This window comes from Halorubrum vacuolatum, assembly GCF_900188065.1.
Taxonomy (GTDB): domain Archaea; phylum Halobacteriota; class Halobacteria; order Halobacteriales; family Haloferacaceae; genus Halorubrum; species Halorubrum vacuolatum.
This window is the reverse complement of record NZ_FZNQ01000010.1, coordinates 1-104,352: the sequence shown is the minus strand read 5'-3', so window position 1 is coordinate 104,352 and position 104,352 is coordinate 1. Positions and strand designations below refer to the sequence as shown.

The following is a 104,352-nucleotide window of genomic DNA, read 5'->3' as shown; positions in this document are numbered from 1 at the left end:
CTCCGGGTTGTTCCACCCGAGAGAACAGGTGGGTTGCGAATCTTAATATCCCAACGCTCGGGAATCCTCGCCCTTTAGGGCGGGGAGGATGTCAACCTCACTCCTGTGGACCGGCCGCGCTCTGGACGAGCCAGCCCCCCTCGACGTCGCCGTCGTGGGTCGTGTAGACGACCTCGGTGTCGGCGTCGACGACGGCACGGTCGAGCGAGCGGCCCTCGGCGTCCTCGATCCGTTCGATGCGGAACGGGATGTCGAGGCTGTCGCCACAACAGCCGATGTCGACGAACTCCTCGCGCTCGTCGCCGACGGCCACCTCGCCGAGGACACGGCGGAAGTAGCCACGATAGCGGTCCGTCCCGATCTGATCACGGCCCCACGTGCTCAGCCCGTTCGGGTACGAGAGGACGACACGGGAGGCGATCGGTAGTGTCATATGGTAACGGCGTACGCGCAGCGACAAACCCGTTTCGCCGCGATCGTGCGTCCCGCTCGTTTTTCCACGCATCCGCAACCGCAACCGCGGCGGAGCGGGCCATCCGCCCACTCAAGAGATAAGAAGGCTTATTCACCCTGACGGACGAAGCCGTTTCAATGAGATCGATCGAGGTGCCGGAAGTCGATTACACCGACTACACGAACCGGCAGCTCGTGCTGGTTCCGCTGGCGGTGCTCGCGTTGGCGCTCGCGATCATCGGCGGGTGGTACCTCATGACGGGTGCCCCGGCGAATCTGGGGCTCGAGTTCACCGGCGGCGTGGAGATCAGGCTCGCCGACGACGGCGAAGGGGACATGCAGGAACGCATCGACGCGGCGTTCGAACAGGAGCCGGATTCCGTCCGAGCGATCCCCGCGGACGACGTCGTCGTCGTCACCTTCCGGGCCGATCCGGGCGGTGAGGAGACGGGGGATATGGCGAGCGACCTCGAGGACCAAGCCGAAGCCGGTGGGCTGACCATCGACGCCGTCGATCAGGTCTCCGCATCCTTCGCCGCGGATACGGCACAGACCGCGCTGTTCGGCGTCGCCATCGCCTTCCTCGGAATGAGCGTTCTCGTCTTCGCGCTGTTCCGGACGTTCGTCCCCTCCATCGCGGTCGTCGCGTCCGCCTTTTCGGACATCATCATCCCGATCGCGGCGATGAACCTGCTCGGGATCGAGATGACGCTCGGGACGGTCGCGGCGCTGCTCATGATCATCGGATACAGCGTCGACTCGGACATCCTGTTGAACAACTCGGTGTTACGCCGAACCGGCGACTTCTATGAGTCCGTGAGCCGGGCGATGCGGACCGGGGTAACGATGACCGTCACGTCGATGGCGGCGATGATCGTGATGGCGATCATCGCGACGCTCTTCGGGATCGACCTGCTCCGAGACATCGGGATCATCCTCGCGATCGGGCTCTGTGCGGACCTGATGAACACGTATCTGATGAACGTGACCCTGCTCCGCTGGTACAAATTCGAGGGGGTGAGCCGCTGATGTTGGACCCGATCAAGCAAAACTGGCGCGTCCTGTTGCTCGTCGTCGTGATCATCGCCGCGTCCGTCGCGCTCTTCGCGCCGCAGTTCGCACCCGACACCGCACCGGGTGAGGACCCTGATGAGGCCCGGCAGGGACTGACGAACCTCCAGTACGGGCTCGATCTGGCCGGCGGGACACGCATCCGCGCCCCGTTGATCGGCTACACCGCCACAGGCGTTGAGTTCGATGGGGACAACCCAAGCGAGGTGGCCGCGAACGTCGCCGAGCAGCTCGAGGGCGTCTCCGCGAGGGAGGTGAACGCCGAAGAGTTGGACGAACAGGGCGGCGAGGTCGAGGTGACCGACCCCGACGTCACCGAGGACGAGTTCCGGTCCGCGATGGACGCCTCCGGCTACGCCTACAACGACATCAGACGTGGCGTCACCGCTGAAACCCGAGAGGCCGCCGAGTCCGTCATTCGCGGAACGATCAACGAGGCCGGTCTCTCCGGGGGGAGCGTCCAGCAGGTCCAGTCGATCACCGGCGAGTGGTTCATGCTCGTCGAGGTGCCCGGCGAGGGACGCCAGGACGTGATCGACCTGCTCGAAGACCGTGGGACCGTCCAGATCGACATCGGCTATCCCGATGAGGATGCCGAAGACGGTCTCGGCGTCGAAGAGGAAGTGCTCGTTCAGGACGACTTCGAGAACATCGGGACCGCCAGCCGCGACGAGAACGACCAGCCGTACGTTCCCGTCTCGGTGATCAACGAGGCGCCCGAGGGCGAGCAGTCGCCGGCACACCGCTTCCAGGACGCCGTGGTCGATCGCGGGGTAGCCTCCGACACGGGTGGGGCCCGCTGTACCTACATGGAGGACCCGGTCGGGGAGACGAACGAGCCGTGTCTCCTGCTCGTCGTCGACGGCGAGGTCGTCAACGCGTTCGGGATGGACGACGGGCTCGCGGAGAGCATGGTCGGCGGAACGTGGGCGGACTCCGGCAACTTCCGGCTGACCACGACCTCCTTCGAGGACGCCCAGCAGGTGTCGATCAACCTGCGCGCCGGTGCGCTCCCGGCCGAACTCGATATCGCCGGCGAGGGGACCTCCGCGTTCATCTCGCCCACGCAGGGTGAGAACTTCCGGTTCTACGCGATGATCACCGGCGTCTTCGCCATCTTCGCGGTGGCCGGGATGGTCTTCCTCCGCTACCGGGAGCCGAAGGTCGCGCTGCCGATGATCGTCACGGCGCTCGCGGAGGTGTACGCGCTGCTCGGGTTCGCCGCGCTCGTCGGCTATCCGATCGAGTTAGCGGTCATCGCGGGCTTCATCGCCGTGGTCGGCACGGGGGTGGACGACCTCGTGATCATCGCCGACGAGGTGATGAGCGAGGGCGAGGTCAAATCCCGGAAGGTGTTCGACTCACGGTTCAGACGTGCCTTCTGGGTGATCGGCGCAGCCGCCGCCACGACGATCATCGCGATGTCGCCGCTCATGGTGTTGAGCCTCGGTGACCTCTCCGGGTTCGCCATCTTCACCATCCTCGGCGTGCTCATCGGCGTGCTCATCACCCGGCCGGCATACGGCGACATCCTCCGGCGGCTGCTCACCGTTCGGTAGGCGAGCGCCGTCGGCGACGGTATCGGGTGGCGTCGTGGGCTGACGACTATTTATAAACTCCCATTTAAATAGTGTAGTTCAGACGAATCCTCGTCTAAAACACCCGGCCGCTGAAGCGTGCAAATTGAGCGGTTGGTTGCTCGGGTTGTGTATAATCAGTCTTGAGGGGTCGTGTTGGTGTTTATAAGTGGTGACGGTGACCCGGAGTAGCCGGTGGAGCGACGAGCGAGGAGTGAGCACCCCAGCCTCACACCTCCCCAGCCTCGCCACGGCTGGTTTATCAACCAGCCGTGGGCTCCCTCGCGCTCGGTGTCGCGCCCTCCGGGCGCTCACCGGAGCGCGCCGACCGCCAGTGGTCAGTTTATAAAAACGAGAACGGGGGTGTCGCCATCGACTCAGTCCCGTACGGAGGGAACGATTCGGCTGACGGCGACGGGAGCGTCATCGCGCGAGGACGCTGCGTCGGGGCGCTGGTTCGATCGGTCGATCGATGTGGCAGGGGGTATCCGCGTGCTGGTGTGGATCGGCTCGGATTCGTACATTAGTGGTTTGTCACCGAATAGCACACAGCGTTCGATCGGTATAAGTGTCGATGTAACAACAATAGAGATAGATAGCGATCAAGCCTGATAGAACGCGCCCGCGAGGTGGCTCGGTGAGGCAAATAACCATCGAGGGCGGTTGTCCCAGCTATGCTGGGAGCGAAAAAGGCTGTCTACGACAGCTTTTCGATATTTTCGACGATGGCGTCGGCGAACTCGCTCGTCGCGAGCTTCTCGCCGCCGTCGATCTGGCGGTGGAGGTCGTAGGTGACCTTCCCCGAGGAGATGGTCTCCTCGACGGCGTCACGGACGAGGTCCGCGGCGTCCTTCCAGCCGAGGTAATCGAGCATCTCGCGACCTGAGAGGATCATCGCGGTCGGGTTCACCTTGTCCTCGCCGGCGTACTTGGGCGCGGAGCCGTGAACCGGCTCGGCGAGCGCACGACCGTGTCCGCGGTTGATCCCGGGCGCGATACCGAGTCCGCCGATCTGTGCGCCAGCGGCATCGGAGAAGTAGTCGCCGTTCAGGTTCATCGTCGCGATCACGTCGTACTCATCGGTCCGGGTCAGCACCTGCTGGAGCATGTTGTCCGCGATCCGGTCTTTCACCACGACCGTCCCCTCGGGCTGGTCGCCGTCGTGCTCGTCCCACAGTTCGTCCTCGGTGATGAGTTCGTCGCCGTACTCCTCCTCGGCGAGCTCGTAGCCCCAGTCGCGGAACGCCGCCTCGGTGAACTTCATGATGTTCCCCTTGTGGACGAGCGTGACGGAGTCACGGTCGTTCTCAAGCGCGTAATCGAACGCCTCACGGATGAGCCGCTTGGATCCGAACTCGGTGATCGGCTTGATCCCGATGCCGACCGGGCCGTCGTGGATGACGTCATCGACGCCCATCTCGTCCTCGACGAACGCACGCACCGTCTCGACCTCGTCGGTGCCGGCCTCCCACTCGATCCCGGCGTACACGTCCTCGGTGTTCTCACGGAAGATGACCATGTCCATCTTCTCGGGCGCTTTGACCGGCGAGGGGACGCCATCGAGGTAGTAGGTCGGTCGGACGTTCGCGTACGCGTCGAGCGTCTTTCGCAGCGCGACGTTGAGCGAGCGGAACCCGGATCCGACGGGGGTCGTGAGCGGGCCCTTGATCGCGACGCGGTGTTCGCGGATCGCGGAGACGGTGTCCTCGGGGAGGTTCTCGCCGTACTTGTCTCGGGCGGAGGCGCCGGCGTAAACGCGCATCCACGCGATGGAGCGCCCGGTGGCCTCGGCGGCCGCATCGAGCACCTGCTGGGCGGCGGGGCCGACGTCCGTGCCGATCCCGTCGCCGTGGATGATCGGGATGATGGGGTTCTCCGGGACGTCCAACTCGCCGGTCTCCTCGTCGGCGAGCGTGATGGCCTCACCGTCCTCGGGGACTTCGACTTTGTCGTAGCTCATGAACGTTCGTGGCTTCTCGTACCGACCTAAAGTGCCTGCCGTTTTCCCCTAGGTCGCACGACGACGACGATCCGACCGCCATCCCCCGGTTTCGGTGGATCGGTGCAACGATTGCCGGAGGTTCGATCACCCCACCCGTCGACGGCGTGTTTCCGGGCCGCCACTTTCGACCCTTTTAACTCACCGTCGGCGGACCCACAGCCATGCGCGTGATCGTCCACGGCGGTGCCGGGAGTGCCCCCGAGCAACCGGAACCGCGGCAAGCGGTGCTCGACGAGGCGGCCAAGGCGGGCGCAGCGGCCGGGACCCCGCTCGATGCGGTGGAAGCGGCGGTTCGGGTGCTCGAATCGAGCCCGCGGTTCAACGCGGGCGTCGGCGGCGCGGTGCAATCGGACGGCGTCGTCCGCACGGACGCCGGCGTGATGACCGCGGACCGGCGGATCGGCGCGGTCTGTTCGATGCCCGGCGTCGAGCACGCCGTCTCGGTCGCCCGCGTCGTCGCGGAGGAGACGCCCCATATCTTCGTCGCCGGCGAGCACGCCGTCGCCCTCGCGGACGCGTTCGGGATCGAGACAGGCGTGGACCTGCTCACGGACGAAAAGCGCGAGCGCTACGAGTCGGAGGACCCGCCGAACGAGGGGATCGAGGCGCACCTCGACTGGCTCGCGAGCCGGTTCGGGTCGGGGGATGACGACGCGGGGGAGCGCTCCGAACGCGAGGCCCCCGATCACGACACCGTCGGCGCGGTCGCCGGCGACGGTGAGACGTTCGCGGCCGCGACCTCCACCGGCGGCCGATCGTTCGCGCTCGCGGGCCGCGTCGGCGACGTGCCGCAGGTCGGCTCGGGATTCTTTTGTACCGACGCGGGTGGCGCGAGCGCGACCGGCGCGGGCGAGGATATCGCCCGCGTGACGTTGACCGAGCGGGCGGTCTCGTACCTGGAATCTGGGCTCGACGCGCAGACGGCCGCCGAGTTGGCGATCGAGGAGTTCGATGCGGTGACGGGGTCGGGCGCGGGCGTCATCGTCCTCGACGCGGACGGCGCGGGAAGCGCGTTTAATACGGACGCGATGCAGACGAGTGTCGCCGTGGACGAGTAAGGAGATCAGGGAGCGGCGGATCGAGGCGGAGGATGTCAAACACTGCTGCTGGTCGCTGTGTCCCGGAGATTGGGATCACCGATCGCCGAGGCCGGTATATAAATACCGTCGCCGGAGAGGCCCCCCATCGCGAAACGACCACGGGTCAGCGCGAGCCTCACGCCTCCCCAGCCTCGGGCGTCTGCGGCCGCGGTGCAATCCCGCGGCCGCAGCCACCCTCCCTCGCGCTCCGCTCGGACCTTTGAAAAGGCCCGAGCGGGCGCGCCGGCGGTCGTGGTCGGGGCGATCGGGGCGAACCTGCGTATATAAACGCTCGCCGACACGGAGCCGAGGATACAAACCCCGGGGTCGCTTTTCATTCTCCATGATCACGTTCCTTGCGGGGGGAACGGGAACGCCGAAGCTGCTCGACGGCGCGGCGCGCCTGTATCCGGCCGACGAGCTGACCGTCGTCGCCAACACCGGCGACGACGTCGAGCTGGCCGGCCACCTCGTCTGCCCGGACGTCGACACCGTCCTCTTCGCCGGCGGCGACGTCCTCGACCGCGACCGGTGGTGGGGGATCGACGGCGACACCACGGAGACGCACACGGAGCTCTCGCGACTTGCGGAGGCTGCAGGCTTGGAGAGTGGTCCCCGCTATCTCGACGAGGCAGCCCAAACGTCGGGCCGGGAGATCGCCCGCTGGCGACGATTCTCGGGCGTCGCCGAGTTCATGGAGATCGGCGACCGCGACCGCGCGGTCCACCTCACCCGAACCGGCCTCCTCGATGAGGGCCACACGCTCACGGCCGTCACCCGGACGCTCGCGCGGGCGTTCGGACTCGACTATACGCTCCTCCCGATGTCCGACGATCCCGTCGCCACGCTCATCCACACCGAGGCGGGCGGGACGATCCACTTTCAGGAGTACTGGGTCGCCCGGCGGGCCGAGCCCGCCGTCGACGACGTGGAGTTCCGCGGCGCGGAGCGTGCGGAGCCGACCGAGGCGGTCCGGGAGGCCTTGGTGAACCCGGTCGTGATCGGCCCGTCAAACCCCGTGACGAGCATCGGCCCGATGCTCGCGCTTCCGGGATTCGAGGCTGCGCTGGAGGCCACCCCGGTCGTCGCGGTTTCGCCGTTCGTCGGCGATCGGGTCTTTTCGGGACCCGCCGCAGAGTTGATGGAGGGCGTCGGCTACGAGCCGTCGACGGCGGGCGTCGCCGAGGCGTACCCGTTCGCGGACGCGTTCGTCCTCGACGAGTCGGATCCGACCGACCTCGCCCGCCACGTCGAGCGAACCGACACGCGGATCGACGGTCCCGACGACGCCGAGCGCGTCGCCCGTGCCTGCGATCGGGCGCTGGAGGCGGTCGCATGAGCGCGGACGCTGGCGGCGGTCGCATGCACGATTCCACCCCGCCAACCCCGTTCCTCGTGGCCGCCAGCCTCAGCGGCGAGTCGGACGCGGCGTGGGCCCGCGGGCTCGCACCCCACGTCGACGTCGCGATCCTCGGCGGGATCGCGCTCGACGCCAAAAGCAGAGGTGCGGCCGAGGAACTCGTCGCACGCGACAGAAACGAGTTCCTCCCCGACTCGCCGATCCGGTTCATCGACGAGCAGCTCTCGGCGGTGGCCGGGGGACGGGACGAACGAGGGGAAGACACGACCCCCCGCCCCGGATTCAACCTCCGAAGCGCCACGCCGGCGCCGATCCGTGAGGCCGCCGCCGTCTGTGCCGCCCATGGAGCGATCTGTGAGGTGAACGCCCACTGCCGACAGCCGGAGCTTCGGGCTGCCGGGTGCGGGGAGTCGCTCCTCCGCGACGACGAACGGCTTCACGAACACGTCAAGGCAGCCACCGACACGGGCGCGACGACGAGCGTCAAGGTGCGCGCGGAGGTGTCCGGCGTCGACCTCGTCGCCGTCGCGCGGACGATCGCGCGGGCCGGTGCCGACTGGATCCACGTCGACGCGATGGACTCCGAAGCCACCATCGCCGAGTTGCGGGAGGCGATCGACGGCGAGGACCTCGGGCTCACCCTCGTCGCCAACAACGGGGTCCGTGACCGCCGGACGGTCACCGAGTACGCGGCATACGGAGCCGACGCGGTGAGCATCGCCCGCCCGACCCGTTCGGCGGGGGTCGGGCGGCCGTTCCGCCCAGCCGACCCGGAGGCGATCCGTGCGGTCGCCGACGCGATCGCCGACTGGCGGACTGGCCGGCTCCCGGGCGAGGCCGACGCGCCGAGGGGGACGCGATGACGGGGCGGCCGAACGGCGATCCCGACGGCCGTGATCCCGTGGACGACGCGACGCTCGCGCTCCTGCTGGAGGTCGCAGGGACCCCGAAGCCCGGAAACGTCGACCGCGAGCGCGACCTCACCGATCTCCGATTCGAATCGTTTCTCGGCGGGTCGATCGGCGCACGGGCCGGGCTCGAATCGGCCGCTCGCGGCGAGCCACTCGGTCCTTCCTTCGAGCGGGCAGTCCGGGGGATGGCCGACCGGGCGGGGACGAACACCCAGTTCGGCTGTCTATTGCTGCTCACCCCGCTACTCGCGGCGACGGTCGACGACACCGTCGCGCCCAGCGGGACCGTCACTCCAGAGGCGGTCGATCGGGTGGTGCGACGGACGACCGTCGCGGACGCGGTCGCTTTTTATACCGCCTTCGAACACGTCGACGTCGCCGTCGACGACCCACCGGTGGCGGCCGACGCGCTCGACGTTCGACGCGGAGGGAGCGCCGCCTCCACGCTCCGAGAGCGCGGCGTAACGCTCCGTGAGGTGATGGAACTCGGTGCGGAACCGGGCGGAATCCCCGATCGCAACGCTCAGGAGTGGGTCGAGGGCTTCCCCCGAACCGTCCGGATCGCGGAGCGGATCCTCGCAGACGAGGGGGCGGTGACGGATCGGGCGGCACGGGCGTTTATCTATCAGCTCGCCCGCGAGCCGGACACGCTCGTGGCGACGAACCATGACGCCGACGTGGCTCGCGAGACGAGCCGCCGGGCGGCCTCGGTGATCGAGGGGATCGATGCGTCCTCGGACGACGAGGCGGCTGACCCCCCCGACCCGCTCGCGGACCACGTCGATCTCGCGGCCGCAACGACGCTGGCCGAGGCGTTCGTCGACGGGGGGATAAACCCCGGTACGACCGCGGACCTCGTCTGTGCGGGCCTCTACGTCGCGCTTCGTCGTGGGCTGGAGGTTCGGGCATGAGCGGGGACGACGGGAGGAACCGAACGTCCGGATCACCCTCCGGCTGGCCGGTCGAGTTGCATGGAGTGACGGAGTCCGTCGTGACGACGCTCGGACCGAACGGCCGGTGGAACGCCGCCGCGCTTGGGCTCCACGCGCCGGACGCATCCGACGCGTCGGGCGGAGCCGACACGGCGAGTGAGACGACCGAGACGAGCGATGCCGCCGAGGGAACGGAACCGCCCGTCACCGCTCGAACCTACGGACGAACCAGAACGTGGCGGAATTTCACGGAACGCGGTGGTGGGTTCGTCCAGTTCGTCACCGACCCGCGGACCTTCGTCGAGGCGGCGTTAACCGTCCATGAGGTCGACGAGCCCGTGCTCCCGTCGGCCGACGCGTGGGTCGAGGTGCGCGTCGAAGAGCGTGAGGCGCGAACGGAGGGTGACACGACGATCCGGACGTGGATGCTGGAGCCGGTCGACTGTGCCGTCGAGCGGACCCATGTGCAGACGATCAACCGTGGATTCGGTGCGGTGATCGACGCGACCGTCGCGGCCTCGCGACTCGACGTCCCGACGTATTCGACCGATGTCCTCCTGGATCGCCTCGCGTACTTCGCGGACGTCGTCGACCGCTGCGGGGGCCCCCGCGAACGTGAGGCCTTCGCCCGGATCGACGAGGTGACCGACTGGCGGGCGCGACGGTGAATCTCCCAAAACGGCCCGAGTGACGGCCACGACGGCACCGTCGCGGGAACGATTCCTTTTAGTTCGGCCCGGCGGTATCGCTCGGTATGGCCATCAAGCCCAAGTACATCAAACAGCTCGCGAACGTGCTCTTGGAGCGCTATCCGGACTCGTTCAACACAGACTTCGAAACGAACAAGGAGAGCGTCACGGCGCTCACCACCGTCGAATCGAAGGGCGTTCGCAACCGAATCGCCGGCTACATTACCCGAAAGAAGGCGTCACAGGCGGCTCAGGCGGCGTAAGTTCGTTTCTCACATCGCGTCCCACGCGGCGTCCACGTTGTGAGTGCCAACGCTGCCGTACACGCTATAAGCACCTACGCTGGCGTACACCTTATGAGTGAAGCCGCGGCCACCTCGTCGCGATGGACGCACTGGTCCACCCCGTCGTCGATCCGGGCTTTACCCTGCAGGCGCTGGCGTTCCTCATCGGCGGGGCTGCCCTCGGGACGATAAGCGGGCTGGTTCCGGGGCTCCACGCCAATAACTTCGCGCTGTTGCTCGCGGGGATCGCCCCGTCGATCCCGGCCGACCCGCTGCTCGTCGGGATCGCGATCCTCGCGGCCGGCGTGGTTCACTCCTTCCTCGACATCGTCCCGGCGCTCGCGCTCGGCGTACCCGACGCGGCGACCGCGGTCGCAGCGCTTCCCGGCCATCGGCTGGTCGTCGCGGGTCGCGGCCGCGAGGCGCTTCGGCTCTCGGCGGTCGGGTCTGGGATCGCGGTCGCGCTCGCGGTCCCGCTCGCCATCCCGATCACGTGGGCGATGATCCGCTGGTATCCAACGGTGAGAGCGAACCTGCCGTGGCTGCTCGCGGGCGTCGTCGTCTTCCTCGTCATCACTGAGTCCTCACGGCGGGGCGCGGTCGTGGGTTTTGCGGCGTTCCTCGCGAGTGCCGCCCTCGGGATGGCGACGCTCGATATCGATCCGGACGCGCCGCTCGATGCCGGCGGGATCCTCGCCCCGCTTTTCACCGGACTGTTCGGCGCACCCGTGCTGATCGACGCGATCGGCGGCGACGGCGTGCCGCCACAGTCCGACGCCCGGCTCACGATGGGAAAACGCGACCTCGGGGTGACGGCGGGCGCCGGATCGATCGCGGGCGCGATCGTCGGGTACATCCCCGGCGTCTCCGCGGCGATCGCCGCCATCGCGGCGCTTCCGGCCGTGCCACGTCGGGAGGCCGACCGCGGGTTCGTCGTCGCCACGAGCGGGGCCAACACGGCGAATACCGTCTTCGCGCTGTTCGCGCTCGCGGCGCTCGGGACGCCCAGAACGGGGGTGACCGTCGCGGTGGAGCGTGCGGCGGTGCCGCTCGCGATGCCCGTCCTGTTGGTCGCGGTCGCCATCGCGGCCCTGTGTGGATTCACGCTCGTGTTGCTCCTCGGCGACGCGTATCTGCGGGTCGTCGGCAACGCGGACTACACACGGCTGTCGGTGACGGTACTGCTCCTCCTCGTCGGACTCTCGTACGCCTTCGCGGGGGCCTTCGGCGTCGGCGTGTTCGTCGTCTCCGCGCTGCTCGGGCTCGTGCCGCCGCGGTTTGGGGCGCGACGGGTGCACCTGATGGGCGTGCTCATCGGGCCGTTGATGCTCTGGTGAGTCGGACACACGTGTTCGCCGTGCGAGCCGCAGCGCGGGCAAAGAACAACGGTTAAAAGTCACGCGCCGGTGAGAACGGGTATGAGCAAGAGTGAATCCGGAGCCGCCAAGAAGTGCGTCTCCTGTGGGATCCAGGTGGCCGGCATGACGGCCGCGACGTTCGCCTGCCCGGACTGCGGAACGACCATCCACCGGTGCTCGAAGTGCCGCAAACAGAGCAACCTGTATGAGTGTCCCGACTGCAGCTTCCGGGGGCCCTAACATGGGGGACGTCGCCGCCAAGATCAAGGTCATGCCGAACAGCCCGGAGCTCGATCTCGACGAGCTCGAGGACCGCCTCGCAGCGTCGCTGCCAGAGGGCGCGACGATCCGTGGGTTCGGAAAAGAGGACGTCGCGTTCGGCCTCGTCGCGCTGTTGCCGACCGTCATCGTCCCCGACGGCGCGGGCGGCACCGAAGCCGTCGAGGAGGCGTTCGCGGAGGTCGACGGCGTCGAGTCCGTCGCCGTCGAGAACGTCGGCCGGCTGTAGAACGAGACCGTTTTTCCTCAACCGCCACGCTCCGAGCGTCGGCTAAAGCGATCCGTACACGTGAACGTATCGAGTGTGTCAGTATGTCGGCCGTTCGATACGAACCGCACACTGTTTGTAGTTCGGCTCGTCCGAGAACGGATCGGTCGCATCGACCGTCAGGTCGTTCGCCGCGGGGTGGTGGATGGGGAGCCACACCGCGCCCTCGGGGACGGCGGGGTCGGGCTCGAGGATCGCTCGAACACGTCCGCGCCGTGAGACGATGTCGATCGGGGAGCCGTCGGAGCGGTTCGATGCCACTTCCTCCACTGCAAGACTCTCGGCGGCCGTTCGAGGATTGATCCGCGCGAGCGGTGGGTCCGGATCGTCGTCCCGGGAGCGGATCCCGGTGTTGTAGCCGTCCGGCTCCCGGGCGGTCGTCAACAGGAGATCGTACGCGTCATCGACCGGCTCCGGAAGTGGGGCCGCCGCATGGGTCGAAAATCGGGCTTGACCGGACGGGGTCGGAAACACGAAGCGACCTGTCGCGCGGGTGTCGTCATCGCTCTCGGGCTCGGCGTCGACCAGGTAGCGGTATCCCGCCTCCGCCGCCGGGTCGGCCGCCGGCCAGCGGACCGCACCCTCCTCCAGCCGCGGATACGTGATGCCCGAGCAGTCCGCCGGTGTCCCCGCGGTCAGGGCGGTGAGTTCCTCGAAGACGGCTTCCGGGTCGGCACCCGTCCCGTCGAACAGCCCGGGCGCGAGCCGCTCGCCGATCGCGACGATGATCTCGAGGTCCGTTCGCGCGTCCCCCGGCGGGTCCGTCGCCGCACGGATCCGCGAGATGCGGCGCTCCATGTTCGTCGTCGTTCCCACCGTCTCCCCCCACGTCGCCGCCGGCAGGACGACGTCCGCGAATTCGACCGTCTCCGTTCGGAAAGCGTCCTGCACGACGAGAAACGTCTCCGAGAGCACCTCGCGGGCGTCGCCGGCCGCCGGAAGGCCCGCCGCCGGGTTCGTCGCCACCGTCCAGAGCGCCGTCGGTCGGCGCGAGAGGATCCCGACCGGTCCCGGGCCCGAGGAATCCGGCAGCCGTGAGACGGGCACGTCCCACGCCGATGCGACCGCACGACGGTGGGTGGGATCGGTGAACTCGCGATGGCCCGGCCAGGTTCCCGTGGACGCACAGAGGCGTGCGCCCATCGAGTTCGCCTGTCCGGTGATCGAAAACGGCCCGCAGCCCGGACCGAGGTTCCCGGTCGCGAGACAACAGTCGATCAACGCGCCGGCGGTCGCCGTCCCACGCACGCTCTGGTTGACGCCCATGCCCCAGTAGACGAGCGTCCGTCGCTCGAAGGCGGCCGCCAGCCGGTCAACCGTTTCGAGGTCGACCCCGGCGGCCTCGGCGGCCGACTCCGGATCCGAAAGCGACTCACGAACCGCCTCGAAACCGGTCGTGTACGCGTCGATGAACTCCCGATCGACGCGGTCGTCCTCGACGAGTCGCGCGAGGATCGCGCGTGCAAGCGCATGATCGCCGCCGAAGGCCGGCCGAACGTGGCGGTCCGCCCGCCTCGCCGTCGCCGTCTCGACCGGGTCGACGACGATCAGCTCACGGCCCGCCTCGGCCGCGGCGTCGGCGATCCATCGAAAGAGAACGGGATGGGCGACCGCCGGGTTCGCGCCCCAGATCAGGTGGACCGCCGCCTCGGGGATGTCGTCGTAGGTCGGCGGCGGGGCGTCGCTGCCGAACGCGTCGAGGTAGGCGCGCACCGCGCTCGCCATACAGAGGGTGGTGTTGGCGTCGTACCGTTCGGTCCCGACGCCGCCGCGGGCGACCTTCCCGAGCGCGTAGGCCGCCTCGTTCGTCTGTTGTCCGCTCCCGATAACCGCGAGTGCGTCCGGATCGGCCCCGGTTGAGGCGTCTTCATCGAGACCGACCGCCGACTCGAATCCCGAGATTGCCCGGTCGAGCGCGACGTCCCAGGTCGTTTCGACGAGGTCGCCACCCCGACGCACGAGCGGGCGGGTGAGCCGGTCACCGCGTGGATCCGCTGTTTCGTCCACCCCTCGCGCACAGGCCTGCCCACGGCTGACGACGTGTGATGGGTCGCCACGGACCGTCGCCAAGCCGTTTCCGTCGGCGGTGGGGCGCTGGCGGAGTCCACACCCGACGGCACACCGCATGCACGTCGTTCGGACGCCGTCGCGTGCGTCCAGTCGGGAGGCAGTACGTCTCGTCATTCGATGATCGACCCGTGGCGGTCACCGGGCAAAAGTTCCGCGGCGAGCGCGTCGGCGATCGACCCGCCGACCGCGTCTTCGACGGGCTTAAACGCGCGCCACTGCTACCTCGCGGGGATGAGTGACCCGGCGCTCGACGTGGTCGAGTTCGTCTTAACCGCCCACCTCTACACCGAGAACCGCGACCTCGACGAGAACGACCTCCCGCCACGGTTTAGACAGGTGTTCTGGACCGAAACGCCGGGCGAGGACGCGCCCGGCGGGATCGAGCGTCCCCTCAAGGCGACCGACGGCGTGACCACCACCGCGACGGGAGTCGAGCGGCCCTGGGAGGCCGTCTCCGACCTGCTTTTCACCCAGCGGACGGACTTCTCCGGGGAGATCACGCTCACACAACCGGAGATGGCGCTCGAATGGGTCGAAAAACACGCCGAGGACGAGCGACTCGCCTCCAATCCGACGCTCGTGGCCGCCTTCGAGGCGGCGGATGACCTCACGGCTCCCGTCACCCACGAGCAAGCGCGTGCGGACGTCCGCCCCATACAGGCCGATCGGGTCTGGATCGACGCGCTGCTCGAGCAGTATTTCGACGAGGAGGAGGACGCCGAGATGCTCGACCTCGTCAACGTCAAAGCGCCCGAGGAGATCGAGACGACGCTCGCGGACCTCGTGCTCACGGGAGATCAGGAGCGTGAGATACAGAAGATCGTCAAAGCGATCGAATACCGTGAGCACCTCGCCAGCATCGGGCTCCGTGAGATCGGCAAGCTGCTCTTCGTCGGCCCGCCCGGCACCGGGAAGACGACCATCTCGCGGGCGCTCGCCCACGAACTCGGCCTCCCGTTCGTCGAGGTGAAACTCTCGATGATCACGAGCCAGTACCTCGGCGAGACGGCGAAGAACGTGGATAAGAGCTTCGAGGTCGCAAAGCGGCTCTCGCCGTGTATCCTCTTCATCGACGAGTTCGACTCCGTCGCGAAGACCCGTCGCTCGGACGAACACGCCGCGCTCAAGCGGGCCGTGAACACCCTGCTGAAATCGATAGACGAGGTGTCGCTCGTCCGCGACGAGGTGTTACTGATCGGCGCGACCAACCATCCCGATCAGCTCGATGCCGCCGCATGGCGGCGGTTCGACGAGATCGTCAACTTCCCCAAGCCCGACCGCGACATGCGCGCCGACATCCTCCGAGTCGTCACGAAGCGGATGGAGATCGCCGACTTTGACCCCGAGGAGGTCGCCGACCGGACGAGCGGGCTGACCGGATCGGACCTCCGGATGGTGCTTCGTGAGGCCGTCCTCGGCGCGCTCACCGAGGATCGGATGACGATCACCCAGGAGGACGTGATGGAGGCCGTCGCCGACTTCGAGGAGCGGGACAACCTGAAAAACATGGACATGATCGACGGCGAAGGGGCCGAGATCATGGGCGGAACGAACGGCTCCGACCGCGGCGGAGGCGGTCACGGCGAGCATGGCCATGACCACGATCATGCCCACGGCGACCACGATCATGCCCACGGCGACCACGACCACGGGAGCCACGACGATCCCGACCGGCCGACGCCACAGGATCGCGCCGACGACTGAGCGGGCGGAACTTTTCACGCATCCGGTCGATCAACGTCGATCTACTTCGATCCGACCGACATCGATCCGACCGACATCGATCCGTCCAGCCGCACGCCGACGACCGTGTAGCCGAAGCCCCGCTCGATCACGGACGGCCGGAAACCGTGCGGGGCCAAGTCGTCCGCGAGCCTGTCAGGGGAGAAGAACGTCGACTGCATCCCGACCAGTTCCTCGCCGAGTTCGATCGCCCGCCCCAGTGGATGGGTCGGATCGAACTCACGAACGACGAGGACGCCGCCGGGCGCGAGGACGCGAGCGACCTCCGCGAGCGTGGCGTCGGCGTCGGGGAAGTGATGGAGGGCGTCGACGATCATCACGGCGTCGACGGCGTCGTCGCGGACCGGAAGTCGGGAGGCGTCGCCCGCCATCGCGTCCAGCCCACGAACGCGACGAGCGCGGCCGAGCATCCGAGGAGAGGCGTCGACGACGGTCACCTCGGGACCGGTGATGGCCGCCGCGGCGCGGCCGGAGCCGCCGCCAACGTCAAGGAGGCGCTCGATCGGTCGCTCCGCGTGGGCAAGCCCGTCGGCGAGCGCCGTCCCGCTCGCGGGGGGCATCACGAGGTCATACAGCGGGGCGACCCGCTCGAAGAAACCGAGGTCACCGGGTCCGAACATAGCCGTCGATTCGACGGGATTACTGATATGTGTCGGGGTCCTACGACGCCACATGGAGTTCGCCGTGATCGGCTGGCCGGGCGAGGGGAGCACCCTCCGGCTGGATTACCGGGCGTTCGCGTACGCCGGGAAGTTCGTGGTCGGCGCGCCCGGGAAGGCGGTCTGGCGGACGGTCGACGGCTCGCGAGCGGTCCCCGACTGGGAGCCGGCCGAACCGCTGCCCGAGACCGTCGATCCGGACGAATTCGACCGGGACGTGCTCGCGGCCGTCGCCTTCTCGCCGGACCGAACCGACCCCGGATGCTGTCGGCTCCGATACGTCACCGTGCATCGGGCCCGACGCGGCGAGGGGCACGGCCCGAGGCTGATCGACCGGCTCGTGCCGCGCCTCGCCGATCGGGGATATGAGACCGTCCGGATCGCCGTCAACAACCCGTTCGCCTACGAGGCCCTTTATAAATCGGGCTTCGCCTACGACGGCGAGCGGACGGGGATCGCCGAGTTGGAGCTGTCGCGACCGATCGACGCGCCGTCGCCGATCCATGACGACATCGAGCGGTACCAGGACGGGCTCGATCGGTTTCGCGAGCGTGACCTGGACGGCGCGGTGGAAGCGTTCCTGCACGAGCGTGAGGGCGCGGAGCCGCCTGGAGAAGGACGCGGCTAATTCAGCATCTTTCGAGGTGGAGGAAACCGACATGATGGGAAACAGACACTGTGGTTTCTGCCAGCCGACTCGCTATCCGATACACTTTTTCGGGAGGCCGCCCTACAAATAATCAGTGATACCGTCGCACAAGTCGCCGGTATCACGGGCCGCAGTAGCCCGGCCCCGAATGGTGGGGACGCCGACCCCGAAGGTCGTTCGGTACGGGCGAGGAACGACCTTCCTCCCCGGCGACAACTGACGGCGAGTCCCACATCAAAGCCCCTCCCTCAACGAGCGAGGTCGTCAGACCGAGCGAAGTAGGCAGGGATCGGTTACCGACCAGATCCCGTAGTTGAGCACGGTCGCGAACAGCACCCACGCGAGATACGGGACGAGACAGACGGCCGCACGTCGGTCGAGGCGATCGAACGCGACGATGGTCGCCACGACGAGCGGGAGCAGCGCGAGCAGCACGCCGAGCCCGAGGTCCGGGCGCTGGAGCCCCCAAAAGACCGGCGACCACGCGACGTTGACGACGAGCTGCACGGCGAAGAGCCCGAGCGCGACGCGCGTCGGGCGGTTCGCCGGGAGGAGGCCGCCTCCATTCAACGGACGAGCCGCGTCGCGTGCGCGACCCTCACGATAGACGAGTACCGCGGCGACGCCCATGAGCGCATACAGGATCGGCCAGACGACGCCAAACGCCCAGTTCGGCGGATAGAAGGCGGGAAGCGCCAACGTGGCGAACCACGCGCCGCCCGGATCCGTGAAGGGAACGCCGAGCGCGCCGACGAGGTTGACCGCGACCGCGGCGGCGATCATCGCGAGGAGTTCCCGCCGCTCGATCGGGCCGGCCGTGCGTGTGCCCGTTCGCATAGCTGTGGGGACGGTCGCCGGAGTATAAAACGAGTCCGAGGGGCGTGAAAGGCGTCTATTCGTTGATGTCGAGTTCGAACTGTTCGTTCTCGGTGACGGCGTTCAGGACGACGCTCGTGTTCGATTCGCGGATGTTCTCATCGGAGAGCAGCGCCTTGATCTGATCGTTCATCCCGTCGGTGTCGGTGAACTTCCCGATGGCGATGACGTCGTAATCGCCGGTGACCTCGTAGACGCTCACCATCTGTTTTTCCGCCCGAAGCTTCTCCGTAACCTCCGGCAGCGCGTTCCCCTCGACTTTCAACTGGAGCACGGCCGTCACGTCGTAGCCGAGTTTGTCGTAATCGACGATCGGGGTGTACCCCGCACGACGTCCTCGTCTTCGAGGTCGCGGAGGTGATTCGAGACCGTCGTGACCGACACGTCGAGCTCCTCACCGAGGCTGCGGAGGCTGGCGCGGCCGTTGCCCAGGAGTGAATTTACGAGTTTGGCGTCGAGGTTTTCGTACGTCATTACACCCATCCACGTTGTGGGGGGATTAGAATTTTACGAACGTCCACCGAAGCGCGATCCGTGGCGGATCATGCACCAAGCGACAAGGCCTTTATACTGGGTGATAAGTGACTAACCGTCCAGAACATGACGGACGAACACACACTGACTGACGGCGGACTCAGCAAGGAAGAGCAGGCGGTACTCGACGAGATCGACGAGCGCAACGTCGACTTCCTCCGGCTCCAATTTACCGACATCCTCGGCGTCGTAAAGAACGTCTCCGTACCGGCCCATCAGGCCGAGAAGGCGTTCACCGAGGGGATCTACTTCGACGGCTCCTCGATCGAGGGGTTCGTCCGCATCCAGGAGTCGGACATGCGACTCGTCCCCGACCCCGAGACGTTCGCGGTGCTCCCGTGGCGCAGCGGCGAGGACGGCTCGGCCGCAGGCCGGCTGATCTGTGATATCGTCGATACGGACGGCGAGCCGTTCGTCGGCGGTCCACGTCAGGTGCTCAAAAGCGTCCTCGCGAAAGCCGAGGAGATGGGCTACTCCGTCTCCATCGGCCCGGAGCCGGAGTTCTTCCTGTTTAAAACCGACGACGAGGGGAACGCGACGACGATCCCCCACGACAGCGGTGGCTACTTCGATCTCGCGCCGAAGGACCTCGCGAGCGACGTGCGCAAGGAGATCATCTTCACGCTGGAGAAGATGGGCTTCGAGATCGAAGCCTCCCACCACGAGGTCGCTGAGGGACAACACGAGATCAACTTCAAGTACGACGACGCGCTCACGACCGCGGACAACATCGCGACGTTCCGCGCCGTCGTCCGCGCCGTTGCGGCCCAGCACGACCTGCACGCGACGTTCATGCCCAAGCCGATCGCGGAGATCAACGGCTCGGGGATGCACAGCCACATCTCGCTGTTCGACGAGGACGGCAACGCGTTCGCCGACGACTCCGACGAGTTCAACCTGAGCGAGACGGCCTACCAGTTCATGGGCGGCATCCTGAACCACGCGCCGGCGTTCACGGCCGTCACGAACCCGACGGTGAACTCCTACAAGCGGCTGGTGCCCGGCTACGAGGCCCCGATCTACGTCGCGTGGTCCGATACGAACCGCTCGGCGCTCGTTCGCGTCCCCGATGCCGCCGGTATCTCCGCGCGCTTCGAGGTTCGCAGCCCCGATCCGTCCTGCAACCCGTACCTCGGATACGCCGCACTCATCGCTGCCGGACTCCACGGCATCGAGACGGACGCCGATCCCGGCGACCCGGTCCGCGAGGACATCTACGAGTTCGACGACGAGAAACGCGAGGAGTACGGCATCGAGACGCTGCCGCCGAACCTCGGCGCGGCCGTCGAAGCGCTCGAAGCCGACGAAGTCGTCAGCGACGCGCTCGGCCCACACGTCTCCGAGAAGTTCGCCGAAGCGAAGAGCCAGGAGTTCAGCGAATACCTCACCCAGGTCTCGGACTGGGAGAAGGACCGCTACCTCGAGACGTTCTAAGCGGGCGGCGAACCACAACCGAATCGCGCATTTTTATTCACCGACCCACGTCGCGAGCGACGGCAACGCGAGGACCGTCGCGACGGCGACCCCGGTGGCGAGCACGGCGAGGATGGGTCCAGCGTCGAGCCCGAAGGTCGCGGCCCAGACGCCGCCGGTGACGAGGAGGGCCGGCACGGCGATCCCGAGCGGAACCGTCGGCTCCTTCCCGGAGACGAGCGCCCAGCCGAGCGCTCCGCCGAGGCCCGTGCCGATCCCGATCGATGCCTCGACGACCTCGCCGGAATGGCCGCCGCCGGCCGCGACACCCGCCGCGAGGAGGGAGACGCCGGCCGCAAGGAGGAAGATCGGCAGTGGCTCCGGCGGGGTTTGGACCGTCCACGGCGGCTCGATACGACCCACCCAGGAGGCTCGAAAACGATCCGACGCACCCGCGAGCCACAACCCACTCCCGATCACGGCGATCCCGAGCACCCCGCCGGCGGCGACGTCCGCGAGATAGTGAACCTCGATGGCGACACGCGAGATGGCCACGACGACCGCGATGAACGTGGCGAGGGCGATCCGCCGACGTCGGCTCCAGAGCCGGTCGGCGAGGAGCGCGAGACTGCCGTACGCGACGACTGCACCGGTCGCGTGGCCGCTCGGAAAGCCGAAGCCGTCGCTCGTGAGTTGTCCCTCAAACCACACCGCGAGAAGCGAGGGGAGCCAGTTCGGGATGTCCGCGGCAGTCACCGCCGCAGGATCGGCCCCGGGTGGCCGGGGAAACCCGAAGACGGCCTTGCCGAGCGCGACCGCGGCGTACGCACACGTCACGAACGCGATGGCGGTCGCGCCGGAGCGCCGCGGCGAGGCGCTCAGCCGATCGTCGCCGAACCAGTAGAACGCCGCAAGCAGGCCGAAGAGGAACCACGGATCTGCGAGGTGGGTGAGCGCCGCGAGGAGGACGATGAGGGCGTCTGGAAGCGTCTCGACGACCGCGAACTCGCCGACATCACGCGTCATCGGGACCTACCGTGAGCGTCATGCGTTCGTGTGCGTCGATCCCGTCGGCTCAGTCGTCACGGCGGCTACGCGCGTAATCGACGGCCTTCATCGGCGTCTCGATCAGGTTGAGCCCGATACCGACGAGGATGAAGAGGGTGTAGAGCCCGAGCGTCGATAGCCCGAGGATGATCATCGCCGCGATGGCGTAGATGCCGTCGAGATAGGTGAACGCGCCAAGCGTGAGGATCGTTCCATAGAGGAGCACGAGATACGGACCCCAGCCACGGGCGTGGCCGCGGCGCATACGGGAGCGAACGTAGGCTTTGAGCTCCGATTCGAGCGCCGGCCGCTCGACGGTTCGGCGCTGAACGTCGTCCTCGAACTCGTCGAACTCCGCGCGGAGCCGTTCGACCTCCGCCTGCAGGGCCGCGACGTCCGGCGCGCCCCGGGGGTCCTCCTCGCCCGCCGCGTCCGGGCGGTCCGACTCTCCGTTCATATCCGATACTCGACCGCGTCCGTGTTGTAACTGCCGGTCCGGTCCGTCGGATGTCCCAGTTGCGCCCGATCGGAGCCCGTCCGAATCCTCGAGGAACTCCGGTTCGTGTCCCTCCGCGAGCACGACGTTGATCACGGCACCGAGCACGACGACGATGGCGGCGATATACAGCCACGTGACGAGCAGCAACACCCCGCCGATGACGCCGTAGACCTGATACTGGCCGGCGGTCGCGGCGTACACCTGAAAGCCCGCCTGCAACACGGTCCAGCCGGTCGCGGCGAACGCCGCGCCGGGGAGCGCCTCGCGGATCGTCACCTGCGGATACGGGAGCAGGTAGTACATCGGGAGAAAGACGACCGTGAGGAGCGCCGGGAGCAACACCACGCTCAGCGTGCTGACGAGCGGGATGACGTCGAGCGCGCCGACGACCGCCCCGACGACCACCATCACCCCGATACCGACGCCGATGGCGACGAGGACCGAGAGCGCGTCGACGAGCTGGTCGAGAAAGGAGACGGATTCCTCGACGCCGTACACCTGCAAAAACGCCGTATCGAGCCCACGGAACACCTTGAGCGTCGACCAGAGGAGGAAGACAACGCCGAGGAGGGTCGCACCCGCCCGTCCCTGTGCGGAGTCCACCGCGGTCGCGATCGCCTCCTCGCCGGCGGGCGTGAGGAAGTCGCCGGTCGCCACGAGGATCCGTTCGGCGACCGCGTCGCCGAGGACGGTGCTCGCGGCGACGACGAGCAGGAGCATGGCGGGGATCAGCGAGACGAACGCGTAGTAGGCGACGCTCGCGGAGAGAAACGTCACCTGCTGGTCCTGTGCGGCGGTGAGGACGCTCCGTGCGACGTCCACCGCCGACGTGGATGTGGCGGTCACGATGGGCGATTCGCCCGAGACGACCAAAAGGATCCGGGGAACGGCGCGCAGTGAATTTAACGCGGTCGATGGACCCCGTCAAAGCGTGTATAAAAAACCGAGGGACCCCGTCAAAGCGTGTATAAAAAGACGAGGGGGCCGGCGAGCGTTCACTCCGTGCTGAGCGCGTCAAGTCGCTCCGCGAGGGTCTCCCGTGCGGCCGCGAGTTGACCGCCGACGCGGAGCACGCGATAGCCGTCGTCGATCGCCGCGGCCGCGGCTTCGGGATCGTTCCGAATGCCGCCGAGCGCGACGTCGGAGGCGGCGACGGTCGTCTCGACCGTGGAGACGGCCGCCCGGACCTCGGGATGGTCCGTTTCCAGTGGATGCCCGAGCGACACCGAGAGGTCGGCGGGTCCGACGAACGCGAAGTCGAGTCCGGGGATCGCACAGATCGCCTCGAGGTGCTCGACGGCCGCGGCCGTCTCGATCATGACGCCGAGACACACTTCCTCGTCGGCGACCGCTCCCGCGAGGTCGGCCCCCCAGCGGGTGTCACGCCCGTCGCCGATCCCCCGATCGCCCGGTTCGCCGTCGTAGACGTACCGGGTCGCCCGCGCGGCGCGTTCGACCTCGGTGGCCGTCTCGACCCGGGGGACGAGCAGCGTCCGGACGCCGGCATCGAGCGCCTTTCGGATGACGTGGGGCTCGCCGGAGGGCAACCGAACGAAGAGCTCCGTGCCGGCGAGCGCCGCCGCCCGCACGAGCTCATCGAGCGCCGGCGCATCGAGCGGACTCGGACCGCCGTGTTCGAGGTCGACCCAGACGAAATCGAAGCCGACGGCTCCTAACGTCTCGACGGCGATCGGGGATCGGGTCTCGGCGGCCACGCCGAAGGCGGGCCGATCGGCAGCGATCGCCTGTAAAACTGTGTTCCCTTCGTGCATGTCTCGTCCGTCCCTCTCGGGGGTCCGGACCGAAACCCTTCCGGCCGACGGCGGATGGATCGATATATATAAGTCCATTCCCAAAAACCCGGCAAAATAGTCCCCAAAAAGATGATCGAGCGATCCACGTTTGCCCTCCTGCTAACTGTGGCTCTTCTCGCGGGCGTAGGATTCGGATTTCACCTTCTCGAACCCGCACAGAGCGCCGAGGACGACCCGAATCAGCTGATCAACGAGACGGTGAACGAACATCCCGACGCGATCGACGGCACGCTTCAAACGGTCGTCCGACACAACGACACGGTCGTCGATCGGCGGACCTACGAGATGACTGATCGTCCGGAAACGGACGAACGACGGGTACACATCGAGGGCAGCGACGGCAACGCCACCATCGTCGAAAACGAGACCGTCAGTTGGCTCTATGACGAGGCTGATGAAGAAGTCCAGCGGGTCGACACCGACGAACTCTCCATCGTCGTCCCGGCCATCGAGTTCGACACCTACGCGGACGCGGCCGAGACGTTCACCGTGGAACATCACGGCACGACGGAGGTGTTGGACCGTGAGACGCATGAACTCCGTCTCACGCCGCCGGAGGCGGAGGCGTCGGCCGCACTGGAACTGATCGTCGGGGAGACGGAGTACGAGATCGCCGCGGCCACGATCGATGGACCGCTCGTCGTCACGGAGCACCGTCTCTGGATCGACGCCGAGTACGCCCATCCACTTAAGGAGCGGACGACGATCACGGGGGCGGACGACGAATCGGTCGTATTGATCCGGGAGTTCGAACACGTCGAGTTCGAGGCCGTTCCCGACGACTCGGTCTTCGAATTCGATCCCCCGGCGGACGCCGAAGTGAGCGAACCGCCGACCTGGGACGAGTACGATTCGCTTACGGCCGCCGGCGAGGCGGTCCCGTACGCCGTCCCCGATCCGACGCTCCCGGATGACTATACGTTCCGGGAGGCCAGCGTTCGCCCGACCGAGGAGAGCGCCGCGCTCTCGGTCAGATACGCCGACGAGGACGAGTGGATGAGCGTCACCGTCGAGCCCGAACGCAGATTCGACCCCGTCGGCGTGAGCGTCGACATCGATGGACGGGAGGGGACGGTGCTCGAGACACACGGCGGCACCGCCGTCCACTGGGAGTGTGGTGAGTTCCTCTACATCGTCGGCGGCTCGGCGTCCGTCGACGAGCAGATCGCCGTCGCCGAGTCGATCGACTGTGCGCCCCCGGAGGACTAACACGGTGTTTCGCCGACTGTCCGCCCCCTTCAGTCGTCCACGACGACCGCACGCATCTCGGGGATCGATGCGGTCGTCTTCACGGCCGTCCCACGGTAGTGCGCTCGGCTCGCCTCGTAGCCGGCGCCGCGGAGTTCGTCGATGAACTCGTCCATCCCGATCGCCGGTTCGCCCCACAGTTTATATAGTCGGTGCTGGTCGTAGTGGGTCGGCTCGTCAAGTTCTGTAGCGACCGTCGAGAGCAGCCGGCGGGCGCGGTCGGCGCGCCCCATATCATCAGTGACGTGGTCGGACACGGCGCGCGTGAACTCAGGCTCGGCGACGGCTCCGAGCCAGATCGGCCCCGCGGTGAGAACGCGCTCGCCCGCACAGTCGGGACAGGTCTCGACGGGGTCCGCGATCAGGCCGTGAGTCGCCTCCCGCCAGAGGCAGTCCTCGCAGGCGTCGACGTAGCCGAGTTCGTCGACGCAGCGGTCCGCGGCCCGCGCGCCGGAGTCGAGTTCGAGGTAGGTACGCGCGTAGTGACGCGTGACGTGTGAGAGGATCGGGCGGGCGGCCGTGTCGTACCGTGCGGCCGATCGGACGAGCGCGGAGATCAGCGTCCGCAGCCCCATCTCGGGGTGGAAGTCCGTGTTACGTGGCACCGCGCCGTACTTTCGGATCCCGCTTTTGAGGTGTGCGCCACAGAGCGGCGCGGTGTCGGTCGCGGTGACACAGACGAGGTTGCGCGCGTTCGCGAACGCGGGATCCGCGAAGGGCATCGGCGTGCCGTACGGGTCGAGGTCGACGACGTCGAACGGACCGGCGTCGTATAACAGGGCGTTGACGTCGCGATGAACCGCCTCGCCGGCGAGGTCGTTGGCCGCGAGGTTCGCCTCCGCGAGCGCGACCGCGTCGGGGTCGACGTCGGCGCAGGTGACGTCGTACCCTTCCGCGGCGGCGCGGACGCCACGGATCCCCGAGGCCGCCATGGCGTCGAGGTAGGTGTCGGCACGCGGCTCCCGCTCGCGATACGCGCGCAACGTGGCGACGGTGACGTCCCGGTTCAACTCCTGTGTCGGGTTGAAAAAGACCCCGCCGCCGGTACCCTCGCTCGCGCCGTCACGCGCCTCCGGGACCGTGATCTCGACGCCGCCCTCCTCGATCTCCATGGATGCGGGTTCGTCGATGTCGCTTAAAAGGGCCGCGTTCGCGGATGTGGCGCGGGCGACCCGGGATGATGGAATCGATCGCGTCAGCGGTTCGTCGGCTCCTCGTCCGTTCCATCTTCATCCGTCCCGCCGGCCGCCTCGTCGTCATCCGTCCCGCCGGCCGCCTCGTCGTCATCCGTCCCGCCGGCCGCCTCGTCGTCATCCGTCCCGCCGTCCACCTCGTCAGCCGTCGCGGTCTGCCCCCCGCCGATCAGCTTGTTTAAACCGATCGGGAGCACGATCCCGACGCCGAACAACACGCCGACGCGGACGAGGATCGAGAGATCGGTCAGCACCGTCAATCCGAGGTACGCCGCCGCCGCGACGAGCACGGCGGGCAGGACGTATGGGTTGCCTGCCGAGAGCATGGACGAAACTGGTCGTCGTTCCCCCTTAAATACTCGCGAAGATGCAGTCCGAACAGGATCGCCGGCTCCCGCCGATCGGTCCAGACCGACAGAATCAGGTAGCTCTTGGGTGAACGACCGTCAAGAATGTTCGAGAAGGTCCTTGTCGCCAACCGCGGCGAGATCGCGGTGCGGGTGATGCGCGCCTGCGAGGAACTCGGGGTCGACACCGTCGCCGTCTACAGCGAGGCCGACAAACACGGGGGGCACGTCAGGTACGCCGACGAGGCGTACAACGTCGGTCCGGCCCGCGCGGCCGACTCCTATCTCGACGGCGAGACGATCGTCGAGACGGCACGGAAGGCGGACGCGGACGCGATCCATCCGGGCTACGGCTTCCTCGCGGAGAACGCCGACTTCGCCGCGCGGGTCGAAGCCGCCGCCGGGATCACCTGGATCGGTCCGTCGAGCGAATCGATGGAGCGACTCGGCGAGAAGACCCACGCCCGTCGCGTGATGGACGACGCCGACGTCCCGATCGTGCCCGGGACGACGGAGCCCGTGACCGACGTCGAGGAGGTCGTCGCCTTCGGCGAGGAGCACGGCTATCCGGTCGCGATCAAAGCCGAGGGCGGCGGCGGCGGCCGCGGCATGAAGGTCGTCGAGTCCGCCGCGGAGGCCGAGGAGAAACTGGCCTCGGCGAAACGGGAGGGCGAGGCGTACTTCTCGAACGACTCGGTCTACCTCGAACGCTACCTCGAAACCCCGCGACACGTCGAGGTCCAGATCCTCGCCGACGACGAGGCGGTGGTTCACCTCGGCGAGCGCGACTGTTCGCTGCAGCGACGCCATCAGAAGGTGATCGAGGAGGGACCCTCGCCGGCGCTTGCGGACGAGTTGCGCGAGCGGATCGGCGAGGCGGCCCGCCGCGGCGTCGCGGCTGCCGACTATCGGAACGCGGGGACCGTCGAGTTCCTCGTCGAGGAGGACCCCGATCGCGACCCGGCGGAGCCGCTCGGCCCGGAGACCCCGTTCTACTTCCTCGAGGTCAACACCCGCATTCAGGTCGAACACACCGTCACCGAGGAGCTGACCGGGATCGACATCGTGAAAGAACAGCTCCGGATCGCCGCCGGCGAGGGGCTCACGGTGAGCCAGGCGGACGTCGAACTCGACGGGCACGCCATCGAGTTCCGGATAAACGCCGAGAACGCCGCCGAGAGCTTCCGGCCCGCGAACGAGGGGCGGCTGGGGACGTACGACCCGCCGGGTGGCATCGGCGTCCGGGTCGACGACGCCCTCCGGCAGGGCGACGAACTCGTCACCGACTACGACTCGATGATCGCGAAGCTGATCGTGTGGGGACCGGATCGCGAGGCGTGTCTCGCCCGTTCACGCCGCGCGCTCGCGGAGTACGATCTGGAGGGCGTCGTCACGATCATCCCCTTCCACCGGTTGATGTGCTCGGACGACCGGTTCGTCGACGGCTTGCACACGACCAAATATCTCGACGAGGAGCTCGATGCCGACCGGATCGCCGACGCGCAAGCGCGATGGGGGAGCGAGACCGACGCCGGCGAGGACGACGAGCCGGTCACGGAGCGAACCTTCACGGTCGAGGTGAACGGGAAGCGCTTCGAGGTCGACCTCGAGGAGCGTGGAGCCCCGCCCATCGCCGCACCGGGAACAGCATCGTCGGGCGGCCCCTCGAGACCGCCGTCAGCGGGTTCCGGTGGTAACGGCGCCGACGGCGGCGGGAGCGGCGGGTCCAGTGACGTCGACGTGGCCGAGGGCGGCGAGGTCGTCGAAGCCGAGATGCAGGGGACGATCCTCTCGGTCGCCGTCGAGGAGGGCGAGGCGGTCGACGCCGGCGAGGTCGTCTGCGTGTTGGAGGCGATGAAGATGGAAAACGACATCGTGACCGAACGCGGCGGCACCGTGACCAGCGTCCACATCGCCGAGGGTGACAGCGTCGACATGGGCGATCCCCTCGTCGTCCTCGAGTGACTTCGCGCTTGACAGCCACCCCGCCATGAATTATCATCTTTGATAAAAAGAGCGAGAACGCTTATAACCCGTTCGCGGTATCCCCGTGTATGAACGACGAGTACGGATGGTCGCTCCGAACGGAACGTACCGTCCTCGTCGTCGAGTTCGCACGGGGAACGGTCATCAGTCCGAAGGCCGGCTCGGCGCTCGTCGACCGACTGCGGGTACATTTCACTGAGACGGAGATCGATGGCGTCGTGATGGTCGTCCACACGAGCCGGTCGTGTTCGGATGCCGGCCGTGAGGCCCTCCGTCGGGCGGTACAGCTGGGGATGGCACACGAGATCGATCGGTGGGCGCTCGTCGCGGAGCGGCCGAAACGTCGCTATCTCGAGCGCAGCGTCGACGTCGACGGGATCGAAGTCGAGACCTTCAACGGGACGGAGCCCGCCACCTCGTGGATCGCCGAGACGATGCCACCCACCCCCTAAATGGACGGGTCATCGATCTGAGCGCTCCGCGACGTGCTCCCGGAGCGTCTCCGCCGTCGTGCCGGTGTCCTCGACGGGTTCCGCCGTCGAGGTCTCGAAGGAGCGCGACACGGTCGCGTCGGTTTCGATCCGTTCGATCCCGTCGAGCGCACAGAGGGTTTCGACGGTCGGCTCGGGAACGACCACGAGGTGACAGTCGAACCCGAGGTCACGAACGATCCGGCCACCGTCGTCCGCGACGGCGACCGAGAGGGATTCGAGCGGATCGTGTTCGGTCGCATCGCCGTCCCCGGTGAGTTCGATCACGAGCGCGACGGTGGCGTCCGGGTCCGGGTCGTCGCGAATCCGCCGAACCGGATGTGAGAGGTACATGGGGAAGGTACGGGGGCAGTTTCGGCGCCCAGCGGCTAAACGATGCGGATCGCCTGAACGCCGGTCACCGTTGACGTGACCGCCTTGTTTTTAAGCCCGGAGCGGGGACTCTCCGATCATGACCGCGGCGCGTGAGTTCGATCGGAACGGGTTCGGGTTCGAGGAGCCCGAGACCGATCAGCCCTTCGAGAACGCGCTCGCGAAGGCCCGTGACGGCCTCCGGCTCACCGTCGCGGACGCGACGGAGCTGCTCGCGACGGGCACCGATACCGACGGGATCGATCCCGAGCGAAAGGAGGCCGTCCTGGAGGCCGCCGACCGCCGCCGGGCCGAAACCGTCGGCGAGGGGGTCACCTTCGTCGCGAACCTGAACAACAACGTGACGACCGCCTGCAACACGGGCTGTCTCTTCTGTAACTTCAAGGACGCCGCACACGCCTTCGAGGTCGACGCCGACGTCGACCATCCCGGTTTCACGAAGACGCCCGAGGAGTCACGGGCGATCGTCGAGGAGGCGCTCGAGTTGGGGATCTACGAGGTCTGTTCGGTCTCCGGGCTCCACCCGGCCTTCGCGTTGAACGCCGAACACCACGAGATCCTCGCCGCCCACGACGACCCCGCGAGCGAGGTGAACTACAAACCGCCGGAGCGATACGTGACCGATCCGGGAACGTACCGCGAACAGCTGCGTGCGATGGCCGTCGGCGGCGTCCATCTCCACTCGATGACGCCGGAGGAGGCCTATCACGCCCGGCGTGGGACCGACTGGAGCTACGAGCAGGTCTACCGCGAACTCGCCGACGCGGGGCTCGATTCGGCACCCGGCACGGCCGCCGAGATCCTCGTCGACGAGGTCCGGGACGTGATCTGTCCGGGGAAGATCCGAACGGATGACTGGGTCGCCGCGATGGAGGGGGCGATCGCCGCCGGGTTGGACGTGACCTCGACGATGATGTACGGCCACGTCGAGACGGTCGCCCATCGCGCCGAGCATCTGGGCGTGATCCGCGACCTCCAGGACCGAACCGGCGGGATAACCGAGTTCGTTCCGCTCTCGTTCATCCATCGAAACACCCCGCTGTACCGCCGGGGGATCGTCGAGGGAGGCCCCTCGCGCGACGAGGACGAACTGGTCGTCGCCGTCGCCCGCCTCTTTCTCGACAACGTCGATCACATCCAGGCGTCGTGGGTCAAATCCGGCGACGCACACGGGCTCAAGCTGCTCAACTGCGGCGCGGACGACTTCATGGGGACGATCCTCTCCGAGGAGATCACCAGCCGGGCCGGCGGCGAGTACGGGGAGTATCGCTCCTTCGACGACTACGTCGAGCTGATCACCGCCATCGGTCGGGTTCCGGTCGAACGCTCGACGGACTACCGAAGCCAGCGGCGGATCGATCCCGATGACGGTCCCCACGGCCCGATGCTCGGCCCTCGTGCCGACGGAACACCCATGCTCGCCGATCAGGACGGGACGGGGTCCCGGCGCTCCGCGCATGCGGACGATTAAGAGGCGAACCCGATCGGAACGCCACCAGAGCGAACCCGGCCGGAACGCCACCAGAGCGAACCCGATCGGAACGCAACCGAACCGACGGGTCGATCAGGAACGGCAACGGATCGTGAACGATCGCGAACCGATTTCCGTTCCCGAACGTTCGGAATCGTCGAAGCAGTCTTGAGTGTGCTTTACGTTACCATGATCTATGTCGACCTCGGACGGCCTGCCCGAACGTGACGATCGGTCGGTGGAGCTCGGAGAGGCGGTGACGGGGTTGGACCTCACCGCAGCCGATGAGCGTATTCTCGCCTATCTCGACCGCGCCGGCCCGGACTATCCAGCCCTCGTGGCGGGCAACACCGGTCTCCACGTCGCATACGTCGAAAAGCGGATCGCGATGCTGGCCGCGGCGGGGTTCCTCGAGCCGGTTAGCGGCGAGGTCATCTATCGGATCACCGATCCCGGACACGATGCCCTCCATGGGACCTGATCACAGGGTGTCGACCACGGAACGTCGCCGTCCGAACGCCCCCGCGTGGGTGACACCCCCGTTCGCGTAATACCGCTCGTCCCGGGACCGGAACCACGATGTCCGACGCCTACCCGACAATCGTCTGACTGACACTTTTGTGGACGCCCACGAATGGATCCCGGTGTCGATGACCCCGACCGGACGGCGCGGCGGGCGGCCCCTCGGCGGAGCCCTCGCCATCGAACCCGTGGGGATGTCGCTTGCCGTCGCGTTCGCCGTCGGCGTGGGGACACCGGCCGTCAGGACCGCCGTTGGGGTCGGGGCCGTCAGGCTCCTGCCTCTCTGCTGTGGGATCGTGCTGTTCGTCGCCGCCGTGCGGTACGCCGTCGGCCGGAAGGACGGGCTAGCGTGGGCACACGGCCTTGCCGGGGTCGGGCTCGGCGTCGCCGCGGTCGCCGGCGACGGGGTCGGCGTCTGGGCCGGTGTGGTACTCGCCGGTATCGGCGGGGTGTGGGTCCTCCACAGCACGAGACGGCGGATCGATCGGCGGCGGCCGCCCGCGTAGGATCGACCGGAGGTCGCCGTCCGTGTCGGGAGCTTATCGCGGCCGCGTTCGTGTGGATGACGATCGCGGCCGCCGTCCGCGTCTCACCGCCCGAGGTCGGCGTGAGCCGAGGAGAGGTGCCGCGAGCCGAGCGCCGCCAACAGCGAAAGCTCGCCCGCCAGCGCGCCGACCGCGATCGCCTCCGCGAGCGCGTCGGCGTTCGTCCCCGCGGGGTCGCCGCCGCCACGGACGCCGAGGATCTCCAACCCGGCCGCCTGTGTCGGCAGCCGAGTGCCGCCGCCGACGGTCCCGACCTCGAGGCTCGCCAGCGAGACCGAACAGTAGAGGTCGCCCTCGGGGGTCGTCTCCGCGGTCGTGATCGCGTTCGCCCCCTCGACGACCTGTGCCTCGTCCTGGCCGGTCGCGAGGAACATCGCGGCGACCGCGTTGGCGACGTGGGCGTTGAACCCGAGCGAGCCGGCCTTCGCGGAGCCGACGAGGTTCTTTCGCGTGTTGATCTCGGCGATCGCCGCCGGCGTCGTATGGAGACGCTCCTCGACGATCTCGCGCGGGATCGTGACGTCGGCGGAGACCGACCGCCCGCGGCCCTCGACCGCGTTGACCGCGGCGGGTTTCTTGTCCGAACAGAGGTTGCCCGAGAGCGCGACGAGCGAGGCGTCGGTCTCGGCTTCGATCAGCGCACAGGCCTCGCCGGTGGCGATGGTGGCCATGTTCATCCCCATCGCGTCCTTCGTGTCGTAGCGGAACCGGAGGTAGACGTTGTTGCCGACGACGTACGGCGTCACGTCGACGAGTTCGCCGTGGTTCGTCGTCGCCTCGGCGGCCGCCCGAAGCTCGGAAATGTTGTCATCGACCCACTCGACGAGTGCGGTCGCCGCCGCGACGTCGGCGACGCGGAAGACCGGCGCCCGGGTCATCCCCCGTTTCGTCACCCGCGCGGTCGCCCCGCCGGCGTCGTTGAGCACCGAACAGCCGCGATTGATCGAGGCGACGAGCGCCCCCTCCGTCGTCGCGAGCGGGAGGTACCGGTCCCCGGAGAGCGCGTCGCCGTCGACCGCAACCGGCCCGGCGACGCCGAGCGGGACCTGAACCGCCCCGATCATGTTCTCGATGTTGGCGTCGGCCGCGGCGGCGTCGAAGGCATACTCGCCGAGGACGTCGACGTCGGCGTCGACCGTCTCGGCGACGAGCAGCCGGCGGGCCGCCGTGGCCACGTCGGCAGCCGCGTGTTCCTCGAGCTCGTGGAGACGGAGCTCGCCCGCACGAACCCGGTCGGCGAGCGCCTCCGCCGTGGTCTCGGTCATGCGCCCGACTCCTCGCGGCGGGCGCTAATGGCTGTCGGTTTGTGTGGATCCCGCCTCCGTGACCGAGAGGGGGCCGGTGAAAGACGATGCCAAAGAAGGCTACCCACGAACGAACGCCGAGAGGCGCTCACGGAGGCTATCCTCTCCGAGCACGAGGTAGACGGCGTCGCCGCCGTCCTCATAATAGGAGTCGATCCGGCGTTTCACCTCGAAGCCGAGATGGTCATAAAAGCCGAGCGCGGACTCGTTCGTCACGCGGGCGTGACACGTCACGGTTCGATGTTCGTCGGCGACGTCGGCGATGAGGCTCGCGGCGTATCCACGGCCACGGCAGTCGGAATCGACCGCGAGAAAGAGGACGTAGCCGTCGCGGCGGACGGACGCGAAGGCGACGAGGCGACCGTTCTCGAAGAGGAGGTGTGTCATCGAGCGTCGATAGGCATCGGTGAAAAAGCCACGTCGCTGTCGGAGGACGCCTTCCTCCCGGCGAATCCGCTCTTTCAGCTCCCACGCGGCCGTGACGTGGTCCGCGTGACCGGGCGGATCCGTCCGTTTCCGCACGTTGATGCTCACTGTGAGGAGATAACACGCGCGCTGAATATAACTCCACCGCCATGCCGGAGCATGCGCATAACCCCCTCGACAGCGATGGATGCGGATGGAAAGCGCGAAGTCGTCACGAGCGCAAGCCCCGACGTGAGCTATCAGCTACGGGAGCACACGGCGGACGTCGCCGTCGAGGCGAGCGCGCCGACGCTCGCGGGCGTCTTTGCGGCCGTCGCCGAGGGGTTCACGGCCGCGAGCTGTGAGGCCGTCCCCGACGGTGGCGAGCGATTCGAGCTGACCGTCACGGCCGAGAGCCGGGAGGCCGCCCTCTTCGAATATCTCGACGAGTTGATCTACGAGCGCGACGTCCGGCTCGTGCTCCCGGTCGACCACGAGGTGACCGTCGACGGTTCCGATCACGAAGTGACCGTCGATGAGTCCGGTCACGGGGCCGCCGTCGATGAGTCCGGTCACCGGTGGGAGATAACCGCGACCGCCCGCGGAGTCCCGCTTGCCGAGCTGGACGCACGCGAAATCAAGGCCGTGACCTACTCGGAGATGACGCTCGAACGCCGTGACGGCGGCTGGTACGCGTACGTCGTCTTCGACGTGTGAGAAGGGCGTTTATGAACGCTGACGGGAAGAGACGCCGTCTATTCGAGGAGGACAGCGTTGACGCCGCCGGTCTGTCCGGGGCGGGAGGTGACGCGGGCACGACCCTCGGAGGTCTCGATGATGGCCCCCTTCGTGATGATGTTCCGGCGGACGTAGTTGACGTTCGAGGGGTTCTCGACGACGTTCTCGATCGTCGCTTCGACGACCTCGCCGCCGTCGGCGACCTGTGCGACGTTCGTCGAGAGCGCGCGGACCTTCTTATCGTTGCCGCGGGAGTCGATGTACTGGATACGCGGCTCGCCGACGGTCGTCTCCGCCGGCTCGCGGCCGAGTTGGTGGCGTTTCTTGTTCGAGGCGTGTTTCAATCGACCGCCGGTTCGCTTGCGCGTGGAGCGTCCCTGATCTTTCATATCGTAACGGACAGCCAGCGAATACTTGAACCGTTCGACTCGGGACGGAGCCGCCCAAGCGGGTGGATTCGACCGATCGGGTCGCTCCGGCAATCACCCCTGAACCGGTACCACGTCGACGACGGTCCCATCGATCAGCCGACCGAGGACGACGTGCGGCACCGAAACACGTGACGCGTCGGTCGAGTCGGTCGCGAGCGCGTCGTAACGTCGGCGGAACGTCGTCGCGATCGCCCGGGCCGTCTCCGCCCGTTCGTCGTCATCGACCTTGTTACAGAGCGGGATCGCGACCGCCCCCTCGGGGACGCCACGGAGCCCCCCGTCGGGGCTGGCGAGCACCGTCCCGACGAGTTCGGCCGTGATCGGGTCCCCGAGCGAGACGTCGAGTCCGGCGGCGCGCGCGACGGAGACAACCCGCTCCGGCCGATGGACGACCGCCTCGTCGAGCGGCTCGCCAACGACGTTCGCGGAGACGATAGGCACGACGACATCCGTGCGGGAGGGGATCTGTGGTTCACGTTCATTTGGAGCCTTGAACTCCCGGAGACGGGCCCCATCGGCTTTGATGAGTACCGGCCCGTCGTGTGCCGCGATCAGATCGTCGACGCCCGTCACATCGTAGCCACGATAGCGATCCGACCGCTCACGTTCGGGGACGAGGCCGAGGGATCCGTCGGCCGGTATCGGCCCCGAACCGGCCGTTTCCTCGACGAGCCCATCGCCGTCAACAAATGCCTCCCGGGCGGCCGTGACGGGATCCGGGGTGACCCGGACGGCGTCGACGGCGTGATCGAAGATGGGGATCCGAACCGTCGCCGTGACGACGGCCCCGTCGAGTCGATCGGCGAGCGCATACAGCGTCGTTTTCTTGCCGCCGGCGCCGACGACCGCGAGCGCGGCGTCAGTCGCGCGGAACGCCTGAACGAGGTCCATGTCTTCCCCTCACCGGTCGGGGTGAAAAACCGTTCCGGACCCGATGACGGGAGGATAGAACGGATCCCAGTCGAAGCGGCCGAACCGAGTATCATTTTCAAAAATTGGCGACTGACAGTTATACATTTGGGCGGACGATCACATGCCGAGAGATGCAATACGGTCCATTTTCCCGGGTTCGGTCCAGTTACGGCGCGAAACTCGCGCTGTCGCTGATCGGCGTCATGGGTATCTCCGTGGCGTATGGAGTACTCGTCTACGTGCAGGCTGCAGGGACGGGTGAGGTCGGCGCCGAGGTCCGATCGGGATTGATCGGCATGACCCTTTTAACCGTCATCGGGTTGGCGCTCATCGGCGTCACCGTCGGATCGAACACGATCATCTCGCTCCGACAGCTGACGAACAAAGCCGATCGGATGGCCGACGGCGACTTAGATGTCGAGTTGCGGACGGGCCGAACCGACGAGATCGGCCGGCTGTTCGTCGCCTTCGACTCGATGCGCGAGTCGCTCCGGACGGAGATCGAGGAGGCACAGGCCGCTCGGAAGGACGCCGAAGAGGCACGCGGGGATGCCGCACAGCGTGCAGCGACGGTCGAACGAAAGGCGACGGAATACGAGGAGGCGATGCGAGCGGTCGCGGCGGGCGATCTCACAAAGCGGGTCGAGACGGACTGTGAGAACGATCCCATGTCCCGCGTCGGCGTCGCGTTCAACGGGATGGTCGCGGAACTCGAGGATACTGTCGCGTCGGTCGCGACCGTCGCGGAGGAGACCGCCGACGTCGCCGGAACCGTCGACGCCCGCACCGACAGCCTCCGCTCGACGACCGGAACCGTCTCCGGCGCCGTCGAGGAGATCGCCGACGGGGCCCGCGCACAGCGCGACGACCTTACGGCCGCGACGGACGAGGCCGAGACGCTGGCGTCCTCCGCCGAGGAGGTCGCAGCGACGGTCGCCGACGTGGCCGAAACCGCCGAACACGCGGCATCAGTCGGCGATGAGGGCCGGGAGGCCGCGGAGGAAGCGCTCGCCGAGATGGACGCCATCGAGGATCGGACCGCCGAGACGACCGCCGAAGTCGAGGCGCTCGCCGCGGAGGTCGAGGAGATCGGCGAGGTCGTCGACACCATCTCCGATATCGCCGAGCAGACGAACCTGCTCGCGCTCAACGCCTCCATCGAGGCCGCCCGTTCGGGCGCGGACGGCGCCGGGTTCGCCGTCGTCGCCGAGCAGGTGAAGGAGCTGGCCGAGGAGACGAAGGAGTCGGCGGCGGAGATCGAAGCGCGGATCCACGCGGTCCAAGAGCGTGCGGAGACGGGCGTCGACTCGATGGAGCGGACCGAAGAGCGGATCGTCGCCGGCGTGGAGACCGTCGAGACGTCCATCGACGCGCTCGAACGGCTCGCGGAGGCCTCCGAGCGGACCGACACGAGCATGACGGAGATCACCCGCGCCACGGAAGCGCAGGCCGACTCCGTCGACGCGGTCGTGGGTCACGTCGAGGACGTCGCCGCGATCAGCGCGCAGACGGCGAGCGCCGCCGGCGACGTCACGGGAGCGGTCGACGAACAGGAGCAGACCCTGACCGCCGTCGAGAACGCGGCCGGGTCGCTGTCGGACCGTGCGGCCGCACTTCGGGTCGCCGTCGAGGACTTCACATATCAGGCGGACGGAACGATCGTCGATGGGAACGGCGGTCAGCCTCCGAGCGTAACGGCTGGAGCCGAGCGATCGTCTGCCGTCCCGGACGGTGGCGCGGACGAGGAGGGGGTGAACTGAGATGCCGGTCGATACCACCCTCTGGGCGTGGCTCGGCGTCCTCACGATGGCCGCCGGAACGGTGCCGCCGCTTTGGATCTGGTTCACCCGCTCGGGGGACGATCGACCCGGCGAGGCGATACACTACGCGACGCTCGTCGGGATCACGGGGATCGCGGCCGTGGCGTACGTGTTCATGGCGCTCGACATCGGAACGATCGTCACCGCCGTCGGTACGCTGGAGACCGCCCGCTACGTCGACTGGCTCCTGACGACGCCGCTGTTGTTGTTGTACCTCGTGCTGCTCGCGCAGCCGTCACAGCGGGTGTTGGCGACGCTGATAATCATCGACGTGCTGATCATCGTCGCCGGGGCCGTCGCGGTCCTCACGACCGGACCGCTCTCGTGGGGGGCGTTCGCCGTGGGCGTCGCCGCGTACCTCGGGCTCGTCTACGGGTTGTTGGTGAAGCTGCCGGCGGCGGCGAGCGCGAAAGACGACCGCGTTCGTGCGGTGTTCGGCACGCTGCGGAACATCACCATCGTGCTGTGGACGCTCTATCCGATCGTCTGGGTGCTCGCGCCGACCGGCCTCGGCCTGTTGACGACCTCGACGGAGATGCTCGTCTACGTCTATCTCGATGTCGTCTCGAAGGTCGGGTTCGTCGTCGTCGCGGTCGCGGGGATCGACGCGCTCGCATACCTTCGTGACGAGATACACACACCGGAGGACGGGGTGGGATCCGTCCCATCACGCGACCGTGCCGGCCACGAACCGACGGGAGCGGACTGAAACGGGACGCTAGCGAGTTGAACGACGACAAACGCTGGACGGCGGCGAACGCTGGACGGCCGCCATCCGGAGTGCTGGAGCGCGCCGACGTAGCCACAGTCATGGGGGGGATGACGAACGAACCGCCGACGTAAATTATCAACTATTCGAGTGAACTTTAATTCACCAATGCTTTATTTATATACACCGCGGTGTATCGATCGGCCGCACGGGAACATCGTGTGCCTCTGACAGAACCGATCCCGGCCGCCGTTTGGCGGTCGCCCGTCTGCGGCTTTCTTGAGACGACGAGCGTCGGCCGCGCCGGTATCGATTTATCCCACCCCGACGACCGATCGGTATGACCGGCGACGAGTCCACGGCCGATGTGGAGCCGACCCTCCGAAGCTACGGGATCAGCGTCGAGTCGATCGCGAACGAGGACCCGCTGGAGCTGACGTACATGACCGCGTTTCCCGGCCGGGAGGTCCATCGTCGTGAGGTGGGACGGGCGCTCAACGCGCTCATCGAGCGCGCGGAGGCCGGCGCCTGGGAGCCGACCCGTGTGGAGGCGACGGTGGTACGGTCACCGGGTGACGTGCTCGGCGAGTGGGCCGCCGAAGGCGAGTGGTTCGAGGCGTTGATCGACGGCGAGTTGACCGAGGTGGAGTTCTCGACGCGGGTACTGCAGACGCTGACCCACGTCGACGAGGAGGGATCCGATCCGTGACCCGACGAGTACCCGTTAACCGCGCCCAGCGCCGGGTGGAACGACCGCCGCGCGAGCGATTCGCCACCAGATCCCTCGCGTTCGACGTCGACGGCGAGACGGCGCGGGGAACGCTGTATCTGCCGCCCGGAACCGACGATCCGCCGACGATCGTGATGGCTCCGGGGCTCGCCGCCGAGCGGGTCTTCGGCTATCCGGCCGTCGCCGAGCGGTTCGCCGACGCCGGCTACGCCGCCTTCTCTTTCGATCATCGCGGGTTCGGGGACTCCGACGGCGACGACCAAACCGTCTCGCCGGCGCGTCACCGGGAGGATCAGGCGGCCGCGCTGGATCGACTCTCCCGGGTCGACGCGCTGGGGTCCAAACGCGTGCTCTGGGGAACGTCGCTTTCCGGCGGCACCGCCATCTCGCTCGCCGTCGAGCGCCGTGACGTCGATGCCGTGATCGGGGTCGCCCCGCTGCTCGACGGCCGTCAGCTGGGTCGCTCGCGGGGCGGACGCTACGTGGCCGGCGGGGTTCTCACGGGGGTTCGTGACCGACTCGGGCGACGGATCGGCCGCGGCGGGTCGGTTCCCGTCGTCGGCGGGACCGAGGAGTTCGCGCTCCTCACCGAGCCCGGAACACAACGCGGCTATCTCGACCTCGTCGACCGGGAGTCGCGCTGGCGGAACGAGACCCCCGCGAGATCGCTTCTCGGCCTGCTCGGACACCGGCCGATCGAACGGGTCGAGGAGGTGACCGTGCCGACGCTCCTGCTCGCCGGCACCGACGATCCGGTCGCACCCGCCGAACGGGTCGCCGAGGCGGCCGAGCGGCTCGACCGTGGGACGTTCGTCTCGATGCCGATGGACCACTTCTCGGCGTTCGGCGCGGATTTCGAGCCGGCGGTCGGCCACCAGCTCTCGTTCCTCCGGGACGTCTTCGATCGCGAGTGAGCCGCGACACGCCGACCGCGAAGGGCGGCGGGACGGGTATCATCCACCGCCGCTGGCAACGATTTTACCCCCGGAACGCCTCGATCCCGACATGACCGTCGTCGCCCTGTTGAGCGTTGCACCGGTTATCGAGGGGAGCATGTCCGGCGAGGTGGCCAAGGCGGTGGCCGCCCTCGACGAGTTCGACATCACCTACGAGACGAATCCGATGGGAACCGTGATCGAAGCCGACGACATCGATACCCTGCTCGCGGCGGTCGCGGCCGCACACAAGGCGGTCGACGGCGACCGCGTCTCGACGTATTTAAAGGTCGACGACAAACGGACCGCCGAGACGACCGCCGCGGACAAGGTCGCCGCCGTCGAGGAACATCTCGGTCGCGAAGCCCGCAGCGGACGGGATGGCGAGTGAGTGCTGTGGAACGTCCTGGGTGAGGGGACGACAACCGTCAGGGGACAGCCACCGACGGGAGCGTCCACCGTCAGGAGGCGTCCACCCCCACCGTCCCGCCCGCGTCGACGTCGCCCGCGGGGTTGGTGACGCCGACCTCCACCGTCGAGGTTTCGACGACGCTCGCTTCGTCCTCGCCGCCCTGGACGGTCACACGCAACACGATGTCGAGTTCGGTCGCCGTCGACTCCCCGCCCGCGAGGGTGGCGTCGCTCAGCGCGTCGCTTGTGACCGTCTCGCCGCGTTCGGTCACGTCCGCACGGTCAAGGGTGACGACGATCCCACCGTCGACGGCGTCGAACGCCGCTGCGAGATCGGGAATGGAGGGATCGTCGGGATCCTCGAAGGCGTCCTCCAGCGGCGAGATCGAACCGACATCGCCGGGGGTCGCATCCGGCCGTTCGGCATGGAGCGTCTCCTCGTAGATAACGTCGATACCCTCGTCGGTGCCGGCCGCGAGGGTCACCTCGACCGTCTCCACGCCGTCGCTGAAGTCCGTCCACGTGACGGCGATCTCGGGGGAGAGATATACCGAGGAGATCCGTCCCTCGTTGCTCGTCACCGTCGGTGCCTCCCCGACCTCGAAGGCGGCCGGGTCGCCCTCGACGGCGACCGCGGGAGTGGGGACTGTCGCGAGCGTCGCCATCCCCGCGCCTCCGAGACCGAGGAACCCGGCACCGGTGGCGAGAACGGTGCGACGTGAGGGGGTTTCGATGGCTGAGGCGACCGACGGATCCGGCGAACCGGCGGATGTGCTGGACATGACGGGCAGGACTGGCCGCGGTATCGGATATAAAAGGTCGCTCGGGCGAGCGGACGCTCAACCTTTGATGTTACAGACGGGGAACGTGCGCACGACCTTGTCGCCGATGCCGAGGTCGTCGCTGACGCGGACGACCTCGTCGACGTCTTTGTAGACGCCGGGTGCCTCCTCGGCGATCGTTGCACCCGACTGCGCTTTCACGTGGATCGCCTGCCCGTCCCTGAGCTCCCGTCGAACGTCGCCGCCCTGGAACTCCCGTTTCGCCTGCGTTCGGCTCATGAGGCGGCCGGCACCGTGGGCGGTCGAGCCGAACGAGACGTCCATCGACGCCGCGCCGCCGCGAAGGACGTACGAACCCGCGCCCATGCTGCCCGGAATGATGACGGGCTGGCCGACCTCGCGATAGGCCGCGGGGACGTCCTCGTGGCCCGCCGGGAACGCCCGAGTCGCGCCCTTCCGATGGACGTAGAGATCGCGTTCGGTCCGGTCGACGACCGCGTTACCGACGGCGGGGAGGCCGTCGGGGCCGACGCCGACCTCGTGGGTCTCCTTTTTGCCGATGTTGTGGGCGACGTCATAGAGGAGCGTCATTCCGAGATCGTCGATCGGATCGGCGTCGAAGACCTCGCCGAAGACCTCGCGCGTGCGGTGGGTGATCAGCTGGCGGTTCACCCACGCGAAGTTGATACACGCGCCCATCGCGCCGTAGTACTCCTCGGCGAGGTCCGAGCCGGCGGGCGCGGCCGCGAGCTCCTTGTCCGGAAGCTCCGCGAGGAGGTCGCCGTGTGTCTGTTCGATCCGTCGGAGGTAGTCGTTGCAGGTCTGATGGCCGAGTCCACGGCTGCCGCAGTGGATCAGGACGACGATCCCGTCGGCAGCGAGGCCGTAGGCCTCGGCGACGTCCGGGCGGAAGACGTCGGTGACGCGCTGGACCTCCAGGAAGTGGTTGCCCGAGCCGAGCGACCCCATCTGGTTGCGCCCGCGGTCTTTCGCCTTCTGGGAGACGAACTCGGGGCGAGCGTCCGGACGGCGGCCGCCGTCCTCACAGTTGGTGCAGTCGGATTCGATCCCGTAGCCGGCCTCCACGGCCCACTCCACGCCGCGTTCGAGCGCGCCGTCGATCGCGTCCGCGGTGCCGGTGATGACGCCACCGCCGCCGAGCCCGGAGGGGACCGCCTCGAAGAGCGCCTCGACCAGTTCGTCCTCGCGTCCCCGGACATCGTCGTAGGTCAGGTCCGTTCGAACCATCCGGACGCCACAGTTGATGTCGTAGCCGATCGCGCCGGGCGAGATACAGCCGACCTCGGCGTCGATCGCCCCAACCCCGCCGACGGGGAAGCCGTAGCCTTGGTGGCCGTCGGGCATGCAAATGGCCGGTTCGACGATACCGGGGAGATGGGTCGCGTTTCGAAGCTGCTGGAGGGTCTTGTCGTCGGCGATGGCCTCCAGGAGCTGCTCGCTGGCGAGCACGCGTGCGGGCACGTTCATTCCTCCCTCGCGGGGGATCTCCCAGACATGCTCGCGCACCTTCTCCAGTCGGATCCCGTCGAACTCGCGTGTGGTCATACGTCGGCGTTCGCCGGCCGAACTCAAGGGCGTTGCGTCCGGCAGCGAACACCGATCGCCCATCTGAAGCTATATATTCCGCGGTGTGTACGCAAATGACGTGTATATCGGAGTCGACGAGGCCGGAAAGGGACCGGTGCTCGGGCCGATGATCGCCGCCGCCGTCCGTGCGGATCCCGCCGATCTTCCGGATGACGTGGACGATTCAAAGCGTGTCGCACCCGCGAGACGCGAGGCGATCGACGCCGAACTTCGCGGTCGGTCAACCGTGCGAGTCGCCGTCGCGACCGTCGAACCGGCCGCTATCGACTCGCCGGAGACCGACATGAACACGCTCACCGTCCTCGCACAGGCGGCCGCTGTGCGGAGTGTCGCGGACCCGGAAGATCGCGTGATCGCCGACGCGGGCGACACGAGCGAGAACCGGTTCGCCCGGCGGCTTCGCGACCACGTAATCGGCGAGGGTGGAGCGGGTGACACAGAACCGTCCGACAGCGCGACCGTACTCCAGCGGTTCGTGGCGGTCGAGAGCCACGGCCGCGACACCCCCGAAAGGTCAGCGGCCGACCCGGACGAACCGATCCCGGCCCCCAAAGGAACCGTCGACGTGACCGCTCGACACGGCGCGGACGCCGACGATCCCGTGGTCGCGGCCGCCAGCGTCGTCGCGAAGGTCGTACGGGACGACCGGATGGCCGCCATCGACGCGGCGTACCCGGCCTATGACGGCGTTGGGAGCGGCTACCCGAGCGACCCGACGACACGTCGCTTCCTCGAGGCGTACGTGGCCGACCACGGAGACGTCCCCGACTGTGCCAGACGGTCGTGGTCGACCTGTGCGGACGTGCTCGCGGCGAACGAGCAGGCCGGGCTCGGCGATTTTTAACTGGCCGATCGCATGGGGGCGATGCGGCGAGCGACGCGCGGTGTCGGGGTCGGGTGGGACCGCCGAGTCGGAACCCTCAGGTCGCATCCACCCCAAAACGGAACATGGAATACCGTGGCGCGGTCCTCGACGTGGACGGCACGGTCGTCCGCGGGAACGACCCGATCCCGGGCGCACCCGAGGGCTTCGATCGGCTCACGCGGGCGGGTATCGACCCGCTTTTCGTCTCGAACAACCCGACGAAGCCGGCGACGGCGTACATCGATCGGCTCGGCCGGGCCGGATACGATGTCGACGCCGACCGCGTGTTCACCGCGGGCACGCTCACGACGAAGTACTTGAGGGAGTATCATGCTGAGGACGACCTGCTCGTGATCGGCGAGGAGGGGCTTTTGGACCAGCTCACGGCGGCAGGCCTCTCGCTCACCGACACCCACAGCGACGCCGACGCGCTCGTCGTCTCCATCGACCGCGAGTTCGGCTACGACGACCTCCGAACGGCGCTGTGGGCGCTCGATCGGGGGATCCCATTTATCGGCACGGACCGGGACCTCGTCATTCCCGCGCCCGAGGGCGACGTGCCCGGCTCCGGGGCGATGATCCGATCCGTGGCGGCCGTCGCCGACCGCGCACCGGATATCGTCCTCGGAAAGCCCTCCGAGCCCACGGTCGAGTTCGTCCGAGAGCGGCTCGCCCACCCGCCGGAAGCCTGCCTCGTCGTCGGCGATCGGCTCGACACCGATATCGCGCTGGGCGAGCGCGCGGGCATGACCACGGTGCTCGTCCGGTCGGGGATCACCGACGAGGAGACGCTGGCGAAAAGCGAACTCCAGCCGGATTACGTCCTCGACCATCTCGGCGAGATCGACCGCGTGATCGGATAAGCCGGAGCGACGTCCGTGGCCGAGGCGGTATATAAACCCGCGGGGAGCGTGTATAACAGCTCGAACGAGGTATATAACCTCAGCTAGCGCAATCCAGCGAGCGCAGTCGGCGCGCGCCTCCGAGCGCCCGTATGGACGGGCGCGAGGAGCAACCGCGCGAGGGAGGTGGGCGGGCGCCGGACCACCCGGCGCCCGCCCGCCGAGGCTGGGGAGGACCGAGGCCGAGGGCGACTGAACGGGCGAGACTGCACGGATACGACCGAACGGGCGAGACTGCACGGATACGACCGAACGGGCGAGACTGCACGGATACGACCGAACGGGCGAGACGGAGGCCGAAGAAACGACCTGACGCCCGGGAAGCATGAATATTTATAAGCAATCGTTTCCTCTACCCGGCTGTGAGAGGCGTTAACAACCATGGTGCGGCGTCGCGCGGGTTGATCACCGGCGGCGACATGCCGGGCAAGCATGACGACGCCGGCGACGACACCGAGGACGGCGAAACCGGCGAACACGGCGAAACCGGCGAACACGGCGAAACCGCCGGAGACGGCCGGGTGCCGATCCTCGAGGGGCACGCCGTCTGGTTCAACGAGTACCGGTACTGATCCGACCGAACCGGGCGTCGCCGCATGCCAAACGACCATATAAAAGCGCCGACCGCCGAGGGGACGCCCCGCCCGACCTGACCGCCTCCGGCAGCTTTTAAGCCGCTCAACGGCTACCCCGATGTATGCAATGGAACACGGACTGGGGACTGCGTGGGCGCATGGCGTTCACGATGTTCCTGTTGTTCGCCCTCTACCTCGTGTTCGTCGGCATTCTGGTCCAGATGTTCAACGCGGGGATGCTCACCGTGTTGATCATGCTCGGCGGGTTCTCGCTCGTCCAGTACTTCTTCAGCGACAAGCTCGCGCTCCGCAGCATGGGCGCCCGTGAGGTCACCGCCGACGAGTATCCCGAGTTGCACCGCCAGATCGAACGGCTGAGCCAGCAGGCCGACCTCCCGAAGCCGAAGGTCGCCGTCGCCGACTCGCAGGTCCCGAACGCGTTCGCGACCGGCCGGAACCAGAAGAACGCGACCGTCGCCGTGACGACCGGCATCCTCCGCACGCTCAACACGGAGGAACTGGAGGGCGTGCTCGCACACGAGCTCGCACACATCAAAAACCGCGACGTCATGGTGATGACCATCGCCTCGTTCCTCTCGACCATCGCCTTCTTCATCGTCCGCTGGGGCTGGCTCTTCGCGGGCAACGACCGCAACGCGCCCCCGGTTTGGGTCGCCATCGCCGTCTCGCTTGCCGTCTGGATCATCTCGTTCCTCCTGATCCGCGCGCTCTCGCGGTACCGCGAGTACTCCGCGGACCGCGGCGCGGCGCTCATCACGGGTAACCCCGGTGCGCTCGCCTCCGCGCTGGTCAGCATCAGTGGCAGGATGGACAAGGTGCCGAAGGAGGACCTCCGCGAGGAGGCCGAGATGAACGCCTTCTTCATCATCCCGATCCGCTCCGGGTTCATCGGCAAGCTCGCCTCGACGCACCCCTCCACCGAGAAGCGCATCGAGCGCCTCCGCGAGCTCGAAAAGGAGATGGCGACGGCCTGAACCGGCCGCAGCCATCGGTTTCTCATTGGAACTCACACCCGCCCGCCGGACCGAAAGGTCCACCCGCCTCGCTCACGCACGGCGGGTATGCACGATGGAGGCGAGGTCGTCGTCCTCCGGTACGGTCACCGGCCGGGCCGCGACGACCGGATGACGACACACGTCGGGTTGACCGCCCGCGCGCTCGGCGCCGACCGCGTGGTGCTGCCGGACAACGCGGGCGGCCCCGCCGAGACGATCCGCGACATCACCGATCGATTCGGGGGGCCCTTCGAGGTCGAGTTACGCGCGGATCAGAAGGCGGCCGTCCGGAACTTCGGGGGGACCGTCGTCCACCTGACGATGTACGGCGAGCCGATCCAGACCGTCGAGGCATCGATCCGCGAGACCCATCGTCGCCCATCGGCGGACCTCCTCGTCGTCGTCGGCGGCGAGAAGGTACCGTGGGAGCTGTACGAGCGGGCGGATTTCAACGTCGCCGTGACGAACCAACCACACTCGGAGGTCGCTGGACTCGCCGTCCTCCTCGACCGGCTCTTTCAGGGTGCCGAACTCGATCGCGAGTGGGTTGACGCCGACCGACGGGTCGTCCCGATGGCGACCGGAAAACGGGTTGTGGACGCTCAAAACGAGGTCAAAGGGGCGAATAACGACGAGCGCGACGACGAATAACCGTGGGAGCGGTGGGAAGCGTCAGGACGGGGTCTCCCCGATAGGGGGGACACGGGATGCAGATGGCCCGCATCAGCGACCGCTTCACATTGCGCGTAGAGCGAACGCCTCACACGGCCCGCTTCGAACGGAGCCGTGCGAGGCGGATCCGCGTCTCCTGGGGGGTCGTCCCGCGAACGCGATCCGTCGTCTCGTCGGCCATGGAGAGAAGCGAGAGTCGGTCGAAAAGCGGGGGCCAGTCGGCGGCACCGGCGGCTTCGCGGGCGAACGAGAGCGCGTTCGCCAGGCCGTCGCGCTCCGGCTTGCCGACTCGCGAAACGGCGACGTCCGCCGCACGACGCCCCTCGGCGACGTGGAAGCGGTCGGCGACGACGAACGGGAGCCACGCCGGAAGGATAAGGATCCACAGGAGCACGCCGGCCGCGGCCGCGACTGGACCGGGGACACGCCCCCGTTCCGGTTCATACCCGTGAATCCGGTTGACACGACGGTCGGTATCGCCCCGATCGTTTCGCCGCCCGACGAGCAGCGTCGCCACGATCGCCAGCGTCTCCACGGCCACGGCGGCCGGTAACAGCGCGGTCGTGATCGCGACCTCCCGGCGTTGTAATCGCACGAGGGCGTGTCGTAACGCGGCATCGCGGTCGTCCTGCGGCAACGAGAGCAGGCGAGTCGAGACGACGAGGGTGGCTCCCCGATAGCCGTCCGCGACCGCGACGTTCGCCGCGGTGCCACGGACGATCCGCACCGTCGGGGGCTCGACGCCCACCGACCCGGCGAGTTCGGAGACGCGGTGTTCGATGAACGCCGATGGCCGGTCCTCGAGGTCGGCCGCCGGGAGGCGATCGATCCGCCGATCGAGGAGGATCGGCCCGACCGCGGCCGAGACGGCGGGACCCCCGACGAGCGCGAGCAGGAGGCCGACGAGCGGGCCGAACCCGGCGAGGAGCGCGATCGGGACGGCAACGGGCGTCGCGAGAACGACCGGAACGAGCACGAACGCGAGGAGGCCGAGAGCCGATCGCCTGCGCGACGGCTCGGTAAGCAGGGACGTGATCGAAGCAGGGATCGGGTCCGAAGGCGGATCGGGGTCGGATTGCGCGGCCGAATCGGTCGCCTCCGTCGACGAGCGGGGCGCGGGGCTGTCGGCCGGTTCGCCTGCGGGATCCGTCCCCGTATCCGACATACGTGATGGTCGTCGGTCGATCGGAATAAAGGTCTGCCGGAGGAGCCGCCGGGGCATCGAGTTGGACACGCTCGGGGATGGATCGATCAGCGCCGCGGATCGGTGCGCATCGACGGACACGTCGACCTTCCGGAGCTTTTAACCCCGCTGCTGTCCGAATTTCCGGCAATGGCTTTTGAGGACCTGCTGAACGACCCCGTCATCCAGAAGTACCTCCACGAGCTGGTCGGGCCGACGGGGATGCCGGTCGCTGCGGCACCACCCGAAGGCGAGGTGACCGACGAGGAGCTGGCCGAGGAGCTTGGCTTGGAGTTAAACGACGTCCGTCGGGCGCTTTTCATCCTCTATGAGAACGACCTCGCGACCTACCGACGGGTCCGCGACGAGGATTCGGGCTGGCTGACGTATCTCTGGACGTTCCACTACGATAACATCCCGGAGAACCTCGAAGAGGAGCTGTACCGGCTGTTGGATGCCCTCGAAGAGCGTGAGGAGTACGAGCGGACCCACGAGTTCTACCTCTGTGAGGTGTGTTCGATCCGCTTCGAGTTCGGCGAGGCGATGGACTTCGGCTTCGAGTGTCCCGAATGCGGCTCGCCCGTCGAGGCGATGGACAACGAGCGCCTCCGTGAGGCGATGGCCCGTCGCGTCGAGGAGGTTCGTGACGAGCTCAACGTGGACGTGACCGGCTGATGGTCGTGCTTGCAACCAAGTGCTATGTCGAAGGTGATGCCAGCGAGCGCTCGCTGGACGGCATGAACTCACTCGTCGACAACGAGGTCGGCGACCTCGAAGTCGACTGGCAGGTCGGCGTCCGTGGCGACGACTTCGTGCAGGTCGACGTGACCGGCGAGGACGCCACCGTCGCCCGGAACGTCCTCGCGGAGACGTGGGGCGAGATCGTCGCACACGACGAGGGACTCCAAGCCGGCGAGGAGTACGTCGGGACGCTCGAGGCGTGGGACGCCGACGGTTTCGTCCTCGATGCCGGCGAGGAGGTTCGGATCCCCGCCGATCGGCTCGGCCTCGGCGTCGGCTCCCCCGAACAGGTCGTCGAGCGATTCGGGCTCGTCCAGCACCTGCCGATGCGCTTCGTCCACGGCGAGGATGAAGGGAATACTGCCGACGACGCGGACGGGAGGACACCCCGTCTCGCCGACGGGGAACGCGATCGGCTCTACGAATGGCAACGCGGCCCGGGCCGGGTCAACGTCAACTCCGCGACGCGCGGGGAGGTACGTGCGACGGTGAACCGCGCCGGTCACGCCCGCGACATCGTCACCGTCGAGCGGCTCGGGCTGCTCGAACAGAGCATCGTCTGTGCGGAGGGGACCGACCCGCCGGGACTGTTGGCCGCCATCGGGGGGTACCTGCCGGCCGAGATGCGATGTGTCGTCTGAAACCGTGAGCATAACCCTATCCGACCCGTGAGTCACACCGAGCACCCGTGAACCGTCGATTCGTCCTCGCGCTCGCCTGTGTCGCCCTGCTCGTCGTGACCGCCGGGTGTCTCGCGTTCGTCACCGGCGGGGGGGAGATGTCGGACGAAACCCTCGATGCGGACCCGCCACGGGAATACGACTTCGACACCGACCGGGACGCGGACTTCGATCTCGCCGCCGACGGGACCTACACCGTGGTGTATAACGTCTCCGAACGGGACTCCCTCAGGCTGTATCAGGACACCGTCTACGCCGGCGACCAGCCGCTCGAGTTCCGGGCGTTCCGATATCAGTACCCCGATGGGACGGTGATCAACGGCAGCGAGTTCCGAGAGCGCGGTGGCGAAGTCGATCAGACACCCGACGAGGTGTGGATCCGCTTCGCGGACGACATGGAGGGCGGTACGGTCGCCCTCTCCGGGGAGGGATCCCCGCGCCGGTTCACCATGTTGACCTACGTGCACGGCTCGTATGCGGTCACCCTGCCCGAGGGCTTCAGCACGGACATTCCGATCGTCGGACACGTCTCCCCGCGGGGCCACGCCGTCGAGGAGGTCGACGGTCGCGACCGGATCGTCTGGGACTCCGTGACGAGCGGGTCGATCGTCGTCCAGTCGTACCGTGAACGTGACCTGGTCATCTTCGCGGGTATCGCGCTCATCGGCGGGATCGTCGCCGTCGCCGGGACGCTCCGGTTCCGTCGACAACTCGAGGAGCTGAAGGCGCGGCGGATGGAGATGGGACTCGGCGTCTACGAGGACGAAGACGACGGGGACGGGACGTAGCCGTCGAGGACGGGACGTAGCCGTCGAGGACGGGACGTAGCCGTCGGTCGGCGGCAGGCTTCCCGAGGATGATCTGTACAACCTCGTGGGTCGCCAGCGGCGTCGCTGCCACGTCCGCGCTCGAATCGTTCCCAGCGGCCTTTTGAGGCATCCGCCCGTGGGTTCGGATATGGACGTCGCCATCGTCACCGTCGGGGACGAATTGCTCGTCGGGGACACCGAGAACACGAACGCGACGTGGCTCTGCCGGCAGCTTTCGGAGCGAGGGGTTCGGGTTCGTCGGGTGACCGTCGTCCCCGATTCGATCGCCGAGATCGCCCGCGTCGTCAACGAACAGCACGCCGAATACGACGCGGTGATCGTCACCGGCGGGCTCGGGCCGACCCACGACGACGTGACCATGGAGGCGGTCGCCGCCGCGTTCGGACGCGACGTGGAGCCGAACGAGCAGGCCGCCGAGTGGCTCGAAGCGCGCGGCTACAGCGCCGAAGACCTCACCGCGGAGACGACACATCTCCCGACGGGATGCCGACCACTCGCGAACATCGAGGGCGTCGCGCCCGGCGCGGTCGTCGAATCGGCATATATCCTTCCGGGGGTACCCGCCGAAATGAAAGCGATGTTCGACTCGATCGCCGACGAGTTCGAGGGAAAGCCGATGCACACCGTCGCCGTCAACGTCGCCGAGCCGGAGAGCGAACTGCTCGACCGCTTCACCGGGATACAGGAGCGGTTCGCGGTCCGCGTTGGGTCGTATCCCGGCGAGCACGTCACCGTGAAGATCACCGCCGAGGACGCGACCGAGGCCGAGGCGGCCGCCGCCTGGCTGCGGGAACGAACGAAGGCGCCGGCCCGGAGCGGGCGGTGAAAGAAACGGTTCGACCCGAAAGGGGGGTGAGAGCCGCAACAGCCCGGTAGTCGATCAGCGATACAGGTACGCGACCCACAGCACGACGAGGAGCAGGCTCGCGATGAGCACGACGGTCGCGGTCGCGCTGATCGGAAGCGGCTCCGGCTGAACGGCGAGCGGAATCATCATCGATGCTTATCCCGGCCCCCTATTAAGGATTGATCCTTCGGTCGCGATCCGGGTCGGCCGCATCGTGTTTATTACCGACGGGCGGCGAGAGCCAGCCATGCACATCGGGTTCGTGATGAACCCCATCGCGGGGATGGGCGGCCGGGTCGGATTAAAAGGGACCGACGGAAAGGTCGCGGAGGCGATAGATCGGGGTGCAGAGCCACGGGCACCGGACCGGGCACGCCGGGCGCTCGCACGGCTCGCGACGATCCGTCCAGATGTCGAGGTTACGGCCGCCGCGGATCCCATGGGTGCCTCGCTCGTCCGTGAGGCGGGAATCACCCTCGCTGGAGTTATCGATAGTGGAACGGGGGATCAATCCTCCGAGCCAACCGAACCGAACGACCGGGTTGAGGCAACCGAATCACACGAAGCACCCGAAACCACCGCCGAGCACACGAAACGGGCGGTTCGAGGATTTCTCGACCGCGGCGTCGACCTCGTCTGGTTCGTCGGCGGCGACGGAACCGCCGCGGACGTCGCGGAGGCGCTGGAGGGAACCGACACGCCGATGCTCGGGGTGCCGGCCGGCGTGAAGGTCTACTCGTCCGTCTTCGCCGTCTCCCCGGAGGACGCCGCCGAGGTCGTCGCAAGCTTCTCGCGGACGGAACGCCGGGAAGTGATGGACATCGACGAGGACGAGTACCGAGCGGGCGAGGTCCATCCGGAGCTCCGCGCGGTCGCACACGTCCCCGTTGCCGAGGATCTCCAATCGTCGAAACAGCTCGGCGGCGGCACCGTCGAGTCGCTCGCCGAGGGCGTCGCCACCGACATCAGGGCGGGGACGGGCGTCACCTACGTGCTCGGACCGGGTTCGACGGTCGGGGCGATCAAGGCCGAACTCGGCTTCGAACCGTCGCCGATCGGCGTCGACGTCTGGCGGGACGGCGAGGTCATCGTACAGGATGCCACGGAGCGGGAGATCCTCGATTCACTCGGCGAGGAGAACGTCATCGTCGTCTCGCCGATCGGCGGACAGGGGTTCGTCTTCGGCCGTGGAAATCCCCAGCTCTCGCCGGCGGTGATCCGCGAGTGTGACGTGCGGATCGTCGCCTCCAGGGCCAAACTCGACGCCGTTCGCGTCCTTAGAGTCGACACCGACGACCCCGAACTCGACGCCGAACTCGCCGGGTGGGTGAAAGTCCGGGTCGGGAAGTTCGAGAGACGGATGATGAAGATCGCCTGAGCTACGATGTATCTGTTACATATCGCAAAACGCACGGAGACGGCGGCGTCAGTGGACGACGCCGACCTTCTCCGCGACGTATCCGAACTGATCGGCGTACCCGTACGCCGAGAGCAGCACCGGATAGAACGACTCCTCCGCGACGAGGGGTTCGCCGTCGGCGGCCGCGAAGCGCTCGCCGTCCTCCACTTGCCGGAAGTTGTTCGCGAACACCTCATATTCCTCGGCAGGCGGCTTCGGGATCCGATCCCGTAACCGGAACACCTCGACCTTCTCACGGGTGCCGAGATCGATGACGCCGGTCGATTCCGCGCCCATTCCGGGCATCGCCAACGCGCCGGTTGCCGCGAGGAAGGCTCGGACCAGCTGATACGCGTTGTCCGCGGCCGTCTCCGAGCCCTGTATTCCCGCCTCGGCCTCCAAGGTGTGTGGATGTTCGATCAGCCGACCCTCGGTGAACGCGTCGGTCTGGATGATGCTGTCGACCGGGAGATGGGGCGCGATCCCGCGAGCCACCTCGTCCATCGAATCGACGACCGCGAACGGCCCCGCGTACGACTGCGTCGAGTGGATCGCGAGGGTCGTACAGCCCGTCAGTTCCGATTGGATCCGGTGTGCCAATCGACCCTCGTGTGTGTCGGCGTTCGGATCGCCCGGAAACGCCCGATTTAAGTCCTCATCGAGGTAGCGCTCGTTTTCGGCGAGCGCCTCCTCATTGGCAATGATCAACTTGACGGCGCGTTCGACGATCGGTCCCTCACGAATGAGTCGGTCGATGGCACGGGCGCCACACGGCTCGTCGCCATGGATCGCGCCGACGACCGCGACCTCCGGCCGTCCCTCGCCCAACTCGATGACGTCCATACGACTTCGTAGACGGCGATGGATAAGTGGTGTTCGGATCGCGTGCGTTCTGCTGTGGCGATCGGAGCCGGCAGCCGGAGTCACGGACCGTGTTCGAGTCGCTCGGCGTACTCGTAATCCGCCGGATACGCGGTCGGCTGTGCGCCGTCGAGCGTGATCCGCCAGTCGTCGATGGCTGCGGGGGAATCGAGCGCACGACGGAGCCGATCGCGGACGTCCTCCACGTCGACCCCATAGAAGTCCGCGGGAACGCCGTGGAGGTACTGGAGTGCGGTCTCGAAGAGCGAGCGCATCCCGTCGTCGTTCTCGAAGTCCGCGCGTTTGTACGCGCCGGCGGCGACCTGCACCATCCCGTGGAGAAACGCGGACTCCGTACTCCCCGATCCATAGTTGTACCACTCGTCCTCGAAGCAATCGTGGGACTCATGAAAAGCGCCCGCATTGAACAGCCGAATACCGTGTTCGGTCGCCCGACGAAGGGTCGCGTGCTCCCAGTAGCCGCCAGCGAGCACGGCGTCGGGGGGCGATCCACTCCCTTCCGATGGCGTCTCCGACGTATCAGCAGAGGGATCACCCGGATCACGGTCCGTGGAGACGGAGTTCCACCCGGTCGGGTTTCCCAGCGGTGGCGCAACCCCGGGATCGCGGGTGTGTTCATCCATGACCCGGAATACGCGGCCGGCTCTCTAACCGTTGGCGATCCGGGACGACGGGATGGGTGCCGAACGGTTCGGGCGAAACCGGAGGGTTAAATCTGTGGGGGATCGAACGAACCGATGCGTGCGAGGGTAGCCAAGCCCGGAAACGGCGGCGGACTCAAGATCCGCTCCTGTAGAGGTCCGTGGGTTCAAATCCCTCCCCTCGCATGAGTGCGTCACCGCGCACGAATGCACGATGGGAGGATTTGAATCAGGGAGCGCCTCCGGCGCGACCGTGGTTCAAATCCCTCCCCTCGCATGAGCGCGTCACCACGCGCAAATGCAGAAGGGCGCTCTCGGAGCGTTCTTCCCTCGCAAATTCTACTGGGATGAGAGACATCGCTGTGCAGGCATCTTGGACCCGGTCCTCGACTGTGCCGCACATCATGAGCGAGCCCCGAACCTGTGGAATCCAGCTGCGTTGCTGAATTTTATATATCGACATGAAATTTATATTCCGGATCGACCGGTTTTTTTCCGCCCATCGCACAGGAATGGACATGGCCGATGAGTTCGACCCCGAGAAGTTCGAGGACAAATACGTCCACTACTTTCCGGAGCTCCAGCGGGCGTATAAGAACGCGTTCAACCAGATGAACGAGCGCTATGACTCCGAGCTGATCCACGGCATCGACCAGATGGTGCTCAACGAGTCCGAGCCGTTCTACGAGGACGGGACGTTCCGCATCGAGCTTCCGGAGAACCCGCATGCCCGTCTCAGGGGTGTGTCCGTCGACGAGGAGACCTTCGAGGAGGTGCTCGCCGACTATCGAGAGCGGATCGTCACCGAGCTTCACCGAACGTTGCACGTGGACCCCCCAGCGTAGCACCCACTCTCACCCGTTCTCGGGGGACACACCGTTGCACCGTTCGACTGAACCAAACAGATAAGAACCGCGACCGCCAAATCGGAGGCATGAGTACGGAGACAACCGACGCGGACAACGACCTCCGCGAGCGGATCACGAACTTCCTGCGGCGGAACTTCCCGCAGATCCAGATGCACGGCGGGAGCGCCGCGATCAGCCACCTCGATCGCGAGACGGGCGAGGTTCATATCCAACTCGGCGGCGCCTGCTCCGGGTGCGGGATCTCGCCGATGACGATCCAGGCGATCAAATCCCGGATGGTGAAAGAGATCCCCGAGATAGAGACGGTCCACGCCGACACCGGTATGGGTGCCGGTGCCGACGGCGACCTCGGCGGAACGGGCGGCATGTCGCCCTCCTTCCCCGGTGAAACCACGGGCGACGGCGAGGACGACGAAGGACCGCAGGCCCCCTTCTGAGACGGCACGGCGTTTTCGATAACCGAACACCCGGAGAGCGAAGCGGCCGACCATCAGGAAACGGGTCTCGAAAAGCGACGTAGCTGAAAAGGCGTACTCAAGAGCGGAGCGGTTTTCGCTTGATAAACCACACTTCACGATATGAAATCCATATCCGAGCATCAGTCCAGCGAGTGTAAGGGTTTTTGCCTGCGTGGGTCGTGAACGGTCTCTATGAACTATCGGGAGGTCGAGCCGACCGCCGAGTACGTCGCACGGTTCGAGACGGGAGCCGACTGGCGCGAGGAGATCGAGTCGCTCGCGCGCGCCGAGGACGTCGAGGCCGGCTGGTTCACGGCGCTCGGTGCGGTTCAAGACGCCGACGTCTGGTTTTACGATCAGGAGGAAACCGAATATCGGTCGGTCACGTTCGATGAGCCGCTGGAGGTTGCCGCGTGCGTCGGCAACGTCTCCCTGCTCGACGGCGAGGTCTTCGCGCACACGCACGCAGTGTTGTCGCGGCCGAGCGGCCAGGCACTCGCCGGACATCTCGATTCGGCGACCGTGTGGGCCGGCGAGTGTCACCTGCGAGCGTTCACGGAACCGCTCGAGCGCGAACACGACCCCGTAACGGATCTGGATCTGTGGCTGTAATGCGTCTCGGGGAGGCGTTCCGACGGGGACACGACCGATGAGGCCGGACGACGAGAGATATTTCGCGCGGATCGAGGAGCGGCTCGATGAGGCGTTCGAGGTCGCCGAGGCCGCAAAGGGTCAAGGGAAGGATCCGGAGCCGGCGATCGAGATCCCGGTCGCCCGCGACATGGCCGACCGCGTGGAGAACATCCTCGGTATCGAGGGCGTCGCCGAACGGGTCCGGGAGTTGGAGGGCGAGATGTCGCGCGAGGAGGCCGCCCTCGCGCTCGTCACCGACTTCGTCGAGGGGACCGTCGGCGACTACGACTCGCGGGAGGGAAAGATCGAGGGGGCAGTCCGGACGGCAGTCGCGCTCCTCACGGAGGGTGTCGTGGCCGCGCCGATCGAGGGGATCGACCGCGTCGAACTGCTCACGAACGACGACGGAACGGAGTTCGTCAACGTCTACTACGCGGGACCGATCCGCTCCGCTGGCGGGACCGCCCAAGCGCTTTCGGTGCTCGTCGCCGACTACGCCCGATCGTTGCTCGGGATCGAGGAGTATCAACCCCGTCAGGAGGAGGTCGAACGCTACGCGGAGGAGATCGCCCTCTATGACAAGGAGACCGGCCTCCAGTACAGCCCGAAGGACAAGGAGTCGAAGTTCATCGCGAGGAACATCCCCATCATGCTCGACGGGGAGGCGACCGGCGACGAGGAGGTCTCCGGCTACCGCGATTTAGAGCGGGTGGACACCAACTCCGCCCGCGGCGGGATGTGTCTCGTCGCCGCGGAAGGGATCGCGTTGAAGGCGCCGAAGATCCAGCGATACACCCGCGAGCTCGACGAGGTGGACTGGCCCTGGCTGCAGGACCTGATCGACGGAACGCTCGGCGAGGATGGCGACGCGGATACCGGGGAGGAGGACACGAGCGCCACGGAGGACGACGATACGGACGCGAGCGACATCGCCGGTGCGGAATCGTCGGCAGGGAACCGAGACGGAGGTGCGTCCGAGCCGGACGAAGCGGATGAGGCCCCGGAAAACGGATCCGAACCGGGCGGTCCGCCACGGGCGGAGCCCGCCGAGAAGTTCCTCCGGGACCTCATCGCCGGACGGCCGGTGTTCACCCACCCCTCCGAGGCGGGCGGCTTCCGGCTCCGTTACGGTCGCGCACGGAATCACGGCTTTGCGACCGGCGGGGTGCACCCCGCAACGATGCACATCGTCGACGACTTCCTCGCGGCCGGCACGCAGATCAAAACCGAGCGACCGGGGAAGGCGCACGGCGTCGTGCCGGTCGACTCCATCGCGGGGCCGACGGTTCGGCTCGCGACCGGCGAGGTGCGTCGGATCGACGATCCGGAGGAGGCGCTGGAGATACGAAACGGGATCGAGCGGATCCTCGATCTCGGCGAGTACCTCGTCAACTTCGGGGAGTTCGTCGAGAACAACCACGCGCTCGCGCCGGCGGCGTACGTATATGAATGGTGGGTTCAGGAGTTCGAGGCGGCGGGGGCGGACGTACAGGCGCTTGCGGACGACCCTCACGTCGACCTCGAACGACCGTCCGTCGAGTCCGCATTGGAGTGGGCAAGCGAGTACGACTGCCCGTTACACCCCGAGTACACCTACCTCTGGCATGACCTCTCAGTCGATCGGTTCGAGACGCTTGCGGATGCGGTCGCGGCGGGAGAGATCGTCGAGGGGGTGTTGACGATCGAGCGAACCGCGGAAACGACGACGGCGCTTGAGACGCTGCTCGTCGAACACACGCGAACCGCCGATGCGATCCGGATCCCGACCTGGCGACCGCTCGCGCGTTCGCTCGGGATCGACGACGGCCTCCGGAAAGGGTGGGCGGAGCTTTCGATGACGGCCCGCACGTGGGACGGCGGCGCGAACGCGATGAAAGCCGTCAACGAGGTCGCCCCGTTTACCGTACGCGAGCGGGGACCGACCCGGATCGGAAACCGGATGGGTCGACCGGAGAAGTCCGAGAGCCGCGACCTCTCGCCGGCGGTCCACACGCTCTTTCCGATCAGCGAGGCGGGCGGCTCCCAACGGGACGTCGCGAAGGCCGCCCGACAGATGGACGATCGGGGCCATCGTGGCCGGCTCGAACTTGAGGTGAACGAGCGGCGCTGTCCCGACTGTGACGCCCACAGCTACCGGGCGGACTGTCCCGAATGCGGGACACACACCGAACCGCACTACGAGTGCGGTGACTGCGGGACCGTCTGTACGCCTGACGAAGCCGGCCGGGTCGAGTGCCCGCGCTGTGAGTGGGAGGTGACTGCCGCGGCGTATCAGGTGGTCGACCTCAACGACGCCTACCGCTCCGCGTTGGAGGCGGTCGGCGAGCGGGAGGGTTCATTCAAGATATTAAAAGGGGTGAAGGGACTCACCTCGCGGAACAAGACGCCCGAGGCGATCGAAAAGGGCGTGTTGCGCGCGAAAAACGGCGTCACCTCGTTCAAGGACGGGACGGTTCGCTACGACATGACCGACCTCCCGGTGACGGCGGTCCGGCCGATCGAGCTCGACGTCACCGCCGGCCACTTCCGCGAGCTGGGCTACGAGACCGACATCGACGGCGAGCCGCTGCGACACGACGATCAGCTGGTCGAGTTGAAGGTGCAGGACATCGTGCTCTCGGACGGGGCGGCCGAACACATGATGCGGACTGCGGCGTTCGTCGACGACCTCCTGGAACAGTTCTACGAGCTCGATCGCTTTTATGAGCTGAACGAGCGCGACGACCTCGTCGGCGAACTCGTCTTCGGGATGGCCCCGCACACGAGCGCCGCGACCGTCGGCCGCGTGATCGGGTTCACCTCGGCGGCGGTCGGCTACGCGCATCCGTACTTCCATGCGGCCAAAAGGCGGAACTGTTTCCATCCGGAGACGGCGATCGACTATCGCGACGGCGACGAATGGCATACGACGTCGATCCGCACGTTCGTCGAGGAGCGGCTGACTGATCCCGAGTCGGATGCTATCGGTACGCTGGTCACGGAGCTGGATGACAATGTCGTCGTTCGCTCCATCGACGATCAAGGAAAACCGACGATACAACCCGTGACGGCGGTGTCGAAGCATCGAAGCCATGAGCATCTCGTTCGGATCGAGACCGTGGGTGGTCGGTCGATCCGCGTGACGCCCGACCACACGATGCTTCGAATAGAGGATGGAGCACTTCAAGAAGTCCGCGCGAGCGAGCTGTCTGTAGGGGATGCGGTACCAATACCCTCAAACAGATGCTCCGAACCGGCTACACGTGACGCGGAGACGGCTCGAAAACGGCGTGAGGTGTCCGCTGTCGTCGCCGACGGCGGCGTCGGAACCGATCGCGTCGCCGCAGTAGAGTACATCGAAAGCGACGTCGATCACACGTACTGTGTCACCGTCGCGGAGACCCACCGGCTCGCGGCGAACGGACTGTGGGTGGGACAGTGCGACGGCGATGAGGATTGCGTGATGCTCCTCATGGACGGGCTGTTGAACTTCTCAAAGACTTTTTTGCCCAACAAAAGAGGTGGAAAAATGGACGCACCCCTCGTGATGTCCTCGCGGATCGACCCCGCCGAGATCGACGACGAGGCGCACAACATGGACATCGTCAGGCGGTATCCCCTCGAACTGTATGAAGCCAGCAGACGGATGGCCGATCCCGGCGAGGTTGAGGACCTGATACAGCTCGGCGAGGACACCCTGGGCACCGACGACGAGTATCGCGGCTTCGATCACACCCACGACACGACGGACATCGCGATGGGGCCGGATCTCTCGGCGTACAAGACCCTCGGCGACATGATGGAGAAGATGGACGCCCAGTTGGAGCTGGCCCGGAAACTCCGTGCGGTCGACGAGACGGACGTCGCAGAGCGAGTCATCGAGTACCACTTCCTGCCGGACATCATCGGTAACCTTCGGGCGTTCGCGAGACAGGAGACCCGCTGTCTCGACTGCGGCGAGAAGTACCGACGGATGCCGCTTACCGGCGACTGCCGGGAGTGTGGCGGTCGGGTGAACCTGACCGTTCATAAGGGGTCGGTGAGCAAGTACGTCGAGACGGCGATCGAGGTCGCCGAGCGGTTCGACTGTCGACCCTACACGAAACAGCGCCTCTATGTGTTACAGGAGGCGCTGGAGTCGATCTTCGAGGACGACACCAACAAACAGTCAGGGATCGCCGACTTCATGTGATCGGCTCGTCTTCACAGCGGTGGCCTCGTTAAAAGGAACGAAGAGCGATATGTAAGCGAGTCGAGCGCAGCGGCCAACTATTTACTCGCCGCGCGACACCCGAATACATATGACCGCTTCACGCGCGCCCGCCGAACCGACCGTTCGCCAGTTCGAAGCCGCCGTCGAGCGCGTCGACGGCCACGAGATAGTCCTCGAGGACACGTACTTTTATGCCGAATCGGGCGGCCAGCCGGCCGACCGGGGGACCCTCGCCGGGATCGTCGTCGACGACGTGCAGGAACGGGACGGCGAGGTCGTCCACGTTCTCGCCGAGGAGCCGACCGATGTCGTAACCGGCGACAGCGTCGCCGGCGTCATCGACGATCACTTTCGGACCTACTGTATGCGGGCACACACGGCTTCACACGTGCTTTACGGCGCGGCACGTCGGGTCTGTGACGGACTCGGGTATGCCGGGTTCGACATCTCCCCGGAGAAGGTGCGGGTGGACCTGACCGCCGAGGAGCCGCTCGATGACGACGACCTCGTCGAGTTGGAGCGACTGGCGAACCGCGCGGTCTGGGACTCGCTTTCGGTGCGATGGGAGACGATGTCGGCCACGGAGGCCCGCGCGATCGAGGGGATCGCGTTCAACGATCGGACCGAGGAAGGGGCGATGGCCGAAGGTGAGGGCGCGACGGGCGAGGGAGCGACGGGCGAGGGCACAACGGATGAGGGGGTCCGCGTCGTCACCGTCGAGGGCTGGGACGTGGCCGCCTGTGGCGGGACTCACGTCGAAAACACCGCCGAGATCGGGACGATCGAGACGCTCGACCGGTCGAACCCCGGGAAGGGAGTGACGCGTGTCGAGTTCGCCGTGGGGCCGACCGCCATCGACCGGGACGCGGCCGTCCACGCCGCCGCCCTGAACGCGGCGAAGGTAGTCAACTCGGACATCGACGGGCTCGTTTCGTCCATCGATCGCTTACGGGAGGAGAACGAACGGCTGGAGGCGGAACTCCAGGAAGCGACGGCCGCCCGGCTCACGTCTCGGCTCCGCGAGTTCGAAACGACCGACGTCGACGGCGCGCGTGTCGCGGTGGGGACCGTGGACGGAGTGGACCCGAACGACCTCCGGGAACCGGCCGAGACGGTTGTTGGGGATGGCGGGGACGCACCGGCGGATGCGCTCGTCGCGGTCGGTCCCGGTCCGGCCCCGTTCGTCGTCGTCGCCGCCGACCCCGAGGCGTCCGCGGACATCGAGGCGGGGGCGGTCGTCGACGCCGTCACGGACGAGTTCGGCGGCGGCGGCGGTGGCGGGCCGACGTTCGCGCAGGGCGGCGGGCTCGATGCGGATCCGGAGGGGATCGTCGACTGGCTCCGGGAGCGAGAATGACCGGAAAGATCGACGCGGCAGCCCTGCGCGACCTGCTTTCGGCGACCGGCGTCGACGATCCGGCGGTAATACAGGGTGCCGCCTACGGCGAGGACGCGGCCGCGATCGATCTGGGCGATCAAACCCTCGTCGTCAGCACGGACCCGCTCTCGTTGGCCGCGGAGGCGGTCGGACGGCTCGCCGTACACGTCGCCTGCAACGACGTCGCCGCGAGCGGGGCGGATCCACGGTGGCTCACGAACACGATCTTTCTGCCGGACGACGACCGGACGACACGGGAGACGATCGCGACACAGGTCGACCGGGCAGCACGGGAGGCGTCGGTGGCCATCGTCGGCGGCCACACGGAGGTGTTGCCGGCGTTGGAACGGCCGCTGCTTTCGATGACGGCGCTCGGTACGACGGAGCGGTTTCTCCGAACGGGTGGCGCATCGTCCGGCGACCGGCTCCTCTTGACGAAGGGAGCGGCCATCGAGGCGACGGCGATCCTCGCGACCGACTTTCGGGAGGCCTGTCTCGACGCCGGCGTCTCGGCGGAGACGCTCGATGCGGCGGCCGCCTTTCTCGACGAGGTGAGCGTCATCGAGGACGCCCGGGCCCTCAGGGATGTTGCGAGCGCGATGCACGATCCGACCGAGGGCGGGTTGCTCTCGGCGCTCGTCGAGATGGCCGCCGCGGGCGGACACGTCCTCTCGGTCGAGCGCGAGCGCGTCCCGATCCGACCGGAGACACGGACCTGCTGTACGGCGATGGACGTCGATCCGCTCGCGACGTTCGGCTCCGGCGCGTTGCTCGTGGCGGTACCCGAGGGGCGAGCCGAGGAGGCGCTGGAGGCCTTGAAGTCGGCCGGCATCGACGGAGCCGTGATCGGGGAGGTTCAGGTCCCGAAAGAGGATGAGGAACCGGGAACCGTGGTGCTCGACGGCGAGACGATCCGCGAAGCACCGCGCGACGCGTGCTATCCGCTCTGGGCGTGAGCAAAACGGGAAGCCGATCAGGGGCGTCGCCGGAGCAGGGGGATACCCCTCCCGATCGCACATCTTTTTCCATGTGGGATCGAAGCGTCATCCATGACTGGCGCACGCGTCGGATCGGCGCTTTCAGCCGAGGAGTCGGCGATTCGGGACCTCGTTCGGGAGTTCGCGGTCGAGGAGATCCGCCCGGGCGCACGGGAGGCCGACGAGACCGAGACGTTCCCGGAGGACGTCTGGGACGCGCTCGCTGAACTCGACCTGACGGGCCTGACCATCCCGGAGCAGTACGGCGGGTTCGACGCCGAGGCGACGACGTACGCGGTCGTTAACGAAGCGCTCGCGTACGGATCGCTCGCGGTCGCCACGGCGCTTTCGGTTCACTGTCTCGCGACCTCCTGTATCGCGACGTTCGGCGACGAGGACCAGCAGGAGCGGTGGCTGCCGGAGATGGTCGACGGCCGTCCGGTCGGCGCGTTCTGCCTCTCGGAGCCACACGCGGGGTCGAATCCCGCCGAAATGTCGACGACGGCGACGCGCGAGGGCGACGAGTACGTCCTCGACGGCACGAAACAGTGGATCACCAACGGCTCGCGCGCCGGCGTCGCCATCGTCTTCGCCCGAACGGACCCCGACGACGCCGGGTCGATCACGCAGTTCCTCGTCCCGACGGACGTCGACGGCTTCATGGTCGGTCGAAAGGAGGAGAAACTCGGATTACGCGCCTCCGATACGACGCAGATCACCCTCGATGGCTGCCGGATCCCGGCGGCGAACCGGCTCACCGAGGAGGGCGAAGGGCTCTCGGCGGCGTTTCGGATCCTGACCGGCGGGCGGATCGGCATCGCCGCACAGGCCGTGGGCGTCGCGGACGCCGCCCTCGATGCCGCCCGGCAGTACGCACACGAGCGCGAGCAGTTCGGTCAGCCGATCGCGGAGATCCAGACGATACGCCACAAGATCGCCGAGATGTCGACGGAGGTCGAGGCCGCGAGGCTGCTCGTCAGGGAGGCCTGTCGCCTGACGGAGGCGGGCGAGGACGCACGCGTCGCCGCCGCACGGGCGAAGTACGCCGCGAGCGACGCGGCCATGTCGACCACGAACGAGGCGATCCAGATCCACGGCGGCTACGGCTACGTCACCGAGTTCGACGTCGAACGGCTCTATCGGGACGCGAAGATCACGGAGATCTACGAGGGAACCACCGAGATCCAAAAGGAGATCATCGCCCGGGGCGTACTGGACGAGCAATGACAGGGACGTTCGACCCTGCTGCGTACGACGCGGTCGTCTACGACCTCGATGGAACTCTCGTGCACCTCGCGGTCGACTGGAACGCGGTGGCTGCGGACGTCATCGACGTCTACGCCGAACACGCCGTCAAACCGCCCGGCAGCGACCTCTGGGAGTTGCTCGGTGCCGCCGACGAGTATGGACTCGCGGAGGCGGTCGAGGAGGCGATCGCCGCCCACGAGCGCGAGGGTGCCCGACGGTCAACCCGGCTACCGCTCGCAGATCTCCTCGAAGGACCGTCGGAATCCGAATCACCGTCGGAATCCGAATCACCGTCCGAATCCGGCCGGGAGTCGGGAACCGAAGGACCACCGGTCGCCGTCTGCTCGCTCAACTGCGAGGCCGCCTGCCGGATCGCGTTGGAGACACACGACCTCGCGAGCGGGGTGGATGCGGTCGTCGGACGGGATACGGTATCGACGTGGAAGCCGGACCCGGAGCCGCTTTTGGCCGCCATCGACGCGCTCGGTGTCGATCCCGCACGTACCGTCTTCATCGGGGACTCCGAACGGGACGCGATCACCGCCGAGCGTGCCGGCGTACCCTTTATTTCCGCACACGATGCACGCGGAGAGTGATCGGAGCTCGGTCGCCCTAAAGGTGGATCGGAGCTTGGTCGCCCTAAAGGTGACACTCGAAACGGTCGGTGGGGGGAGATCACCCATCGATCGGCGGAACCCCTCCCATGGACGGAGGGGTTGTTATCAATCGGTTCACACCACGTGTGATAGAGCCACACATGGCAACCGCTGAAACAAAGACCGCGCGTGCACAGTGGGGAAGTCGGTTCGGCTTCCTAATGGCGATGATCGGCGCGATGGGCACGGAGCGGGAGTGATCTGAGGGCGGCAGATGGCGGGGGCCCACCCGTTCTTGGGGAAATCCACACCCCGATACTCGATTCACGGGGGATGTACTTTCCATGGTCGGGATCATGTATATACATAATCAGGAACGTTGTGTGGTATGGGATCCCTCAGCACGGCCGCATCGAGCGGGGCCCGTCTGACCCTCGAACTATGGCACCCGAACTGCTGGACGCTCGAGGTGACCATGGGGGCGCCGGGTGGACTGTTGGCGCACACGGTATACAACGCCACCGACGGCCGAGTGAAGGGACATTTCACCGTGTATGGGAGCTCGATCGACGAGATCGAATCGTTGATCGAGGAGACCCGCGCCTCGCCGTTGACCGAATCGGTCGTCGTGATGCAGCGTCGGACCGGATACACGGATCCCGGATCGCTTCTCGGCTACGCGACGCGGGAGCTGTTCGTCGAGTACGACCCGGTCAATACGATCAGCGATGCGCTCGCCTCCCGGGGATTCATCCAGGACGGCCCGGTGCGCGTGTCGGACGGCATCGAGCACTGGTCGGTGTTCGTCAGCGACACCGACCGTGAGAGGCTCCACGAACGGCTCGATAAGGTGGCCGAAACACAGGATGCAGAGATCACCGTGACCAAGATCACGACACGGACGAACGCGAGCACGAGCGAGCCGGTACGGCTCTCGCTGCTGTCGCCACGGCAACGGGAGGTGTTCGAACTCGCCTGCGAGCACGGCTACTACTCGTGGCCGCGGGAGGTGACGACGAGAGAACTCGCGGAGAAGGCCGGCATCTCGAAGACGACCCTGCTCGAACACCTCCGCAAATCGGAAGCGAAGCTTCTCGGTCCGGCGATCGAGCGGATGTCGACACGGGGATGATCGTCGAACACCGACGCGTCCACGATCTGTCGCCGATCGTCGATCCGTCCGTCACGAGGCCGATCCGGTCATCACGGTGTTCGAACTCGAACAGGTCACCCGGAGAAACGGCTACCCTCGTCGCCGTCGACAGGACCGATGTATGCCTCCGGATGAGTGGGTAGAGAGCGTCGGGGTAGACGTGGGGACGACGACCACGCAGGTCGTCGTGAGTCGACTGCGGGTGTCGAACCCACCAGCGAGCGACGCAGCGCTCCGGCCGGAGATCCGGGAGCGTGCGGTCATCCATCGCAGCCCGATCGTCGAGACGCCGCTCGTCGACCCGGAGACCGTGGACGTCGTCGCCGTCGCGGCCGTCGTCGAGACGGCGCTCGCCGCCGTGGATCGCTCACCCGCCGACATCGACACCGGTGCGGTCATCGTGACCGGCGAGGCCGCAAAACGCGAGAATGCGGAGCGGCTCGTCCACCGGATCGCGGCGGATGCAGGCGACTTCGTCGCCGCCGCCGCCGGCGCGTCGTTCGAGGCGGTACTCGCGGGACGGGGATCGGGAGCGGCGACTCGGGCGGCGGAGACCGGCGAGACGGTCGCGAACGTCGACGTCGGTGGCGGGACGACGAACGTCGCGATCTTCGAAGGCGATCGCGTGGTGGAGACGCGGTGTCTCGATGTCGGCGCACGCCTGGTCCGTGTGACCGACGCCAGGATCAGTGCGATCGCTCCACAGGTGACGGAACTGATCGCGTCCAACGGGCTCGATAGCTCCAACGGGCTCGATCGCTCCAGCGGGCTCGACCTCGCCATCGGCGACGAGGCGAGCGACGGGGCCCTCCGTCCCGTCGCACGGAACGCGGCGCAGCTGATCGCCGACCTCCTCGCCGGGCCGCCGTTCGACCTCCGTACCGAGGCACTCCTGATCGGTGAGCGGCCATCCGCACGGATCGATCTCGACGCCGTCGTCGTCACGGGTGGCGTCGGAGCCATCATGAACGAGCACTCCCTGAACGCGGATGCGGACAACGCGGATGCGAATGTGGATCCCTTCCGTCACGGCGACCTCGGTCCGCTCCTCGCGGCCGAGCTTCGGACCGCGCTTGCGGAGCGGCTCCCCGACGTGGACCTGATCGCGCTCGATGAGGACCTCCGGGCGACGGTCGTCGGCGTGGGAACCGAGGCGACGACGTTCAGCGGACGGACCATCTGGCTCGATCCGTCGCTGCTTCCCCTCCGTGACGTGCCGATCGTTGTGGTCGGCTCCGTGGCCGACGGCCCGGAATCGTCGGACCCCGATACGCCGACTTCGAAATTTCTCCAGGCGCTTGCGACCGCCACGGACCTGTACGGCCTCGATGCCGAGCAGGCCGATGGCGATACGGCCCCCGATGCACTCGGTCTCTATATCGGAGAAATCGGATCACTCACCTACGGGACCCTGCAGCGAGTCGCGGACGCGTTGGCACACGCCCTCGCCGCGACGGGATATCCGACCACCCTCCCGCTGGTCATCGTGACGCGACAGAACTGTGCGAAGGCGCTCGGACAGGCGCTACACGGGCGATTGGACGCCCCGTATCTCGTCATCGACGAGTTGGAGCTGACGGCGGACGACCGGCTTGACATCGGTGAGCCGCTCGCCGGCCGTGACGCGGTGCCGGTCGTCACGAAGACGCTGGCGTTCGGCGAAGGTCACTTCTGAAACTCCCGGTCGTCCTCGGTGAGTTCGAGCCCACTCGCCTGGTGTTCACACATTTCGGCGATCCGGTCCGCGATCGTCGCCCCGGCCTCGACGGGCGGGAGCCCGCCCGCATGGATATTCGAGATCACCGACTTCTTCGCGGTGGGCGCGCCGCGTTCCGGGCCATACACCATGTACGCGCTCAGGCTATCCGCGGAACCGAGTCCGGGCCGCTCACCGATGAGGATGACACAACAGTCGGCCTCGAGCTCCTCGCCGATCGCGTCCATCACGTCGACGCGACCGAATTCGACGAAGATCGGGGTACCGACGTCGAGGTCGTGAGCCGCCAACCCGTCCATGAGGGCAGGAAGCAGGTCGGGGAGGTTCGTCTCGATGGCCGTGGAGCTGAGCCCGTCGCTGGCGATCACCTGTATCTGGGGGCCGACCCGACACTGCTCGCGAAGGGATGTCGCGGTCTCTTCGGAGATCTCTCGACCGAGATCCGGTCGGGCGAGATACTCGTCCTTCTCCGTGACGAGGGTCCGAACCGTCACGAGGTCGAGATCGTCGATGAGCGCCGGATCGACCATCGTCAAGACGGCGTCGCGGGCGAGGCCGTGATCCTGCCGGAAGCGCAGCAGGGTCTCCGTCGTCGGTCGCGGCCCTGCGCGTCCGACGCCGAGCCGTGATGGGTTCCGTTCGATCAGCCGTTCGAGTGCATCGGCGTCCCGCGGGGACCGGATCCCGCTCGGCGGCTCCCGATCGGTGCCACCGTCGGGGAGGGCCACCGGTCCGGATCCTCCCGCATGGGTTGCTGTTCGGTTCGATCGATCCGTCCGGTCCGTCCGTTCCGTTCGGTCCGTCCGTTCCGTTCGGTTTGTCCGGTCCGTTCGATTCGTGTCAGTGCGATCAGTGTCTGGTGTGTGCATGAATGGAACCGTGGTTGGTCGGTCAGGTGAAGATCGTCGGATCGCCGGCCTGTGCCGTGAGCTTTCCGTCACGCCAGACCCCCATCCGTTCGAGCCACTCGTGGAACTCGGGGGCCGGATCGAGATCGAATATCTGTCGGAGGGCGGCGGCGTCGTGGTAGCTGTTCGATTGGTAGTTCAACATCACGTCATCGCCCATCGGGACGGTGATGAAGAAGTTCGCCCCGGCGGCCGCGAGCAGGACCGCGAGGTTCTCGATGTCGTTCTGATCGGCCTGGATGTGGTTCGTGTAGCAGGCGTCGATCCCCATCGAGATGCCGTGGAGTTGGCCCATAAACACGTCCTCGAGGCCGGCACGGATCACCTGCCGGCCGTCGTAGAGATATTCCGGGCCGATGAACCCGACGACCGTGTTGACGAGGAAGGGATCATAGCGCTTGGCGAGCCCGTAACACCGCGCCTCGAGCGTGAGCTGATCGACCCCCTCGTGGGCGTCGCCGGACAGCTCCGCGCCCTGCCCGGTCTCGAAGTACATGACGTTTGGGCCACTTGAGGTGCAGCGGCGCTTCGCGAGGTCGTGGGCCGTATCGAGCAGGTCGACGTCGACGCCGAACTCGTCGTTGCCGGCCGCCGTTCCCGCGAGGCTTTGAAAGACGAGGTCGGCCGGCGCACCCTCACGGATGGCCTCCATCTGGGTCGTCACGTGGGCGAGACAGCAGTTCTGTGTGGGAACCCCCCACTCCTCGATGAACTCGTGGGTCGCCTCGAGGATATCGGTCACCGTCCCGACGCCGTCCTCGACGGGGTTGACCCCGATCACCGCGTCGCCGACGCCGTACGCGAGCCCCTCCCGGGTCGCGTCGATGATGTGTTCGACGTCGTCGGCGGGATCGTTCGGCTGGAGTCGGAAGGCGAGGGTCCCCTCGCCGCCGACCGTGCCGTTACAGCGCGCGGTCACCTCCATCTTCGAGGTGGCCAACACGAGATCCATGTTCGACATGATCTTCGTGACGGCGGCGATCATCTCGCTCGTGAGCCCGGGGCGGATCGCGCGGATATCGCGCTCCGTCGTCCGCTCGTCGACGAGGAACTCCCGGAGATCAGCGACGGTCCAGTCGCCGATTCGGTCATACACCGGCTCGCGAACCGCGTCCTGAATGACCCGCGTGACTTCGTCGTCCTCGTACGGCACGACGGGATGTTCCCGAAGCGTTTCGAGCGTGGTGGCGCTGAGCGCACGCTTGGCGGCGACCCGTTCGGCCTCCGAATCCGCGGCGACCCCCGCCAGTTGGTCCCCGGTCTTCTCCTCGCTGGCTTTCGCCAGCACCTCCCTGATGGAGTCGAACCGGTGAGGTGGCTCCGCGTCCGTGATAGGTGTGGACATGCGGCTTCCCTCGGTGATGGAACGGGCAGGTGATTGAATGTTTGCTAATAGTTACCAAACAGTAGTTTATGAGGAGAAAGGTCAGTTGGATACCACGGGTGAAAAGCTGGCAGCGTGCGATCCTCACCGGCGTGGGTTCAAAAGCGCCGAGTCGAACCGATCCGTGCGAACGAGTCCGATCCCGATCAGGAGCGCGACGACCGCGGGCACGAGGTTGCCGAACCAGACGTTGATCGCCCCCCAGAGGATGACGAAACTGACCATGTCATCGAGGATAAACTCGCAGTTCTCCAACCGCTCGCGGAGCCCGATGCGATCGAAGGCGCGATCGAGGGTGATCACCGCGACCGTCGCCGAGAGCACCCACCCCGCGTAGTTCGAAAGCGGCACGTCGTAGAACGCTCCGCCGCCGAAATCCCAGAAGCCAAGCGCGACCGCCCCGGGATCGAGCACGACGTCCATCGTCACGACCGCGGGGATCACGACGAGCAGCCGTATCCACCCGTTCGCCGCCCGCGACCCCAAAAGCAGGAGACAGAGCAGGTAGGCGTTCATCACGAGCGGGATGAAAAAGACGGGCAGCGCCAGCGGCACGCCGCCGAGCATCGGTCCGAGGCTGATCGTGTACTCGAAGGTCCCGTAGGGCCACCCCGTCCGCACGCCGAGGTGTTCGATGAAGTACGTGTACGCGACCAACACGCCGACCCAGCCGACCGCCCGCCGGGTGAAAAGCGGCAGGACGCCGACGATGAGCGGCGAGCGCATCACGAGGACGCCGAAGAGGACGAACCACGGGTTGAACGCGAGCGGATCGGGCAGCCACCCCTCCGCGCTGGCGACGAGGGTCACCGCGCCGACCGCCGGGAATACCACGGCGATGGTGAACCGGTTCTCCCGGACGATCCGATCGAGGAGCGTCTGCAGCTCCCCTCGGGTCTCCGGCAGTCGGTCGAGAAGCGTCTCCGTCTCCCCGGTCGCGTCGTCGGCCCCGCCGGTTGCTCCTTGACTCTTGCCGGTTGCTCCTTGACTCTTGCCGGTTGTCCCCTGGCTCTTGCCGGTTGTCCCCTGGCTCTTGCCGGTTGTCCCCTGGCTCTTGCCGGTCGTTCCCCCGGCCTCCGCGTCCGTCATCCGATCACCTCCCAGAGCGGGTAGACACGCCAGAGCCCGCCCATCGCGAGCAGCGTGCCGACGACGGTGTTCACCGCCGGGAACCACCAGTAAGCGCGTGCGACATCGATGGACGAGCGCGCGACCCACGCGACGAAGACGGGGTAGATCGCGAGTAACGCGCCGAGGCGAACGTCGACGGCCGCGAACGCGAGGGCGGCGCCGAGCCACACGACGAGACAGTAGCCGTACGTCCGCGACTCGCCGAGGACGGTCGCGGTCGTCCGGATCCCCGCCGTTCGGTCCGGCTCGATGTCCGGAATCGCCGAGAAGGTGTGCATCCCCATCGTCCACAGCCACGCGCCGACGATCGCGGCGACCGGTGGATGTGTCCCGGCGACGGTCGCATACGCCGCCGCGCCGGGGAGGATATACAGCCCGTTCGAGACGGAGTCCGCGAACGGGGTCGTTTTAAACCGTAACGGCGGGGCGCTATAACCGACCGCGAGGATGAAGAACCCGACGAGGTATGGCCACGCAACCGTCGGCGTGATGGCGAAGGTGGCGAGACCGAGCGCGCCGGTGGCGACGACGGCGAGAAGGACGAATCGGTCGCCGTGCCACCGCTCCTCTCTATCGCCGGCCTTCTTCGGGTTCAACGCGTCGATATCCGCGTCGTAGATGTCGTTGACGCCATACAGGAGGACGTTCGCCGGGACGAGGAAATACAGCGCGAGTGCCACCGTCGTCGCCGTGAATAGCCCGGAGACGTCCGCGATCCCGTAGGTGACCCCGACGGCGACCGGGCCCGCGAGGTAGAGCCAAAACCGCGGGCGCGAGAGGACGATCAGATACCGAAGGCGCTCGCGGAGCCCCGTGGAGCCGCGATGCTCGCCGTACCCTCCGTCTCCGTGCCCATCCGATGGGTCGGCTCCGGTCCCGATCACGGGTTCACTCACGACGTTTCGGCGACGCGTTCGGCGGTGATCTCGCCGCTGATGAGACACATCGGGACGCCGATCCCGGGCGTGGTCGTCGATCCCGTAAAGTACAGGCCGTCGACGGCCTCGGAGGCGTGCGGCGGACGGAACAGCGAGGTCTGTCGAAGCGTATGGGCGAGCCCGAGCGCCGAGCCCTGATAGCTGTTGTATCGGTCGGCGAAGTCCTCGACACAGAACGTCTTTTCGAAGACGATCCGGTCGCGAAGGTCGGTTCCCGTGTGCTCGGCGATGTCATCGAGGACGAGGTCGCGGTACTCCGCGCGGATCTCGGGGGTGTCCTCCAGCCCGGGCGCGATCGGGACGAGCGCGAAGAGGTTGCTGTGCCCCTCGGGGGCGACCGTCTCGTCGGTCTTCGAGGGCACACAGAGGTAGTAGGCGGGGTCGTCCGGCCACTCGGGGTCATCGAAGATCTGTGCGAAGTGGGGGTCCCAATTCGGTGGCAGCACCAGGGTGTGGTGTTCGAGCGCGTCGACGTCGCCCTCGACGCCGAGATACAGCAGGAACGCCGACGGTGCATAGGTCCGTGACTCCCAGTATTCCTCGGTGTACTGCCGCTTCTTCGGCGGGAGCAGCGCCTGTTCAGTGTGGACGTAGTCGGCGTTCGAGACGACGAGGTCGGCGAGGTAGCGGGTGGTTGCGCCACCGTCGGCGGAGACATCGGCGACCGCCGCCTCGCCGGGTGCGCCGCCGACGACGCCGCCGGGGCCGCCCGCGACGTCGACCGCGAACGCGCCGCGTCGGCCCTCGATGCCGACGACCTCGGCGTCGGTGACGAACTCGACCCCGAGTTCCTCGCCGAGTTCGACGATGCCGTCGACGACCGCCCCGATGCCGCCGTCGGGATAGTAGACGCCCATGTTGAAATCGACGTGGCTCATCAGGTTGTATAACGCCGGCGTGTTCGTCGGCGATCCGCCGAGAAAGACCAGCGTGTACTGCATGATCTGCTGGAGTTTGGGGTGTTCGAAGTAGTCCTCGACGTGTCCCTGCATTTTCCCGAGCAGCGAGAGCCCCCACGAGTACCGGAGGACGTCGCGGTCGACGTAATCGCGAAGGCGGGGTCGGTCCTCGTAGACGAAGTGTTCCATCCCGATCTCGTAGGTCCGTTTCGACTCCGCGAGGTACGCATCGAGCGCGTCGCCCGCCCCCGGTTCGTAGGACTCGAACAGCTCGCGATTCGTGTCGAGGTCGGGAACGAGGTCGACTTGGTCGCCGTCCTTCCAGAAGATGCGGTAGTGCGGATCGAGCCGCGAGAGCGTGTAGTAGTCGTCGGGGGAGCGGCCGAAGTGACCGAAGAAGCGCTCGAAGACGTCGGGCATGAGGTACCACGAGGGACCCATATCGAAGCGGAAGCCGTCCGTTTCGAGGGTGCTCGCGCGCCCGCCAAGCTGTTCGTTCTTTTCGAGGAGGGTGACGTCCGCGCCGGCGTCGGCGAGGTAACAGGCCGTCGAGAGGCCGCCGAATCCGCCGCCGATAACCACGACGGATTCGCCGGCCACGGCGTCGAAGTCCGGGGCCGTATCCATAGATGATCGGTAGGGGAGCATGAATATAAATGCCGGCGGGACGACCGCGTCCGAACGGCGGAGGTCGATCAACGGCGGCTCACGAAAACGCGTCGGGCGGCCGTCGATGGTCCGTTTTCGCTTCATACGCGAACGCGAGTGCGAGCAGCCGACGTTCATCGAACGGGCGACCCAGCAACTCGATCCCCACGGGAAGGCCGTCGTCGGTGAACCCGGCCTGCACGACGACCGCCGGCAACCCGGTATGTGCCGAGAGCTGACAGCGCATCTCCTCGAACGGCTGGAGGTCGGGTATCCGAACCGGGGGAACGGTCGCCGGCGGATAGACGACCGCATCGAGGTCGTCGCGGACGAGCCGATCGATCGTCTCCGTCCGAAGCCGCTCACGGAGGGCGAGCGCGCGGAGATAGTCCGGATCGGTATCGAGGCCGTCGACGTCGACCGAGAGGATCCCCCCGTCGCGGATCCGTCTCTCGATGCTGTCGGCCATCGTGCCCGTCTCGACGAGCGCTTCGAGCGAGTCAACGGGCGTGGTCTCGCCCAGTTCGTCCAGATAGCGGTCGACATCACGCATGAACTCGAAGCCGACGACCCGCGCCGCGTCGAGTTCATCGTCATCGACGACGTCGACCGGGTCCACAAGTGTCGCACCCGCGTCCGCCATCGCCTCCAGCGCGGCGTCGAGCGTCTCGGCGATCCCTTCGGCGGCCCCCTTCGGCACGTTCCCGGGATCGGTCGGCTCGAACCACTTCCGGACGACGCCGATCCGCGCGCCGTCGAGGGCGTCGGGGTCAAGGGCCGCCGCATAGCCACGTTCGGGGACGTTCCCGACCCCGCGGGCGGTGAGCGGGTCCTCGGGGTCATAGCCGACCATGGCCTCCAGCGTGCGTGCGGCGTCCGTGACCGTTCTCGCGATCGGGCCGGCGGTGTCCTGGGTGAGCGAGAGCGGGGCGATCCCCGTCCGGCTGACGAGCCCCATGGTGGGACGGACGCCGACGAGGTTCGTGAACGCCGGCGGCGAGCGGACCGACGAGCAGGTGTCGGTTCCCGTTCCGACCGTCGCGAGGGTGGCCGCGACCGCGACCGCCGTACCGCCGCTTGAGCCCGAGGGCCGGCGGTCGGTGTCGTAGGGGTTTCGCGTCGCCCCCCGGGCGGAGCTGATCGTGTCCGTGCCGAAGGAGAGCTCCTGCAGGTTCGTTTTTCCGATCACGATCGCTCCCGCGTCGCGCAGGCGGCTGATGACGGTCGCATCGCGGGGTGGAACGACCTCGGCGAGCGCCGCCGATCCCACGCTCGTCGGCATGTCGGCCGTATCATGGTTGTCCTTGACGGCGACCGGGATCCCATGGAGCGGCCCCGTGAGGCCACTTTCCGCGTATCGATCGTCGAGGTCGCGGGCCCGGTCGCGGGCGTGCTCGTTGACGTGGATATATGCGGCGAGGTCAGCGTCGTATCGGTCGATCCGATCGAGGGTCGTCTCGACGAGCGCCGTCGCGGTGAGCGTGCCCGCGGCGAACGCCCCGTGGATCTCCCCGATGGTCGCCTCCACCGGGTCGAAGCCGTCGTCCCCGGCCGGCACGTCGTTCCCGTCGGCGTCGTTCGTCATGCCAAAGAGACTGCGGGGCACGGGAGTTCAACGTTTCCGTCCCGGCGATGCGGAGCGGGCGGATCGTCTGATCCGGACCGGCGGATACGCCTAAGTCGGTGTCGCCCCAAACCGGGATCAGTAATGGACCTCACGGTGGCGGTCACGGGTGCGACGCGCGGGATCGGACGGGCGGTGGCGGCGGCGTTCGTCGAGGCCGGCGCCTTCGTCGCCGTCTCCGGACGCGACGGCGACGCGGTCGAGGAGACGGTCGCCGCGTTGAACGACGCAGCGGGCGACGGAGACGTGGACGACGCAGACGAGAGCGGCGACGGGACCAGCGGCCGGGCATGGGGGATGCGCGCCGACGTTCGCGACGAGTACGACCTCGAACGGTTCTTCGAGCGGGTCGCCAAGGAGCACGGCCCCATCGACGTCGTGTTCGCGAACGCCGCCGTCTTTCACGGCGTGCCCGGCGAGAACCCTAGCGACGAGACGTCCTACGCCCGCTATGACGACACGATGCGGACGAACGCGCGCGGGGTGTTCTCGACGCTTCGCGAGGCCCTTCCACACCTCGCGGACGACGGCCGAATGATCGTCCCGTCGGGGTCGGTCGCCGCGGAGTCGAAGCCGGGGATGGGCGCGTATGCGGTCTCGAAGGCCGCCGCCGAGGCGGTCGCCCGTGGTTTCGCCGCCGACGTCGAGCAGGCCGTCGGCGTTGTGGATCCGGGCCTCGTCGCGACCGACCTCACGGGGATGGAGCGTGCGCGTGATCCCGAGAGCGTCGCGCCGCTTTTCGTCTGGGCGGCCACCGAGGCCCCCGCAGAGGAGCTGAACGGCGCTCGGCTCGGGCTCCGCGAGTGGAAGAAAGCGACGCGATAGTCGGGAAGGGGTGGACGGAGTGAAGGCGACCTAGCCGCCGTCTCCGATCTCGCGGGCGGCCGCGAGCGCCTCCTCGTGGAGGTGGCCGTTCGAGGCGACCAGTCCGATCGAGTCGTGTCGCCAGCGGTCGCCGTCGAGGTCGGTTACCTTCCCGCCCGCGTTTCGCACGACGTGGACGCCGGCGACGCTGTCCCACGGGTTGACCGCGACGTTGGTGATCGTCGCCTCCAGCCCGCCGGCGGCGACCAGCGGGAGCACGACCTGTGCGGAGCCGAACCGGCGCATGTCGCCGAAGCGGGTGACGATCGCCTCACAGGCGCGGGCATACTCGTCGCGGGAATCGAAGTCCCACCAGATCGTCGGGTCGACCGTCGCCTTCCGCGGATCGGTCATCCCGCTCACCGCGATCGGCTCGCCGTTACGAGAGGCGTCCTCCTCGTCCGCGAGGTAGACGTCGCCGAGGGCGGGACAGACGATGGCGGCGGCGACGGGTTCGCCGTCGATGACGGCTGCGACCGCGGTCGCCCACGTGCGGATGCCGCGGACGTAGTTGTGCGTACCGTCGATCGGGTCGACGACCCACGCGGGGCCGGTTGGCGGAACCGTCTTGCGTTCGTCCTCCTCCTCGCCGACGACGGCGTCGTCCGGGAAGGACTCGCGGATCCGCGCGATGACGGCGCGCTGGGCGGCACGGTCGGCCTCGGTGACGACGTCGAGTTCGCCCTTTTGTTCCACGTCGATGCCGCTTTGGAACTGATCGTGGGCGACGCGCGCGCCGGCGTGGGCCGCGGCCTCCGCGACGGCGACACGGGACGCTTCGTCGCGTCCGACGGTCGGCGGTGACGACGGGCTGGATGCGTTCGGGGACTCACGATCGGTCATGGCTCGGATCGGTCCTCCGGCCCGGTATACGCGTCGATCCACGCCGCGGCGCGGGGCGGCCCCGAGTCCCTCTTGGCGCGCTGTCGGATCCGGAACCGATCGCCGGGCCGCGTCGAATTTAACTCGCTTCCGAATTCGAGTACCTTTAAGGGTGAACGGCCGATAGCTACCTCCATGGAACCAGAAGAAGCCGTCCGTCAGCTCGAGTACGTTATCGACGCCACGCTTGATGAGGAGGGTCACCGGAGCGCCGCGGGCTACCGTCCCACCTTCGAGCGGGTCGCCGAACGGGCGGACGGGACGGCGGTCTATGCGGTCGCGGGCGACCTGACGACCCGCGTCGTCGACGGCGAGCGGCCCTCCCCGGCGGAGGCGAACGACGTCGCCGACCGCGTGCTCGACGGGTTCGCCTACACCGACGGCGGCGAGTAGGTCGGCGGGGTTTCGGCGGTGTGTCGTTGGTAGTCCGTTCTTCGAGCGATGAGCGGTGACCATGAGGAGCGGGAAACTCAGCGTGACCGAAACGCCTCATCGAGGTCCGCGGGCGTATATAAGTGGACGTCCGACCGCTTCCGAGCGATGTCGACGAGTTCGTCAGTGAAGCCGCTGCGGGAAAATACCGCATAGGTACTGCGGCGATCGTCGCCGCGCTATCGGACCATCGACGCTACCGTCTCGGGATTCGCGAGGAGTCTTGGTCATCCATTATGCAGACGATCATATGATCGTCTGCATACTCCCGTTCGGCACGTGATCGAACTCGACCCGCCCCACTCGGTCGCTACCGCGGCATCCGACGTAACAGCAGGAGCGTGAGGACGACGATCGCCACGAGCGAGAGCACGCCGAGGGCGTTCACGAGCCCCGCGGTCTCCATCGGCGGCGCGAAGTCCTCGGGGACCTCGACGCCGGGCGCGAACGTGAGCGCCGCGAGGAGGAGGATCGCCACGGCGAGGGCGGCGAAGAGGGTCGTCGTGCGGGGTGGTCGCATACGACGTACGAGGAGACCCGGCGTCGAAAGTAATGAGTCCACGATGCGGGTTGAGGGCCCCTCGTGATCCGGGAAGCCGCCGTTCTCATTCGATGGGATCGGCGACGAGGACCGATCACCGACACCGAAAACTGGCGTACGGAACTCAATACTTAGATGCTGGCGTCGTTATACGGGTTCATGTCGGGTATCGGTGGATCGATCGGCAGACTCACGCAACCGGAGTATACGGGGGAGAACCGGTGTCTCCCGTGTACCGTTCTCAACGTGGGCATCGCGGTGGTCCTCGCGGTCGGTGTCGCCTTTATCAACCCAATTATCGGCGCGATCGTGTTCGGTCTCTCCCTCGCGGCGATCTACTTGCGGGGCTACCTGATCCCCGGGACGCCGGAGCTGACGAAGCGATATATGCCGCCGTGGTTGTTGCGACGCTTCGGAAAGGAGCCGCCGGATGCGGCCGGGGTCATCGAACAGGATCGCGTCGGCGGTGAACCGGACTCGACACGGCCCCCTCCGGATTCCGATCCCGACGCGATCGACCCGGAGACACAGCTCAAAGCGGCGGGCGTCGTCGAGGAGTGTGACGGGGTCGACGACCTCTGTCTCACCGAGGGGTTCCGGTCGGTCTGGTGGCGACGCATTCGGCGGCTGCGCGACGACGAGTCGTCCGCCGTCATCCACCTCGGCGCGCTCCTGGAGGTCGATCCCGAGTTGCTGGCGTTCGATGACGATGGCCCACGGTTTACCGTCAGGTATGACGGAACGCCCGTCGGGGCGTGGGATTCGGCTGCCGCTTTTTATACGGACCTGGCGGTCGAGCCGACGCTCGACGAGTGGCTGCCGGCGTGGGAGTCGATCGGGGATGCTGGGCGGACCCAGCTGATCGCGTCGATGCGGGCGTTCCTCGAACGATGTCCGAGCTGTGAGGCGACCCTCGAACCGGTCGAAAACGTCCGTGAGACCTGCTGTTCAGCGCAGGTCGTCGGCGTCAGCGTGGACTGTCCGGACTGTGAAGCGCGGGTGTTCAGCGGGCGGTATTGAGTCGGGGGAGCGGGCGGGTTAATATAGAACGGGTCTCGACGGGATCGAGGAACTCAGTTGTTGCCGTTGCCGTTTCCGTTACCATTCCCGTTTCCGTTGTCCCCTCCGCCGCATGTAGCGTCCGCATCGATCCCCTCGGGCTTTTTGAACGAGTCACCATTGAGATCGACTTTCACACCCGAGATGTTGTTGAGGAAGGGCGCGCTTGGACATCGCTTCCCCTCGTCCTCAGGGTCGTAATCGAATAGAAACGTCTGACCGCTTCCGGGTTCGGGCTGTGCGCTCGCATCGACGCGTGAATCATCCGGGTCGCTGACCGCGGTGCCCTCCCGAGCACCATCCACATCGAAGCGGAAGTAGTTCTGACCCGCTTTGGCTACCACCTCGTCGACATCTTCGTCGGCTTCCCAGTGGACTTCGACGACATCATCGTCTCCATTGACCGTGGCGGAGAAGTCCTCGTCAGGGTTCACGGAGTGCTTATCAATATCGTCGCCGGCGAGGGCGATCCAACTGATATTCTGTCCATCGGGAAGTTCTGGGTCTTCCTCTTCATCGTCACCCGATGGACAATCGGCATCGGCGTGCGCGACGAACGACAGATCTAAGTTGTCGAGAAGATCCTTACCAGAGTCGAAGCCGAACGCGCGCACGTTGAACCCGATACACTGTGACTCACCGGGACAGAGCTCGAACCCATCGTCCGGATCGGTGTTCTCCAGATCGAATTTGTTGTCCTCGTCGCTTCCTTTATAAAAGACGACGGCATCGTCTTTTCCGGCTTCGAAATCGAAGTGGTCCGGGACCTCGGCTTCGTCAGGGATCTTCGGAACACTGGTCCCACTACCACTATCGAACCCGAAGTTCACACAAACACATCGGGTTCCCTGATTTTCGATCTCAAAGACGTTATGAAATGTCATGAACGACTCGACATTAACGCCGTCCCCGTCCGGGGGGCTGTTTTTGTTGTCTTCGGAGATCGAAACACGCATCATTCCGTCGACCTCGTCTGCACGCCGAAGGAACCACAGATCGTGGGTGTCACCTACAACGACGCTGCGAACGCAAACTTCGACTTCACAACCGACGACAGCTCCGGTGCAGCATCCATCCAATCCAAGGAGAACGCCGAGGCCATCGTCTGGCAGAAGCCGACACCACCGAAGGAGGCCTCAAGCGCGAGCGATCTCGAAGCCGAGGAGGCGGAGATCAATCCGAACGACCGGAACCTCCGGAACATCCTCGCTGACGGACCTGACGATGAGGAGGATAAAGACAGCGAGGACTGGAAGGTCGTCGCCATCGAGTTCCCGAACCAGGACGTCGCGTTCTTCCATCCCGGCTGGGATGCAGGGGAATTCGATGACGTCCGCACGAGCGAGGGCGTCAAGGTCGACCTCGACGCGGACCTGACGGCCAACGACGTGCACGACCGATCGTTCGTGGCGTCGGACGATGACGCGGACGACGACTAACGGCCGATCGTTCTCTTTATATATGACGCCGTGACCGTCATACGCTTTGCCGGTCGGTATATAAAGCCTTGATCAGCACTGCAGCACAGCCAGGAGCGTCACACCACGATCCGCTCGTCCAACGCGGGCGCGCTCGCATCGAACCCGTCCTCGCGGAGGTCGGCCGCGAACTCGACACACCGGTCGCCGTGATTGATAAGCACCTGAGCGCCTTCATACTCCCTTAAAAACGACCGTAACCCACTCCGATCGGCATGCGCCGAGAAATCGTACGCCTCGACGGTCGCGCTGGCGGTCAGCCGCCGGCCGTCGATCTCCGCCCCACCGGTTTCCAACAGCTCCCGACCGGGCGTCCCCTGCACCTGATAGCCCGTCATCGTCACCGCATTTGTCGGATCGGGCGCGACGAGCGGAAGGTAGGTCATCGCCGGGCCCCCCGAGAGCATGCCGCTCGTCGTGATGATCGCGGCGGGCTGATCCGCGATCCGCTCGCGTTGCCCGTCCCGCCCCGTGACGAACCGCGCGTGGCCCTTCGCCCGCCGAAGCGCCTCGGGATCACGGACGTACTCCGGGTACGAGAGAAGCAGCTCGGTGATCTCCGTGCCCATCCCATCGACGTAACACGGAACGTCGTGGGCGGCACAGACCAACAGTAGCTCCTGTGTGCGCCCGATCGCAAACGCGGGAACGACGACGGTGCCGCCCTCCCACAGCGTTTGCTCGACCCGCCGAACGAACCCCGCCTCCACCGCCTCGCGCGGCTCGTGCTCGACGTCCGCGTACGTGCTCTCACAGAGGACGACATCGGCGTCCGGCCGGGCGGTCGTCCCGGCGACGAGCCGCTGGTCATCGGTGTGAAAGTCCGCGGTGTAGAGCAGGCGTGTCTCCCCGTCATCGACCAGCACGTGTGCGCTCCCGGGGATGTGTCCGGCCGGGTAGAGGGTGACCTCGTGGCCGGCGGCCGCAAAGGGCTCGCCGTAGCCGTGGGTCACGGAGACCTCCGAGACCCGCTGTAAGTCGGTCTTGACGAACGGACAACGGTAGGAGCCGCCGTGAAGTTTCAGGGTATCACGGCCGAGCCGCAACGCGAGGTCGCGCGTGGGTGGCGTCCAGTGGATCGACGGCCGGGCGGTCCCCGAGAGCAACACGGGCAACGACCCGACGTGATCGAGATGGCCGTGGCTGACGACGACCGCCTCGGGATCGACGTCGCCGACGGGCAGCCTGGGCGGGTCGTCCGTCGAGAGCCCGAAATCGAGGAGGAGGCGGTCGTTCACGAGGACGGCGCTGCGCCCGATCTCCTGGGCGCCACCGAGGAGTCGAAGCTCCATTGGAGGGAGGACGGGCCGCGGCGGTTTGCACGCATCGGTTTTGGACGGACTCGAACCACGCCGTCACCTCACTCCGTTCGGTGCCGTCTGATTCGAACCGCCCTCGCGGACAGTTCTGTGACTCACTTCGTTCGTCCCAGAAATGGGCTCTGAGCGGATTCGAACCACCCCTGAGAACCTGCTCGCTCCGCTCACAGAACCTCAGTATCGTTCGAATCCGTCTCACGTACATACCTACGGCTCGCGAGATTGCTCGCCGCAGGATGTGGGCTCTGAGCGGATTCGAACCACGGTCGCTCCCGTTCGCTCGCGTTGCTCGCTCACCTCCCGCTCCCTGATTCGAATCGCCCTCGCGGACAGTTCTGTGACTCACTTCGTTCGTCCCAGAAATGGGCTCGGGCGGATTCGAACCACCTCTGGTCTTGCGATTCGGGAGTATGATACACTATGCCAAACCCCGGATTAAACCCAGACCAAGCCAAGACCACATATCTTGAAAGCCGAAAGACCGACCTCAGAGAATCAACCCTCAAAAGTCACCACTACCGACTCAAACACTTCGTCCGATGGTGTGAACTCAACGGAATCACAGATGTCTCTACAATCACCCGCCCGGAGATAGATGACTATGCCAACTGGCGTCGACACGATGGAGACCTCACTAAAGCGAGCATGAAAGGTCAGATGGACACCCTCAGAGTGTTCCTCAAATTTCTGGAGAGAATTGGAGCGGTTGAGCCCGACCTTCACGAGGCAGTTCCAAAGGTATCGATGAGTCCCAGTGAGGAACGGAATGACAGAATCGTGCCCGCAGACGAGGCTCGGGAAATCCTTGAGACACTGGACAGATACCACTATGCCTCTGTCCGACACATCTGGTTTTTGTTAGCGTGGAGGACAAGTGCCCGCATCAGTTCACTCCGGGCCCTGGATGTAGAGGATTACCACCCAGAGGAGGAATACATCTACTACCGAGAACGGGACGGTACGAAGTTGAAGAATGGAGTACAGGGAGAACGACCTGTTGCCCTGTCAGAGGAAACCTGTACTATACTGGACGACTATCTCAAACACAACCGAGTCGAAGTAGAAGACCAACACGGACGCAACCCCTTCATTTCCAGTCCACACGGGCGTGTACATAGAAACACCATGCGGAGATGGTCATACCAACTCACCTGTCCCTCGTTCAGGGGAGAATCAACCGAGTGCGACTGTAACACCAACAGCAAGCAAGCCTACTGTTGCGATGACACAGTATCACCACACGCCATCCGACGAGGTTCAATAACCCACTTCCTCAGGGAAGGATTACCAGAGAAGGTTGTCTCCGACCGTGCGAATGTTTCAGAAGATGTACTCGATAAGCACTACGACAGCCGAAGCAAGTTAGAGAAAATGAACCAGCGTAGGGCGTTTTTAGACAACATCTAACCAATATAACGAACATATAGTTTTTGAGTTAATATCGGTGGTTTTAATATAATATCATACTAACATTAGTGTATGTCTAAGAAAGGCAATACGACGAAAGCGGAAGTCGAAAAGGCAGAATACTACGACTATCTTCAGGACAACGCACCAGAACCTGAACCCCCTGAAGAATACGGGATGGAAGAGCGAGAACAGGAACCCCGCTGGTAAACAGTTCTTGTAGAATCACATAGAACGAGAACTAACTTAGACGACTTTGAGTAACCAAATTTATTGGTTCCTGACTTAAAACCCTAAAATTTTGTAGTAGATACAAAAGATATATAAGGGTGGGTATTGTAGGATAGTATACAGATGACTTTGAGTATGAAAGAAATCGAAGCACGGATTGAAGAACAAACATTCACAGCCGACGAAATGGACGAAATCAATGACCTAATCGAAACCGTAGAATCAGTCCAAGACGAAATCGAAAACCTCAACGAAGAACAAAAAGCACGATACGGAGCAAGCATCGAATCAGATGGACTCGAAGCACTCCACGAACTCATCCAAATCGTCCAAACACCAGAAGAACGAGAACACGCCGAAGCCTTCAACGAAATCGAAGAGGCATACGCATTCTAAACACTCTCTCTTTTCACCCGCTGTTATACACTCAAACACCCATAGACCGGAGTTCGCATAGCGTCTTAGTCTATGCGGATTGTTACCAAGGCTCTATAACCCGAACGCTATGTCAGAGCCTGTAAAGTCGAGTTTCAGGAACAGGGAAGATGGAACTTCCAACTCATTTCAAACTAATACTACTACTATTACTATACTACTACTAACTTACTAATAATCTTATTAATTAATAACTTTTTTAATAAATTAATAATACTACTAATAATACTGGTGTCCCCTTCTGAGTAGATACCTCTCTCCTTGTCTGTTTAATAAAGAAAACTGGTTGAATGGCTATACCTTATCGTACTGTATTGAAGACGCCACGAGTACCACTAACAACAAAGATAGCACCACCAATGGCAACAAGGATAGCGATAACTCCACCGAGAATAACTGAGAGATTAGCGCCGAGTCCAAGGTCTTCAAGTTCTTCAACTAAGGAGTCGAACCAACCTGAAGCAGTCTCACCAGCGTCTCCAATAGGAATAACGCTGCCATCTTCCACCTGTTCTAACTCACCAAGGTCGAGCGTCATGGATACATACTCTTCACCGTCAGCGACTTCTTCAGCAGAGAAAGACTCCGAGTAGGTTACTTCTTGAGTTTCACCATCCTCGTCTTCTTCATCTACTGTAACCTCAACAGTGTACTCGTCATTGACAGTGACCCCATCGACAGTAATCGTACTACCGTCATCTACTTCGACCATCTCACCTCCGACAAGAGAGTCCTCAGCATCGTACATAGCGAAGTCAAACTCCTCAACGGAATCCTCGCCATCTACAACCTCAAACTCGTATACTGTCGTCTGCTGTTCGAGTGTCACAGAGACTGTTTTATCCTCTCCAGCAATCTCAAAGGGTTCAACTGAATCGTCATCATCTGACACAATATCAACATACCCATCAGCGGATACGCTGTAATGGTATGACCCGTCTTCGAGGTCGTATGTTACAACACCATCAGCGTCTGTGGTTTCTTGAACTCCAGCGACAGAGACATCAGCACCTTCGATTGCGTTACCATCTTCATCATCCACTTCGAAGGTTACAGTGTACTCATCAGCCTCCTCGTCTCCGTTATCAGAGTCTTCAGACACGAAGTAGTCGAAAGTACTTTCGGATAGTTCTTCCTCCTCGTCAGAGTCGATTAACTGGACACTATAATTCTCTTCTCCATCAGCCGACACCTCGATACCTTCGACTGTTACTTCAAGCGTATCTCCGATGTCCTCTTCTTGGACTTGATATTCAACGAATAGGTCAGAATCTCCATCACTAAAGTGAATGAGGTTATCGTCATTCAGATTAGTAGAGACTTCAGCATTGGAGTAATCGATTTCGTCTCCAGAATCGTCAAAGGTTACGATTCGGATTTCCTCTCCCGATTGGGTTTCACCATCGAGTTCGATTTCCCAGGTTTGTTCGCCGTCTTCGCCGTCGACATCTGTAACTGCAACAAATGATGCGGCGGCAACGGGCATCGCTACCATAGACATCAAGACCATACTCGCAACTACAAGAGCGACGAGTTTAGGTCCGAGTCCGTTCGTTCCCGAGTTTCCTCGGATTTTACCAATTACATTCATGGTTTTAGTGTAAGGTTTGTGATGTTTGAATTTCGATACGGGGACAACTGGAATCCAATCCAACCGATGGTGCCGACCGTCAGCAAGCCGAGTAGCCCAAACATCACGCCGACTATCGACCCTGACACGAGGAGACTGAGACTATACACCAAGGTGTACAGCGTTGTTACAGCCATTCCGAGCCCGAGTCCTACTGTCAGCCCATCAAAATGTCCCATACTATAACTATGCGTAATATAGGGTTTTATAACTTTTGGTTATACTATGGGGTTAAAATATTACAACAACACAGTACGAACTCATACCCTTGTTATCAGGACTGTCTTCTGCTCCAGTAATTATTTAGACATAGAATATAAATAATAGTAATAATATGGTTGAACCAACTGCGAGGGATATTGTGTTTTCAAATCTGTTGGAATCGGAGGATAAAATAGCGTGGACTGTGGACGAGATGGTTTCAGAGTGCGACGGTCGTGTTTCCAGATACACCGTGCGAAATGTGTTTAACTCGTTGGTAGAGTTGGATGTCATGAATCACAAATCGGGGAGTCCGTATTGGTATTTCTTGTAGTCGATAATTCAACCCACCTTCCTTGATTCACTTTGAGAGTGTTCTCGTGTAGAGTTATCATCGACACCGCCCCACTATTGGAATAGTTTCTACACCCAGAGTCAGTCTCTATTATTCACTATCAGCCCAGCCCACGGAATTGTATTTTTTATATGTTCCACAGGGGTGGCTCGGTGTTTCATTTTGAGACTGGAGTCGGTATTGAAACAAGCCCCCAATAGGGGGTTGTCGGTAGCCAATCCTCACCTGCACCTGTTGATATTTCTAACCGCAAAAAATCGTCTCACTATCGCTACTAAGACCCCTGTAAAATCCTAGGAAAAATCAGCCTTGTCGGGCTTATAAAAACCAGACTTTCCGAGTTGGAACATCGGGAAATAGAACTCTCCTTTCTTATACGCCCATCCCCGCTTTACTAAGTCATCGAGTCTCCGCCTCACCGTATCCTCAGAAAAGTCAACCTTATCCTCGACCTCGGAAACAGAAACAGGCTCGCCCACCCGCTGGTACTTATCCATAATCTCCATCACGATTAACGCTCGTTCAACTGACTGTGCCATGTATAGACAGTAATTGTAAGATGTTTAAGGTTTTTCTCTCACGGGTCAGACTTTCAGACTCGACGCCGAGTTACTTCCCCGCCACCGAGTAAGTACCACAGTCCAAGTCCACCTGCGACGGCCATAGTCCCACCGAGGAGTAGTATTACATCATTAACTCCATCGCTGGAGGTCTCGTCTCCACCGCTATCTCCAATTATGATTCCGTCATCTGTTGATTCTGTATCATCGTCATCGAGTTCATTGAAATTATTTGAATCGTCCTCGTCCGACTCATCCTCGGTCTCGTCCGAGCTGAAATCAATATCCTCATTAATCAAATATGTCTGCTCATATCCCGTCGTATCTCTGGTGTGCAAATCGTTACCGTATATGTCCTTGACAGTTCGATTCCAGTAAATAAATTTTTGACTTGTGTCTGCCCTATCATTGTAAGAAACTGAAAAAGAACGGTTATCGTTATCATTCAATTCAACTTCATCTCCATTTTCAATGTCGTCAAATGGTATCGCATACGCTGACCCGAAAATTTCCTCATCATCAACTATAATGTGGTTGTCAACTGTATCAATGTGTTCGAGAGAGATTTCATCTTCAGAACCGTCAGTCAGAGTTACAGTCCACTCGCCAAATTTACTCAGTTCAATTTCATCTGTATCCCGATTATCGAAGTAGTATACTCCAGTATCGTCGGCATGAATATATCCTAAACCTTCGTCGGTGATTGGTACTTGCTCACCATCTTCGTTTAAATATCCGATTTCAGCTGGTTCGTCAACACTTGGGTTGTACTCGCTGTAATATACTGTTCCGTCAGCAGAATCAAGTTGACTGGCACTGCTGTCGTCATCAAAATCCACGACAACATCGGAGTTATCATATGTAATCGCACTCCCTGCTTCCCATGTCGTTATACCACCGCTTGTATCCACAGAGTAGACCTGACCATTACTGACGGTCAAATCTTCAATTTGATGGTCTCTCTGATTTTGGAACTTATTTTCATCCAATTCAGAACTATCGACTAACGTCCCGTCTGTAGAGTATACATCCATATACACAGGGTCGTCGCTGAGTCCCCAAGTCCAAGCATAAATATAATTACCATCAAAATAGAACCCATTATTAGTTGGTTCTTCGTTCGGATATGTGGTTATCCACTCGTATCCATCTTGGTAATTCCACACTCTCAATTCCTCATCTGACTCATACACAATTGTGTAATCATCCTCTTCGGACAGTTCGTATTCGTTATCTTGTGCTGCCACTTCTCCGAGCCCGAGATACATCAGTCCAGCCGCAATGCCGACGACTAAAATAAGCATCATCAGGGCTCTGATTGTTAATTTCAAAACCATTACTTAGAGTTATAATGTCAATCATTAAATAACCTTCTGTTATCATATATATCAAGAAAATACAGGAGCAGCATACCCGTGTTATTACAGTTAGATTATTAATTTATTAAAAAAGTTATTAATTAATAAGATTATTAGTAAGTTAGTAGTATACTATTAGAAGTAGTAGTATAGGGTTAGAATAGGTTGAAGTCCCATCCTCCTGTTCCTGAAAATCCCTGTTTTCCGACCTTGTGATTGTGGGCGTGTTTTGGGTGTTTCTGGAGGTCGAAATTCTTCTCTGGTCCGGTCCCTGGGCATGAGAGAGTTTCCGTGCCAAATTCCGGGTGATTTACTGCATCTATGCCCGTCTGTGTTGATTCTCTTTTTGTAATTAGTACAAAATATAATACCCTAATTCCATGATTTTGTAGTAAGTACAAAAGATATATAACCCCTGCCATCCATGTATTATGTATGACAGGTAATACAAAACTGTCCGACTGGATTCGCACAGAAGACAACGATGGAGTTCATGTTAATTTCGGAAAGACAAACTATGTCGCCCGAATCACAGACCTCCACGAGAAGTACAATTTCGACCGAGAATTTATTTCTGAGAAAGGAGACACATCCCATTCTGGAAAGACTGGTAAACTGTATGTCCCAGCGTCTGAACTGGAAGAAGGATATGTGTATGAAGTGCGGGATGACAGCTGGAATAACGAGAAGCGACAGTACTGGATTCTGAATCGGGTTCACCGAGATGACGACGGACAGGTTACTGGAGTAGATACTGAGGAGATAGAATACGAGGAAATCGAAGATTACCTGCGGGAAGAGATGGTTGGCCGTATCGGTTTAGCGAGGATGTAGGCGTGTCTGGTGATTCTCAGGGGTTCGATTCCTCTGGCGTCCATTATGTCAAATAAAAACTACGACATATACGACGAAGAAATCGATAGAGTACGGGATGGAGAAATAGACTTGGATGAAGCCATCAACCACATCTCACAACGAACGGGTGATTCTGAGCGGGAAGTTGAGATGGAAATCCAAGCGGGAGTGGAGAGGTACACTCTCGAACAGTATGGATTACGATAGGCGTGTCTGGTGATTCGACCCAAGTTCAATTCTTGGGACGCCCTTGGCCCGAAATGGCTCTAAACTAATTGAAACATGGCAAAAAAAGAATACGAATGGGTTGAGGTATCTGGACAACTGGTCAAGATATCTTGCTCTGAAGAAACCGAAGAAGAGGTTAGAAAAAAGAAACTAAGAAACTACAGTTGGTTCTAAAAATTAAACTGATGCAATACAAATGGTGAACAAGAAGACGGACGAGTAGTCTATTTTTATTCACCTTCCGACAGTTATTTAATAACTTATTTTGAATATATAACTGGTAGTTATGGAATTGAACGAACTGTTATCTGAATGTAGTAGCGACGGCGGGAAACTTGTCTTGATGTATCTTCACAGAGTAGGAACGGCGACGATAGACCAACTGGCTTCTGTGTTGGACTTCCAGATTTCTAAGACCTATTCGGTGGTCTCGGCTTTGGAAGAGAAGGGATTGATTTGTAAACTCGAACACACGGCTCAGGAGAGGTACACGCTAAAACAGGTGAGTCTCTGATGTACCGCCGAGGACACAAGGGGATGCTATTGATTCTGTACGCTCCAGTCTTAGTGGTGTTGCTCTGGATGGAGTTGTATGTGTTTGCTCTACTCGGACTCGTCCTTGGCATGGGACTCGTGATGTTACCGGACAAAGACCAGGGCATTCCACTCCTCCCGCATCGAGGATTTACTCACACCATTTGGTTTGCTTCTCTCGTCGGTCTCGGGATGGCCCTCGTTGGAATGATACTCGCTCCGATTCTGATTTGGATTGGAGTTGATGTTCAAATCGTGGTGTTGTTCCTCGGATTCGTTGGAGTGTTCAGTATCGTCGCTCATCTATTCGCTGACGCTATCACTCCAGCGGGTATCAGACCATATCAGCCGTTGTCTCAGCGGAGACATTCGGGGAGGATTTCAGCGAACTCGTTCTTGGGGAATTGGGTTCTCTGGTTGCTTGGTATCGGAGCGATTCTGTTCGCACTCTATTTTGTCTTCGTGTGATTAGTCCTCCCCCCGTCTGGGTGTACATATGGAGCCGTGAGGTGGGTGTATAGTGTGATTGGTGGGGGTTTGGGTGTGCGAGCAGGCGGTAGTATATTGTCGCCTGTGTGAGTGTCCTACTGGAATTGACTGCCCAGTGTTGCTTGTCCTTGAGTCCCTGAATCTAGCTCAATTGACTCGGACTCATTGTACGGTGAGTGCGTTACATAGTATCCAGTATCTGTTTGTTCCACTTCATCGATGGTGTAGAGTTGGAGTGGTATCTCCTGCTTCGTCGTAACTGGGAAATCGTAGTTTTCGGCATCGTATTTGAATTCCTTTCCATCGTCCAAGCGTTGTGCTACAAATTGCTCGTGCCGCTGGATTCGTTTAGATACTGTAGCGTGTGCGAGGCCTTTGACTTCGGAGACCTCGGCGTCGAAGACATCAGTGAACTTCTCTTGTATTTCGTATCCGACAGAGTTGCGACCAGCAATCATCGCTGCCAGAGATGTTGTTCCAGTCCCCCAGAATGGGTCGAGAACGGTGTCGCCGTAGACGCTGTACATATTGATGAGTCTGTATGGGACTTCCAATGGGTACGCCGCTGACCGGTCTCTGAGTTCTTTGTCTGTGTTCTCTAACTGCTGAAAGGTGCCCTTAATGCCTTCCCACATATCGGAAAACCACTCGTTCCGTTCTTCCCAGAAGTATGCCGACTCATACCGAACATCATTTCCAGAGGGGAACTTTCGGCTCTGTTTCCCGTTTCGGAATATAAGAAGGTATTCGTGTTCCAGAGTGGCGTAGGCGTTTGGTGGCATCATCCCGCTACCCATGAACTTCGCCGCAGAGTTAGTTGGCTTCCGCCAAAGGATATCAGGGAGTGGTTCAAACCCAAGGTTGTCGAAGTATTCAGTTATGTGTGCGTGGTTCTGGTAGACTCTGAAACTGTCGTCCACCTTGCGAGTCGCATCTCCGATATTGATACAGGCTATTCCACCATCCACGAGGACCCGATTGATTTCATCCCAAGTTTTGTTGAGTTCCTCGTGCATCAGCTCAAAGGCTTTCCGTCCATCGCCTTCCTGGAGAGCCGTATCTATATCTATATTGAGAGAAGCAAAGAGGTCATCCCACATCTCTATCATCGGGTACGGTGGAGAAGTTACAACGAGTTCAACTCCATCGTCTTCTATCTCTGAAAGCGAGTTTGAGTTGCCGATAAAAACATCGTGGGCAGTCTCCATAGACATAAGTTGTTCATGCGGGTGTTTGTAGTTATTGATGAGGCTGAGAGTCAGTCGTCTCCGTCCCGACCTCCGAGGTCCATCTCTTCTTTCAATTCGGAGATATCGACTTTCATCGTCTTATTGGACTTGTTTTCGTCGTAGAATATAATTGGGACCTCGATGCTCTCTGGAAGATTGTCCTTGTAGGTAACTGGTTTTACTTGGACAGGTTGGTCTCCGAGGTATCCATCAATGCCTTTGCTTTCATCTTGAGCATCAGCTCTGTGGACTTCCAAACTGTACATCTCTCCCAGTTTCTTCAGGATTGCTTCTTGGATGTCAAAGCCTTCGTATGTCTTGAATAGGACTAAATCACGGAGATATTGCCGAGTCATCTCTTCATCAATCTGCTCGAACGCCTCCCGCATCCTCTCCACCATAGGATACGCCATCTTGGTTGCTTCCTCAAGCCGCTCATCGCCGTCGTACTCATCCTTGTAGTAATTCACCCAATCGTCAAATGTCCCTTCTGGGTGTTCTTGCCGGAACTCTTCCACGATATCGCTCATCTGCCCAACCACATGAGGTCGATTGGATTGAGAGAGATTGATTGCTGGGTTAAGGAGGTAAGTGGTGTACTTTGGTGTGTCAAACGGGAACTCCTCGACATCTTCAGCAACTAAGCGTTCCCGCTCATCTTCAGTCAATTTAAATTCGTCTTCGTCAGACACATTATTTCCCCTTGTGTCAAATGATAAAGCTTTAACGGAAGTATAAGAGTGGAAACTGTATCTGAGATTCAATCAGTAATCCGCTCTCGTAACCTGTCCATCGCATCCTCCGCTTCTTCAACTGTCCGACTCCCGGTGATGGTTAATTTACCAGTTCCATAGATGTTCATTGTCGGGTCGCAATCTGGTGGCCGGTAAATCAGTCCTGGAAACTGTTCTGGCTCATACTCTGTGTAATCTAAGCCCAATACCACAGCAAGGTCAGACAAATCCAATTCCTGATTTAAGTCGCCAACACACACGACATTCTCGATATTGAAGTCAATCCCCTCGGTCGAATCAATGACACCGTAATCTTCCAGAATTTCATAGAATGTATCTCTAGCTTCGTAACATCCCTCATATGAATCACCACCTCGTAGAATAAATTTGCCAGTTCGGAAGAGGATGAACAGCGGGCCATCTTCTTCGTATCTCAGTAGCAATCGGCTTACTGTATCATGATAGTCAACCAATGCCAAATCAACAGCATCTCTGACTGCTTCAAGGTCTACCTCTCGATGAATGTCGCCGCCTGCGGATATATTCACAATCTCCACCATCGGATAGTTCCAATATCATCAACTGCGTTCTTTAACCTACTCAATCCTGTTCATCAATCGGTTGAACTGCCTATCCGACAGTAATTGTTCAAGATGGGCTAAGTCCTCGACATCGTGTTTCGTGATTCCTCCAGTCCGTTCTCTGAGTTTATCCCAGTACTCTTCAGGGACATCATCTAACGGCGGCTCGTCATCCGCCTTGGATTCATCAGCCCGTTCCACAAGTTTCTCATCAACAGCATCCATCACCTCTTTTCCTCTGTCTCTGAATCCGCTGATAAACTCTCGACGGGTAGGGTTCGTTGTTTCCTCAGACGATTCACGGGCTTCTATATCGCTCTCATCTTCACCGCCAGAAATAATACGCTCATACAGTTCTGGTTCAATTTCTGGGGCTGGGAGGAGTGCTGGTGGTTCTGTATCTTCATTATCGTCTTCCTCTTCTTCCTCATCCTCTAAGTCGAATATCTCATACTCAACCTCATCAACTGGCTCCCATTCATCGTCCTCGATGTACTCTTCAAACGGAGTTCCATAGAGTTCGATTGGTTTGACATCCTCGTGAGGTTCGTCTTGGTCTTGATGGCTTGAACAGAGGTACTCATGTTCATCTCCGTAGTCAGACCGACAGACAGTACTACAACGCTCACCTTCCTTATTGGTTCCAAAGCACTTCGTCTCTCGCTCAGAACTCCAACTCCATTCACCCTCGTCGTTCAATGAATCGTACTCGAAGGTCGTCTTCGGAATCGCTCGGAGTGCCCGCTTGAGATGTTTGCCCTCGCCGTCCTCGTTATCCTCATAGACTCTCGCTGTCTTCTTGCCCTCTTTGATAATGAAGTCGCAGAGTTCTCGAACCCAGCCGTGGATGTCCTTGCTGGTGTGACCGATGATTATGATATTCCCTTCGTGTTTTCGGATGAGCGTTAGGAGTGGATAGAGTTGCTCGATGACTTCCTCGCCACCAATTCCGCTGGCGTGTTTGTTGGCTTCGTCAAAGACAAAGAGAAACGGGTGGTTGTGGTCTTGAAGCCACTGGTCGAGAGCATCTTGGTTAGGCGTGTAAACAAACCGCTCGTTAGATTTAGCAGCGGATTTGATGTTGGTAACGATTCGACCTTTTGGATGAACCAGTAGCCATACCTCGGCAATCAACAACGCAAAGTCTGTCTTCCCCGCTCCTTGCTCACCAATCAGGTATATCTGAAGAACTTCACGAGTTCGATTCTGGACATACTGAATGAACCACTTAACCAACTTGAAGTGCTTGAGTTTCGGGTCTTCAGCGTCGGCTCCGAAATATCTCATCAACGCCCATTTTTCTTTATCCACCGCTTCCGTGGCTGAGAGCGAGGTGTGTTTGGATATGACTCGTCGGAACTCTTCTGTTGCTTCATACGGAATCTCAAACCCGAGTTCTCCTTTCCATCGTTCCCACGACTCTTTTTTATCCGCCAGTACTCGCTGGAGACCTTCATCTCGGATTTTGACAATCCACTCATAGAGAAAACTCTCGTCGTCTTTTTCAGCTGAGGACTTAATCGTGGAGATGTCTCGGCCCATCCCTTTGCCTTCGGATTTAGCCATCCCCACGAGGAACAAGGCGAAGAAAATCCAAAAGTAATCGAGTAGTTCTATCATTGGTTATCACCAGAATCTACACGCTTACCCATCCGCTTGTTCGCCTGTTGTTTCTGATTCTCTCGTGGGTCGTAGTTGTCTACCGACTCGGACGCTTCATCCATTAACGATGCTTCGTTCCCTTCGAGGAGGTCTCCATTTCCACGGTCTCGCATTCTGCTTTTCAACCGTTCTCGGGTAGACCCCATGCCACCCATTACCTCTTCTTCCATGACCGCTGTTTGTCGGGCGTTTAGGTACTCAGCCTCCTGTCGGACATCCTCGACATAAAAGTCTCTCAGTATATTTAGTTGGTCGAAAACATAGGAGGCTGTATCCTGAATCCACGGAACCAGTCTCTGGTGCTTGCGGAGGTCTCGTGGTTTGATTTGGGCGACCTCACCAGACCAAGAGACCCAAGCAACATTATTCACAGGGTCGTACTTCTCAACTTCATATGCCTCTCGTGGACTCTCAGCGTTAATCGAGTAGAGCCAATCCTTGTCCACTTCAAACACTATTTGTTCGCCCGTGTCTGGGTCTTCTACCTCTCTCATCACCTTCATCTGAGCAAACCGTTGTGGGGAGAGCAACCAGAGCCAATTATCCCCGTTGGCTGGATTGATATCGTGAATCTCTACAAACCGTTTTCGAGCAATCCAGAATCCTAACGCACCAGCTGGAGCGGCGAAGATTAATTGACCGTACATCAAGTACACCGTCGACCCAGCGATGAGAGTAGACTCGATAGGACTCGCATCGACAAAATGGAGACCTCCAAGTACAAACAGGGAGAGACTCACAACTATCAATCCCCATCCTTTAATCCAACCAGAAGCAAACTCCAACGCTCTTTCTAACCGACCCTGTTCTGGCGAGAATTCCTTCCTTTCGTCAAAGATACCACGGGATGGAGCGTTGACTGGAATGGCCATCCGACTAACACGACTGTCCCATCCAATCACCGCAAAAAGCAGCAGGAATATATTGGCACCACCAACAAGGACGATGACAATCGGATGCCCAACATCAGGAGCATGATTAATCACCCGCCACTCCTCGGAGATAGTATACTGGGCTTGGCTGGTCGTACCACCAGCTTCAACCACCTCGTCAAACTCGTCCGTGCCAATCTCTGAAGAAACGGTAAGACTCCACTCCTGATTGATTCCAGATGGAGTTACCTCAACATGGATTTCCTCGGTTTCTCCCGGTCGGAGTCGTACAAACAGTTGCTCGTCTGTTCCACCAGGATTCACCACAACTCGTGCAACGCTATCGGTCGGATTCTGGAGTTCAAACTTAGCCAGTTCTGGTTCGTGGTCAAGTTCATTCAGACGAACTCCGTTCAGGAATACTCGGTCGGCTTCAATCAGGTCAGATTCATCTATGACCATCTCGTCTTCGTCAACTGGTTCTTCTATCTCTGATTCCTCAGCAGAGGCAACTCCAGACGCAAACACAGGCATCCCAATAGTCGAGACCAACAGGAGTGAAACGACCAGTAGAGAGAAGGCTCGGTTCATCTGAAACCACCCCGCCGTCTAAACACAGCGTACCCAGCAAGCAAGACAGCAATCCACGGGATAGCGATTAAGACCAAAATACCAAACCTAAACCAGCCTTCACCATCATCCTCCTCCTGCTCTGCATCCACGATGATGTACTCGTCCTCAGAATCAACGCTATACTCAAGCGTCTGGTCTATCGGTAACTCATAACTCACCGCTCCCGATGTGTAGACCACCTCGTCATCATCCAGTACAACAAAAATCAGATGCTCAAACTCAAAGTCAGCGGACTGCTTGACCTGTTCCCAAGTCGAATACAGTACAGAGACGTCTCCTCGGGAAGTATACAAATACTCATCCTCAGTAACAAACCCGTCATCATTTAAAGAAACAGCATAAACTTCCACATAGCGGTCTCCCGTAACATCTGTTGGTTCGATAGACTCAGGCTCCAGTTCCAAGATTTCAAATTCGATTACAGCATCTTGGTCATTAAAATCTGAATCAGAGGCATCAACAGACCCAGAGACTCCGAGCATCAATACCGACCCAAAAATAACCACAACTACAAGAGCCAGTAAAACTCGCAATCGGTGTTTCATTTCGAATCACCCTCGCCCTGAGAATCACCTCTAACCAAGTCATCCAGCCAATTTGGACTACTATCTCGTAGGCTCGCACGATACTTCTCTAACTTTTGTCTAATACCCGTCATACTGAATCACCGTCGTCTTAACGAGAAGTCGTACTGTCCACTGCCCAGCGTTACACTAACTACCCAGCCACACGCCTGATACCCAACATAAAACGCCACGATTCCCACCCCAATCAGCAATCCAAACGCAAGGACTCCCGAGATAGCCTCAATCGTTCCAATCAGAATCGAAACCACCGCCCCCAAGACCATCCATAAAATAATCGCAATTACGGCTAATCGAAGTAGAGACGGACGCCCGCCTGCCTGAGAAGTACTATTCATCCCAAATCGTTGTTTAATTCTATCCAACATGATAATACAAATAAATAATACAAACACAACCTTTTATAACTACTGGTTATACACACAAACACCCCTGAAACCAACCGAAAACATAGCGCCTGATTATATCGCCTTGTTAACAACCCGCATAGACTAAGACGCTATTCCAAGTCCTGAAAAGTAGTGTGTTGACAACAGGGAAAAGGAGACTTCAACCTATTCTAACCCTATACTACTACTTCTAATAGTATACTACTAACTTACTAATAATCTTATTAATTAATAACTTTTTTAATAAATTAATAATACTACTAATAACAAGATGGTACCCTGTTATTGGGATTGGTCTGAGACCTTGAGTTCACCACTCATCGGAAAGACCTTGCCCTTCTCTTTGAGTAGTTCAATCTCTGCCTTGACCTCATCTGCTTCGTATTTCTCGCTCAGGGCATCAGCAACGAGTTCTTCATTTGCATATGTGTTCTCGCCCTCATCGAGTTCTCGAATCTTACTGAGGACATCCTCACGCCGTTCAGCCTGTGATGTGGACTCTCCAGCGTAGAGCATTGTAACATCGAAGGTATCGTTGTCTCCGAATCGATTGATGTCGCTGAAGGACTTCCGTGTAATATTCCATGCTCGTTCGGCGTCTTGAATTTCGGCTTCTTCAGAGAGTCGGATGCGTGCGTATGTGAGTGCGATGGTCAGCAGAGACTCATACTGTCGAGTGTCGATTGAAACGCCCGCCTGTGCTTCCATGGAGTCTCGGAGTTCAGTCCACTTGCCCTTGAGGTATTCAGCCGCTTCCGAGGTTATCGTTGGCTGGTAGTTGTTCCGAGCGTAGTAGATGATTTTCCGCATCTCCTCGTTCGTGAATGGAGTCTCAAATCCAGACCCGTCTGTGGAGACCGCCATGAACTTCTGAGTCATCGCATCCGCCTTGAGTTCATCTGCCTCGTTGGAATCTAAGACGGTGAAGATGAGGTCGAACCGTGACAGTAGAGCAGGCGGGTAGTTGAGTTGTTCTCCAATTGGATTGTCCAAGTTGAATCGCTCGTTTTTCGGATTGCTTGCGATTGCGGTCGCTGGGTTTGCCTTCAGTTCCTTGCTGATAATCTTGTCAATCTTGACTGTCTGTCTTGCGAGTGGGTCGTAGAGCGAACGAACGGCTGAGTCTCCGAGTTTATCCAACTCGTCAATAAGGGCTACTCCATCGTTGGCCCTAACCATCGTACCTGCTTTGAGTGTCCAATCTTCACTCTCCAGTTTGCTCTGTCGCTCCAGACCAGCAGAGACGCCCGCCTTTGAAGCGTTGAGTCCAGAGGCGAACGCATGGTGTGGAGCAACCTTTCGGGCTTCTTCGAGGAGGTCGGACTTGCCAGTTGAAGGGTCTCCGATGTGAGCGGTGTGGATTGTGTCCCGAACTCCATCACTCACTCCGAGGTCTCCAGAGAACAAGGTGAGCAACATTCCTTCTCGTGCGGCTTTGATTTCTTCGCCTTCGAGGTGTGGAGCGTATGACTCAAGGAGTAACTCCAACATATCCTCTTCGTCAGCGGTTTCTTCAAACGACTCGATTTCATCTTCTTCGAGTTCAACACTTGCTTTCTCTTCCTCCTTCTCTGCGTGTAGAACTTCCAGAATTGGATATTCCCTCGAAGACTTGTCGTCGGATTGGGTCCGAACAATGACGGTGAGATGTACACGGTCGCCCGCATCGAATTGGTTGACATCCTCCCCGAAAAATCGGGCTTCCATCTCTTGCGGATTTAAACTTGCTTCTGGTAGGTCTTGCACGATAGCACTCTGACTGTCGGCATGTTGAATTGGTATTTGACCGAAATTGGAACGCCCGCAGTCATCGTTAGGACAGTGGTGTGGTTCGTCTATCTCGTCCGTCATGGGGTCCTGTACCATGCGAGTCTTGTGATTACAATACAGGCATTGAAAATCTGCCAGCATTAGTTGAGCGTATTGGCTTGAGAGTTCGGTGATGTCTACTGTGAGGTTTCGGGCAGTCTGGAAGTCTTCGGCTTTAACATCTCCAACAGTCCTCTTTGGGGCGTTTTTAACAGCAACAATATCAACTCCCCTCTCATCATCGATATCAAGGTCTGGGTGTTCTTCTACTGCACACTGGATATTATACATCGCCTTATCTGGCTCCTCTGCGACCATCTTTGACAACCCGTCGTCCTTTCCTTCTGCTTCTCGTATTTTTTCAATATCCAATGATAGAGTTCTCTGTTCGGCGTCAAATCCAAACAAGTCTGTTCCGTATTCGTTGATGAGGTCTATTGCATAGTGTATCGTTCTTGGGTCTCGTTGTGGTCTTTGTGTTCTCATTTGTCATCACCTGTGTTTAGTTCAAAGTCGTAGTCGTCTGTTGTCTCGGTAATCACCTCTGTGTCTGTTTGTGTGTCCTGTACTCCTGCTCGGTCTCGGACTTCCTCCAGTACTTTTTCAACAGCCAGTTCTCCCTGCCATTCGCACAGTGATACGGCTCGTTTGAACTTACTGGATTCAAGAACTCGTCCTCCGTTCGCCTTCAGCTCGGCAAGTTCATCGACTAACTTCTCGTAGGCTTCCTGCTCTTCTTCTTCTCGTTCAATCTCTGCCTGAATCTGTTCTCGCTCGGCGAGGAGTCCCTGTTTCCGCTTCTCAAGTTGCTCCTGTTCTGCTTCAATCTCAGCGATTTCTTCTTCAATTTGCTCGATGCGTTGCTCACCAGATGAGTTGGCTTGGAGGTAGTTTTCGAGGGCTTCCCGAACTGCTTCACTTCGATTTCCAGAGACAGTTTCAACCCTATCCATCAGGTCCTGAGGAGCTGAGATGGAGTAGACTTCTGTTTCACTCATCACCCCCACCAGTGGACGGTACCACTACTCGTTCCTGTTCGACGGTCGATACTTTTATAACCTTTGGTAATATAGTACTATATGCTTGACTTTTTCCTTTCATAGTTTATTCACCTTGGTTAGATTCCTCATCGTCTGTTTCTGGATAGTACGCAAATATAGTGCCGTGGGCGTTCTCGTAAATCTCAACGACAAAGCCCTCCCAGTCGTCCTCTCGGATTGCAGCTGGGACTGTGGTTTGTCTGCCGTTGTATTTGCGGGTGTACTCTACCTCGTCTACATCATCAACCTCAGAGTAATCGTATGTGTGATACAAGAGGACTGTATTGCCCTCAAGGTCTGAGCCTTCGTATATGTAGAACTCCTCTATCTCTTCTTCTGATGGTTGCGTTGGAACGGCAACCTGTCCTGTACCATGCGTCAGTTTCACGAAATAATTTCGTCGTGGCTTTTGATATGACATTGCGTCTATGTATTCAATACCCACCCTTATAAATCTTTTGTAGTGAGTACAAAGAGGTACCAAAGTAAGGATGAGTCAGACTATGCGATACTGAGGATTATAATGTAGGTAATGCTGCACCAACTGACGGGCTTGCTCATGGGAGTCTACTCTGTTACGGTCTAATTTTCCAACTTCTCCTGACTCCGATACCGTATAGACATACAGTATCGACTCAGAATCGTATAATCGGTACTCAAAGCAGAGTTCATCCAGTCGCAGGAAATACCTCGTCCCCTCTGGAATTGACTCCGCATTCCAGTCGTCGTAGAACGGAGTAGATACCTCCCGATATTCCTGCCTGATTTCCCACATCGCATCCACACTCGATTCCACGAGACTGCCTGCGAGTTTCAATGGATGAACATCAAGGTCTTCTTTGTCATACTCCCGTTCCGCCTCTGGACTCTGATAATCCACCGTATGATACCGATACACGACTTGCCAGTCATCCCCAGTATAGATTGAGTCTCCATCCTCATATTCATAATTAACATTACTTACATACGCATGGAGTAAACGAGACGCCTGTCCAAACGAAAACGCCTGATACCTGATTGAGTCCACAACAACATCCAGATGTTGCTGGCCTTCCCTGTGGTTGTAGACCTTCATATGACCGCCAGACTCCGCTGAATAGACGATTATCTCAGAGTCCACTCTCAAGCGTTCATAATCCCCGATTCGTTGAGGGAACAATCGCTCCAAGTTGTCCTCAAGCGTCTGTTGTTCACTTGCTACTGTCTCGATGAAGGGTAGTCCGATACCGATGCCAGCCGCCGATTGTAGGTATTGCCTTCGTTTCATTTTTACAGGTCAACCTCGTGTGTCTCCATTACTTCGCCGTCGACATCCCAGAGGACGAATATCACTGTGTCTTCGTCGGGCGGATAATCAATAGATTGCCTGGGCAAACGAGCGTCCATTGAGTTGAATTCATAGAGGTTCCTGTCCTCGGTTACAACGCCATATCCACCGACTTCGGTTCGCTTGTCGGTGTCAGATACGAACCGAATGTGAAGTTGCTCAGTTACTTCTCCTTGACTGATTGACTCAACATACTCGGAGTCTGGTGTCTCGTATAGTTCGACCACAAAGTAGCCAAAACCCAGAACCAGCAGTACCAACAGAAGAATCTGAGACCCCCGTAGAATCATCTACCGAACACCCCCGCATACCAAATTGGCAGCGTCATCAATCCCAGATAGATGCCGATTAATACCGTACTCGCTCCAGTCCACATCAAGTAAATCACGGACGAAGCGAGCAGAAAATAGAAGACTGACCAGATGAATCCAAGTAGCGAGTAAAAAAAGTAGAACACGGCCAACCAGATAGCAACGGCAGGATAGACGAGAAGGTCATATCCAAACATTCTCTCACCGGTTTCCCCCGAAAATCTGGGCGAACAAGTCCTCCTCCTCAATAACCTCGTATTCCCCGGCTAAGTGATGTCTCATCAGGGACTCCATCTCGGGGCTGAGGTATTCCATCATCTCTTCAACGGACTCCTCGTTGCTCTCGGCTTCTACCTCAAGGTCGCAAGCCTGGATTCTCAGTCTGTTTGGCTTCACCGTCTTCGGCTTCGGCTTTTGAGTATCGTTGCCACTCTCGGAATCCTCGTTATCATCGACCATCTAAACCCACCTGATAGTTGGTTCTGAGTGGTTATTAAACTGTAGCTCAGACAACAGGAAAGTTCAACACACTGAGCTACGGTTTGAAGTATCTCGCCCGCACATATCTTAGTGAATCGCAGGACGCTGTGGAGGAGCAACCACGCAGTAGTTCGACTCGCCCGATTCGGACTGGTGAATAAGGGCCTAACCCCGGCGCTGTACAACGATTCCAGACCACCACTAAAAAGATGGGCTCGGGCGGATTCGAACCACCGACCTCAGCCTTGTAAAGGCCGCGTCATAACCAGCTAGACCACGAGCCCTCACCTGCCCTCACCCACCGCGAGCGAAAAAGGGTTTCTTTCCGCGCCGCCAACGGACCGCGTGAACCGCCGTCACGCAACGCTCCTCGCGCTCGCCATCGGCCTCCTCCTCGTGCTCGCGGTCGCCTCGAACCCCGGACTGCTTATCACGGGCTACGACACCACGACCGTCGAGGCCGTCGACGGCGAGACCGACGAACCGCTCGCGACCGCCGACGTGCGCATCGCCGACACCCAGCCGAAGCGGTACGTGGGACTCTCGGACACCGACGACCTCGGTCCCGACGAGGGGATGCTCTTCGTCCACGACGAGCCCGGCGAGTACGGCTACGTCATGCGCGACATGGCCTTCGCCATCGACATCATCTTCATCGACGCCGACGGCACGGTGACGGCGATCTACGAGGCCGAACCCGAATCCAGGCCGCTCACGGTGTATGAGGGTCAGGGACAGTACGTCCTTGAGGTTCCGATGGGCTGGAGCGAGGCCAACGACGTCACCGAAGGCGACCGGATCGAGTTCGATCTTCCCTAAATGTGGCCGCCATCCCGGCCGAACGAATCGCTTCCGGCCGACGAAACCCTTTCGTCGCTCCCGGGTTTTCCCCCGAGTATGAGCGGACTCCTCCACCGCGTCGGCTGGAACCTCCGCCGACGCTGGCGGCGCGTCTTCGCGCTCCTCGTGATCGGTGCCGGCGTCCTCGCGCCCTTCCTCACCGGCCTCTGGTGGACCCTTCCGCTCGTCTGGTTCCTCGGACTCTTCATTCTCCTCCCGTTGGCCCACACGCTCGCGAAACCGATACCCGAGGGCGACGACGACCGCCACCGGAGCCGGACGGGCGACACCGCCCTCGATGCCCTCCGGGAGCGATACGCCCGCGGCGAGATCGACGAGGAGACCTTCGAGCGCAAGCTGGATCGGCTCCTCGAAACCGAGGACGCCACCCCCGTCGAGCGTGAGGGCACCGTCACCGATCAGGTCCGCGAGAACGTCCGTCGCGAGGTCGAGCGGATCCGGGAGTGATCCGGTTGGCGACCGCGACGGCGCCGAGCATCTCGGGCCCCACGTCGTGGGACGTTTCCCCGGACCGACCGATTCTTGAGCGCGGAGCGCGGAGCGGTGGGTAATGGACGGACCGCTCTGGATAGACACACACGCGCCCGAACTCGGCGAGATCCGGCAGTCCGCGGCCCGCGATCGACTTTCGCGGGCGGTCGAAGAGCCGATGAACCTCGTCGTGCAGGGTCCGGCGGGTGTCGGCAAGACCGCCGCGACGCGGGCGCTTGCCCGGGCCGCACACGACGATCCGGACGCCGACCTGATCGAGATCAACGTCGCCGACTTCTTCGACCGGAGCAAAAAGGAGATCCGAACCGACCCCCGATTCGAGGGGTTCCTGCAGGGTCAGACCGCGTTCTCGAAGCAGTACCGACGCGGCACGGACAAGCGCAACCAGTACAAACGCGACCTCTCGAAGGCCGACATGGTCGCACATATTTTGAAAGAGTACGCCGCCTATGCGCCCGCAAGCGGCACGTACAAGACGCTCGTGTTGGACAACGCCGAGGCGATCCGCGAGGACTTCCAGCAGACGCTCCGGCGCGTGATGGAGCAACACCACCGGACGACCCAGTTCGTCTTCACCACCCGCCAGCCCTCGAAGCTCATCGCGCCGATCCGCTCGCGGTGCTTCCCGGTCCAACTCCGGGCGCCGACGACCGACGAGACGATAGACGTGTTGGAGACGATCTGTGACCGCGAGGACGTGCCGTACGAGGCCGACGGGCTGGAGTTCGTCGCCAGCGCGGCCGGCGGCGACCTGCGTCGGGCGATCCTCTCCGCGCAGGCGACGGCGACCGAGGCCGAGGAGATCACGATGACCGCGGCCTACGAGACGCTCGGCGAGATCGGCGACGATGACGAGATCCGTGAGGCGTTGGCGGCCGCCCGTGAGGGCGATTTAAAAGGGGCGAGGAAGACGCTCGACGACCTCCTCTCGGCGGGCTATGACGGGCCGGACCTCCTCGCGGAGACGCTTCGGGTCGCCCGTGCCGGCGCGGCGTACAGCGGCGAGGACCTCGCCCGCCTCCATGCGCTCGCGGGCGAGGCCGATATGGACCTCTCGGTCGGCTTGGACGACCGGATCCACCTCACCCACCTCCTCGCGGCGTGGGCGGCCGGCCGAACCGAACTCAAACCGCCGTTTCACGATCCCGTGGAGGCCTGATCATGGGACGCAATCCGCCCCTCGCGCGCGTCCTCCCGTTCCCGGTCGTCGACGAGGCGTGGCGGCTCGCACTCGTCACGGGGCTCGCGGCGGCCGTCCTCCTTCCGCTCGTCCCGCCGATCGGCGCCGCGCTCGTCGCGCTCACGCTCGGGATCCTCTGGTTTCATCGCGACCCGGACCGAGTCCCGCCGGATACGGGGGTCGTCTCCCCGGCCGATGGCACGGTCTCGGTCATCCGAAGGGAGGGCGAGCGGCTCCGCGTCGGCGTCTTCATGAACGTGACCGACGTGCACGTCAACCGTGCGCCGCTGCCGGGGACGGTCCGGGAGGTCCGGCACCGACCCGGCGCGAACCGACCGGCCTTCTCGAAGGAGTCCGAGCGCAACGAGCAGGTCGCCATCGACTGCGACGAGTACGAACTGCTGATCATCGCCGGGTGGTTCGCCCGCCGGATCCACCCCGCCGTCGAGGCCGGCGACGTTCTCGATCGAGGCGAACGCGTGGGACACGTCTCGTTCGGGTCGCGTGCGGACGTGGTATTACCATCGGACGTCGATCGCTCGGATCTGCTCGTCGAGGAGGGTGACTCGGTCCGGGCGGGTGAGACGATCATCGCGGAACGTCGCGACTGAGTGTCTTCACGGAACGTCGCGGCTGTGTCCTTACGGATCGTTTCGCCCGAGTCCCCGTCAGTCGATCGAAGCCCTGACGCGGGGAGTAGAATTATGGAAGTTGCAAGGCTAAAACCCCGCCCTTCAGGGCGGGGATACAGCCGACAACGCCTCCACTAACCACACTCGATGGCACTGCTGGATATT

General features: G+C 63.2%; 105 protein-coding genes, 2 tRNA genes and 1 pseudogene. 60 read left to right on the top strand and 48 right to left on the bottom strand.

Annotated features, from left to right (window positions below; translation table 11 throughout):
* Window positions 1-97: 97 nt before the first annotated feature.
* Complete coding sequence (locus tag CHB65_RS10730) at window positions 98-433, bottom strand: hypothetical protein (protein ID WP_089385061.1); 336 nt, start codon at window positions 431-433, stop codon at window positions 98-100.
* Between the two features lie 158 nt (window positions 434-591).
* On the opposite strand from CHB65_RS10730, the gene secF reads away from it, so the two are divergent.
* Both secF and CHB65_RS10720 read left to right on the top strand, forming a co-directional pair.
* Window positions 592-1,482, top strand: a complete 891-nt coding sequence (gene secF, locus CHB65_RS10725) for a protein translocase subunit SecF (RefSeq protein WP_089385060.1) — start codon at window positions 592-594, stop codon at window positions 1,480-1,482.
* On the top strand, window positions 1,482-3,083 hold the full coding sequence (locus CHB65_RS10720; protein ID WP_089385059.1) for a preprotein translocase subunit SecD: 1,602 nt from the start codon (window positions 1,482-1,484) through the stop codon (window positions 3,081-3,083). The genes secF and CHB65_RS10720 overlap by 1 nt, the downstream gene beginning before the upstream one ends.
* A gap of 715 nt (window positions 3,084-3,798) precedes the next feature.
* Here CHB65_RS10720 and icd read toward each other — a convergent pair.
* Window positions 3,799-5,061 (bottom strand): isocitrate dehydrogenase (NADP(+)), encoded by a 1,263-nt coding sequence (gene icd / locus CHB65_RS10710; protein ID WP_089385057.1) that lies wholly within the window; start codon window positions 5,059-5,061, stop codon window positions 3,799-3,801.
* 203 nt (window positions 5,062-5,264) lie between these two features.
* Here icd and CHB65_RS10705 point away from each other — a divergent pair, with 203 nt between their 5' ends.
* The 9 genes from CHB65_RS10705 to CHB65_RS10660 all read left to right on the top strand — a co-directional run bounded on the left by CHB65_RS10705 (window position 5,265) and on the right by CHB65_RS10660 (window position 12,224).
* Window positions 5,265-6,161 (top strand): isoaspartyl peptidase/L-asparaginase, encoded by an 897-nt coding sequence (locus CHB65_RS10705; RefSeq protein ID WP_089385056.1) that lies wholly within the window; start codon window positions 5,265-5,267, stop codon window positions 6,159-6,161.
* A 364-nt stretch (window positions 6,162-6,525) separates the two neighbouring features.
* On the top strand, window positions 6,526-7,521 hold the full coding sequence (gene cofD, locus CHB65_RS10695; RefSeq protein WP_089385054.1) for a 2-phospho-L-lactate transferase: 996 nt from the start codon (window positions 6,526-6,528) through the stop codon (window positions 7,519-7,521).
* The gene (locus tag CHB65_RS10690) at window positions 7,518-8,405 is read left to right on the top strand and encodes a tRNA-dihydrouridine synthase (RefSeq protein ID WP_245809955.1); all 888 of its coding nucleotides are present in this window, start codon (window positions 7,518-7,520) and stop codon (window positions 8,403-8,405) included. The genes cofD and CHB65_RS10690 overlap by 4 nt, the downstream gene beginning before the upstream one ends.
* Window positions 8,402-9,364: a triphosphoribosyl-dephospho-CoA synthase gene (locus tag CHB65_RS10685; RefSeq protein ID WP_089385053.1), complete on the top strand. Its 963-nt coding sequence runs from the start codon at window positions 8,402-8,404 to the stop codon at window positions 9,362-9,364. The genes CHB65_RS10690 and CHB65_RS10685 overlap by 4 nt, the downstream gene beginning before the upstream one ends.
* A complete protein-coding gene (locus CHB65_RS10680) occupies window positions 9,361-10,053 on the top strand; it encodes a DUF447 domain-containing protein (protein ID WP_089385052.1) in 693 nt (230 codons plus the stop codon). Before CHB65_RS10685 ends, CHB65_RS10680 begins: the two co-directional genes overlap by 4 nt.
* Window positions 10,054-10,139: 86 nt before the next feature.
* On the top strand, window positions 10,140-10,337 hold the full coding sequence (locus CHB65_RS10675; protein WP_089385051.1) for a 30S ribosomal protein S17e: 198 nt from the start codon (window positions 10,140-10,142) through the stop codon (window positions 10,335-10,337).
* Window positions 10,338-10,459: 122 nt separating this feature from the next.
* Window positions 10,460-11,695 (top strand): tripartite tricarboxylate transporter permease, encoded by a 1,236-nt coding sequence (locus CHB65_RS10670; protein ID WP_089385050.1) that lies wholly within the window; start codon window positions 10,460-10,462, stop codon window positions 11,693-11,695.
* An 81-nt stretch (window positions 11,696-11,776) separates the two neighbouring features.
* Window positions 11,777-11,956, top strand: a complete 180-nt coding sequence (locus tag CHB65_RS10665; protein ID WP_089385049.1) for an HVO_2753 family zinc finger protein — start codon at window positions 11,777-11,779, stop codon at window positions 11,954-11,956.
* 1 nt (window position 11,957) lies between these two features.
* A complete protein-coding gene (locus CHB65_RS10660) occupies window positions 11,958-12,224 on the top strand; it encodes an elongation factor 1-beta (protein ID WP_089385048.1) in 267 nt (88 codons plus the stop codon).
* A 78-nt stretch (window positions 12,225-12,302) separates the two neighbouring features.
* On the opposite strand, the gene nasA is transcribed toward CHB65_RS10660, so the two are convergent.
* Window positions 12,303-14,447 carry an assimilatory nitrate reductase NasA gene (nasA, locus tag CHB65_RS10655; protein WP_245809954.1) on the bottom strand — a complete coding sequence of 715 codons (2,145 nt, stop codon included), beginning with the start codon at window positions 14,445-14,447 and terminating at the stop codon, window positions 12,303-12,305.
* Between the two features lie 117 nt (window positions 14,448-14,564).
* On the opposite strand from nasA, the gene CHB65_RS10650 reads away from it, so the two are divergent.
* Window positions 14,565-16,037, top strand: coding sequence for an ATP-binding protein (locus tag CHB65_RS10650; RefSeq protein WP_089385047.1), 1,473 nt, complete (start codon window positions 14,565-14,567; stop codon window positions 16,035-16,037).
* Window positions 16,038-16,078: 41 nt separating this feature from the next.
* Here the strand turns inward: CHB65_RS10650 and CHB65_RS10645 are convergent, their stop codons facing one another.
* Complete coding sequence (locus CHB65_RS10645) at window positions 16,079-16,696, bottom strand: class I SAM-dependent methyltransferase (protein WP_089385046.1); 618 nt, start codon at window positions 16,694-16,696, stop codon at window positions 16,079-16,081.
* Window positions 16,697-16,748: 52 nt separating this feature from the next.
* Here CHB65_RS10645 and CHB65_RS10640 point away from each other — a divergent pair, with 52 nt between their 5' ends.
* Window positions 16,749-17,363: a GNAT family N-acetyltransferase gene (locus CHB65_RS10640; protein WP_089385045.1), complete on the top strand. Its 615-nt coding sequence runs from the start codon at window positions 16,749-16,751 to the stop codon at window positions 17,361-17,363.
* Between the two features lie 285 nt (window positions 17,364-17,648).
* On the opposite strand, the gene CHB65_RS10635 is transcribed toward CHB65_RS10640, so the two are convergent.
* Both CHB65_RS10635 and lrp read right to left on the bottom strand, forming a co-directional pair.
* Window positions 17,649-18,221: a TspO/MBR family protein gene (locus tag CHB65_RS10635; protein WP_089385044.1), complete on the bottom strand. Its 573-nt coding sequence runs from the start codon at window positions 18,219-18,221 to the stop codon at window positions 17,649-17,651.
* A 55-nt stretch (window positions 18,222-18,276) separates the two neighbouring features.
* Window positions 18,277-18,734, bottom strand: a pseudogene (lrp, locus tag CHB65_RS10630) (HTH-type transcriptional regulator Lrp).
* A gap of 126 nt (window positions 18,735-18,860) precedes the next feature.
* Between lrp and glnA the strand changes: the two are divergent.
* Window positions 18,861-20,228, top strand: a complete 1,368-nt coding sequence (gene glnA, locus CHB65_RS10625) for a type I glutamate--ammonia ligase (RefSeq protein ID WP_089385043.1) — start codon at window positions 18,861-18,863, stop codon at window positions 20,226-20,228.
* 33 nt (window positions 20,229-20,261) lie between these two features.
* On the opposite strand, the gene CHB65_RS10620 is transcribed toward glnA, so the two are convergent.
* The 3 genes from CHB65_RS10620 to CHB65_RS10610 form a co-directional block, all read right to left on the bottom strand.
* Window positions 20,262-21,233 (bottom strand): phosphatase PAP2 family protein, encoded by a 972-nt coding sequence (locus CHB65_RS10620; RefSeq protein ID WP_089385042.1) that lies wholly within the window; start codon window positions 21,231-21,233, stop codon window positions 20,262-20,264.
* Window positions 21,234-21,282: 49 nt separating this feature from the next.
* A complete protein-coding gene (locus CHB65_RS10615) occupies window positions 21,283-22,599 on the bottom strand; it encodes a YhjD/YihY/BrkB family envelope integrity protein (protein WP_089385069.1) in 1,317 nt (438 codons plus the stop codon).
* A 149-nt stretch (window positions 22,600-22,748) separates the two neighbouring features.
* Complete coding sequence (locus CHB65_RS10610) at window positions 22,749-23,525, bottom strand: HpcH/HpaI aldolase family protein (protein WP_089385068.1); 777 nt, start codon at window positions 23,523-23,525, stop codon at window positions 22,749-22,751.
* A 111-nt stretch (window positions 23,526-23,636) separates the two neighbouring features.
* Between CHB65_RS10610 and CHB65_RS10605 the strand changes: the two genes are divergently transcribed.
* Window positions 23,637-24,776 (top strand): outer membrane lipoprotein-sorting protein, encoded by a 1,140-nt coding sequence (locus CHB65_RS10605; protein WP_143420406.1) that lies wholly within the window; start codon window positions 23,637-23,639, stop codon window positions 24,774-24,776.
* Between the two features lie 29 nt (window positions 24,777-24,805).
* On the opposite strand, the gene CHB65_RS10600 is transcribed toward CHB65_RS10605, so the two are convergent.
* A complete protein-coding gene (locus CHB65_RS10600) occupies window positions 24,806-25,927 on the bottom strand; it encodes a tRNA (guanine(26)-N(2))-dimethyltransferase (RefSeq protein WP_089385040.1) in 1,122 nt (373 codons plus the stop codon).
* 83 nt (window positions 25,928-26,010) lie between these two features.
* A complete protein-coding gene (locus tag CHB65_RS10595; RefSeq protein ID WP_089385039.1) occupies window positions 26,011-26,334 on the bottom strand; it encodes a hypothetical protein in 324 nt (107 codons plus the stop codon).
* 126 nt (window positions 26,335-26,460) lie between these two features.
* Between CHB65_RS10595 and CHB65_RS10590 the strand changes: the two genes are divergently transcribed.
* Entirely contained in the window at window positions 26,461-28,320 is a 1,860-nt protein-coding gene (locus CHB65_RS10590) for an acetyl-CoA carboxylase biotin carboxylase subunit (RefSeq protein WP_089385038.1), read from the top strand.
* 89 nt (window positions 28,321-28,409) lie between these two features.
* Window positions 28,410-28,793, top strand: a complete 384-nt coding sequence (locus tag CHB65_RS10585) for a hypothetical protein (protein ID WP_089385037.1) — start codon at window positions 28,410-28,412, stop codon at window positions 28,791-28,793.
* Window positions 28,794-28,802: 9 nt separating this feature from the next.
* On the opposite strand, the gene CHB65_RS10580 is transcribed toward CHB65_RS10585, so the two are convergent.
* A complete protein-coding gene (locus CHB65_RS10580) occupies window positions 28,803-29,165 on the bottom strand; it encodes a hypothetical protein (RefSeq protein WP_179213642.1) in 363 nt (120 codons plus the stop codon).
* Between the two features lie 118 nt (window positions 29,166-29,283).
* Here CHB65_RS10580 and cofH point away from each other — a divergent pair, with 118 nt between their 5' ends.
* From cofH to CHB65_RS10560, 3 genes are all read left to right on the top strand, one after another.
* Window positions 29,284-30,675: a 7,8-didemethyl-8-hydroxy-5-deazariboflavin synthase subunit CofH gene (cofH, locus tag CHB65_RS10575; RefSeq protein WP_089385036.1), complete on the top strand. Its 1,392-nt coding sequence runs from the start codon at window positions 29,284-29,286 to the stop codon at window positions 30,673-30,675.
* A gap of 196 nt (window positions 30,676-30,871) precedes the next feature.
* Window positions 30,872-31,156, top strand: a complete 285-nt coding sequence (locus tag CHB65_RS10565) for a DUF2250 domain-containing protein (RefSeq protein WP_089385034.1) — start codon at window positions 30,872-30,874, stop codon at window positions 31,154-31,156.
* Window positions 31,157-31,325: 169 nt separating this feature from the next.
* Complete coding sequence (locus CHB65_RS10560) at window positions 31,326-31,703, top strand: hypothetical protein (protein WP_143420405.1); 378 nt, start codon at window positions 31,326-31,328, stop codon at window positions 31,701-31,703.
* 83 nt (window positions 31,704-31,786) lie between these two features.
* Here the strand turns inward: CHB65_RS10560 and hmgA are convergent, their stop codons facing one another.
* Together hmgA and CHB65_RS10550 are read right to left on the bottom strand one after the other, a co-directional pair.
* The gene (gene hmgA, locus CHB65_RS10555; RefSeq protein WP_089385032.1) at window positions 31,787-33,007 is read right to left on the bottom strand and encodes a hydroxymethylglutaryl-CoA reductase (NADPH); all 1,221 of its coding nucleotides are present in this window, start codon (window positions 33,005-33,007) and stop codon (window positions 31,787-31,789) included.
* 99 nt (window positions 33,008-33,106) lie between these two features.
* Entirely contained in the window at window positions 33,107-33,580 is a 474-nt protein-coding gene (locus CHB65_RS10550; protein WP_089385031.1) for a GNAT family N-acetyltransferase, read from the bottom strand.
* 123 nt (window positions 33,581-33,703) lie between these two features.
* Here CHB65_RS10550 and CHB65_RS10545 point away from each other — a divergent pair, with 123 nt between their 5' ends.
* Window positions 33,704-34,168 (top strand): archease, encoded by a 465-nt coding sequence (locus CHB65_RS10545; protein WP_089385067.1) that lies wholly within the window; start codon window positions 33,704-33,706, stop codon window positions 34,166-34,168.
* Window positions 34,169-34,206: 38 nt separating this feature from the next.
* On the opposite strand, the gene CHB65_RS10540 is transcribed toward CHB65_RS10545, so the two are convergent.
* Together CHB65_RS10540 and yqeC are read right to left on the bottom strand one after the other, a co-directional pair.
* The gene (locus tag CHB65_RS10540; protein ID WP_089385030.1) at window positions 34,207-34,578 is read right to left on the bottom strand and encodes a 30S ribosomal protein S8e; all 372 of its coding nucleotides are present in this window, start codon (window positions 34,576-34,578) and stop codon (window positions 34,207-34,209) included.
* A gap of 93 nt (window positions 34,579-34,671) precedes the next feature.
* Complete coding sequence (gene yqeC / locus CHB65_RS10535; RefSeq protein WP_089385029.1) at window positions 34,672-35,511, bottom strand: selenium cofactor biosynthesis protein YqeC; 840 nt, start codon at window positions 35,509-35,511, stop codon at window positions 34,672-34,674.
* Window positions 35,512-35,663: 152 nt separating this feature from the next.
* On the opposite strand from yqeC, the gene CHB65_RS10530 reads away from it, so the two are divergent.
* From CHB65_RS10530 to CHB65_RS10510, 5 genes are all read left to right on the top strand, one after another.
* Window positions 35,664-37,292: a methyl-accepting chemotaxis protein gene (locus CHB65_RS10530; RefSeq protein ID WP_089385028.1), complete on the top strand. Its 1,629-nt coding sequence runs from the start codon at window positions 35,664-35,666 to the stop codon at window positions 37,290-37,292.
* A gap of 1 nt (window position 37,293) precedes the next feature.
* Complete coding sequence (locus CHB65_RS10525; RefSeq protein ID WP_089385027.1) at window positions 37,294-38,061, top strand: bacteriorhodopsin; 768 nt, start codon at window positions 37,294-37,296, stop codon at window positions 38,059-38,061.
* A 340-nt stretch (window positions 38,062-38,401) separates the two neighbouring features.
* Window positions 38,402-38,770 carry a hypothetical protein gene (locus CHB65_RS10520; protein ID WP_089385026.1) on the top strand — a complete coding sequence of 123 codons (369 nt, stop codon included), beginning with the start codon at window positions 38,402-38,404 and terminating at the stop codon, window positions 38,768-38,770.
* The gene (locus CHB65_RS10515; protein ID WP_089385025.1) at window positions 38,767-39,705 is read left to right on the top strand and encodes an alpha/beta hydrolase; all 939 of its coding nucleotides are present in this window, start codon (window positions 38,767-38,769) and stop codon (window positions 39,703-39,705) included. Before CHB65_RS10520 ends, CHB65_RS10515 begins: the two co-directional genes overlap by 4 nt.
* A gap of 91 nt (window positions 39,706-39,796) precedes the next feature.
* Window positions 39,797-40,117, top strand: coding sequence for an MTH1187 family thiamine-binding protein (locus CHB65_RS10510; protein WP_089385024.1), 321 nt, complete (start codon window positions 39,797-39,799; stop codon window positions 40,115-40,117).
* Between the two features lie 70 nt (window positions 40,118-40,187).
* Here the strand turns inward: CHB65_RS10510 and CHB65_RS10505 are convergent, their stop codons facing one another.
* Together CHB65_RS10505 and CHB65_RS10500 are read right to left on the bottom strand one after the other, a co-directional pair.
* A complete protein-coding gene (locus CHB65_RS10505; protein ID WP_089385023.1) occupies window positions 40,188-40,919 on the bottom strand; it encodes a hypothetical protein in 732 nt (243 codons plus the stop codon).
* Window positions 40,920-40,976: 57 nt separating this feature from the next.
* Complete coding sequence (locus CHB65_RS10500; protein ID WP_089385066.1) at window positions 40,977-42,485, bottom strand: RtcB family protein; 1,509 nt, start codon at window positions 42,483-42,485, stop codon at window positions 40,977-40,979.
* 100 nt (window positions 42,486-42,585) lie between these two features.
* Between CHB65_RS10500 and rnhB the strand changes: the two genes are divergently transcribed.
* From rnhB to CHB65_RS10475, 5 genes are all read left to right on the top strand, one after another.
* Entirely contained in the window at window positions 42,586-43,371 is a 786-nt protein-coding gene (gene rnhB / locus CHB65_RS10495) for a ribonuclease H family protein (protein ID WP_089385022.1), read from the top strand.
* 104 nt (window positions 43,372-43,475) lie between these two features.
* Window positions 43,476-44,255, top strand: a complete 780-nt coding sequence (locus CHB65_RS10490) for an HAD-IIA family hydrolase (RefSeq protein ID WP_089385021.1) — start codon at window positions 43,476-43,478, stop codon at window positions 44,253-44,255.
* Window positions 44,256-44,656: 401 nt separating this feature from the next.
* Window positions 44,657-44,866 carry a hypothetical protein gene (locus CHB65_RS10485; RefSeq protein WP_089385020.1) on the top strand — a complete coding sequence of 70 codons (210 nt, stop codon included), beginning with the start codon at window positions 44,657-44,659 and terminating at the stop codon, window positions 44,864-44,866.
* Between the two features lie 125 nt (window positions 44,867-44,991).
* Window positions 44,992-45,864 carry a zinc metalloprotease HtpX gene (htpX, locus tag CHB65_RS10480; protein ID WP_089385019.1) on the top strand — a complete coding sequence of 291 codons (873 nt, stop codon included), beginning with the start codon at window positions 44,992-44,994 and terminating at the stop codon, window positions 45,862-45,864.
* Between the two features lie 87 nt (window positions 45,865-45,951).
* On the top strand, window positions 45,952-46,536 hold the full coding sequence (locus CHB65_RS10475) for a tRNA (cytidine(56)-2'-O)-methyltransferase (protein ID WP_089385018.1): 585 nt from the start codon (window positions 45,952-45,954) through the stop codon (window positions 46,534-46,536).
* Between the two features lie 109 nt (window positions 46,537-46,645).
* Here CHB65_RS10475 and CHB65_RS10470 read toward each other — a convergent pair whose 3' ends face one another.
* Entirely contained in the window at window positions 46,646-47,722 is a 1,077-nt protein-coding gene (locus CHB65_RS10470) for a hypothetical protein (RefSeq protein ID WP_245809953.1), read from the bottom strand.
* 168 nt (window positions 47,723-47,890) lie between these two features.
* On the opposite strand from CHB65_RS10470, the gene CHB65_RS10465 reads away from it, so the two are divergent.
* The 5 genes from CHB65_RS10465 to CHB65_RS10445 all read left to right on the top strand — a co-directional run bounded on the left by CHB65_RS10465 (window position 47,891) and on the right by CHB65_RS10445 (window position 52,216).
* A complete protein-coding gene (locus CHB65_RS10465; RefSeq protein WP_089385017.1) occupies window positions 47,891-48,415 on the top strand; it encodes a transcription factor in 525 nt (174 codons plus the stop codon).
* Window positions 48,415-49,122: a DUF2110 family protein gene (locus CHB65_RS10460; protein WP_089385016.1), complete on the top strand. Its 708-nt coding sequence runs from the start codon at window positions 48,415-48,417 to the stop codon at window positions 49,120-49,122. Before CHB65_RS10465 ends, CHB65_RS10460 begins: the two co-directional genes overlap by 1 nt.
* Before the next feature lie 47 nt (window positions 49,123-49,169).
* A complete protein-coding gene (locus tag CHB65_RS10455; RefSeq protein WP_089385015.1) occupies window positions 49,170-49,949 on the top strand; it encodes a DUF5803 family protein in 780 nt (259 codons plus the stop codon).
* Window positions 49,950-50,118: 169 nt separating this feature from the next.
* Window positions 50,119-50,817, top strand: coding sequence for a competence/damage-inducible protein A (locus CHB65_RS10450; protein ID WP_089385014.1), 699 nt, complete (start codon window positions 50,119-50,121; stop codon window positions 50,815-50,817).
* Window positions 50,818-51,085: 268 nt separating this feature from the next.
* Window positions 51,086-52,216, top strand: a complete 1,131-nt coding sequence (locus CHB65_RS10445) for an ATP-NAD kinase family protein (protein WP_089385013.1) — start codon at window positions 51,086-51,088, stop codon at window positions 52,214-52,216.
* A gap of 48 nt (window positions 52,217-52,264) precedes the next feature.
* Here CHB65_RS10445 and CHB65_RS10440 read toward each other — a convergent pair whose 3' ends face one another.
* Window positions 52,265-53,080, bottom strand: a complete 816-nt coding sequence (locus tag CHB65_RS10440; protein WP_089385012.1) for a M14 family metallopeptidase — start codon at window positions 53,078-53,080, stop codon at window positions 52,265-52,267.
* Between the two features lie 80 nt (window positions 53,081-53,160).
* Window positions 53,161-53,742 carry a DUF309 domain-containing protein gene (locus tag CHB65_RS10435; protein ID WP_089385011.1) on the bottom strand — a complete coding sequence of 194 codons (582 nt, stop codon included), beginning with the start codon at window positions 53,740-53,742 and terminating at the stop codon, window positions 53,161-53,163.
* 120 nt (window positions 53,743-53,862) lie between these two features.
* Between CHB65_RS10435 and CHB65_RS10430 the strand changes: the two genes are divergently transcribed.
* From CHB65_RS10430 to CHB65_RS10380, 11 genes are all read left to right on the top strand, one after another.
* Window positions 53,863-53,946: transfer RNA gene (locus tag CHB65_RS10430), tRNA-Leu, on the top strand.
* 332 nt (window positions 53,947-54,278) lie between these two features.
* A complete protein-coding gene (locus CHB65_RS10425; protein WP_089385010.1) occupies window positions 54,279-54,605 on the top strand; it encodes a DUF5783 family protein in 327 nt (108 codons plus the stop codon).
* A gap of 89 nt (window positions 54,606-54,694) precedes the next feature.
* On the top strand, window positions 54,695-55,066 hold the full coding sequence (locus CHB65_RS10420) for a NifU family protein (RefSeq protein WP_089385009.1): 372 nt from the start codon (window positions 54,695-54,697) through the stop codon (window positions 55,064-55,066).
* 213 nt (window positions 55,067-55,279) lie between these two features.
* The gene (locus CHB65_RS10415; protein WP_089385008.1) at window positions 55,280-55,699 is read left to right on the top strand and encodes a PPC domain-containing DNA-binding protein; all 420 of its coding nucleotides are present in this window, start codon (window positions 55,280-55,282) and stop codon (window positions 55,697-55,699) included.
* A gap of 37 nt (window positions 55,700-55,736) precedes the next feature.
* On the top strand, window positions 55,737-59,891 hold the full coding sequence (locus tag CHB65_RS10410; RefSeq protein WP_089385007.1) for a DNA-directed DNA polymerase II large subunit: 4,155 nt from the start codon (window positions 55,737-55,739) through the stop codon (window positions 59,889-59,891).
* A gap of 109 nt (window positions 59,892-60,000) precedes the next feature.
* Window positions 60,001-61,269, top strand: a complete 1,269-nt coding sequence (locus CHB65_RS10405; protein ID WP_089385006.1) for an alanyl-tRNA editing protein — start codon at window positions 60,001-60,003, stop codon at window positions 61,267-61,269.
* Window positions 61,266-62,246 (top strand): AIR synthase family protein, encoded by a 981-nt coding sequence (locus CHB65_RS10400; protein WP_089385005.1) that lies wholly within the window; start codon window positions 61,266-61,268, stop codon window positions 62,244-62,246. The genes CHB65_RS10405 and CHB65_RS10400 overlap by 4 nt, the downstream gene beginning before the upstream one ends.
* Window positions 62,247-62,339: 93 nt before the next feature.
* The gene (locus tag CHB65_RS10395) at window positions 62,340-63,494 is read left to right on the top strand and encodes an acyl-CoA dehydrogenase family protein (RefSeq protein WP_089385004.1); all 1,155 of its coding nucleotides are present in this window, start codon (window positions 62,340-62,342) and stop codon (window positions 63,492-63,494) included.
* Window positions 63,491-64,111 carry an HAD family hydrolase gene (locus CHB65_RS10390; protein ID WP_089385003.1) on the top strand — a complete coding sequence of 207 codons (621 nt, stop codon included), beginning with the start codon at window positions 63,491-63,493 and terminating at the stop codon, window positions 64,109-64,111. Before CHB65_RS10395 ends, CHB65_RS10390 begins: the two co-directional genes overlap by 4 nt.
* Before the next feature lie 388 nt (window positions 64,112-64,499).
* The gene (locus CHB65_RS10385) at window positions 64,500-65,243 is read left to right on the top strand and encodes a helix-turn-helix domain-containing protein (RefSeq protein WP_089385002.1); all 744 of its coding nucleotides are present in this window, start codon (window positions 64,500-64,502) and stop codon (window positions 65,241-65,243) included.
* Between the two features lie 142 nt (window positions 65,244-65,385).
* Window positions 65,386-66,939: an ethanolamine ammonia-lyase reactivating factor EutA gene (locus tag CHB65_RS10380; RefSeq protein ID WP_089385064.1), complete on the top strand. Its 1,554-nt coding sequence runs from the start codon at window positions 65,386-65,388 to the stop codon at window positions 66,937-66,939.
* Here the strand turns inward: CHB65_RS10380 and eutC are convergent.
* The 6 genes from eutC to CHB65_RS10350 all read right to left on the bottom strand — a co-directional run bounded on the left by eutC (window position 66,930) and on the right by CHB65_RS10350 (window position 74,474).
* Window positions 66,930-67,709, bottom strand: a complete 780-nt coding sequence (gene eutC, locus CHB65_RS10375) for an ethanolamine ammonia-lyase subunit EutC (RefSeq protein ID WP_245809952.1) — start codon at window positions 67,707-67,709, stop codon at window positions 66,930-66,932. The two genes, CHB65_RS10380 and eutC, sit on opposite strands and share 10 nt — an antisense overlap.
* 163 nt (window positions 67,710-67,872) lie before the next feature.
* Window positions 67,873-69,234 carry an ethanolamine ammonia-lyase subunit EutB gene (locus tag CHB65_RS10370; RefSeq protein ID WP_089385000.1) on the bottom strand — a complete coding sequence of 454 codons (1,362 nt, stop codon included), beginning with the start codon at window positions 69,232-69,234 and terminating at the stop codon, window positions 67,873-67,875.
* A gap of 123 nt (window positions 69,235-69,357) precedes the next feature.
* The gene (gene cruF, locus CHB65_RS10365; RefSeq protein WP_089384999.1) at window positions 69,358-70,362 is read right to left on the bottom strand and encodes a bisanhydrobacterioruberin hydratase; all 1,005 of its coding nucleotides are present in this window, start codon (window positions 70,360-70,362) and stop codon (window positions 69,358-69,360) included.
* A complete protein-coding gene (locus tag CHB65_RS10360) occupies window positions 70,359-71,300 on the bottom strand; it encodes a prenyltransferase (protein ID WP_281251562.1) in 942 nt (313 codons plus the stop codon). Before CHB65_RS10360 ends, cruF begins: the two co-directional genes overlap by 4 nt.
* Window positions 71,297-72,868, bottom strand: coding sequence for a phytoene desaturase family protein (locus CHB65_RS10355; protein WP_089384998.1), 1,572 nt, complete (start codon window positions 72,866-72,868; stop codon window positions 71,297-71,299). Before CHB65_RS10355 ends, CHB65_RS10360 begins: the two co-directional genes overlap by 4 nt.
* Before the next feature lie 79 nt (window positions 72,869-72,947).
* Window positions 72,948-74,474 carry an amidase gene (locus CHB65_RS10350; protein WP_089384997.1) on the bottom strand — a complete coding sequence of 509 codons (1,527 nt, stop codon included), beginning with the start codon at window positions 74,472-74,474 and terminating at the stop codon, window positions 72,948-72,950.
* 123 nt (window positions 74,475-74,597) lie between these two features.
* On the opposite strand from CHB65_RS10350, the gene CHB65_RS10345 reads away from it, so the two are divergent.
* A complete protein-coding gene (locus CHB65_RS10345; protein WP_089384996.1) occupies window positions 74,598-75,338 on the top strand; it encodes an SDR family oxidoreductase in 741 nt (246 codons plus the stop codon).
* Window positions 75,339-75,368: 30 nt separating this feature from the next.
* Here the strand turns inward: CHB65_RS10345 and CHB65_RS10340 are convergent, their stop codons facing one another.
* Window positions 75,369-76,220 carry an inositol monophosphatase family protein gene (locus tag CHB65_RS10340; RefSeq protein WP_089384995.1) on the bottom strand — a complete coding sequence of 284 codons (852 nt, stop codon included), beginning with the start codon at window positions 76,218-76,220 and terminating at the stop codon, window positions 75,369-75,371.
* 174 nt (window positions 76,221-76,394) lie between these two features.
* Between CHB65_RS10340 and CHB65_RS10330 the strand changes: the two genes are divergently transcribed.
* Entirely contained in the window at window positions 76,395-76,652 is a 258-nt protein-coding gene (locus tag CHB65_RS10330; protein ID WP_089384993.1) for a hypothetical protein, read from the top strand.
* Between the two features lie 349 nt (window positions 76,653-77,001).
* Here CHB65_RS10330 and CHB65_RS10325 read toward each other — a convergent pair whose 3' ends face one another.
* Entirely contained in the window at window positions 77,002-77,211 is a 210-nt protein-coding gene (locus tag CHB65_RS10325; RefSeq protein WP_089384992.1) for a hypothetical protein, read from the bottom strand.
* 180 nt (window positions 77,212-77,391) lie between these two features.
* Here CHB65_RS10325 and CHB65_RS10320 point away from each other — a divergent pair, with 180 nt between their 5' ends.
* Entirely contained in the window at window positions 77,392-78,252 is an 861-nt protein-coding gene (locus CHB65_RS10320) for a hypothetical protein (protein ID WP_089385062.1), read from the top strand.
* Between the two features lie 53 nt (window positions 78,253-78,305).
* On the opposite strand, the gene CHB65_RS10315 is transcribed toward CHB65_RS10320, so the two are convergent.
* Complete coding sequence (locus CHB65_RS10315; RefSeq protein ID WP_089384991.1) at window positions 78,306-79,121, bottom strand: hypothetical protein; 816 nt, start codon at window positions 79,119-79,121, stop codon at window positions 78,306-78,308.
* 168 nt (window positions 79,122-79,289) lie between these two features.
* On the opposite strand from CHB65_RS10315, the gene CHB65_RS10310 reads away from it, so the two are divergent.
* Window positions 79,290-79,730 (top strand): hypothetical protein, encoded by a 441-nt coding sequence (locus CHB65_RS10310; RefSeq protein WP_143420403.1) that lies wholly within the window; start codon window positions 79,290-79,292, stop codon window positions 79,728-79,730.
* Window positions 79,731-79,828: 98 nt separating this feature from the next.
* Here the strand turns inward: CHB65_RS10310 and CHB65_RS10305 are convergent, their stop codons facing one another.
* Complete coding sequence (locus CHB65_RS10305) at window positions 79,829-81,061, bottom strand: MBL fold metallo-hydrolase (RefSeq protein WP_089384989.1); 1,233 nt, start codon at window positions 81,059-81,061, stop codon at window positions 79,829-79,831.
* Window positions 81,062-81,508: 447 nt separating this feature from the next.
* Between CHB65_RS10305 and CHB65_RS10300 the strand changes: the two genes are divergently transcribed.
* From CHB65_RS10300 to CHB65_RS10295, 3 genes are all read left to right on the top strand, one after another.
* Window positions 81,509-82,495 carry a tyrosine-type recombinase/integrase gene (locus CHB65_RS10300; protein WP_089384988.1) on the top strand — a complete coding sequence of 329 codons (987 nt, stop codon included), beginning with the start codon at window positions 81,509-81,511 and terminating at the stop codon, window positions 82,493-82,495.
* Between the two features lie 72 nt (window positions 82,496-82,567).
* Window positions 82,568-82,705, top strand: coding sequence for a hypothetical protein (locus tag CHB65_RS17450; RefSeq protein ID WP_179213641.1), 138 nt, complete (start codon window positions 82,568-82,570; stop codon window positions 82,703-82,705).
* A gap of 156 nt (window positions 82,706-82,861) precedes the next feature.
* A complete protein-coding gene (locus CHB65_RS10295; protein ID WP_089384987.1) occupies window positions 82,862-83,122 on the top strand; it encodes a hypothetical protein in 261 nt (86 codons plus the stop codon).
* A gap of 340 nt (window positions 83,123-83,462) precedes the next feature.
* On the opposite strand, the gene CHB65_RS10290 is transcribed toward CHB65_RS10295, so the two are convergent.
* From CHB65_RS10290 to CHB65_RS16925, 4 genes are all read right to left on the bottom strand, one after another.
* Entirely contained in the window at window positions 83,463-84,752 is a 1,290-nt protein-coding gene (locus CHB65_RS10290; RefSeq protein ID WP_143420402.1) for a carboxypeptidase-like regulatory domain-containing protein, read from the bottom strand.
* Between the two features lie 888 nt (window positions 84,753-85,640).
* A complete protein-coding gene (locus CHB65_RS10280) occupies window positions 85,641-85,886 on the bottom strand; it encodes a hypothetical protein (RefSeq protein ID WP_089384984.1) in 246 nt (81 codons plus the stop codon).
* Between the two features lie 53 nt (window positions 85,887-85,939).
* Window positions 85,940-87,175 carry a hypothetical protein gene (locus tag CHB65_RS10275; RefSeq protein WP_143420401.1) on the bottom strand — a complete coding sequence of 412 codons (1,236 nt, stop codon included), beginning with the start codon at window positions 87,173-87,175 and terminating at the stop codon, window positions 85,940-85,942.
* A 245-nt stretch (window positions 87,176-87,420) separates the two neighbouring features.
* Window positions 87,421-87,687, bottom strand: a complete 267-nt coding sequence (locus CHB65_RS16925) for a hypothetical protein (protein ID WP_143420400.1) — start codon at window positions 87,685-87,687, stop codon at window positions 87,421-87,423.
* 13 nt (window positions 87,688-87,700) lie between these two features.
* On the opposite strand from CHB65_RS16925, the gene CHB65_RS10270 reads away from it, so the two are divergent.
* Together CHB65_RS10270 and CHB65_RS18000 are read left to right on the top strand one after the other, a co-directional pair.
* Window positions 87,701-88,099, top strand: a complete 399-nt coding sequence (locus CHB65_RS10270; RefSeq protein WP_089384982.1) for a hypothetical protein — start codon at window positions 87,701-87,703, stop codon at window positions 88,097-88,099.
* 762 nt (window positions 88,100-88,861) lie between these two features.
* A complete protein-coding gene (locus tag CHB65_RS18000) occupies window positions 88,862-89,350 on the top strand; it encodes a metal-dependent hydrolase (RefSeq protein ID WP_089384979.1) in 489 nt (162 codons plus the stop codon).
* A 116-nt stretch (window positions 89,351-89,466) separates the two neighbouring features.
* On the opposite strand, the gene CHB65_RS10250 is transcribed toward CHB65_RS18000, so the two are convergent.
* The 13 genes from CHB65_RS10250 to CHB65_RS10180 form a co-directional block, all read right to left on the bottom strand.
* The gene (locus tag CHB65_RS10250; RefSeq protein WP_089384978.1) at window positions 89,467-90,579 is read right to left on the bottom strand and encodes a DNA-methyltransferase; all 1,113 of its coding nucleotides are present in this window, start codon (window positions 90,577-90,579) and stop codon (window positions 89,467-89,469) included.
* A gap of 50 nt (window positions 90,580-90,629) precedes the next feature.
* Entirely contained in the window at window positions 90,630-91,292 is a 663-nt protein-coding gene (locus CHB65_RS10245; RefSeq protein WP_089384977.1) for an MjaI family restriction endonuclease, read from the bottom strand.
* A 68-nt stretch (window positions 91,293-91,360) separates the two neighbouring features.
* A complete protein-coding gene (locus tag CHB65_RS10240; protein ID WP_089384976.1) occupies window positions 91,361-91,894 on the bottom strand; it encodes a TATA-box-binding protein in 534 nt (177 codons plus the stop codon).
* A 36-nt stretch (window positions 91,895-91,930) separates the two neighbouring features.
* Complete coding sequence (locus tag CHB65_RS10235) at window positions 91,931-93,535, bottom strand: ATP-binding protein (RefSeq protein ID WP_089384975.1); 1,605 nt, start codon at window positions 93,533-93,535, stop codon at window positions 91,931-91,933.
* Complete coding sequence (locus CHB65_RS16920; protein ID WP_143420399.1) at window positions 93,532-95,040, bottom strand: hypothetical protein; 1,509 nt, start codon at window positions 95,038-95,040, stop codon at window positions 93,532-93,534. The genes CHB65_RS10235 and CHB65_RS16920 overlap by 4 nt, the downstream gene beginning before the upstream one ends.
* The gene (locus CHB65_RS10220; RefSeq protein WP_179213640.1) at window positions 95,037-95,627 is read right to left on the bottom strand and encodes a hypothetical protein; all 591 of its coding nucleotides are present in this window, start codon (window positions 95,625-95,627) and stop codon (window positions 95,037-95,039) included. Before CHB65_RS10220 ends, CHB65_RS16920 begins: the two co-directional genes overlap by 4 nt.
* 710 nt (window positions 95,628-96,337) lie before the next feature.
* On the bottom strand, window positions 96,338-98,350 hold the full coding sequence (locus CHB65_RS10215) for a minichromosome maintenance protein MCM (RefSeq protein ID WP_089384971.1): 2,013 nt from the start codon (window positions 98,348-98,350) through the stop codon (window positions 96,338-96,340).
* Window positions 98,347-98,862 carry a hypothetical protein gene (locus CHB65_RS10210; protein ID WP_143420398.1) on the bottom strand — a complete coding sequence of 172 codons (516 nt, stop codon included), beginning with the start codon at window positions 98,860-98,862 and terminating at the stop codon, window positions 98,347-98,349. The genes CHB65_RS10215 and CHB65_RS10210 overlap by 4 nt, the downstream gene beginning before the upstream one ends.
* A 106-nt stretch (window positions 98,863-98,968) precedes the next feature.
* The gene (locus CHB65_RS10205) at window positions 98,969-99,325 is read right to left on the bottom strand and encodes a hypothetical protein (RefSeq protein WP_089384969.1); all 357 of its coding nucleotides are present in this window, start codon (window positions 99,323-99,325) and stop codon (window positions 98,969-98,971) included.
* A 75-nt stretch (window positions 99,326-99,400) separates the two neighbouring features.
* Window positions 99,401-100,171: a hypothetical protein gene (locus CHB65_RS10200; protein ID WP_089384968.1), complete on the bottom strand. Its 771-nt coding sequence runs from the start codon at window positions 100,169-100,171 to the stop codon at window positions 99,401-99,403.
* A gap of 2 nt (window positions 100,172-100,173) precedes the next feature.
* Window positions 100,174-100,491, bottom strand: a complete 318-nt coding sequence (locus CHB65_RS10195; protein WP_143420397.1) for a hypothetical protein — start codon at window positions 100,489-100,491, stop codon at window positions 100,174-100,176.
* Window positions 100,492-100,743: 252 nt separating this feature from the next.
* Window positions 100,744-101,001, bottom strand: coding sequence for a hypothetical protein (locus CHB65_RS10185; protein WP_089384965.1), 258 nt, complete (start codon window positions 100,999-101,001; stop codon window positions 100,744-100,746).
* Between the two features lie 231 nt (window positions 101,002-101,232).
* Window positions 101,233-101,306, bottom strand: a tRNA-Val gene (locus tag CHB65_RS10180).
* 61 nt (window positions 101,307-101,367) lie between these two features.
* On the opposite strand from CHB65_RS10180, the gene CHB65_RS10175 reads away from it, so the two are divergent.
* From CHB65_RS10175 to CHB65_RS10160, 4 genes are all read left to right on the top strand, one after another.
* Window positions 101,368-101,841 (top strand): DUF192 domain-containing protein, encoded by a 474-nt coding sequence (locus CHB65_RS10175; protein ID WP_089384964.1) that lies wholly within the window; start codon window positions 101,368-101,370, stop codon window positions 101,839-101,841.
* 78 nt (window positions 101,842-101,919) lie between these two features.
* Window positions 101,920-102,330 carry an SHOCT domain-containing protein gene (locus CHB65_RS10170; protein ID WP_089384963.1) on the top strand — a complete coding sequence of 137 codons (411 nt, stop codon included), beginning with the start codon at window positions 101,920-101,922 and terminating at the stop codon, window positions 102,328-102,330.
* Window positions 102,331-102,433: 103 nt separating this feature from the next.
* Window positions 102,434-103,534, top strand: coding sequence for an AAA family ATPase (locus tag CHB65_RS10165; protein WP_089384962.1), 1,101 nt, complete (start codon window positions 102,434-102,436; stop codon window positions 103,532-103,534).
* A gap of 2 nt (window positions 103,535-103,536) precedes the next feature.
* Window positions 103,537-104,166, top strand: coding sequence for a protein sorting system archaetidylserine decarboxylase (locus CHB65_RS10160; protein WP_089384961.1), 630 nt, complete (start codon window positions 103,537-103,539; stop codon window positions 104,164-104,166).
* Window positions 104,167-104,352 lie beyond the last annotated feature (186 nt).

Bases quoted from the DNA above. Each gene is read 5' to 3' on its own strand.
- CHB65_RS10325 (WP_089384992.1), bottom strand. From the start codon at position 77,211: ATGCGACCACCCCGCACGACGACCCTCTTCGCCGCCCTCGCCGTGGCG.
- icd (WP_089385057.1), bottom strand. From the start codon at position 5,061: ATGAGCTACGACAAAGTCGAAGTCCCCGAGGACGGTGAGGCCATCACG.
- CHB65_RS10510 (WP_089385024.1), top strand. From the start codon at position 39,797: ATGACCGTCGTCGCCCTGTTGAGCGTTGCACCGGTTATCGAGGGGAGC.
- CHB65_RS10635 (WP_089385044.1), bottom strand. From the start codon at position 18,221: ATGCGAACGGGCACACGCACGGCCGGCCCGATCGAGCGGCGGGAACTC.
- CHB65_RS16920 (WP_143420399.1), bottom strand. From the start codon at position 95,040: ATGAACCGAGCCTTCTCTCTACTGGTCGTTTCACTCCTGTTGGTCTCG.
- CHB65_RS10685 (WP_089385053.1), top strand. From the start codon at position 8,402: ATGACGGGGCGGCCGAACGGCGATCCCGACGGCCGTGATCCCGTGGAC.
- CHB65_RS10370 (WP_089385000.1), bottom strand. From the start codon at position 69,234: ATGTCCACACCTATCACGGACGCGGAGCCACCTCACCGGTTCGACTCC.
- CHB65_RS10525 (WP_089385027.1), top strand. From the start codon at position 37,294: ATGCCGGTCGATACCACCCTCTGGGCGTGGCTCGGCGTCCTCACGATG.
- CHB65_RS10600 (WP_089385040.1), bottom strand. From the start codon at position 25,927: ATGGAGATCGAGGAGGGCGGCGTCGAGATCACGGTCCCGGAGGCGCGT.
- CHB65_RS10680 (WP_089385052.1), top strand. From the start codon at position 9,361: ATGAGCGGGGACGACGGGAGGAACCGAACGTCCGGATCACCCTCCGGC.
- CHB65_RS10420 (WP_089385009.1), top strand. From the start codon at position 54,695: ATGAGTACGGAGACAACCGACGCGGACAACGACCTCCGCGAGCGGATC.
- CHB65_RS10565 (WP_089385034.1), top strand. From the start codon at position 30,872: ATGTCGACCTCGGACGGCCTGCCCGAACGTGACGATCGGTCGGTGGAG.
- CHB65_RS18000 (WP_089384979.1), top strand. From the start codon at position 88,862: ATGTACCGCCGAGGACACAAGGGGATGCTATTGATTCTGTACGCTCCA.
- CHB65_RS10435 (WP_089385011.1), bottom strand. From the start codon at position 53,742: ATGGATGAACACACCCGCGATCCCGGGGTTGCGCCACCGCTGGGAAAC.
- CHB65_RS10330 (WP_089384993.1), top strand. From the start codon at position 76,395: ATGGAACCAGAAGAAGCCGTCCGTCAGCTCGAGTACGTTATCGACGCC.
- CHB65_RS10300 (WP_089384988.1), top strand. From the start codon at position 81,509: ATGCCAAACCCCGGATTAAACCCAGACCAAGCCAAGACCACATATCTT.
- CHB65_RS10450 (WP_089385014.1), top strand. From the start codon at position 50,119: ATGGACGTCGCCATCGTCACCGTCGGGGACGAATTGCTCGTCGGGGAC.
- CHB65_RS10345 (WP_089384996.1), top strand. From the start codon at position 74,598: ATGGACCTCACGGTGGCGGTCACGGGTGCGACGCGCGGGATCGGACGG.
- CHB65_RS10395 (WP_089385004.1), top strand. From the start codon at position 62,340: ATGACTGGCGCACGCGTCGGATCGGCGCTTTCAGCCGAGGAGTCGGCG.
- CHB65_RS10465 (WP_089385017.1), top strand. From the start codon at position 47,891: ATGGCTTTTGAGGACCTGCTGAACGACCCCGTCATCCAGAAGTACCTC.
- CHB65_RS10690 (WP_245809955.1), top strand. From the start codon at position 7,518: ATGAGCGCGGACGCTGGCGGCGGTCGCATGCACGATTCCACCCCGCCA.
- CHB65_RS10505 (WP_089385023.1), bottom strand. From the start codon at position 40,919: ATGTCCAGCACATCCGCCGGTTCGCCGGATCCGTCGGTCGCCTCAGCC.
- CHB65_RS10425 (WP_089385010.1), top strand. From the start codon at position 54,279: ATGGCCGATGAGTTCGACCCCGAGAAGTTCGAGGACAAATACGTCCAC.
- CHB65_RS10410 (WP_089385007.1), top strand. From the start codon at position 55,737: ATGAGGCCGGACGACGAGAGATATTTCGCGCGGATCGAGGAGCGGCTC.
- CHB65_RS10355 (WP_089384998.1), bottom strand. From the start codon at position 72,868: ATGGATACGGCCCCGGACTTCGACGCCGTGGCCGGCGAATCCGTCGTG.
- CHB65_RS10650 (WP_089385047.1), top strand. From the start codon at position 14,565: ATGAGTGACCCGGCGCTCGACGTGGTCGAGTTCGTCTTAACCGCCCAC.
- cofD (WP_089385054.1), top strand. From the start codon at position 6,526: ATGATCACGTTCCTTGCGGGGGGAACGGGAACGCCGAAGCTGCTCGAC.
- CHB65_RS10380 (WP_089385064.1), top strand. From the start codon at position 65,386: ATGCCTCCGGATGAGTGGGTAGAGAGCGTCGGGGTAGACGTGGGGACG.
- CHB65_RS10585 (WP_089385037.1), top strand. From the start codon at position 28,410: ATGAACGACGAGTACGGATGGTCGCTCCGAACGGAACGTACCGTCCTC.
- hmgA (WP_089385032.1), bottom strand. From the start codon at position 33,007: ATGACCGAGACCACGGCGGAGGCGCTCGCCGACCGGGTTCGTGCGGGC.
- nasA (WP_245809954.1), bottom strand. From the start codon at position 14,447: ATGACGAGACGTACTGCCTCCCGACTGGACGCACGCGACGGCGTCCGA.
- CHB65_RS10320 (WP_089385062.1), top strand. From the start codon at position 77,392: ATGTCGGGTATCGGTGGATCGATCGGCAGACTCACGCAACCGGAGTAT.
- CHB65_RS10340 (WP_089384995.1), bottom strand. From the start codon at position 76,220: ATGACCGATCGTGAGTCCCCGAACGCATCCAGCCCGTCGTCACCGCCG.
- CHB65_RS10205 (WP_089384969.1), bottom strand. From the start codon at position 99,325: ATGTCATATCAAAAGCCACGACGAAATTATTTCGTGAAACTGACGCAT.
- CHB65_RS10500 (WP_089385066.1), bottom strand. From the start codon at position 42,485: ATGACCACACGCGAGTTCGACGGGATCCGACTGGAGAAGGTGCGCGAG.
- htpX (WP_089385019.1), top strand. From the start codon at position 44,992: ATGCAATGGAACACGGACTGGGGACTGCGTGGGCGCATGGCGTTCACG.
- CHB65_RS10620 (WP_089385042.1), bottom strand. From the start codon at position 21,233: ATGACGCGTGATGTCGGCGAGTTCGCGGTCGTCGAGACGCTTCCAGAC.
- CHB65_RS10240 (WP_089384976.1), bottom strand. From the start codon at position 91,894: ATGGTGGAGATTGTGAATATATCCGCAGGCGGCGACATTCATCGAGAG.
- cruF (WP_089384999.1), bottom strand. From the start codon at position 70,362: ATGACGGACGCGGAGGCCGGGGGAACGACCGGCAAGAGCCAGGGGACA.
- CHB65_RS10720 (WP_089385059.1), top strand. From the start codon at position 1,482: ATGTTGGACCCGATCAAGCAAAACTGGCGCGTCCTGTTGCTCGTCGTC.
- CHB65_RS10730 (WP_089385061.1), bottom strand. From the start codon at position 433: ATGACACTACCGATCGCCTCCCGTGTCGTCCTCTCGTACCCGAACGGG.
- CHB65_RS10275 (WP_143420401.1), bottom strand. From the start codon at position 87,175: ATGTATCTCGGGCTCGGAGAAGTGGCAGCACAAGATAACGAATACGAA.
- CHB65_RS10590 (WP_089385038.1), top strand. From the start codon at position 26,461: ATGTTCGAGAAGGTCCTTGTCGCCAACCGCGGCGAGATCGCGGTGCGG.
- CHB65_RS10470 (WP_245809953.1), bottom strand. From the start codon at position 47,722: ATGTCGGATACGGGGACGGATCCCGCAGGCGAACCGGCCGACAGCCCC.
- CHB65_RS10385 (WP_089385002.1), top strand. From the start codon at position 64,500: ATGGGATCCCTCAGCACGGCCGCATCGAGCGGGGCCCGTCTGACCCTC.
- CHB65_RS10580 (WP_179213642.1), bottom strand. From the start codon at position 29,165: ATGTACCTCTCACATCCGGTTCGGCGGATTCGCGACGACCCGGACCCG.
- CHB65_RS10270 (WP_089384982.1), top strand. From the start codon at position 87,701: ATGACAGGTAATACAAAACTGTCCGACTGGATTCGCACAGAAGACAAC.
- yqeC (WP_089385029.1), bottom strand. From the start codon at position 35,511: ATGGACCTCGTTCAGGCGTTCCGCGCGACTGACGCCGCGCTCGCGGTC.
- CHB65_RS10530 (WP_089385028.1), top strand. From the start codon at position 35,664: ATGCAATACGGTCCATTTTCCCGGGTTCGGTCCAGTTACGGCGCGAAA.
- CHB65_RS10660 (WP_089385048.1), top strand. From the start codon at position 11,958: ATGGGGGACGTCGCCGCCAAGATCAAGGTCATGCCGAACAGCCCGGAG.
- CHB65_RS10440 (WP_089385012.1), bottom strand. From the start codon at position 53,080: ATGGACGTCATCGAGTTGGGCGAGGGACGGCCGGAGGTCGCGGTCGTC.
- CHB65_RS10165 (WP_089384962.1), top strand. From the start codon at position 102,434: ATGGACGGACCGCTCTGGATAGACACACACGCGCCCGAACTCGGCGAG.
- CHB65_RS10595 (WP_089385039.1), bottom strand. From the start codon at position 26,334: ATGCTCTCGGCAGGCAACCCATACGTCCTGCCCGCCGTGCTCGTCGCG.
- CHB65_RS10400 (WP_089385005.1), top strand. From the start codon at position 61,266: ATGACCGGAAAGATCGACGCGGCAGCCCTGCGCGACCTGCTTTCGGCG.
- CHB65_RS10200 (WP_089384968.1), bottom strand. From the start codon at position 100,171: ATGAAACGAAGGCAATACCTACAATCGGCGGCTGGCATCGGTATCGGA.
- CHB65_RS10305 (WP_089384989.1), bottom strand. From the start codon at position 81,061: ATGGAGCTTCGACTCCTCGGTGGCGCCCAGGAGATCGGGCGCAGCGCC.
- CHB65_RS10610 (WP_089385068.1), bottom strand. From the start codon at position 23,525: ATGCACGAAGGGAACACAGTTTTACAGGCGATCGCTGCCGATCGGCCC.
- CHB65_RS10250 (WP_089384978.1), bottom strand. From the start codon at position 90,579: ATGGAGACTGCCCACGATGTTTTTATCGGCAACTCAAACTCGCTTTCA.
- CHB65_RS10350 (WP_089384997.1), bottom strand. From the start codon at position 74,474: ATGACGAACGACGCCGACGGGAACGACGTGCCGGCCGGGGACGACGGC.
- secF (WP_089385060.1), top strand. From the start codon at position 592: ATGAGATCGATCGAGGTGCCGGAAGTCGATTACACCGACTACACGAAC.
- CHB65_RS10665 (WP_089385049.1), top strand. From the start codon at position 11,777: ATGAGCAAGAGTGAATCCGGAGCCGCCAAGAAGTGCGTCTCCTGTGGG.
- CHB65_RS10460 (WP_089385016.1), top strand. From the start codon at position 48,415: ATGGTCGTGCTTGCAACCAAGTGCTATGTCGAAGGTGATGCCAGCGAG.
- CHB65_RS10670 (WP_089385050.1), top strand. From the start codon at position 10,460: ATGGACGCACTGGTCCACCCCGTCGTCGATCCGGGCTTTACCCTGCAG.
- CHB65_RS10290 (WP_143420402.1), bottom strand. From the start codon at position 84,752: ATGAATGTAATTGGTAAAATCCGAGGAAACTCGGGAACGAACGGACTC.
- CHB65_RS10490 (WP_089385021.1), top strand. From the start codon at position 43,476: ATGGAATACCGTGGCGCGGTCCTCGACGTGGACGGCACGGTCGTCCGC.
- CHB65_RS10390 (WP_089385003.1), top strand. From the start codon at position 63,491: ATGACAGGGACGTTCGACCCTGCTGCGTACGACGCGGTCGTCTACGAC.
- CHB65_RS10170 (WP_089384963.1), top strand. From the start codon at position 101,920: ATGAGCGGACTCCTCCACCGCGTCGGCTGGAACCTCCGCCGACGCTGG.
- CHB65_RS10520 (WP_089385026.1), top strand. From the start codon at position 38,402: ATGACCGGCGACGAGTCCACGGCCGATGTGGAGCCGACCCTCCGAAGC.
- CHB65_RS10405 (WP_089385006.1), top strand. From the start codon at position 60,001: ATGACCGCTTCACGCGCGCCCGCCGAACCGACCGTTCGCCAGTTCGAA.
- CHB65_RS10280 (WP_089384984.1), bottom strand. From the start codon at position 85,886: ATGGCACAGTCAGTTGAACGAGCGTTAATCGTGATGGAGATTATGGAT.
- CHB65_RS10220 (WP_179213640.1), bottom strand. From the start codon at position 95,627: ATGAAACACCGATTGCGAGTTTTACTGGCTCTTGTAGTTGTGGTTATT.
- CHB65_RS10645 (WP_089385046.1), bottom strand. From the start codon at position 16,696: ATGTTCGGACCCGGTGACCTCGGTTTCTTCGAGCGGGTCGCCCCGCTG.
- CHB65_RS10640 (WP_089385045.1), top strand. From the start codon at position 16,749: ATGGAGTTCGCCGTGATCGGCTGGCCGGGCGAGGGGAGCACCCTCCGG.
- CHB65_RS10235 (WP_089384975.1), bottom strand. From the start codon at position 93,535: ATGATAGAACTACTCGATTACTTTTGGATTTTCTTCGCCTTGTTCCTC.
- CHB65_RS10475 (WP_089385018.1), top strand. From the start codon at position 45,952: ATGCACGATGGAGGCGAGGTCGTCGTCCTCCGGTACGGTCACCGGCCG.
- CHB65_RS10160 (WP_089384961.1), top strand. From the start codon at position 103,537: ATGGGACGCAATCCGCCCCTCGCGCGCGTCCTCCCGTTCCCGGTCGTC.
- CHB65_RS10540 (WP_089385030.1), bottom strand. From the start codon at position 34,578: ATGAAAGATCAGGGACGCTCCACGCGCAAGCGAACCGGCGGTCGATTG.
- CHB65_RS10185 (WP_089384965.1), bottom strand. From the start codon at position 101,001: ATGGTCGATGATAACGAGGATTCCGAGAGTGGCAACGATACTCAAAAG.
- CHB65_RS10675 (WP_089385051.1), top strand. From the start codon at position 10,140: ATGGCCATCAAGCCCAAGTACATCAAACAGCTCGCGAACGTGCTCTTG.
- CHB65_RS10210 (WP_143420398.1), bottom strand. From the start codon at position 98,862: ATGAGTGAAACAGAAGTCTACTCCATCTCAGCTCCTCAGGACCTGATG.
- cofH (WP_089385036.1), top strand. From the start codon at position 29,284: ATGACCGCGGCGCGTGAGTTCGATCGGAACGGGTTCGGGTTCGAGGAG.
- CHB65_RS10415 (WP_089385008.1), top strand. From the start codon at position 55,280: ATGAACTATCGGGAGGTCGAGCCGACCGCCGAGTACGTCGCACGGTTC.
- CHB65_RS10215 (WP_089384971.1), bottom strand. From the start codon at position 98,350: ATGAGAACACAAAGACCACAACGAGACCCAAGAACGATACACTATGCA.
- CHB65_RS16925 (WP_143420400.1), bottom strand. From the start codon at position 87,687: ATGGCAGGGGTTATATATCTTTTGTACTTACTACAAAATCATGGAATT.
- CHB65_RS10705 (WP_089385056.1), top strand. From the start codon at position 5,265: ATGCGCGTGATCGTCCACGGCGGTGCCGGGAGTGCCCCCGAGCAACCG.
- CHB65_RS10605 (WP_143420406.1), top strand. From the start codon at position 23,637: ATGATCGAGCGATCCACGTTTGCCCTCCTGCTAACTGTGGCTCTTCTC.
- CHB65_RS17450 (WP_179213641.1), top strand. From the start codon at position 82,568: ATGTCTAAGAAAGGCAATACGACGAAAGCGGAAGTCGAAAAGGCAGAA.
- CHB65_RS10295 (WP_089384987.1), top strand. From the start codon at position 82,862: ATGAAAGAAATCGAAGCACGGATTGAAGAACAAACATTCACAGCCGAC.
- CHB65_RS10445 (WP_089385013.1), top strand. From the start codon at position 51,086: ATGCACATCGGGTTCGTGATGAACCCCATCGCGGGGATGGGCGGCCGG.
- glnA (WP_089385043.1), top strand. From the start codon at position 18,861: ATGACGGACGAACACACACTGACTGACGGCGGACTCAGCAAGGAAGAG.
- CHB65_RS10560 (WP_143420405.1), top strand. From the start codon at position 31,326: ATGACCCCGACCGGACGGCGCGGCGGGCGGCCCCTCGGCGGAGCCCTC.